Source organism: Pseudomonas sp. SWRI99 (genome assembly GCF_014270125.1).
GTDB classification, from domain to species: Bacteria; Pseudomonadota; Gammaproteobacteria; order Pseudomonadales; family Pseudomonadaceae; genus Aquipseudomonas; species Aquipseudomonas hamedanensis.
In genome coordinates this window covers 1-114290 of the sequence record NZ_JABWQR010000020.1, presented here as the reverse complement: position 1 = coordinate 114290, position 114290 = coordinate 1, and the positions used below count along the sequence as shown (strand labels likewise).

The 114290-nt window shown below is 60.8% G+C and carries 108 protein-coding genes (1 of these 108 running past the window's edge); 55 read left to right on the top strand and 53 right to left on the bottom strand.

Translation table 11 applies throughout. The features are described 5' to 3' along the window. Positions 1–8: the 3' end of a tRNA (uridine(54)-C5)-methyltransferase TrmA gene (trmA, locus tag HU743_RS17565; RefSeq protein ID WP_186650130.1), read on the top strand. The gene continues 1072 nt to the left of window position 1, outside the view; the window shows 8 of its 1080 coding nt (coding positions 1073–1080); its start codon lies beyond the left edge, outside the window; it ends in the stop codon at positions 6–8. Between the two features lie 53 nt (positions 9–61). Here trmA and HU743_RS17560 read toward each other — a convergent pair whose 3' ends face one another. Beyond that, positions 62–508: a DUF2442 domain-containing protein gene (locus tag HU743_RS17560; RefSeq protein ID WP_186650127.1), complete on the bottom strand. Its 447-nt coding sequence runs from the start codon at positions 506–508 to the stop codon at positions 62–64. After that, complete coding sequence (locus HU743_RS17555; protein WP_186650125.1) at positions 505–933, bottom strand: DUF4160 domain-containing protein; 429 nt, start codon at positions 931–933, stop codon at positions 505–507. Before HU743_RS17555 ends, HU743_RS17560 begins: the two co-directional genes overlap by 4 nt. Before the next feature lie 329 nt (positions 934–1262). Here HU743_RS17555 and aroQ point away from each other — a divergent pair, with 329 nt between their 5' ends. Both aroQ and HU743_RS17545 read left to right on the top strand, forming a co-directional pair. Further along, positions 1263–1703, top strand: coding sequence for a type II 3-dehydroquinate dehydratase (gene aroQ / locus HU743_RS17550; RefSeq protein WP_186631117.1), 441 nt, complete (start codon positions 1263–1265; stop codon positions 1701–1703). A 4-nt stretch (positions 1704–1707) separates the two neighbouring features. After that, the gene (locus HU743_RS17545) at positions 1708–2562 is read left to right on the top strand and encodes a shikimate dehydrogenase (RefSeq protein WP_186650123.1); all 855 of its coding nucleotides are present in this window, start codon (positions 1708–1710) and stop codon (positions 2560–2562) included. 114 nt (positions 2563–2676) lie between these two features. Here HU743_RS17545 and HU743_RS17540 read toward each other — a convergent pair whose 3' ends face one another. Together HU743_RS17540 and quiC are read right to left on the bottom strand one after the other, a co-directional pair. Next, positions 2677–3354 carry a TetR/AcrR family transcriptional regulator gene (locus tag HU743_RS17540; protein WP_186650121.1) on the bottom strand — a complete coding sequence of 226 codons (678 nt, stop codon included), beginning with the start codon at positions 3352–3354 and terminating at the stop codon, positions 2677–2679. A 102-nt stretch (positions 3355–3456) separates the two neighbouring features. Further along, a complete protein-coding gene (gene quiC / locus HU743_RS17535) occupies positions 3457–5358 on the bottom strand; it encodes a 3-dehydroshikimate dehydratase QuiC (RefSeq protein WP_186650119.1) in 1902 nt (633 codons plus the stop codon). 339 nt (positions 5359–5697) lie between these two features. Between quiC and HU743_RS17530 the strand changes: the two genes are divergently transcribed. Further along, positions 5698–7035 carry an MFS transporter gene (locus HU743_RS17530; RefSeq protein ID WP_186619468.1) on the top strand — a complete coding sequence of 446 codons (1338 nt, stop codon included), beginning with the start codon at positions 5698–5700 and terminating at the stop codon, positions 7033–7035. 125 nt (positions 7036–7160) lie between these two features. Here HU743_RS17530 and HU743_RS17525 read toward each other — a convergent pair whose 3' ends face one another. After that, positions 7161–8039 (bottom strand): DMT family transporter, encoded by an 879-nt coding sequence (locus tag HU743_RS17525; protein ID WP_186619469.1) that lies wholly within the window; start codon positions 8037–8039, stop codon positions 7161–7163. 388 nt (positions 8040–8427) lie between these two features. On the opposite strand from HU743_RS17525, the gene HU743_RS17520 reads away from it, so the two are divergent. Then, positions 8428–9312: a neutral zinc metallopeptidase gene (locus HU743_RS17520; RefSeq protein WP_186546830.1), complete on the top strand. Its 885-nt coding sequence runs from the start codon at positions 8428–8430 to the stop codon at positions 9310–9312. Further along, a complete protein-coding gene (locus tag HU743_RS17515) occupies positions 9313–10266 on the top strand; it encodes an alpha/beta hydrolase (RefSeq protein ID WP_186650118.1) in 954 nt (317 codons plus the stop codon). Positions 10267–10383: 117 nt separating this feature from the next. Here the strand turns inward: HU743_RS17515 and HU743_RS17510 are convergent, their stop codons facing one another. From HU743_RS17510 to HU743_RS17500, 3 genes are all read right to left on the bottom strand, one after another. Continuing rightward, positions 10384–10977 (bottom strand): HAD family hydrolase, encoded by a 594-nt coding sequence (locus tag HU743_RS17510; protein ID WP_186650116.1) that lies wholly within the window; start codon positions 10975–10977, stop codon positions 10384–10386. After that, entirely contained in the window at positions 10974–11843 is an 870-nt protein-coding gene (gene tesB, locus HU743_RS17505; protein WP_186650114.1) for an acyl-CoA thioesterase II, read from the bottom strand. The genes HU743_RS17510 and tesB overlap by 4 nt, the downstream gene beginning before the upstream one ends. 109 nt (positions 11844–11952) lie before the next feature. After that, positions 11953–12522 carry a GNAT family N-acetyltransferase gene (locus HU743_RS17500; RefSeq protein WP_186650111.1) on the bottom strand — a complete coding sequence of 190 codons (570 nt, stop codon included), beginning with the start codon at positions 12520–12522 and terminating at the stop codon, positions 11953–11955. An 81-nt stretch (positions 12523–12603) separates the two neighbouring features. Between HU743_RS17500 and HU743_RS17495 the strand changes: the two genes are divergently transcribed. Both HU743_RS17495 and HU743_RS17490 read left to right on the top strand, forming a co-directional pair. Continuing rightward, on the top strand, positions 12604–13524 hold the full coding sequence (locus tag HU743_RS17495; RefSeq protein ID WP_186650109.1) for a histone deacetylase: 921 nt from the start codon (positions 12604–12606) through the stop codon (positions 13522–13524). Between the two features lie 268 nt (positions 13525–13792). Further along, positions 13793–15040, top strand: coding sequence for a TIGR03862 family flavoprotein (locus HU743_RS17490; protein ID WP_186650107.1), 1248 nt, complete (start codon positions 13793–13795; stop codon positions 15038–15040). Positions 15041–15116: 76 nt separating this feature from the next. On the opposite strand, the gene HU743_RS17485 is transcribed toward HU743_RS17490, so the two are convergent. Together HU743_RS17485 and yedA are read right to left on the bottom strand one after the other, a co-directional pair. Beyond that, complete coding sequence (locus tag HU743_RS17485; protein ID WP_186650105.1) at positions 15117–16457, bottom strand: DEAD/DEAH box helicase; 1341 nt, start codon at positions 16455–16457, stop codon at positions 15117–15119. Between the two features lie 52 nt (positions 16458–16509). Beyond that, positions 16510–17445, bottom strand: a complete 936-nt coding sequence (gene yedA / locus HU743_RS17480) for a drug/metabolite exporter YedA (protein WP_186650103.1) — start codon at positions 17443–17445, stop codon at positions 16510–16512. Between the two features lie 164 nt (positions 17446–17609). Here yedA and HU743_RS17475 point away from each other — a divergent pair, with 164 nt between their 5' ends. After that, on the top strand, positions 17610–18074 hold the full coding sequence (locus tag HU743_RS17475) for an Lrp/AsnC family transcriptional regulator (RefSeq protein ID WP_186650102.1): 465 nt from the start codon (positions 17610–17612) through the stop codon (positions 18072–18074). A gap of 58 nt (positions 18075–18132) precedes the next feature. Here HU743_RS17475 and HU743_RS17470 read toward each other — a convergent pair whose 3' ends face one another. From HU743_RS17470 to HU743_RS17460, 3 genes are all read right to left on the bottom strand, one after another. Beyond that, positions 18133–18738, bottom strand: a complete 606-nt coding sequence (locus HU743_RS17470; protein WP_186546820.1) for a 3'-5' exonuclease — start codon at positions 18736–18738, stop codon at positions 18133–18135. 22 nt (positions 18739–18760) lie between these two features. Then, positions 18761–19240 (bottom strand): NYN domain-containing protein, encoded by a 480-nt coding sequence (locus tag HU743_RS17465; protein WP_003228475.1) that lies wholly within the window; start codon positions 19238–19240, stop codon positions 18761–18763. 206 nt (positions 19241–19446) lie between these two features. Beyond that, positions 19447–20205 (bottom strand): DUF2076 domain-containing protein, encoded by a 759-nt coding sequence (locus HU743_RS17460; RefSeq protein WP_186650100.1) that lies wholly within the window; start codon positions 20203–20205, stop codon positions 19447–19449. A 178-nt stretch (positions 20206–20383) separates the two neighbouring features. Here HU743_RS17460 and HU743_RS17455 point away from each other — a divergent pair, with 178 nt between their 5' ends. From HU743_RS17455 to HU743_RS17445, 3 genes are all read left to right on the top strand, one after another. Next, the gene (locus HU743_RS17455) at positions 20384–21058 is read left to right on the top strand and encodes a YciC family protein (protein WP_186546818.1); all 675 of its coding nucleotides are present in this window, start codon (positions 20384–20386) and stop codon (positions 21056–21058) included. Positions 21059–21133: 75 nt separating this feature from the next. Then, positions 21134–22213 (top strand): endonuclease/exonuclease/phosphatase family protein, encoded by a 1080-nt coding sequence (locus HU743_RS17450; RefSeq protein WP_186650097.1) that lies wholly within the window; start codon positions 21134–21136, stop codon positions 22211–22213. Positions 22214–22266: 53 nt separating this feature from the next. Then, positions 22267–23187: a hypothetical protein gene (locus tag HU743_RS17445; RefSeq protein WP_186650095.1), complete on the top strand. Its 921-nt coding sequence runs from the start codon at positions 22267–22269 to the stop codon at positions 23185–23187. A gap of 12 nt (positions 23188–23199) precedes the next feature. Here the strand turns inward: HU743_RS17445 and HU743_RS17440 are convergent, their stop codons facing one another. The 3 genes from HU743_RS17440 to hrpB all read right to left on the bottom strand — a co-directional run bounded on the left by HU743_RS17440 (position 23200) and on the right by hrpB (position 26861). Continuing rightward, a complete protein-coding gene (locus tag HU743_RS17440) occupies positions 23200–23625 on the bottom strand; it encodes a hypothetical protein (protein ID WP_186650092.1) in 426 nt (141 codons plus the stop codon). Positions 23626–23638: 13 nt separating this feature from the next. Beyond that, positions 23639–24211 (bottom strand): hypothetical protein, encoded by a 573-nt coding sequence (locus HU743_RS17435; protein ID WP_186650090.1) that lies wholly within the window; start codon positions 24209–24211, stop codon positions 23639–23641. Between the two features lie 130 nt (positions 24212–24341). Beyond that, the gene (gene hrpB / locus HU743_RS17430) at positions 24342–26861 is read right to left on the bottom strand and encodes an ATP-dependent helicase HrpB (protein WP_186650087.1); all 2520 of its coding nucleotides are present in this window, start codon (positions 26859–26861) and stop codon (positions 24342–24344) included. A 101-nt stretch (positions 26862–26962) separates the two neighbouring features. Between hrpB and HU743_RS17425 the strand changes: the two genes are divergently transcribed. Next, entirely contained in the window at positions 26963–27397 is a 435-nt protein-coding gene (locus tag HU743_RS17425) for a polyribonucleotide nucleotidyltransferase (protein ID WP_186650084.1), read from the top strand. A gap of 13 nt (positions 27398–27410) precedes the next feature. Then, positions 27411–28298 carry a cation diffusion facilitator family transporter gene (locus HU743_RS17420; RefSeq protein ID WP_186650080.1) on the top strand — a complete coding sequence of 296 codons (888 nt, stop codon included), beginning with the start codon at positions 27411–27413 and terminating at the stop codon, positions 28296–28298. Positions 28299–28381: 83 nt separating this feature from the next. Here the strand turns inward: HU743_RS17420 and HU743_RS17415 are convergent, their stop codons facing one another. Next, the gene (locus tag HU743_RS17415) at positions 28382–29371 is read right to left on the bottom strand and encodes a DUF6515 family protein (RefSeq protein ID WP_186650077.1); all 990 of its coding nucleotides are present in this window, start codon (positions 29369–29371) and stop codon (positions 28382–28384) included. Positions 29372–29823: 452 nt separating this feature from the next. Here HU743_RS17415 and HU743_RS17410 point away from each other — a divergent pair, with 452 nt between their 5' ends. Next, the gene (locus tag HU743_RS17410; protein WP_042561225.1) at positions 29824–30303 is read left to right on the top strand and encodes an Lrp/AsnC family transcriptional regulator; all 480 of its coding nucleotides are present in this window, start codon (positions 29824–29826) and stop codon (positions 30301–30303) included. A 296-nt stretch (positions 30304–30599) separates the two neighbouring features. After that, complete coding sequence (locus tag HU743_RS17405; RefSeq protein ID WP_007909655.1) at positions 30600–30809, top strand: DUF2788 domain-containing protein; 210 nt, start codon at positions 30600–30602, stop codon at positions 30807–30809. Here HU743_RS17405 and HU743_RS17400 read toward each other — a convergent pair. The 4 genes from HU743_RS17400 to HU743_RS17385 form a co-directional block, all read right to left on the bottom strand. After that, entirely contained in the window at positions 30804–31439 is a 636-nt protein-coding gene (locus tag HU743_RS17400) for a pseudouridine synthase (RefSeq protein ID WP_238351751.1), read from the bottom strand. The genes HU743_RS17405 and HU743_RS17400 overlap by 6 nt on opposite strands. Positions 31440–31511: 72 nt before the next feature. Beyond that, the gene (amn, locus tag HU743_RS17395; RefSeq protein ID WP_163019592.1) at positions 31512–33011 is read right to left on the bottom strand and encodes an AMP nucleosidase; all 1500 of its coding nucleotides are present in this window, start codon (positions 33009–33011) and stop codon (positions 31512–31514) included. A gap of 192 nt (positions 33012–33203) precedes the next feature. Then, positions 33204–34853: an acyl-CoA dehydrogenase family protein gene (locus HU743_RS17390; protein WP_186650075.1), complete on the bottom strand. Its 1650-nt coding sequence runs from the start codon at positions 34851–34853 to the stop codon at positions 33204–33206. Between the two features lie 95 nt (positions 34854–34948). Continuing rightward, positions 34949–37297 (bottom strand): hybrid sensor histidine kinase/response regulator, encoded by a 2349-nt coding sequence (locus tag HU743_RS17385; protein ID WP_186650072.1) that lies wholly within the window; start codon positions 37295–37297, stop codon positions 34949–34951. A 441-nt stretch (positions 37298–37738) separates the two neighbouring features. On the opposite strand from HU743_RS17385, the gene HU743_RS17380 reads away from it, so the two are divergent. The 4 genes from HU743_RS17380 (at position 37739) to HU743_RS17365 (ending at position 41275) form a co-directional block, all read left to right on the top strand. Continuing rightward, a complete protein-coding gene (locus tag HU743_RS17380) occupies positions 37739–38536 on the top strand; it encodes a hydroxymethylpyrimidine/phosphomethylpyrimidine kinase (RefSeq protein ID WP_186546806.1) in 798 nt (265 codons plus the stop codon). An 18-nt stretch (positions 38537–38554) separates the two neighbouring features. Next, positions 38555–39178, top strand: coding sequence for a thiamine phosphate synthase (thiE, locus tag HU743_RS17375; RefSeq protein WP_186631190.1), 624 nt, complete (start codon positions 38555–38557; stop codon positions 39176–39178). A 32-nt stretch (positions 39179–39210) separates the two neighbouring features. Beyond that, positions 39211–40494, top strand: coding sequence for a glutamate-1-semialdehyde 2,1-aminomutase (gene hemL, locus HU743_RS17370; RefSeq protein WP_186650069.1), 1284 nt, complete (start codon positions 39211–39213; stop codon positions 40492–40494). Between the two features lie 226 nt (positions 40495–40720). Next, positions 40721–41275 (top strand): tetratricopeptide repeat protein, encoded by a 555-nt coding sequence (locus HU743_RS17365; RefSeq protein WP_085612557.1) that lies wholly within the window; start codon positions 40721–40723, stop codon positions 41273–41275. Between the two features lie 167 nt (positions 41276–41442). Here HU743_RS17365 and HU743_RS17360 read toward each other — a convergent pair whose 3' ends face one another. After that, positions 41443–41772, bottom strand: a complete 330-nt coding sequence (locus tag HU743_RS17360) for a DUF1820 family protein (RefSeq protein ID WP_003185742.1) — start codon at positions 41770–41772, stop codon at positions 41443–41445. 133 nt (positions 41773–41905) lie between these two features. Between HU743_RS17360 and miaB the strand changes: the two genes are divergently transcribed. From miaB to lnt, 5 genes are all read left to right on the top strand, one after another. Next, a complete protein-coding gene (gene miaB / locus HU743_RS17355) occupies positions 41906–43234 on the top strand; it encodes a tRNA (N6-isopentenyl adenosine(37)-C2)-methylthiotransferase MiaB (protein ID WP_186631192.1) in 1329 nt (442 codons plus the stop codon). A gap of 245 nt (positions 43235–43479) precedes the next feature. Continuing rightward, on the top strand, positions 43480–44478 hold the full coding sequence (locus HU743_RS17350; protein WP_186631195.1) for a PhoH family protein: 999 nt from the start codon (positions 43480–43482) through the stop codon (positions 44476–44478). Continuing rightward, a complete protein-coding gene (gene ybeY, locus HU743_RS17345) occupies positions 44471–44965 on the top strand; it encodes an rRNA maturation RNase YbeY (protein ID WP_186619492.1) in 495 nt (164 codons plus the stop codon). The genes HU743_RS17350 and ybeY overlap by 8 nt, the downstream gene beginning before the upstream one ends. 5 nt (positions 44966–44970) lie before the next feature. After that, entirely contained in the window at positions 44971–45810 is an 840-nt protein-coding gene (locus HU743_RS17340; RefSeq protein WP_007909641.1) for an HlyC/CorC family transporter, read from the top strand. A gap of 18 nt (positions 45811–45828) precedes the next feature. Beyond that, a complete protein-coding gene (lnt, locus tag HU743_RS17335; RefSeq protein ID WP_186650067.1) occupies positions 45829–47352 on the top strand; it encodes an apolipoprotein N-acyltransferase in 1524 nt (507 codons plus the stop codon). A 177-nt stretch (positions 47353–47529) separates the two neighbouring features. On the opposite strand, the gene HU743_RS17330 is transcribed toward lnt, so the two are convergent. Continuing rightward, entirely contained in the window at positions 47530–48291 is a 762-nt protein-coding gene (locus HU743_RS17330; protein ID WP_186650064.1) for a YdcF family protein, read from the bottom strand. Between the two features lie 105 nt (positions 48292–48396). Next, complete coding sequence (locus tag HU743_RS17325) at positions 48397–48720, bottom strand: hypothetical protein (RefSeq protein WP_186631201.1); 324 nt, start codon at positions 48718–48720, stop codon at positions 48397–48399. A 255-nt stretch (positions 48721–48975) separates the two neighbouring features. Between HU743_RS17325 and leuS the strand changes: the two genes are divergently transcribed. From leuS to arfA, 4 genes are all read left to right on the top strand, one after another. Then, positions 48976–51582: a leucine--tRNA ligase gene (leuS, locus tag HU743_RS17320; RefSeq protein ID WP_186650062.1), complete on the top strand. Its 2607-nt coding sequence runs from the start codon at positions 48976–48978 to the stop codon at positions 51580–51582. An 88-nt stretch (positions 51583–51670) separates the two neighbouring features. Then, entirely contained in the window at positions 51671–52276 is a 606-nt protein-coding gene (lptE, locus tag HU743_RS17315; RefSeq protein WP_186650053.1) for an LPS assembly lipoprotein LptE, read from the top strand. 39 nt (positions 52277–52315) lie between these two features. Next, positions 52316–53353 carry a DNA polymerase III subunit delta gene (holA, locus tag HU743_RS17310; RefSeq protein ID WP_186650050.1) on the top strand — a complete coding sequence of 346 codons (1038 nt, stop codon included), beginning with the start codon at positions 52316–52318 and terminating at the stop codon, positions 53351–53353. 204 nt (positions 53354–53557) lie between these two features. Beyond that, positions 53558–53722 carry an alternative ribosome rescue factor ArfA gene (gene arfA, locus HU743_RS17305; RefSeq protein WP_186546795.1) on the top strand — a complete coding sequence of 55 codons (165 nt, stop codon included), beginning with the start codon at positions 53558–53560 and terminating at the stop codon, positions 53720–53722. A 48-nt stretch (positions 53723–53770) separates the two neighbouring features. Here the strand turns inward: arfA and HU743_RS17300 are convergent, their stop codons facing one another. Beyond that, on the bottom strand, positions 53771–54703 hold the full coding sequence (locus tag HU743_RS17300; RefSeq protein ID WP_186650047.1) for a halovibrin HvnA: 933 nt from the start codon (positions 54701–54703) through the stop codon (positions 53771–53773). A 241-nt stretch (positions 54704–54944) separates the two neighbouring features. Between HU743_RS17300 and HU743_RS17295 the strand changes: the two genes are divergently transcribed. Beyond that, the gene (locus HU743_RS17295) at positions 54945–56267 is read left to right on the top strand and encodes a lytic murein transglycosylase (protein WP_186619497.1); all 1323 of its coding nucleotides are present in this window, start codon (positions 54945–54947) and stop codon (positions 56265–56267) included. Positions 56268–56377: 110 nt separating this feature from the next. Here HU743_RS17295 and HU743_RS17290 read toward each other — a convergent pair whose 3' ends face one another. From HU743_RS17290 to HU743_RS17230, 13 genes are all read right to left on the bottom strand, one after another. Continuing rightward, the gene (locus HU743_RS17290) at positions 56378–57328 is read right to left on the bottom strand and encodes an LD-carboxypeptidase (RefSeq protein ID WP_186650045.1); all 951 of its coding nucleotides are present in this window, start codon (positions 57326–57328) and stop codon (positions 56378–56380) included. A gap of 172 nt (positions 57329–57500) precedes the next feature. Next, entirely contained in the window at positions 57501–58499 is a 999-nt protein-coding gene (gene lipA, locus HU743_RS17285; RefSeq protein WP_169432710.1) for a lipoyl synthase, read from the bottom strand. 25 nt (positions 58500–58524) lie between these two features. Beyond that, on the bottom strand, positions 58525–59172 hold the full coding sequence (gene lipB / locus HU743_RS17280; protein WP_024014445.1) for a lipoyl(octanoyl) transferase LipB: 648 nt from the start codon (positions 59170–59172) through the stop codon (positions 58525–58527). Further along, on the bottom strand, positions 59172–59447 hold the full coding sequence (locus tag HU743_RS17275; RefSeq protein WP_016773029.1) for a DUF493 domain-containing protein: 276 nt from the start codon (positions 59445–59447) through the stop codon (positions 59172–59174). Before HU743_RS17275 ends, lipB begins: the two co-directional genes overlap by 1 nt. Before the next feature lie 80 nt (positions 59448–59527). Beyond that, positions 59528–60685 carry a D-alanyl-D-alanine carboxypeptidase family protein gene (locus HU743_RS17270; protein WP_186546791.1) on the bottom strand — a complete coding sequence of 386 codons (1158 nt, stop codon included), beginning with the start codon at positions 60683–60685 and terminating at the stop codon, positions 59528–59530. Positions 60686–60872: 187 nt separating this feature from the next. Then, the gene (locus HU743_RS17265) at positions 60873–61883 is read right to left on the bottom strand and encodes a septal ring lytic transglycosylase RlpA family protein (RefSeq protein ID WP_186619500.1); all 1011 of its coding nucleotides are present in this window, start codon (positions 61881–61883) and stop codon (positions 60873–60875) included. Continuing rightward, positions 61883–62893 carry a lytic murein transglycosylase B gene (gene mltB, locus HU743_RS17260; RefSeq protein ID WP_186619501.1) on the bottom strand — a complete coding sequence of 337 codons (1011 nt, stop codon included), beginning with the start codon at positions 62891–62893 and terminating at the stop codon, positions 61883–61885. The genes HU743_RS17265 and mltB overlap by 1 nt, the downstream gene beginning before the upstream one ends. Before the next feature lie 17 nt (positions 62894–62910). Continuing rightward, entirely contained in the window at positions 62911–64014 is a 1104-nt protein-coding gene (gene rodA / locus HU743_RS17255; protein ID WP_186650149.1) for a rod shape-determining protein RodA, read from the bottom strand. A 31-nt stretch (positions 64015–64045) separates the two neighbouring features. Beyond that, complete coding sequence (gene mrdA, locus HU743_RS17250) at positions 64046–65941, bottom strand: penicillin-binding protein 2 (RefSeq protein ID WP_186650043.1); 1896 nt, start codon at positions 65939–65941, stop codon at positions 64046–64048. 10 nt (positions 65942–65951) lie between these two features. After that, positions 65952–66419 carry a 23S rRNA (pseudouridine(1915)-N(3))-methyltransferase RlmH gene (rlmH, locus tag HU743_RS17245; protein WP_186650041.1) on the bottom strand — a complete coding sequence of 156 codons (468 nt, stop codon included), beginning with the start codon at positions 66417–66419 and terminating at the stop codon, positions 65952–65954. Between the two features lie 9 nt (positions 66420–66428). Beyond that, entirely contained in the window at positions 66429–66923 is a 495-nt protein-coding gene (gene rsfS, locus HU743_RS17240; RefSeq protein ID WP_186619503.1) for a ribosome silencing factor, read from the bottom strand. A 72-nt stretch (positions 66924–66995) separates the two neighbouring features. Beyond that, positions 66996–67718: a nicotinate-nucleotide adenylyltransferase gene (gene nadD / locus HU743_RS17235; RefSeq protein ID WP_238351750.1), complete on the bottom strand. Its 723-nt coding sequence runs from the start codon at positions 67716–67718 to the stop codon at positions 66996–66998. Beyond that, on the bottom strand, positions 67687–68958 hold the full coding sequence (locus tag HU743_RS17230; RefSeq protein WP_186650038.1) for a glutamate-5-semialdehyde dehydrogenase: 1272 nt from the start codon (positions 68956–68958) through the stop codon (positions 67687–67689). The genes nadD and HU743_RS17230 overlap by 32 nt, the downstream gene beginning before the upstream one ends. A 176-nt stretch (positions 68959–69134) precedes the next feature. Between HU743_RS17230 and HU743_RS17225 the strand changes: the two genes are divergently transcribed. The 3 genes from HU743_RS17225 (at position 69135) to HU743_RS17215 (ending at position 75111) form a co-directional block, all read left to right on the top strand. Next, positions 69135–69830 (top strand): DNA-3-methyladenine glycosylase, encoded by a 696-nt coding sequence (locus HU743_RS17225; protein WP_186650146.1) that lies wholly within the window; start codon positions 69135–69137, stop codon positions 69828–69830. Between the two features lie 125 nt (positions 69831–69955). Beyond that, positions 69956–71272, top strand: coding sequence for a bifunctional DedA family/phosphatase PAP2 family protein (locus tag HU743_RS17220; protein ID WP_186650036.1), 1317 nt, complete (start codon positions 69956–69958; stop codon positions 71270–71272). 335 nt (positions 71273–71607) lie between these two features. Then, positions 71608–75111, top strand: coding sequence for a calcium-binding protein (locus HU743_RS17215; RefSeq protein ID WP_186650034.1), 3504 nt, complete (start codon positions 71608–71610; stop codon positions 75109–75111). 75 nt (positions 75112–75186) lie between these two features. Here the strand turns inward: HU743_RS17215 and HU743_RS17210 are convergent, their stop codons facing one another. From HU743_RS17210 to HU743_RS17190, 5 genes are all read right to left on the bottom strand, one after another. Further along, positions 75187–75759 carry a hypothetical protein gene (locus HU743_RS17210; protein ID WP_186650032.1) on the bottom strand — a complete coding sequence of 191 codons (573 nt, stop codon included), beginning with the start codon at positions 75757–75759 and terminating at the stop codon, positions 75187–75189. A 77-nt stretch (positions 75760–75836) separates the two neighbouring features. Further along, positions 75837–76067, bottom strand: coding sequence for a hypothetical protein (locus HU743_RS17205; protein ID WP_186631254.1), 231 nt, complete (start codon positions 76065–76067; stop codon positions 75837–75839). 113 nt (positions 76068–76180) lie between these two features. Next, positions 76181–76771 carry an LON peptidase substrate-binding domain-containing protein gene (locus HU743_RS17200; RefSeq protein ID WP_186619508.1) on the bottom strand — a complete coding sequence of 197 codons (591 nt, stop codon included), beginning with the start codon at positions 76769–76771 and terminating at the stop codon, positions 76181–76183. A 12-nt stretch (positions 76772–76783) separates the two neighbouring features. Further along, positions 76784–77500: an LrgB family protein gene (locus HU743_RS17195; protein WP_016773013.1), complete on the bottom strand. Its 717-nt coding sequence runs from the start codon at positions 77498–77500 to the stop codon at positions 76784–76786. Further along, positions 77500–77862: a CidA/LrgA family protein gene (locus HU743_RS17190; RefSeq protein ID WP_186650029.1), complete on the bottom strand. Its 363-nt coding sequence runs from the start codon at positions 77860–77862 to the stop codon at positions 77500–77502. Before HU743_RS17190 ends, HU743_RS17195 begins: the two co-directional genes overlap by 1 nt. A 192-nt stretch (positions 77863–78054) precedes the next feature. Between HU743_RS17190 and HU743_RS17185 the strand changes: the two genes are divergently transcribed. The 3 genes from HU743_RS17185 (at position 78055) to HU743_RS17175 (ending at position 81009) form a co-directional block, all read left to right on the top strand. Further along, complete coding sequence (locus HU743_RS17185; protein ID WP_186650026.1) at positions 78055–78510, top strand: MaoC family dehydratase; 456 nt, start codon at positions 78055–78057, stop codon at positions 78508–78510. A gap of 102 nt (positions 78511–78612) precedes the next feature. Further along, the gene (locus HU743_RS17180) at positions 78613–80340 is read left to right on the top strand and encodes a C13 family peptidase (protein WP_186650023.1); all 1728 of its coding nucleotides are present in this window, start codon (positions 78613–78615) and stop codon (positions 80338–80340) included. Positions 80341–80367: 27 nt separating this feature from the next. After that, a complete protein-coding gene (locus HU743_RS17175; protein WP_186546778.1) occupies positions 80368–81009 on the top strand; it encodes an oxidoreductase in 642 nt (213 codons plus the stop codon). Positions 81010–81172: 163 nt separating this feature from the next. Here HU743_RS17175 and HU743_RS17170 read toward each other — a convergent pair whose 3' ends face one another. The 4 genes from HU743_RS17170 to HU743_RS17155 form a co-directional block, all read right to left on the bottom strand. After that, complete coding sequence (locus tag HU743_RS17170) at positions 81173–81457, bottom strand: YceK/YidQ family lipoprotein (protein ID WP_186650020.1); 285 nt, start codon at positions 81455–81457, stop codon at positions 81173–81175. Next, positions 81450–82097 (bottom strand): flavin prenyltransferase UbiX, encoded by a 648-nt coding sequence (gene ubiX, locus HU743_RS17165; protein WP_186631266.1) that lies wholly within the window; start codon positions 82095–82097, stop codon positions 81450–81452. Before ubiX ends, HU743_RS17170 begins: the two co-directional genes overlap by 8 nt. Further along, a complete protein-coding gene (gene mpl / locus HU743_RS17160; RefSeq protein WP_186546775.1) occupies positions 82094–83443 on the bottom strand; it encodes a UDP-N-acetylmuramate:L-alanyl-gamma-D-glutamyl-meso-diaminopimelate ligase in 1350 nt (449 codons plus the stop codon). The genes ubiX and mpl overlap by 4 nt, the downstream gene beginning before the upstream one ends. Before the next feature lie 225 nt (positions 83444–83668). Beyond that, positions 83669–85579, bottom strand: coding sequence for a sigma-54-dependent Fis family transcriptional regulator (locus tag HU743_RS17155; protein ID WP_186650018.1), 1911 nt, complete (start codon positions 85577–85579; stop codon positions 83669–83671). 450 nt (positions 85580–86029) lie between these two features. On the opposite strand from HU743_RS17155, the gene HU743_RS17150 reads away from it, so the two are divergent. From HU743_RS17150 to HU743_RS17080, 15 genes are all read left to right on the top strand, one after another. Next, positions 86030–87550, top strand: a complete 1521-nt coding sequence (locus HU743_RS17150; RefSeq protein WP_186546773.1) for an aldehyde dehydrogenase family protein — start codon at positions 86030–86032, stop codon at positions 87548–87550. Positions 87551–87643: 93 nt separating this feature from the next. Further along, positions 87644–89095, top strand: coding sequence for an ethanolamine permease (gene eat / locus HU743_RS17145; RefSeq protein WP_186546772.1), 1452 nt, complete (start codon positions 87644–87646; stop codon positions 89093–89095). 52 nt (positions 89096–89147) lie between these two features. Then, positions 89148–90542: an ethanolamine ammonia-lyase subunit EutB gene (locus tag HU743_RS17140; RefSeq protein WP_186650016.1), complete on the top strand. Its 1395-nt coding sequence runs from the start codon at positions 89148–89150 to the stop codon at positions 90540–90542. 5 nt (positions 90543–90547) lie between these two features. After that, positions 90548–91372 (top strand): ethanolamine ammonia-lyase subunit EutC, encoded by an 825-nt coding sequence (eutC, locus tag HU743_RS17135; RefSeq protein ID WP_186650013.1) that lies wholly within the window; start codon positions 90548–90550, stop codon positions 91370–91372. A 116-nt stretch (positions 91373–91488) separates the two neighbouring features. Next, positions 91489–91950 (top strand): GNAT family N-acetyltransferase, encoded by a 462-nt coding sequence (locus HU743_RS17130; protein WP_003228592.1) that lies wholly within the window; start codon positions 91489–91491, stop codon positions 91948–91950. A gap of 312 nt (positions 91951–92262) precedes the next feature. Further along, entirely contained in the window at positions 92263–92913 is a 651-nt protein-coding gene (locus HU743_RS17125; protein WP_016773001.1) for a DedA family protein, read from the top strand. 4 nt (positions 92914–92917) lie between these two features. Then, on the top strand, positions 92918–93730 hold the full coding sequence (locus tag HU743_RS17120; RefSeq protein WP_186650010.1) for a zinc-dependent peptidase: 813 nt from the start codon (positions 92918–92920) through the stop codon (positions 93728–93730). Between the two features lie 112 nt (positions 93731–93842). Continuing rightward, complete coding sequence (ppa, locus tag HU743_RS17115) at positions 93843–94370, top strand: inorganic diphosphatase (protein WP_003205933.1); 528 nt, start codon at positions 93843–93845, stop codon at positions 94368–94370. Between the two features lie 216 nt (positions 94371–94586). Continuing rightward, a complete protein-coding gene (locus HU743_RS17110) occupies positions 94587–95333 on the top strand; it encodes a helix-turn-helix transcriptional regulator (RefSeq protein WP_186650007.1) in 747 nt (248 codons plus the stop codon). Between the two features lie 442 nt (positions 95334–95775). Further along, positions 95776–96015: a type II toxin-antitoxin system RelB/DinJ family antitoxin gene (locus HU743_RS17105; protein WP_039761862.1), complete on the top strand. Its 240-nt coding sequence runs from the start codon at positions 95776–95778 to the stop codon at positions 96013–96015. Then, a complete protein-coding gene (locus HU743_RS17100; protein WP_186650005.1) occupies positions 96005–96301 on the top strand; it encodes a type II toxin-antitoxin system RelE/ParE family toxin in 297 nt (98 codons plus the stop codon). Before HU743_RS17105 ends, HU743_RS17100 begins: the two co-directional genes overlap by 11 nt. Before the next feature lie 33 nt (positions 96302–96334). Continuing rightward, positions 96335–96769 (top strand): hypothetical protein, encoded by a 435-nt coding sequence (locus HU743_RS17095; protein WP_186650002.1) that lies wholly within the window; start codon positions 96335–96337, stop codon positions 96767–96769. A 177-nt stretch (positions 96770–96946) separates the two neighbouring features. Next, positions 96947–97522, top strand: a complete 576-nt coding sequence (locus HU743_RS17090; RefSeq protein ID WP_186649999.1) for a DarT ssDNA thymidine ADP-ribosyltransferase family protein — start codon at positions 96947–96949, stop codon at positions 97520–97522. Further along, the gene (locus HU743_RS17085; RefSeq protein ID WP_186649996.1) at positions 97523–98167 is read left to right on the top strand and encodes a DUF4433 domain-containing protein; all 645 of its coding nucleotides are present in this window, start codon (positions 97523–97525) and stop codon (positions 98165–98167) included. Then, positions 98164–99249: a macro domain-containing protein gene (locus HU743_RS17080; protein ID WP_186649994.1), complete on the top strand. Its 1086-nt coding sequence runs from the start codon at positions 98164–98166 to the stop codon at positions 99247–99249. Before HU743_RS17085 ends, HU743_RS17080 begins: the two co-directional genes overlap by 4 nt. Before the next feature lie 45 nt (positions 99250–99294). On the opposite strand, the gene HU743_RS17075 is transcribed toward HU743_RS17080, so the two are convergent. From HU743_RS17075 to HU743_RS17050, 6 genes are read right to left on the bottom strand one after another with little or no spacing between them, the layout of a single operon-like run. Continuing rightward, positions 99295–100107, bottom strand: coding sequence for a DUF2135 domain-containing protein (locus HU743_RS17075; RefSeq protein ID WP_186649992.1), 813 nt, complete (start codon positions 100105–100107; stop codon positions 99295–99297). 3 nt (positions 100108–100110) lie between these two features. Beyond that, positions 100111–101730 (bottom strand): DUF2300 domain-containing protein, encoded by a 1620-nt coding sequence (locus HU743_RS17070; protein ID WP_186649991.1) that lies wholly within the window; start codon positions 101728–101730, stop codon positions 100111–100113. Between the two features lies 1 nt (position 101731). Further along, the gene (locus HU743_RS17065; protein WP_186649989.1) at positions 101732–106306 is read right to left on the bottom strand and encodes an alpha-2-macroglobulin; all 4575 of its coding nucleotides are present in this window, start codon (positions 106304–106306) and stop codon (positions 101732–101734) included. Beyond that, positions 106303–106953: a DUF1175 family protein gene (locus HU743_RS17060; RefSeq protein ID WP_186619522.1), complete on the bottom strand. Its 651-nt coding sequence runs from the start codon at positions 106951–106953 to the stop codon at positions 106303–106305. Before HU743_RS17060 ends, HU743_RS17065 begins: the two co-directional genes overlap by 4 nt. Next, a complete protein-coding gene (locus HU743_RS17055; protein WP_186649987.1) occupies positions 106938–108650 on the bottom strand; it encodes a DUF2138 domain-containing protein in 1713 nt (570 codons plus the stop codon). Before HU743_RS17055 ends, HU743_RS17060 begins: the two co-directional genes overlap by 16 nt. 35 nt (positions 108651–108685) lie before the next feature. Next, positions 108686–109477 carry a DUF2135 domain-containing protein gene (locus HU743_RS17050; RefSeq protein WP_186649985.1) on the bottom strand — a complete coding sequence of 264 codons (792 nt, stop codon included), beginning with the start codon at positions 109475–109477 and terminating at the stop codon, positions 108686–108688. A gap of 276 nt (positions 109478–109753) precedes the next feature. Between HU743_RS17050 and HU743_RS17045 the strand changes: the two genes are divergently transcribed. The 4 genes from HU743_RS17045 (at position 109754) to dxs (ending at position 114237) form a co-directional block, all read left to right on the top strand. Then, positions 109754–110887: a Fic family protein gene (locus HU743_RS17045; RefSeq protein WP_186649983.1), complete on the top strand. Its 1134-nt coding sequence runs from the start codon at positions 109754–109756 to the stop codon at positions 110885–110887. A 233-nt stretch (positions 110888–111120) separates the two neighbouring features. Continuing rightward, the gene (locus HU743_RS17040) at positions 111121–111363 is read left to right on the top strand and encodes an exodeoxyribonuclease VII small subunit (protein ID WP_003228627.1); all 243 of its coding nucleotides are present in this window, start codon (positions 111121–111123) and stop codon (positions 111361–111363) included. Further along, the gene (ispA, locus tag HU743_RS17035; protein WP_186649980.1) at positions 111360–112247 is read left to right on the top strand and encodes a (2E,6E)-farnesyl diphosphate synthase; all 888 of its coding nucleotides are present in this window, start codon (positions 111360–111362) and stop codon (positions 112245–112247) included. The genes HU743_RS17040 and ispA overlap by 4 nt, the downstream gene beginning before the upstream one ends. Positions 112248–112338: 91 nt before the next feature. Next, positions 112339–114237 (top strand): 1-deoxy-D-xylulose-5-phosphate synthase, encoded by a 1899-nt coding sequence (gene dxs / locus HU743_RS17030; protein WP_186649978.1) that lies wholly within the window; start codon positions 112339–112341, stop codon positions 114235–114237. Positions 114238–114290 lie beyond the last annotated feature (53 nt).

Genomic DNA, 114290 nt, shown 5'->3' with positions numbered 1-114290 from the left:
GGCGTTGATCGCGGCACCGGATACGAAGAAGCCGTCGTGACTGACGGTTTTTTTGTGGGAGCTAGGGCGCGATATCGGTTTTACGCGGACGCCCGCCTTTTTTGCCATTCGCTCGTGCAGCTGCGGATTTTGCAGCACTGCTTTGACGACCGTTGCGCGAAGCAACGACCGAAGCCGCCATCCTCATGAGTGAAGGGCTCGCCGAAATCATACCGGCGATTGAAATATCCAGGTCTTTACCCTCATGACAAAGCGCTGTGCCGGAGAAGCCGATCGTCAGGCTTGCATAATCGGCTGCGTCAAACCCATCGAACTCCGGATACAGCTTTACCGGCAGCAAAACACCGCTGCCATCCTCGAAACAAACCACCAGTGATGATCCTTCGGAGGTCACGGACACGGCCTGCAAACTGCTGGCTTGTCGTGCCTCGCCAAGTTTTATGGCGGCATCGAGCATTTCCTCCGTCAAGGGGCGATGCTCGGACGGTCTTGCCTTGATGACTTTCATAAATCGATTTCAACTCCTCCCAATTTGCCGAGCAGCGTCAGAAATATCCTATCTTCTTCTGGGTCATAGCACGCCGATCCGATTCGGTAGGTCGTTTCGGTGACCGGCTTCATCACGGGCACTTCATTTGATTCGCAGTCCCATACCTGATTGTCGAGACAAGCGGTTTGCATGCCCGACCACCAGATTCCGCGTGCGCGACGCAGATGCGCCGATAGTCCGAATGACTGACGCAGGCCTTCAAGCACGGCTTGCGGCGGCCGACGGGACAGCGGCACGACATCCCAGAGATCAACGTCGTTGTGCCAGAAGCTGAAGCGCAATCGCGCACTCCAGGCGCCCGCATCCACATGGGCGTGCGGTGGACAGTGTTCATCTCGCAACATGATGCATATCGACAATCCCCTGTAACTGCATACCTTCATGCTAACCCATCCGTTAGGTTTATAAATTGCAAAACTCGATTTTCCTTTCGAGTCCGACGACCGGTGTATGAGAACAGATCTTCCGGAAGTCACAGAAGGCTAGCGGTTTCGTGGTAATCGAGGCCGCAGAAGGAACGGAAAAAACGTAAGCAAAGCTGTCGTTACACCTTGAAAAAGATGGATCGCCATAAGTTGGCGTGCGATCACCGAACAAAAAACATTCCTGCCTAAGTAGTTCAATTGACCAATGTAACCAACTAGTACATTTTATCTCCACAGGCTGAACCCCCCTCGGCCCAAGCCAAAAACAATAAGTGGAGTTCTTCCCCATGCGCCCTATCGTTCTGGTGCTTAACGGCCCGAACCTGAACCTGCTCGGCACTCGCGAGCCGGCGACTTACGGTCACGAGACCCTGGCTGACATTTCTGCGCTGTGTGGTCGCGCCGCTGAAGAATTCGGTCTGAGCGTGGAGTTTCGCCAGACCAATCACGAAGGCGAGTTGCTTGACTGGATTCACGCCGCTCGCGGCCGTTGCGCCGGGATCGTGATCAACCCGGCCGCGTGGACACACACCTCGGTGGCGATTCGCGATGCGTTGGTGGCCAGCGAGTTGCCGGTCATTGAAGTGCATTTGTCCAACGTTCATGCCCGTGAGCCGTTTCGCCATCAGTCGTTCGTCTCGGCGATTGCCACGGCGGTGATGTGCGGGTTCGGCAGCCACGGCTATCGACTGGCGCTGGAACACTTCAGCCAGCGGCTCAAGGGGTAAGCGCATGTCCGGATGCAACGCGATACTCGCCGGGCTGATCGGCGCCGGCATTCAGGCCTCGCGAACGCCTGCGCTGCATGAGCGCGAAGGCGATGCTCAAGGTCTGCGTTATCTGTACCGGTTGATCGATCTGGATCAACTGCACCTCGACAGCAGCGCCCTGCCCGACCTGCTGCTGGCGGCCGAGCGGATGAATTACACCGGACTGAACATCACCTTCCCGTGCAAACAGGCGATCATCCCGCTGCTCGATGAACTGTCGCCGGAAGCCCGCGGTATCGGGGCGGTAAACACCGTGGTGCTGAAGGACGGCAAGCGTGTCGGCCACAACACTGACTGCCTCGGTTTCGCTGAAGGTTTGCGCCGGGGTTTGACGGACGTCGCCCGTGAACGCGTAGTCCAGATGGGCGCTGGTGGCGCTGGCGCGGCGGTGGCTCACGCGCTGTTGAGCGAAGGCGTACGGCAACTGACTATTTTTGATGTCGACCGCGAGCGTGCGGAAAGCCTGGCGAACAATCTCAACCAGCATTTTGGTGTGGGGCGCGCGCAGGCCGGAGGGGATTTGCCCGGCGCGCTGGCGCGGGCCGATGGCCTGGTCAACACCACGCCCGTGGGCATGGCCAAGCTGCCGGGCTCACCGGTGCCGGCCGAGTTGCTGCGCAAGGAACTGTGGGTCGCAGAGATTGTGTATTTCCCGCTGGAAACCGAGCTGTTGAGTAACGCCCGCGCCCTGGGCTGCCGAACCCTGGACGGCGGCAACATGGCGGTGTTTCAGGCAGTGAAAGCGTTCGAATTGTTCAGCGGCGTGGTGCCGGATGCGCAGCGGATGCTGGCGCACTTTCAAAGCATGAATGGCTGAACCCTGCCGCCACCCTGTAGGAGTGAGCCTGCTCGCGATAGCATTTCGTCAGCCGATACGTATTCGTCTGAGACACCCTATCGCGAGCAGGCTCACTCCTACATGGGGATGGCGTCAGGCCTGCAGGTAGCGCAACACCGATTCGCAAATCATCTCGCGATGACGCTGTTTGATGGCATCGTCCGGCAGATCGATCTGAAAAATCTCACCCAGCGTATGGCGGTTCGACACGCGATAAAAGCAGAACGAGCTGATCAGCAGATGCACGTCCAGCGCATCGATACCACGGCGGAACACGCCCTCGTCAGCACCTCGCTTCAAGATCGTGCCAAGGGTATCGAGAATCGTATTGTTCAGTGCCTTGATCGCATCGGAACGCTTCACGTATTCGGCGTTGTGGATGTTTTCGATGCTGACGATGCGCACGAAATCGACGTTGCGATCGTGGTGATCAAAGGTGAACTCCACCAGGCGCCGAATCGCCAGCTCCGGTGGCAGTTCGTCCAGGTGCAGGCGGTTTTCCGTGCTGCGGATATCGCCGTAGAGTTTCTCCAGTACCTCGACGTACAACTGCTCCTTGCTGCCGAAGTAGTAATAGATCATGCGCTTGGAGGTGTGGATGCGCTCGGCAATCGCGTCAACGCGGGCGCCGGACAAACCTTGCTGGACGAACTCGACGATCGCCTCCTGCAGGATGTTCTCGCGGGTCTTTTCCGGGTTGTTCTTGCGACTCTTGCGCGGCTCGGCGCTGGATTCGACAGCAGCAGCGGATAGTTCTGAATTGATTGTCATTGCGGGCTCACGGCCATCACTGCACAGGCTGGCGATTATGGGCCGCGTGGCACACCGAAGGAAGCCACGCAACCGCTGTTTGGTCCCGCGCTTACGAATTTCCTACAACTTCGCCTGACGCACCGCACCACTGCGCGATTTGGCCATCGCCGCCAGACGCACCGCGACGTTCGCCGCGCCATATCCGGCATAACCGTTTTTACGCTGAATGATCTCAAAGAAGAAACGCCCTTCGAACGGCTCGGTGTAGACGTGGAACAACTCGCCGCCCTGGGCGTCACGGTCGTAGAGCACGTTGTAATAGGCCAGCTCGCTGAGAAACTCGTCGTCGAAATCGAAGCGCGCGGCAAGGTCGTCATAGTAATTGAGCGGGATATCCAGCAGCGGCACGCCCGCCTCTTTCGCCCGACTGACTTCGGCGAAGATGTCGTCGCAATCAAAGGCGATGTGATGCACCCCCGAGCCGCGATAGCTCGACAGCGCGTGGGAGATCGCGGTATTGCGGTTCTCGGAAATATTCAATGGCAAGCGAATCGAACTGTCACGACTGCGCAGTGCGCGGCTCTTCACCAGACCATAGGGGTCGGGCAACACCACCTCGTCGTCAGCCTCGAAATCCAGCAGGCTTTTATAAAACAGCACCCAACTGTCGAGGCTGTCCGCCGGCAGGGCCATGGCCATGTGATCGATGCGCTTGAGGCCGCCGCAGGCCACCGCGTCTGGCAGCAGGTTGAAGTCGGTGCCGTAGACATCGGCGTCCTCATCGACCAGATAAATCAAACTGCCGTCCGGCGCCCGCACTGCCGCCAGTTCCAGTTCATTGGGGCCGACCAGTCCGCGATAGGGCTGGCCCTTATACGCAACGGCGCGGGCCAGTGCGCTGGCGCTGTCCTTGACCCTGATCGCCGTGGCGCACAACGACGGGCCGTGGGCTTCGAAAAAACTGTGGCCGAACGAATAAGGCTCGGCGTTGAGAATCAGGTTGATATCGCCCTGGCGCAGCAGGCTCACACTCTTGGAACGATGCTGCCCGGCCGTGACGAAACCGAGGCGTTGCAGCCAAAGACTGAGTTTTGCGCCCAGCGCCTCGTCGACGGCGAATTCGAGAAACTCGATGCCGTTGTACTCACTGGCCTTGGGTGTTTCGAAAAGGATCTCGCGATTAACCACCGGCGTGGCTTCCTGCTCCAGACGCTGGCGGGTTTTCTCTTCCAGGTACAGCAGCGATCGCAAACCGTCGGCAGCATTGGCCCGCGGCGGAGCAGCCCGGAAGCCATCGTTGAAGATCTCCAGAGACAGCGGCCCGGTGTAGCCACTCTGGATAATCGGCGCGAGAAATCCCGCCAGATCGAATTCGCCCTGCCCCGGGAAGCAGCGGAAATGTCGGCTCCACTCCAGCACATCCATTTGCAGAATCGGCGCGTCGGCCATTTGCACGAAGAAGATCTTGTCGCCGGGAATCTCGGCGATCGCGCCTGGATCGCCCTTGAGCGACAAGGTGTGGAAGCTGTCGAGCAGCACACCCAGGCTCGGGTGATCGGCCTGACGCACAATGTCCCAGACCTGTTGATAAGTGTTGACGTGACGGCCCCAGGCCAGCGCTTCGTAACCGATGCGCAAGCCACGGGCACCGGCGCGCTCGGCCAGCAGGCGCAGATCGTCCACCAGAATTTGCTGATCGCCGATGCTGTCTGCCGCTGCGTTGCTGCATACCAGCACCAGGTCAGTGCCGAGTTCTTGCATCAGATCGAACTTGCGCTCGGCGCGCTCCAGATTGCGCGCCAACCGGTCACGGCGGCAGCCTTCAAAGTCACGGAACGGCTGAAACAGCGTGATGGCGATGCCAAGATCGGCGCACATCTGTTTAATTTCACGGGGGCTGCCGTCGTAGTACAGAAGGTCGTTTTCGAAAATCTCCACCCCGTCGAACCCGGCGGCGGCGATGGCTTCGAGTTTTTCCGGCAGGGTGCCGCTCAAGGAAACGGTGGCAATGGAACGCTGCATCTTTCAACTCCCGGGCTGCGCCGCTTTTACATAAGAGCTGCCGAAGGCTGCGATCTGTTGATCCTCAAAAGCGAAGATCGCAGCCTTCGGCAACGCTTACATCGAGTAGGTTTTTATAGTGAGCAAATTATTGGCTGCATCCCTGCGCGCAGCAATTTAAAGTGTACTACCCGGTTAGTTTTGCGTGCGATTATCGAACACAATGGCGGTTTGGCGAATTGACGATTTTTCGTCCACTGCCCAACATCGACCGCACATTGAGTCCGGATCTGAACCACCGGTCGCAGCGTGCAAGAGAAAAAGCACACCAAATAAAAAATCCAAAAACGGGTGGAACACATGATTCCTTCACAGACTTCCCGCGTGGCTCCGGCCATGAGCACTGCCACGGGTGGCATCGGCGACAAGATCCGCGGCGCCATGGCGGTCGGCAAGACCCGCTGGGGCATGCTGGCGCTGGTGTTTTTTGCCACCACTCTGAACTACATCGACCGCGCCGCCCTCGGCGTCATGCAGCCAATCCTCGCCAAGGAAATGAGCTGGACGGCGATGGATTACGCCAACATCAACTTCTGGTTTCAGGTCGGCTACGCGATCGGTTTCGTCCTGCAAGGGCGGTTGATCGACCGGGTCGGCGTCAAGCGCGTGTTCTTCTGCGCCGTGCTGCTCTGGAGCCTGGCCACCGGCGCCCATGGCTTGGCGACTTCGGCAGTCGGCTTCATGGTCTGCCGCTTTATCCTCGGTCTGACCGAAGCGGCCAACTACCCGGCCTGTGTGAAAACCACACGCCTGTGGTTCCCGGCCGGCGAACGCGCGGTGGCCACCGGCATCTTCAACGCAGGCACCAACGTCGGTGCGATGTTCACGCCGATGCTGTTGCCGCTGGTGCTTCATGTGTGGGGCTGGCAGGCAGCGTTTCTGTGCATGGCGGCATTGGGCGGGATCTGGCTGCTGTTCTGGGGCTTGAAGTACTTCAACCCGGAAGATCACCCGAGCGTTAAACAATCGGAACTGGACTACATCCAGCAGGAAGTCGAACCGGAACAGGCCCGCGTGCCGTTTTCAAGAATCCTGCGTATGCGCGGCACCTGGGCCTTCGCCATTGCCTATTCGCTGACCGCCCCGGTGTTCTGGTTTTACCTGTACTGGCTGCCACCGTTCCTCAATCAGCAATACAACCTGGGGATCAATGTCACGCAGATGGGTATTCCGCTGATCATCATCTACGTCACCGCCGACTTCGGCAGTGTCGGTGGCGGCATCCTGTCCTCGTTCCTGATCGGTCGCGGAATGAATTCGATCAAGGCGCGATTGCTATCGATGTTCCTGTTCGCCTGCTGCATCATCGGCGTGGTCATGGCGGCCGGCTCGGCCAACCTGTGGGTGGCCGTGGCGGCGATTTCCCTGGCGATCGGCGCGCACCAGGCCTGGACCGCGAACATCTGGAGCCTGGTGATGGATTACACGCCCAAGCACATGATGAGCACGGTGTTCGGCTTCGGTGGCATGTGCGCGGCCATCGGCGGGATGTTCATGACCCAGATCGTCGGCCATATCCTCACTGTCACCCACAACAACTACACGGTGCTGTTCACGCTGATTCCGGCGATGTATTTCCTCGCGCTGACGTGGATGTACTTCATGGCACCGCGCAAGATTCCGACTGTTACCGAATAACCTGCCAAACCCGTCCCCTGTAGGAGTGAGCCTGCTCGCGATAGCCTTGTATCAGTCAACATCTTCAGCGACTGATACACCGTAATCGCGAGCAGGCTCACTCCTACAGGGAGTTTTGCGTTTCTTCAGCGCCGACTCTGCTGCCACGCCGCCGCCAGGCCGCTGCAGCAGATCACCACGATGCCGATCACGGTCAACCCGCTCGGCGTGTGGTCGAACAACAACCAGCCCAACAATCCCGCAAACACGATCTGGCAATAACCGAACGGCGCCAGCAAGGCCGGTGCGGCGTGGCGAAATGCCTGGGTCAGAAACAAATGCGCAGTCATTCCGCAACTGCCCAGCGCCAGCATTAGGGCGGCATGGGGCAACGTCGGCACTTGCCAGAAGAATGGCACCAGCGCGCTCATCACCAGGGTATTGCACAGACCTGCAAAAAAATTGCTGGTGGTCGGGCTGTCCACTTCGGCGAGCTTGCGGGTCAGCAATTGATAGAAGCAGAAAAACAGTGCCGAACAGAACGGTAGCAACACCGCCGGGGTAAACAGCTCACCGCCTGGATGGACGATGATCAGCACGCCGATGAAGCCGCAAATCACCGCGATCCACTGCCCGCGCGTCACCCGCTCCTTGAGCAGCGGCACCGACAGCGCCGTCACCAGTACCGGCGCGAGAAAGTTGACCGCCGTGGCTTCGGCCAGCGGGATGTACAGCAGCGCCGTGGTGAAGAACAGGCTGGTGCCGAGCAGGCACAGCGCCCGAACCAACTGCCACAACGGTTTTTTGGTGCGCAGGACACGCAGCCCGGACTGCGGCAGAAAAATCCCCGCCATCAACAAGGTGTGCACCAGATACCGCGCCCACACCACCATGACGATCGGATAGAACCCGGACAGGTATTTCGACAGCGCGTCGTGGCTGGAAAACAGAAACGTCGCCACGACAATCAGCAAGATCCCCTTGAAGGGCTGGTTGACACCGGAGAGCGGAGTGCTGACGGTCATGGGCAATCTCTAGGAAAAAATACGCTGGCGAACACGGTCGCGCTGGCTGCAATCGATTTGGCAAGCATAGTCGGCAGAGCTTTCAACAACCGCACAGGTCGCACTCTTCTTCGCCGGGAAACTGTCGTTAGTCAGAAGTCTGAAGCAAGACTCCCGCCACTTCGGCGCGCCTGCAACATCACTGACTGCTGTCGAAACGGCGGGTTCACGAAAACGCCTGCAGAAATTCACCCAGGGATTGAATTCACGGCCCGGTCGACCGTCAATAACAAGCCCGCCCGACGAGGGCGCGTGTGAATGGACGGACGACCGGACTGGCGCCACACTCACACACCAGCAACACTCATCACCACCTGCCACTTCACCCGCACCAAAAGAGGATTCCCACATGTTATGGAAAAAAGGCCGACGCAGTGACAACGTCGTCGACGCGCGGGGTGATGACGCAGGCGGTGGCGGCGGCATGCGCTTCGGTGGCGGCAAAGGCCTGAGCCTGACCGCGATCGTGTTGATCGTCGGCATCGGCTGGCTCACCGGCCAGGACCCGATGCAGATCCTCGGCCAGCTCACCGGGCAGATGGAGCAACCGGCGCCCACTTCGCAAACCCGTCAGGCGCCACCGGCCAACGACGAGCAGGCCGAATTCGTCCGCTCGATCCTCGGCGACACCGAAGACACCTGGGGCCCGATCTTTCAGCAGGCCGGGCGCCAATACAAAGACCCGACGCTAGTGCTGTTCAGCAACCGGGTGAATTCGGCGTGTGGCATGGCCACGTCGGCCACCGGCCCGTTCTATTGCCCGGCCGACCAGAAGGTGTATCTGGACATGGCCTTCTTCGAGGAAATGTCGCAACGTTTCAAGGCCGCCGGAGATTTCGCCCAGGCCTACGTGATCGCGCATGAAGTCGGTCACCACGTGCAGACGCTGCTTGGCGTCTCGGCGAAAATCCAGGCTGCGCGCCAGCAAGGCCGGCAGATGGAAGGCGACGGCGGCTTGCTGGTCCGTCAGGAATTACAGGCCGACTGCCTCGCTGGCGTCTGGGCCTACAACGCACAGAAGCGCTTGAACTGGCTGGAACCCGGCGACATCGAAGAAGCCTTGAACGCCGCCAACGCCATCGGCGATGATCGTTTGCAACAACAGGGTCAGGGCCGCGTGGTACCGGACTCGTTCACTCACGGGACGTCGGCGCAAAGGGTGCGCTGGTTCAAAACCGGATTCGCACAAGGCCAGGTAAGCCAGTGCGACACCTTCGCGGCGAAAACCCTGTAAATGCATAAATGGCTTCTGGCTTTACTGATCCTCGGCAGCACGGCGCAGGCCGCCGGGGTCGACGCAATCAGCCCCGGGCGCTTGCAGTTCAAGGCCGGCGAAATGGCCGTCGGCATCGGACCGGCGCCGGAAAAGATCGAGCGCGTGGTGATCGTCATTCACGGTCGGCTGCGCAATGCCGAGACCTACCGCAAAAGCGCGGAAAGTGCCGTCGAACTGGCGGGACAGACATCGCACACACTGGTGATTGCCCCGCAGTTTCTCAACGAAAGCGATGTGCCGCTGTATTCGCTGCCGGCAACGCTGCTGCGCTGGAAAGGCAATGAATGGATGGCCGGCGGCTTATCCACAGGGCCGAATCCGTTGAGTTCGTTCGCGGCGCTGGATGAAATCGTCGCACGGGTCAGCGATCGCAAGCAGTTTGCCGATGTGAAGCAGATCGTGATTTTCGGCCATTCCGGCGGCGCTCAGGTGGTGCAGCGTTACGCCCTGCTCGCCAAGGAACAGCCGGCGCTCAAGGCCAACGGTATTCGCATGCGCTACGTGGTCGCCAACCCTTCATCGTATGCGTACTTCAACGAACAGCGGCCGGTGGCGTTCGACCACGCGCAGTGCCCGGGCTTCAATCGCTGGAAGTATGGCCTGACCGACATGCCGGTATACGCCGGCGGGCAAGCGCCGTTGCAGGTGGAAAGCGCTTACGTCAAACGTGAAGTGATTTATCTGCTGGGGCAGCAGGATGTCGACCCCGAACATCCGGCGCTGGACAAAAGCTGTGAAGCCGAGGCGCAAGGCGCTTACCGGTTGATGCGCGGGAAGCTGTATTTCGGTTATTTGCTGCGCCGCCATCCCGAGGGGATCAATCAGCGTCTGATTGAAGTGCCAGGGGTCGGGCATGACGGGGATGGGATGTTGACATCGCCTGAGGGGCAGAAGGCGTTGTTTGATCAGTAGGTTTGGTGTTCGATGTGCCGACGCTATCGCGAGCAGGCTCACTCCTACAGGGGGAACCCATTCCAAACTGTAGGAGTGAGCCTGCTCGCGAAGGGGCCGGTTCAGGCAACCAAGATCTCAGGCAAACAGCATCCGCCGCAACTCGCCACAATCCCTTGCATGCCAATCGGTCAATTCCGGCCACGGGTTATCCGGCAAGTTAACCAACACCGTCCGCGCGCCCGCCGCTCGCCCGCAATCAAGATCAAAACGGTAATCGCCCACCATCACCATCTCGCTGGCCGGAACATTCCAGGCTGCTGCCAGTTTCAGCAAACCACCGGGGTGCGGTTTCGGCGGCGCTTCATCGCGCCCCAGCACATCTTCCACGGCAAAGCAGTCCGCCAGACCGATCGCTTGCAGCGTCACATGCGCCAGTTCCCGCGCATTGCGGGTGAGGATGCCGAGACGATAGCCGCGCGCATGCAGATCACGCACCAGCTCCACCGCGCCGCTGGCCGGGGTCGAACCCAAGGCCAGATCGCGCTCGTGTTCCAGCAGCCAGGCGTGTTTGGCCGCGGCCTCATCCGCCGGCAATGCGGCGAGATGAGTCAGGATGTCGTCTTCGGGTGGAATCGCCAACGCCACGCGAATCGCCGCAAAATCGTGCACCGCGACCGTCAGCGTGCCGTCCATGTCGAACACCCAGTGGCGCACATCGGCCAGGCTCATGCCCAATCCTTGCGATGGCGGATCAAGCCTTCCTGCGTGACCGAGGCAACCAGTTGTCCGGCGCGGTTGTACACGCTGCCCCGGGAAAAACCACGGGAATTGCCGGCCCACGGACTGTCCATCGCATACAGCAGCCAATCATCGGCGCGCAGATCATTGTGGAACCACAGCGCGTGGTCGAGGCTGGCGACCTGCATGTCTTTCTGCCAGACCGACTTGCCGTGGGGCAGCATCGAAGTGGTCAGCAGGCCGAAGTCCGAAGCGTACGCCAGCAGGTATTTGTGCAGCGCCGGAATATCGGCCAAGGCACCGTCAGCGCGGAACCAGACAAATTTCACTGGATCGGCCGGTTGCGGGTTGTACGGATCTTTTTCGGTGACCGGGCGCACTTCGATCGGCTTCGGGCACAACAGCTTTTCGCGCATGTGCTCGGGAATCAGGTGCGCCCGCTGCTGGATCAGCTCCAGCTCCGAGGGCAGGTTTTCCGGACCGACCACCACCGGCATCTGGCTCTGGTGTTCGAAACCGGCTTCGTCGTACTGAAACGACGCACTGCAGGTGAAAATCGGCTGGCCCTTCTGGATCGCCGTGACCCGACGGGTGCTGAAACTGCCGCCATCGCGCACGCGATCAACCGAATACACCACCGGTAACTTGGCGTCGCCCGGACGCAGAAAATAACCGTGCATCGAATGCACGTGACGCGCTTCTTCAACCGTCTGACTGGCCGCCGACAGCGACTGGCCCAGCACCTGGCCACCGAACAACTGACGGAAACCCAAGTCCTGGCTACGGCCGCGAAACAGGTTTTCTTCGATCGGTTCCAGGGTCAGCAAATCGACCAGATCTTCCAGCACTTGGCTCATTCAGACTCTCCTCACACACAGCAATGCCGCGCAGTCTTGGCTGCGGCGGCCGATTCAGGTTATGGCCCGAGCCATTGATATGGCCGCCATTGTAAACGTCCGTGTCGGCTTATCCATGCAAGGTTTGCAGCCATTGTTCGCGGGTGATGCGGTACAGGATATGTCTGCGCAGCGGGTGATCGACAGCGAGTTTCGGATGATCGAAATCATCCTGCGGGTCGTGATGCATGCCGATCGCCTGCATGACTTTCTCCGACTGCGCATTGTTCTTGGCGGTGAAGGAAACGATTTCCTTCAGCGCCAACCGATCGAAGCCGCATCGCAGAGCCGTCCACGCCGCTTCACTGGCGTACCCCAGCCCCCAATGTTCCCTGGCCAGACGCCAGCCGATCTCCACGGCCGGGGTGAACGGCGCGTCAAAACCGACCACACCAAGCCCGGTGAATCCGATGAAATCGCCGGTGTCCTTGCGCTCCAGCGCCCACAGGCCAAAGCCGTGCTCGGCGAAATGCCCGCGGACCCGGCCGATCAGCTCGGCGCTTTGCAGTCGGCTCAACGGCGCCGGAAAATAGCGCATCACTTGCGGATCGGCGCACATTGCCGCAAATGCCGGCAAATCCTCGTCCTGCCACTGACGCATCAGCAAACGTGCACTTTGCAGCTCCAGTATCGGCTCCATCGTCTCCTCCATTTCCATGCCGCCAGTCTACATCGCTGGTAGGATCCTTCATTCTTTCCTACGTCCTGCACGAAATAAGTCATGCCGCTGCCGCTGATCTACCACGAAGACTACAGCCCCGAGTTCCCGGCGGATCACCGCTTCCCCATGGACAAGTTTCGCCTTTTGCGCGATCACCTGATCGACAGCGGCCTGACCCGCGATGCCGACCTGCTGCGCCCGCCCATCTGCCCCAACGACATCCTCGCCCTCGCGCATGACCGCCGCTATATCGAACGCTACATGAGCGGCGAGTTGTCCCGCGAAGACCAACGGCGTCTCGGTTTGCCATGGAACGAGGCTCTGGCACGGCGCACGGTGCGGGCGGTCGGCGGTTCGATTCTGGCGGCGGAAAAAGCCCTGGAACATGGCTTGGCCTGCCATCTGGCGGGCGGTACTCACCACGCCCACTACGATTATCCGGCCGGCTTCTGCATCTTCAATGACCTGGCGATCATCAGCCATTACCTGCTGCAAAGCGGTCGGGTGAATCGGGTGCTGATCTTCGATTGCGACGTGCATCAGGGCGACGGCACCGCGCGGATTCTTCATGACACCCCAGAGGCGATTACCGTTTCCCTGCATTGCGAAAAGAATTTTCCCGCACGCAAAGCGGAAAGTGACTGGGACATTCCACTGCCCAAAGGCATGGGCGATGCCGACTATCTGAAGGTCGTGGACGACACGCTCAATTACCTGTTGCCGTTGTATCAACCGGATCTGGTGCTGTACGACGCCGGCGTCGATGTGCACAAGGACGACGCCCTCGGTTATCTGCAATTGACCGACGCGGGCGTCGCCGCCCGCGATGAAAGCGTGATGCGCCATTGCCTGGGTCGCGACATTCCGGTGATGGGCGTGATCGGCGGCGGCTACAGCAAGGACCGCCACGCCCTCGCCCGCCGCCACGGCATCCTTCATCACAGCGCACAGCGCGTGTGGGATTCACACGGTTGTCATTGAAACGTGCTGCGTTACCCACAATCGCTGTGGAACTGCCTGTGGATAACCTGAGTGAAAGGCACTGCAGGCCTTGGTGGCTGTGGCTTATAGAAGACTGGTTAATAATTCGCCACTGCGCAGTCCCTGTAGGAGTGAGCCTGCTCGCGATTGCGGTTGATCAGCCAGCATCAATGTTGAATGTGATTCCGCTATCGCGAGCAGGCTCACTCCTACAGGGGTTTTGCGCTGTTAGAATGCGCGCCTTATCCCGCCATACCGCAGCGCAGCCATGACCCAGACTTTCGCCCCCATCAATGCTCACGTTGCCATCATCGGCGGTGGCCCTGCCGGCCTGATGGCCGCTGAAGTGCTGAGCCAGGCCGGCGTGCGCGTCGATCTCTACGACGGCATGCCCTCGGTCGGGCGCAAATTCCTGCTGGCCGGGGTCGGCGGCATGAACATCACCCACTCCGAAGCCTACCCGGCGTTTCTCTCGCGCTACGCCGACCGTGCGCCGCAGGTCGCCCCGCTGTTACGGGCGTTTGATGCCGATGCGCTGTGCCGATGGATCCACGAACTGGGTATCGAAACCTTCATCGGCAGCTCCGGCCGCGTGTTCCCCACCGACATGAAAGCCGCCCCGTTGCTGCGCGCCTGGCTCAAGCGCCTACGCGACAGCGGCGTAGTGATCCACACCCGCCATCGCTGGCTCGGCTGGGATGAGCAAGGCGCGCTGCGCGTCGACACGCCACAAGGCGAAATAACCATCGAACCCGATGCCACCCTGCTCGCCCTCGGCGGCGGCAGTTGGTCGCGCCTGGGTTCGGATGGCGCATGGATGCTGGCGCTGGAGCAGCACGGCGTGGACCTGGCGCCATTGCAACCGAGCAATTGCGGCTTCGAAGTGCAGGCCTGGAGCGAGCTGATGGTCAGTAAATTCGCCGGCGTACCGCTGAAAAACATCGCCATTGGATTGAACGACGATGTGCCGCGCTTGGGCGAATGCGTCATCACCGCGACCGGGATGGAAGGCAGTCTGATCTACGCACTGTCGGCGCCGATTCGCGAGGCAATCAATCGCGATGGGGCAGCGGTTATCCGCATCGATCTGCTGCCCGGCCGGCCTGTGGATAAATTGCAGGCAGCGCTGAGCAAGCCACGCGGTTCACGCTCGATGGCCAAGCATCTGCACAGTCAGGTAGGAATTGATGGGGTAAAAGCGGCGTTGGTGCGTGAGTTGACCGATGCCCAGACCTTCGCCGATCCGGCGCTCTTGGCGCGAGCGATCAAGGCGTTGCCGGTGACCTTGGTGAAAACCCGGCCGCTGGATGAGGCGATCAGCAGTGCCGGTGGCGTGACGTTCGAAGCGATGGATGAGCGCTTGATGCTCAAGGCGATGCCGGGGGTGTTTTGCTCGGGCGAGATGCTTGACTGGGAAGCGCCGACGGGTGGCTATTTGCTGACCGGGTGTTTTGCCAGTGGGCGGGCGGCGGGGCTAGGTATTGTGCAATGGCTCAAAAGCAGCAGCAAGTCTTGAGCTGCAAGCTGCAAGCTGCAAGCCAAAGCAAAGCGCTTTTAACTTGTAGCTTGCAGCTAACCGCTCGAAGCTGCTTTTAGGGCTTGCGTTTACGCGGCCCAGTATTAAAGACCGGCACCTTGCGCACAGGCTTGATCGATGGTTCCGGTGCCGAGGTCTCGCCGCTGTCGACCCACTTGCCCAGGTTGCGCTTACCGCCGCCACCGCCCGACGCTTTCGGCTTCTTCGGTTTCTTCGGCTTTTTGATCACCTGACCGCTGGCATCGGTGTCCGGCACGCGGTGTTCAGGCTCGAAATCCGGTTCGTTCTGGCGCTTCAAGGTCTGGCGAGTCAGCATTTCAATCGCCGACAGCATGTTCACTTCATCGGCGCACACCAGCGAGATCGCCTTGCCCGTAGCGCCCGCGCGGCCAGTACGACCGATGCGGTGAATGTAGTCCTCGGCCACGATCGGCAGATCGAAGTTGACCACCAACGGCAGGTCTTCGATGTCCAGGCCGCGGGCGGCAACGTCGGTCGCCACCAGTATCTGCACTTCACTGAGTTTGAAACGGTCCAGCGCGCGCTGGCGGGTCGCCTGCGGTTTATCGCCATGGATGCCGTCAGCGTTCACGCCCAGGCCCTGGAGTTTTTCCACCAGTGCATCGACGCCGTTGCGGGTCTTGGCGAACACCAGCACCTGCTTCCATTTGTTCTTGCGCATCAGGTGCACGAACAGTTCGGCCTTGCGCTTCTTGTCCACCGTCACAATCCACTGTTTGACCGTGTTGGCGGCAACGTTGCGCGGGCTGACTTCGACGCTCAGCGGATCGTTGAGCATCTGCCCGGCGAGCAAGCGAATGTCATCGGAGAAGGTTGCGGAGAACAACAGGGTCTGGCGCTTTTTCGGCAGCATGCGGTAAATATTCGCCAGTTCTTCGGAGAAGCCCAGGTCGAGCATACGATCGGCTTCATCCAGCACCAGCGTTTGCAACTGATCGAGTTTCAGCGCGTTCTGGCGGAACAGGTCGATCAAGCGACCGGGCGTGGCGACAAGCACATCGACGCCGCCGCGCAGCTTCATCATCTGCGGGTTGATGCTGACACCGCCGTAAACCGCATAAGTGCGCAGCGGCAGGTTTTCGGCGTACTGGCGCACAGACTCATGAACCTGCTCGGCCAGCTCGCGGGTCGGCACCAGAATCAGCGCACGCGCCGAGTTGGCGCTGACTTTCGGCCCTTCCATGGCCAGCAACTGCAAGAGCGGCAAAGCGAAACCGGCGGTCTTGCCAGTGCCGGTCTGGGCCGCGGCCATCAGGTCACGACCGGCCAGCACCGCCGGGATGGCTTGCGCCTGCACCGGCGTCGGGGTCTGGTAGCCGAGCGTCTCGAGGGAGCGCAGCAAGGGTTCGATCAGGCCAAGGGAGGCGAAAGTCATGGGAGTACCGTAGGAAAAAATGACGCGGGGATGCAATGCCGCGCAGTTTACCCTAATTCGTACGCGCTTCCGTCGGAACGGCTTTCTCCTCCACCGCCGGAGGCTGCGCCGGCCGCCGCCACTGCGGCAGGCTGATCAGCAACACGGCGCTGATGATCACCAGCATTGCCAGCGCCTCCTCTATGCCAATCGTCTCGCCGACAAACACGATGCCCAGCAGCACCGCCACCGCCGGATTGACGTAGGCATAACTGGTCGCCGCCGCCGGACGCACGTGCTTGAGCAAATACATATAGGCATTGAAAGCGATGATCGAACCAAAAACGATCAGATACGCCAGCGCCAGCCAGCCTTCGAGCGGTGGCATGGCGTGCAACTGCTCGCCACTCACGACGCTGCCGATCAACAGCACCACGCCACCGACGAGCATTTCCACGGCACTGGCCATCGCCCCCGCCGGCAACGGCAGGTGCCGGCTCCACACTGAACCGAACGCCCAGCTTGCGGCAGCGAAAATCAGCAGCGTCGCCCCTAGCGGACTCGATTGCAGGTTGGAGCCCATGTTGAGCATCGCGATGCCAATGATCCCCAGCACCACCCCGGCCCATTCCAGTCGCGTGTTCCGTGCGCCCCAGAAATAGCCACACAGCAACGTGAACAGCGGCACCGTCGCCACGGCCAGCGCAGCGACGCCGGACGCCACGCCCGTATGCTCGGCGACACTGACCGCACCATTACCAAAGCTGAGCAGCAGAATCCCGATGATCCCCGCCGCTTTCCACTGCGCCCAGGTCGGCGCCGGCGCCCCGCGCCAGCGCAGAAAGCCGTACATCAGGCTGCCAGCGATGACGAAGCGTACCCCGGCCAGCAACAGCGGTGGCCAGTGCTCCACGCCGATGCGGATCACCAGATAAGTCGATCCCCAAATCACATACAGCGCAAAAAACGCGGCAATCAACGGCAGGGAAAAACGGCGCAAGGCAGGCATGGGCAACTCGACAGTCAGATTTCTGTGGACGGATTATTCTAGAAAGGCCGCCGCGCGAAAATAAGTTACAAAACCTGTTTATCTGGCCGGTACACTTTTGAAATCACGGAGATCAGCGGAATAAACCGCGATTTCGAAAGTCTGGCATTTTCAAGAGGTGCGCCTTGGACAAATACGACCGCATGCTGCTCAGCGCCCTGTTGGAAAACGGTCGCGCGTCCTACGCCGATCTGGCGCGCAAAGTGAATCTCTCCGCCCCCGCCGTCGCCGAGCGCGTGGCCAAGCTTGAGGCGTCCGGGGTGATCACCGGGTATCAGGCGAAAATCGATCTGGCGAAAATCGGCCTGCCGATCCAGTGCGTGATCGAATTGCGCCTGAACCAGCATGGCAACCAGAAAACCTACGACGAACTGATCAAAATCCCGCAAATCACCGAATGCCACCGGGTCACGGGCGACCCGTGCGTGATCATGCAGGCGGCGGTGGGCTCGATGCCGGAACTCGAGGAGTTGATCAATCGGGTGGCGACGTTTGGGTTCAGCAAGACATCGATCGTGCTGTCGAGCGCCGTCGAAAAGCGCGTGCCGCTCGGCCATATCGAAAGCAACGGCAAATCCCGAGACCAATAAGCTACCTGTGGGAGCGAGCCTGCTCGCTCCCACAGGGGCCTTGTGTCGGGGTCAGGGATCAGCGGTAGCGCTGCAAATGCTCGCCAACTTTCGCCGCAGGGACTTTCTGCAATTTGCACAGCAGATCGTGGTTGAGTTCACGCACGCCGTGCTTGCTACGCAACTCATCGGCCAGATGCGCCATCAGATTGGCCGCCATCTCGGCATCGGCCATGGCCCGGTGAGCCTGGCCGGTGTGCGGCAGACGCGCGAAGGTGGTCAGCGTGCCGAGCTTGTGATTCGGCGCCGCCGGCATCAGCCGCCGCGCCAGCAACAGCGAGCAGGCAAAATTCTGCAGACGTGTGCGTTTGATCCGCCCCAGTTCAAAATCCCAGAACTTCTGGTCGAACGAAGCGTTGTGCGCCAGCAATGGCGTGCAGCCGACGAACTCGTTGACCTCTTCCATCACGCGCTCGGCCGACGGCGCGGTGCGCAGCATGGCGTTGCTGATGCCGGTCAGTTGTTCGATGAACGCGGGGACGCGCACGCCGGCATTCATCAGGCTCTGGTAACGCTCGACGATGCGGCCGTTTTCCAGCATGACCACGGCGATTTCCGTAGCGCGGCAACTGCTGTTCGGCGACAGGCCGGTGGTTTCAAAGTCGATGACTGCAATGCGTTCCAAACCGGGTTCAACTCCGTTCAAATCAATTCTTGAGCAACAGTGCGCCTTCGATCGGCACATAACGGCTGGCGGCGCGAATCAGCGAGTTGGCCGTCAGGCCGGGCACGCCATAAGCGACCGCTTGCACGCCGTGTTTGTTGATGATGCGTTCGAGCAGCATGTCGAAATCGCCATCACCGGAAGCCAGGACGATTTCGTCGACGTGGTCGGCGGCGTCCATGATATCGAGCGTGATGCCCACGTCCCAGTCGCCCTTGGCCGAGCCGTCACTGCGCTGGATGTAGGGTTTGAGCTTCACGGTGAAGCCGAGATTGCGCAGGATCTGCTGAAACTGCTGCTGCTTGCTGTCGCCCCGGTCGATTGCGTAGGCATAGGCCTCGACGATCTGCCCGTCCTTGCTGATGTCCGCCCACAGTGCGGCGTAGTTAAAGTGGCAACCATAGGCCTGACGCACGGTGTAGTAGAGGTTCTGCACATCGGCGAACACTGCGATTTTTTTCACCGGAGTTCCTGGGCGCACGAGCGCACGAAGCGGGATCAGGCGATCGGGCCTGAAAAAGGCGCTCAGTATGCCAGTAAAAAGCAGTGTCGCGAGGGAGCTTGCTCCCGCTGGACTGCGCAGCAGGCCCTTCTTTTTAAAAGAAAGGGCCGCTACGCGCCCCGGCGGGAGCAAGCTCCCTCGCCACAAGGGTTGATGCTGGCCGTTGGTCAGACGAAGGAATCGTCATCATCGAAGAATGATGAATTGTCAGCGCTGTAATCGGCGTCGGTAAACCCGGCCTGATCGTTGCCGGAGAAGCCGTTGTCCGCCACACGCTGCTCATCGCCCCAGCCGTTATTGCTCTGGTCGGCCACCTGCGCCGGTTCTTCCTTGATCACTTCGACGATTTCTTCAGGCGCCTGGTTGTGGTGGAACAGGCTGCTGATGCCCTGCGCCAGCATTACGCCGCCGGCCACGCCCGCGGCGGTTTTCAGCGCGCCGCCGAGGAAGCTGTTGCCCGCCGCCGGGGCTGCCTGCTGCGCATAGTTGGGCGGCGCGGCGCCGAAGTTCTGTTGAGGGGCCGGCGCCTGAAAGCTCTGCTGCGGCGCCGGCTCACGCCAACCGCCAGTGGACGCTGGGGCATTTTGCGTCGACGCCGGACGCGAACCGCCGCCGCCAAAGATGCTCGACAGAAAACTACCCGCACCGCTCGGTGCAGGCGCGCTGCCCTGGGCCTTCGCCGCTTGCAAATCGGCCTGCAAACGCTGGACTTGCTCGGTCAGTTGCTTGTTCTGTTCGTCGAGGCTCTTGAGCGCCGCCTCTTGCACCAGAATCGCCTGGGTCATGAAATAGCCTGCCGCCGGCTGGCGGGTCAGGTGTTCCTTGATCCGCGCCTCGGCCTGGGCGTCGCGCGGGGCTGCCTCCGTTTCGGCCTGTTGCAGCCGGGAAAACAGTCCATCGATCAGGGTTTGCTCTTCGCTGTTCATGGCGACCTCGTAGATTGCCGGGGATAACGTTGCCCTCGTCCACACTGGCCGAGGTGCCTCCCTGTAATGGAGACAGTGACAAAACGTTTCAATGACCTTTACCGAATGTTTACGTTTGTGTCGCGCCAGTCATCATCGGTTAAAGTGAGCCACTGTTTTCGACCTGCGATACCGACTGATGAATGCCCTCGAAGTACTGCGCGACTCTTTGTATTTTTTCAAACGCCATCTGGGCAGCATCGTGCAGTTGTGCCTGCCGCTGGTGATCGTCGAGGCGTTCCTGCAACAGGCGGTCGATCACGCCACCGGACCCGAGAGTTTTTCGGGGATCAGCATCATCGTCGGCCTGCTGGTGTATCCGCTGTACACCGCCGCGCTGATTCTGTTTCTTGATGCACGCAGCCGCGGAGAGTCGCCACGCAACCGCGACCTGCTGGCGATGGCCGCGACCCTGTGGCCGCGCTTCGCCGTGCTCACCGCGCTCAACACCTTGCTGATCCTGCTGGGGCTGTCGCTGTATTTCCTGCCTGGGCTGATGCTGATGGTCATGCTCGCATTTGGCGAATACCTGCTGGTGCTGCGTGGCCTCGGGCCGCTGCAGGCGATGAAGGAAAGCCTGCGCCTGACCCGTGGGCATTTCTGGCGCATTCTGCTGTGCATCCTCTGTGTGATGACGCCCTTGTGGTTGCTCAAGGGCGCCACCCTGGCGGTGTACCCGGAGCCGCAAAACCCGCTGGTCGCCGTGCTGATCGACAGTGCCCACAGTTTCCTGCAACTGTTCACCAGCGTGGTGCTGTTCCGCCTGTTCATGCTGATCAGCCAATTGCCTGAGAAAAATGACGGAGCGGTCTGACCGCTCGCCGCTTGGGCTTCGCGGTTGCCGTCAGGTATGCTCGGGGCCACTTTCTGTAACGCTATAAGCCGAGCCATGACCCGTCTGCTGCGCTACACCCTGTTGCTCGTTGTGCTCGCCATCGTCTTGCTCGGCGTACTGACGTTCAGCCTGACCTGGCGCCCCGCCGCCCGCGAAACCCTGCCAGTCAGTTGCAGCGCCACGGCACCGACACTGGTGCCGGGGCAAGCGCTGAAAGTCATGACCTGGAACGTGCAGTTTCTCGCCGGCAAGCGTTACGTGTTCTGGCATGACCTGGCCCAGGGCGACGATGAAGCGCCGACCCTGGAAGACATGGCGTTCAGCCTCGACGAAGTGGCCCGAGTGATTCGCGACGAGCAGCCCGACGTGGTGCTGTTGCAGGAACTCGACGACGGCGCCAAGGCCAGCGACTACCAGAACCAGCTCAAACTGTTGCAGGACCGACTCGCCGATCTGTATCCGTGCAACGTCAGTGCATTCGACTGGAAAGCCGACTTCGTCCCGCAGCCGCACCTCTACGGCAGCGTTGGCCGACAACTGGTCACATTGAGTCGCTATCGCATCGAACACGCCGAACGCCTGCAATTGCCGGTGGCGCCAGGCAACTTCATCAGCCGCCAGTTCCAGCCGCGCAATGCCCTGCTGGCGAGCAAACTGCCGCTCAGCGATGGCGGGCAACTGACCGTTTTCAATACCCACCTGGAACGCGCCCGGCAGCCGGACGACACTTTGCGCAGGCAAGTGAGCGCCGTTACCAAGGTCCTCGACAAATATGAAAGCCAGGGCCTGCCATGGCTGATCGGCGGCGACTTTAATCTGCTGCCCCTCGGCCAGTATCGTCGCCTGCCCGCCGAGCAGCGCACGCCTTACGCCGCCGACAGCGAACTGCACCTGCTGTGGGATAAATATCCAATGATCCCGACCAACAGCGAAGCCAGCGGTATCGACCGCGCCCGGTGGCTGACCCACTACCCCAACGATCCTGGCCTCAACGGCCCGGATCGCACGGTGGATTATCTGTTTTACAGTCCCAGGATCAAACGGCTCCAGGCGCGGGTCCGGCAGGACGACACCTTGCGGATCTCCGACCACCTGCCGGTGATCGCACGGTTTCTGCTGCCGGCGGCACCCTGATCCCACGCGGTACTCAACGGCCCGACCGCCTCGAATTCAAGACATGGAATAGCATGAAGATCTTATTGGTATGCAAGGACATCGGTGGCTATGCGCGCAAGCTGGCAGAGCACCTGAGTAGCGACCATGAGGTTTGCTTCATCGATACCGCTGCGCTGGCCAAACCTTTCGATCGCGCGCCGAAGATCTTGCGGCGCCCGCTCAATCGCTGGTCGCAGTTGCGCCAGTTCAGCAAGGCTGTGGCGACTGGCGGGCGCTTCGACGTCGCCCTGATCATCAACCCGGCGCAAATCGACCCGAAGCAACTGGCGACAGGGCTTAACGCTTGCGAGCGCAAGATCGCCTACCTCTACGACAGTTTTAGTCGCTGGCCCATGAGCCGTGAAGCGTTGGCCGTTTACGACGAGGTGTTTACCTTCGACCCGCAGAATGCCGAGCAATACGGTCTGAGAACACTGCACAACTTCATTTACGACGACTACGTCGAGGATGGCGATGCCGGCGAATATGCCGCTTTTGTGGTGATGGCCGGGAAAGATCGCGTGCCTGCGCTGGAAGGTCTGGCCAGAGCATTCGATCAGTTAGGCGTGACCGACTACAAATTTCTCGTGCAATGCAAACCGATTCCCGGCGCGCATCCGGGCATCACCTTTTTCGAGCAAAGAATGTCACTGGAATCGGTCGGCGATCTGGTGAAACGCTCACGGATCATTCTGGACATTTCCAAGCCCGGCCAGGCCGGTTTGAGCTTCCGGTTTTTCGAAGCCATGGCCGCGCGCAAAAAAGTCATCACCACCAATAAGCATGTGCTCGATTACGACTTCTACAACCCGGCGAACATACTGGTGATCGATGAGGCGGAGCCGGTGATTCCGGCTTCGTTCATCTCTGCGCCGTACGTCGATATTCCTGAACCGATCTATCGCAAGTACACATTGCAAGGCTGGGTCGAGACAGTTTTTGCGCAGCGGTGACAGCTCGCGAGGTCAGAGCCCGGGCGGAATGTAACCGGGGACAAACCGGACGCCCAGACACTTGCCATGCAGGATCCGCCCGTCTTCGATCAGGAACTGGGCGATCTTCTTCTGTTGATCAATCTTCGCCTGCAATTTGCAATCGGAACTGTGCCCGACCTGCTGATAATGCTCGGTGTACACCATGCCGTTGCCGGTATGGGTCATCGAGGTGCCGGCCGCTTCGGTGGTGGTCCAACTCGCGGACTTGTACCAGGTCAGAACGGCCAAGGGTTCGCCGTTCGGAGCGGTTTCCTTTTGCATCGAATCGGGTGTGCCGAACAGGTCCAGCGCTTCCTGAAGGTCGCGCCCTTCCCAGCGGCTTTGCGCAATGCTGGAACAACCGGTCAAGAGCACCCCCGCCAACAGGGTTGTCAGCGATAAGCGTGTGTAAGTCATTGGATGCCCCGGCTTATTTTTTCAGTTCGAGCAGGCTGTCGATGTTGTCCATCATCTGGCTCTTTTGCTGAATCGGCGCGAGCTTGAAGAACATCTGCTGCAGCATCTGGATCATCTGCAGATATTCCATCTTGCCCACGGCGGCCATGTCGTTTTTGGCGCGACTGCCCGGCGCACAGGCAAACTTCAGCGCTTGCTGGACCCAGAACTCTTTCGGGGTCTGCCATTGATTGGCAACTTTCAGATGACGCAGGGTGTAAGCGAGACGCTCGATGGACTGGCCATTGATAAACCGTACCTTGCCCGTAGAGCACTGGGCTTCGATGTTGTAAACGTCGATCATCGGTTTGCCGGGTTCTTCATACACCAGCGTCACCGCAACCATGGTCGCGCCTTTGGTTTTTTCCGAAGGCACCACCGACATCGCATCGGCGACGTACATGATGTTTTTCTGGGCAACGCCGTTGCCGTAGATAATCCACCAGTCGCCCGCCGGGTTCGGCTCTTCGGCGATGGCCGAACCGGAGGCGGCCAGCAGCGCAGCCGACAAGAAGATGATCTTCTTGAACTTGAAGAAAGATGACATGGGCAGTTCCGTTCCTTGGGCACAAGTTGCCAGGCAGCAAGACTTGTTATTGTTCGAGCCGCGACTTTAGGAGGCGGCGCAAACAAGGGCAATTAGAACGGATGGGCTAATGGCACGTGGCTATTGCTGTTCAGGTCCCCCTTGGTTTCGCCCGCGCGGTCGCTTCAGCCACCAATGGATCGTCCGGCCAGTAATGCTTCGGATAGCGCCCCTTCAGATCCTTCTTCACCTCGGCGTAGGTGCTGCGCCAGAAGTTCGCCAGATCCTGCGTCACCTGCACCGGTCGCCGTGCCGGTGACAACAGGTGCAGCTTGACGACCTGCCGGCCGCCGGCGATGCGCGGCGTGTCGGCCAGGCCGAACAACTCCTGCAAGCGCACCGCGAGGATCGGCGGATACTCGCTGTAGTCCAGGCGAATCGACGACCCCGACGGCACGCTCAAATGATGCGGTGCCAGCTCATCAAGCTTCTGCGGCAGCGGCCAGGGCAGCAGGTTGCGCACAATGCTCGATAAATCCAGCTGGGCGAAATGGCTGAGCCGCGAGACTTTGCCCAGATACGGCATTAGCCAGTCTTCGAGGGTGTCGAGCAGTGTCGCGTCGCTGACATCCGGCCACTGACTGTCGTTCTGCGTATGCAGATCCAGCTGGCGCAACAGCGCCACCCGCGCCTGCCATTGCCGCAACTCCGGCGTCCACGGCAATAACTCCAGGCCCTTGCGCCGCACCAGATTGACCAGCGCCTGACTGCGCGCATTTTCATCCAGCCCGGTCAACGGCTCACGGCTGAGAATCAGCTCGCCGACCTTGCGCTGACGCTCGGCGCGCAGCACGCCTTCGCGCTCGTCCCAGTCCAGTTGATCGACGTTGCGCACCTGTTCTGCCAGCACTGAATCGAACAGCGCCGGATCAAAATCCGCGGCCAGATAAATCCGCTCTTCGCGCTGCCCCTGGCGGCTGCCGAGGTCGGCGATGACGATCCACGGTTCTTTCATCAGGCTGTCCGCTTCGGCGAACAGCGCCGCGCGTCCGTTGGCCAGACGATATTCGGCGCCACCGGCACGTCGCTGCTGGGCGACGCGATCCGGATAGGCCAGCGCCAGCAACGCGCCGAGCCAGCGCGGATGATCGGGATCGCTGACCGGCTCGCTCGGTTTGCCACGCAGGTACCCGCGATACTGCCGCGCCAACTGCCGGGCGCGTTGCACCCCGCCCTGCGTGCCACGACCGGCGCGTTCCTCGCCCGAGAGCAAGACCAGGCGACTGTGCAAATCTGCGCCAGCGCCGCGCAAGATATCGCGCTCGCCGAGCAACGCGGCGACATCGCACGCCATGTTCGCCAACCCCAGCGCCTGACCGCGCAACAGCAGATGGGCGATGCGGGGATGGGCCGGCAACTCGGCCATCGCCTGGCCGTGGGTCGTCAGCGTTTCACCGTGCACGGCGCCGAGGCGCTGCAACAAATCCTGCGCCTGGGCATAAGCCGCTGCCGGCGGCACGTCCAGCCAGACCAGTTCGGCCGGCGTGACGCCCCAGCGCCCCAGTTGCAAGGCAAGGCTGGCGAGGTCTGCCGAGAGTATTTCCGCACTGCCATACGCGGCCAGTTGTTCGTGCTGATCCTGCGACCACAAGCGATAGCAGACACCCGGCTCCAGACGCCCGGCCCGCCCGGCTCGCTGCGTGGCACTGGCCCTGGAAATCCGTTGAGTATCGAGGCGTGTCATGCCACTGCCCGGATCGAATCGCGGCACCCGCGCCAGCCCCGCATCGATCACCACACGCACGCCGTTGATGGTCAGGCTGGTCTCGGCAATGTTGGTCGCCAGCACCACTTTGCGCTGGCCGGGTGGCGCCGGATCGATGGCCGCCCGCTGCGCATTGAGGTCCAGCTCACCGTGCAACGGGCACAGCAAGACGTCTTTGCGCTCGCCGATGGCGTCCGCCAGTTGCTGATGCACACGACGGATTTCCGCCTGCCCCGGCAGGAACACCAGCAGGCTGCCGGTCTCATCGTGCAGCGCTTCGAGTACCGTTTGTGTAACGCGCTGATCGATGTATTCGCCGGGCTGAAACGGCCGGCCCCAGCGCATCGTCACCGGGTACATGCGCCCTTCGCTGCGCAGGATCGGCGCATCGTCAAGCAAGCCGGCCAGACGCTCGCCTTCGAGGGTGGCCGACATCAGCAAAATCTTCAGCGGCTGTTCAGCGCGAAACAGCTCGCGACCGTTCAGACTGAGCGCCAGCGCCAGATCGGCGTCGAGGCTGCGTTCGTGAAATTCATCGAAGATCAGCAGGCCCACGCCTTCCAGCGCCGGGTCATCCTGCAAACGCCGGGTCAGAATGCCTTCGGTAACCACTTCGATACGTGTCTTGGGGCCGACCTTGCTGTCCAGGCGAATGCGATAGCCGACGGTTTCACCGACCTTCTCGCCCAGTTCACTGGCCAGACGTTCCGCCGCCGCACGCGCCGCCAGACGCCGCGGCTCGAGCATGACGATGGTCTGCCCGGCCAGCCACGCCTCATTGAGCAAGGCCAGCGGCACGCGGGTGGTTTTACCGGCACCGGGCGGTGCTTCGAGTACGGCTTCGTGGCGTGCCGCGAGGGCTTCACGCAGGGCGGGTAAAACATCGTCGATCGGCAAAGAAATCATGCTGGCTCCCAAACAGATCGGCGAGTATAACGGCGAACTGTTTGGCGTAGTCTGAACTCAAAACAGTAGCCGTTATTGTTCAGCTCTCAGGAGACATTTCCATGCGCTTACCCTCTCGCCTGATCGGCGGTGTTCTGGTCGCTTCCCTGCTCACGCAGATCACTGCGTGCGGTTCGATTTTCTACCCGGACCGTCGCGGCCAGATCGACGGCAAGATCGACCCGGCGATTGCCGCGCTCGATGCCGTCGGCCTGCTGTTTTACATCATCCCGGGGCTGATCGCGTTTGCCGTCGATTTCGCCACTGGCGCGATCTATTTCGAACCGGGGCACACCGCGCAGATCGACCCGGCCAAGCTCAAGCCAGCCATCGGTGCGGACGGTCAGGTCGATAAGCAAAAGTTGCAGACAATTCTTGAGAGCGAGCTGGGAAGAGCTGCCGTTGAAATAAATAAGGCCCTCGACGACCCACGCCTCATTCAACACAAGGGCAGCACCCAGCAACTGGCGATGTTCGGCCTGCAACCGGCCGCCTGAAAAAGGAAGTTCAATGACATCCAGCCCCGAACACGCCCGCCTGCTGCGGCTGGCGACCCGCGCCTCGGTCGCAGTCGCCTGCACGCTGATTGTCGCCAAGGCGATTGCCTGGTGGCTCAGCGGTTCGGTGAGCATGCTCGCCGGCCTCACCGACTCGGCGCTGGATGGCGTCACCTCGCTGCTCAATCTGCTCGCGGTGCATTACGCCTTGCGGCCGGCGGATGACGATCACCGTTATGGCCACGGCAAGGCCGAATCGCTGGCGGGCATGGCGCAGGCTTTGTTCATCGGTGGCAGTGCGCTGCTGATCGCGTTTCAGGCCTATGAGCGTCTGAAAACACCAGAGCCGATTGGCGCGCCATGGCTGAGCATCGGCGTGATCGTTTTTTCGCTGCTGCTGACCGCCGCGTTGCTGATGTTGCAGCATCGGGTGATCAAGCAGACCGGCTCCAACGCCGTGCGCGCCGATTCGTTGCATTACCGCTCGGACATGTTGCTCAACGGCAGCATCCTGATTGCGCTGGTGCTGGCCGGGTTTGGTTTTGCGCAACTGGATGCGTGGTTCGGCCTGGGGATTGCCGCGTACATTCTATGGAGTGCCGTCCAGATCGCCCGGGAAAGCTTTTCAGTGTTGATGGACGAGGAGCTGCCGACCGATGTCAGCCAGCACATGCTCGAACTGGCGTGCAGTGTGCCTGGGGTGCTGGGCGCGCATGACTTGCGCACCCGCATCTCCGGTAATCACTGGTTTGTGCAGTTGCATCTGGAACTGCCGGGCGAACTGACGCTGTCAGTCGCCCATGGCATCAGCGATCAAGCGGCGGCGGCGATTCACAAGAAGTATCCGAAGGCCGAGGTGCTGGTCCACGCCGACCCGATAAAGGCAGCTACAAGCTATTAGCTTCAAGCTTGTAGCTCGTAGCTTGTAGCTTGTAGCTTGTAGCTTGTAGCTTGCAGCTTGCCGCTTGCAGCTTGCCGCTACTTCTATCTGACTTGATAGCCGCGACTGCTCAGGCAATTGCCCTGCGCCTGACGGTACGTCTGGACCACTTCGGGCGCCGGTTGGTAGGTCGCGGTGCGCGGGTCGAAACCGCTTTGTTGCACGGCGTACTGGTAGCACTGGTAACCGTCCTGCTGCACCTGCTGTGGCGACTGGCCGTTGGCCGGATACGCCTCGACGTCATAGCCTTGAGATTGTGGCGGCGGCTGCACCGGCGGTTCGACCACCACGTAATCCTGCGTGGCTTGCTGATAGGCGTAATAGGAGCCGGCGGCGAGAAATAACAGCGAACCGCCGATCCACACCTCACGGGCATAATCGGGCAAATACTGGATACGGATCCCGCGCGGCGGCTGCACGACGATGTAGCGCGGGCCTTGCGGGCGATACCAGTAGCCGCCGGAATAGAAGTAATCCTGGCCGCGATACGGCACGCGGTAATCGCGATCCGGGAAGCGCTCGATCACCTGCCCCGGGCGATATTGCGGGCCTGGTCCCCAGCCATTGCCATGTCCGTTCGGGCGCCCCGGCCAGCGGTCGTCATCGGGCCGAGGGCGGGTCTGCCACTGCTGATTGTGGTAACCGTTTTGCGGACGCTCGTCGCGGTAGTAGCCCTGACGCGGTTCCTCGGTCTGGCGCACGGTATCGGGCCGCGGCTGAATCGACAGATTGTTGTTCGGTTGCCGGGGCGGCTCTGGCCGATTGTCAGGATGGTCGCGGTTCTGCCACTGCCCATCGTTCTGATGAGACTGGCCGTTGTGCTCGAACTGACGACTGTTGTCGCCACGAATGATCTCGTTGTTCTGCCCGCGCGGCGGCTGCTCGCCGCCACGGCCCTGACCGTTGCCCTGATGATCCTGGCCACGGCCATTGCTGTCGGGGCCACGATTCTGCGGCTCATCGGCAAGCGCTTGCGCACTGACACTCACACACAGCAAACCAACACCGGCCAGACGCCAGATACGCGAATTCATGCTTTTCCTCACGGCGCGAGAGCCTGTCATTGGGAGGGCCTGTTGCTAAGACTCGAAACCGGTACACCGGGTTCTGCAACAGGTTATCAGTCGCGTAACTTATTTATTGAGGCGACAAGATGAAATCGCAGGCAAGAAAAAAGGGAGACCCGTCGGCCTCCCTTTTAGAGAACTTCGTCCTGGCTCGACGCTTTTGACGTCGGCTCACCTCACGCCGTCTTCTGGACAGTGTGCAGCTCGGGGGCCGGCACAACCCCGGTGGGGGTGGCGGCCGCGGCGGGCCGGATTGGGCGGGCCGCGTGGACTGTGTTACCGAGCAGTGATTCTGGTGATAAGAATAGGCCGGACGCCGCGACAGATGATTGCGAAGATTGCTCAAATAAACACCACTTGCGCAATTTTTAACCCTGGATAGATAATCTGCCGCAATAGTTACAGCCAAGGACAGATTGATGAGCAAACTCGACCGTTACGACTTGAGCATTTTGGCGGAATTGCAACGCGACGCCCGCATCTCCAACCAGGAGCTGGCCGAGCGCATCGGTCTGTCCCCCTCGCCTTGCTCGCGTCGGGTCAAGCAACTGGAAGACGACGGCTACATTTCGCGGCAGGTCGCGCTGCTTGATCGAAAAATGCTCGGGCTGAGCCTGACCGCGTATGTGCTGATCGGCATGGACCGGCATACACCGGAGCGCTTCGAAAATTTCGAGGCAGCCATTCGCACGTTGCCGCAGGTGCTGGAGTGCAGCCTGGTGACCGGGGTGGATGCCGATTACCAGTTAAAGGTGGTGGTACCGGATATGGATCACTATCAGAAATTGCTGCTGGGGCATCTGACCCGCATTGACGGGGTGACGAGCGTTCGGTCGAGTTTTGTGTTGAATCAGGTTTTGAACAGCACGGAATTGCCGCTTACCCACCTGCGCAGTTGAACACTGTCCCTGTAGGAGCTGCCGAAGGCTGCGATCTTGTGATTGGGACGCAGAGCGTCCCGGGCTGCATTCCCACGCAGAGCGTGGGAACGATCAAATTGCCGCTGACTCATCTGCGCAGCTGAAACCGCCTTCGCGAGCAAGCCCGCTCCCACAGGGGAATGCATTCCAAATGTGGGAGCGGGCTTGCTCGCGAAGAAGCCGGCACAGGCGACCCAGATCAATGCCACCCCCACCGACCATGACGTATACTCGCCGCCGCCCTTTCAGCCCTGCCCCCGCGCCGGAGATCGCCGATGGATCCAGCACTGCTCGAAGAATGGATGATGACCGGTCTGGTCAGCATCCTGATCATTTTCATGGGTTTCATCGTCTGGGATCTGGCGAAGAAGTCCAAGGCCGGACGGTTCGGCTCGTTCATTCTGTTTTTCGTACTGGGCCTGGGTGTGGCCGCGTTCATCATCAAGAGTGTGGTGATCGGCCTGATCGAGTCCGGCGCTCTATAACCGCGCCGGCGCTTCTTTCCACTGGCCCTGATCGAGGCCCTCGATGGTCCAGTCGCCGATCCTGACCCGCACCAGACGCAACGTCGGCAACCCGACCGCCGCCGTCATGCGCCGCACCTGACGGTTGCGCCCTTCGCGAATCACCAGTTCCAGCCAGCTTGTCGGCACGCTTTTGCGAAAGCGTACCGGCGGGTTGCGCGGCCACAATTGTGGTTCATCCAGCTGCCGCGCTTCGGCGGGCAAAGTCATGCCGTCATTCAGTTCGACACCCTCACGCAAGCGCTGCAACTGCTCGGCCGTCGGCTCGCCTTCGACCTGCACCCAGTAAGTCTTCGCCAGTTTATGTTTCGGATCGGCAATCCGCGCCTGCAACTGGCCATCGTTGGTCAGCAGCAGCAACCCTTCGCTGTCGCGGTCCAGACGCCCGGCCGGATAGATGCCCGGCACATCGATGTAATCCTTGAGCGTCGCCCGTCCTTCACCGTCGCTGAACTGCGTCAGCACATCGAACGGCTTGTTGAACAGGATCAGTTTCGGTTCGGCCGGCGGCGCTTTCGCGACACGGCGTGGCGAAGAGGATGGCGGCTTCACACCGGGACGGCGCGAAGGAGGACGCGGGGGACTAGACATGGGCAGAACAACATCTGGCGATCAGGGCTGACAATGCTAGTGCCCCGACCGCCAAATGACCACGATTAACCGTTAACGGAACGGCGGCTCGTCGAAGCTGCGCAGTTTGCGCGAGTGCAGCGAGTTGAGCTCGGTGCGCAGCAGATCCACCGCTTCGATGCCGATCTTCAAATGCTGGCTGACCGCGCGTTCATAGAACGCGTTGGCCGAGCCGGGCAGTTTGATTTCGCTGTGCAGCGGCTTGTCCGAGACGCAAAGCAGCGTGCCGTATGGCACCCGCAGGCGATAACCTTGCGCTGCGATCGTGCCACTTTCCATGTCCACGGCGACCGCGCGGGACAGGTTGATCAGTGGTCGCTCCTGAGCCCAGCGCAACTCCCAGTTACGGTCGTCGTAGGTCAGCACGGTGCCGGTGCGCAGGCGTTTCTTCAGGTCGTCGCCCTTCTCGCCAGTAACGTTCGCAGCCGCCTGTTGCAGCGCCATTTGCACTTCGGCCAGTGCCGGGATCGGAATGTTCGGCGGCACCACACGATCGAGAATGCCGTCACGGCGCATATAGGCGTGGGCCAGCACGTAGTCGCCGATGGTCTGCGACTGACGCAGGCCGCCGCAGTGACCAATCATCAGCCAGCAATGCGGGCGCAAAACGGCCAGGTGGTCGGTGATGTTCTTGGCGTTGGACGGGCCGACGCCGATATTCACCAGGGTCACCCCATGGCCATCGCTGGCGATCAGGTGATACGCCGGCATCTGGTAACGGTGCCAGACCACACCGGCGGCAATCGCCGACGCCTCGCCGTGATCCATGCCCTTCTCGATGATCACGTTGCCCGGCAAGACCATGCGCACGAAACGCGGGTCGCGGCGCAATTGTTCCAGGCCATGGACGATGAACTGGTCGACGTAACGGTGATAGTTGGTCAACAGAATCCATGGCTGCACATGACGCCAGTCGCTGCCGGTGTAATGCACCAAGCGGCGCAGCGAGAAATCCACGCGCGCAGCGTCGAACAGTGCCAGTGGCAGCGGATCGGTGTTTTCCCAGTCGTAGAGGCCGTCGGCAATGCCGTCGGTCGCAGCGGACAGGTCGGTACTCGGGAACACCCGCGCCAGCACCGCGGCGGTAACGCCGGAACCGGCCAGTTCATCGCCCTGCTCGACCACATACGGATACGGAATGTTCTGCTGGCTGACGCCGACTTCGACGGTCACGGTGAAGTCGTGCATCAACGGTGTCAGTTGTTCGAGCAGGTATTTGCGGAATGCTGCCGGGTGGGTGACGGTGACGCTGTAAGTGCCCGGCAATTGCACCTTGGCGTAAGCGCGGGTGGTCTGCGGGACTTCGCCCTGGCAATGGTAGGTCAGACGCAGCTCGGGATAACGAAACAGGGCACGCTGTGCAGCGTCGGGTTCGACGCGATCCTTGAGGTAACGCTTGAGCGCCGAGTTCAGCGCCGTGGTGGCCCGCTCATGCAACTCGGCGAGGCGATCCACGGCTTGTTCGGCGGTTTGAACGACAATAAACGCTTCGGTCACGATCAGCTTCCTGTGTTCTGACTTGCAGAGCTTCATCTTGCCTGCATCGTGGTCTCACGGGAACAGTGGCGTTGTGGGTGTACCGAAATCTTTCAGGTAACCCGAATCCCTGTGGGAGCTGGCTTGCCAGCGATGAGGCCGTCACATTCAACATTGATGTTGACTGACAGACCGCCATCGCTGGCAAGCCAGCTCCCACAGGGTTTTGTGGTGTCGGGAAAATTGAGGTCAGAAAAGCTGTGGAGTCGAGCGGGCGACGAGAGCTTCGACATCCAGCCCACGCGGCAACGCGCCGTAGCCGCGGCCGCCACCGCTCAAGCGGCTGGCAATGAACGCATCACTCACCGCCGCGTTACCGGCCTCGAGCAACAGTTTGGCCTGCAAACCGAGGGCAATGTCTTCGGTCAACTGCCGCGCCCGATACTGAATGTCGCTGGTGTCCTTGAACTGCGCCTGCAATTGCTGGATATGCGCCGCCAGACGCTTATCGCCATGCCCGTCACCCAATTCGCTGAACAACACGTCCAGCACACCCGGCTCTTTCGACAGCGCGCGGAGCACGTCCAGACACTGAACATTTCCAGAGCCTTCCCACGTCGAGTTCACCGGCGCTTCGCGGTACAGGCGCGGCAGGATGCTGTCCTCGACATAGCCGGCACCGCCCATGCATTCCGCCGCTTCGTTGATCATTCCCGGCGCCCGCTTGCAGATCCAGTATTTGCCCACCGCCGTCACCAGCCGCGCGAATTGTGCTTCGTGGCGATCATCCAGATGATCCAGCGCCTTGCCCATGCGCAGGCTCAGCGCCAACGCGGCCTCGCTTTCGAGCGCCAGATCGGCGAGTACGTTCTGCATCAATGGCTGTTCGCTGAGTAATTTGCCGCCGACCGTGCGGTGTGCACAGTGATGGCTGGCCTGGGTCAGCGCCTGACGCATCAGCGAGCTGGAACCGACCATACAATCGAAGCGAGTCATCGCAACCATTTCAATGATCGTCGGCACGCCGCGCCCTTCTTCGCCAACCATCCATGCCAGCGCGCCACGAAACTCCACTTCACTGGAGGCGTTGGACTGGTTGCCGAGTTTGTTTTTCAGGCGCTGGATGTAGAACTGATTGCGCGTGTCGTCCGGGCGATGACGCGGCAGCAGGAAGCAACTCAAGCCCTTGTCGGTCTGCGCCAGGGTGAGAAACGCATCGCACATCGGCGCCGAACAGAACCACTTGTGTCCGACCAGTTCATACGCCTGGCCCGGGCCGCTGGTGCCGACCGGATACGCCTTGGTGGTGTTGGCGCGTACGTCGGTGCCGCCCTGTTTTTCGGTCATCGCCATGCCAATGGTCACGCCGGTCTTGTGCGCCATGCCGACATTGCGCGGATCGTATTCTGTAGCAAGGACTTTCGGCAGCCACTGTTCGGCCAGCTCTGGCTGCAAGCGCAAGGCCGGCACGCTGGCGAAGGTCATGGTCAGCGGGCAACCGCTGCCGGCCTCCGCCTGGCTGTGCAGATAGGTCATCGACGCGCGGGCGACATGCGCGCCTTCCTGCGGATGAGCCCACGGCAGCGAGGTCAGGCCATGTTCGATCGCGGTGCGCATCAGCTCGTGGTAAGCCGGGTGAAATTCGACCAGATCGATACGATGTCCGTAGCGGTCATGGCTGGCGAACACCGGTTTGTTCTGGTTGGCAAGGAACCCGGCTTCCATCAGCGGGCCACCGGCGAGTGCGCCGTAGGCGTCGATCCGCGACTCGGCCCAACCGGCGCCGAACCGCCGCGACCACTCCTGTAGAGGCAGGTCGATGCGGTACAGGTTGGTGCCGTCCAGCGACGGTGGCTGGTTGGTGACTTCGTGGGTTTCGGCGAACTGATGCAGGTTCATGGCAGGGCTCCTTGTTCAGCAATGCCACCAGTTAAGCACTGGTGCTTTTTTGAACAAAGCGTCATATGCGCCGTTTTTGCGGCGCTTTTACCCCATCAACAGCTAAGCACCCGACGCTCCAGCGCAGCCTGCAAATCCTCGAATTTCACCGGTTTGTGCAGATAGTCGATGGCCGCGTCAGGAGCGCAAGGTTCACGGTCAGCCGTCAACGCCAGCATGAACACCGGCACATCGGCGCAGCCGGGCAAGGCGTGAATCTGGCAGCACAACGACGCGCCCTCGTGGCGGGACATCTGGCAATCGATCAACACGGCATCGAAGGTTTCGCGCTGCAGGCAGTCCAGCGCCGCCACGCCGTTGTCGGCGCTGCGTACGCGAAAACCGAGCTTGAGCAACATGCCGCGCATCACCAGTTGATTGACACTGTTGTCGTCGACCAGCAGCACCGTGCAGTCCTGCGGTGCCCGTGCGCAATCACGCGTCGGTGCTGGCGCCGTCTCGACCAGCGGCAGCGCAAATTCGACGTCCAGTTGAAAGCGACTGCCGCTGCCCGGCTCGGAACGGTGCGTAAGCTTGCCACCGAGCAATTCAACCAACTGCCGACAGATCGCCAGGCCAACGCCCAGCCCGCCGTACTCGCGGGTCATGGAGCCGTCGAGCTGGAAAAAACGCTGATACAGCGTCGCCTCACCCAGATCGGAGAAACCGATGCCGCTGTCGATCACCGCGAACGACAGCGCCAGACGATTGCCGGTCGAGGGCTTGCCGGTCACCCGCAACGCCAGCCCGCCGACCCGCGTGAATTTGATCGCGTTATCGAGCAGGCACTCCAGGCATTGCGCCAGTTTTGCACTGTCGCCGAGCAGGCGATCCGGCAGAGTCGGCAGCACCTCGACCTTGAAGTCCAGCGACTTGCTCGCCGCGTTGCCCGCGAACTGCGTGCGTAGTGCTTCAATGACACCGCGCAGGCTGAAACTGGCCGACGTCGCTGTAAGCTTGCCGGCCTGCAATTCGGTGAGTGTGAGGATGCCGTTGACCATACGCATCATGTCCCGCGCGGAACCGGCGGCGGTCTGTTGATACTGCTCAAGTTCTGCGTCCATCTCGACGGTTTGCATCAGCTCCAGCGAACCGATCACACCGTTCATCGGCGTGCGCAGCTCGTGGGTCAGGGTCGCGAGGAATTCGTCCTTGAGCTTGTTGCTGTGGGCCAGTTGCTGGTTGAGCACTTCAAGTTTCTGCCCGGCGTCGTATAAAGTCTGCGCCTGTTGCTCGCGCATCGCGTTGATGCGGTCGGCCAACGCCAGCGACAGCAGCGCCACTTCGATGGCCGAGCCGATCTGGCTGGCGTACATGGTCAGGAACACGTTGGGCAGTAGACCGAGCACCATTAATGTGTTGACGATGCCGCCGAGCAGAAACGCCGACCAGGCGATGATGAAGTAACGGGCCACGCGCAAGCCCCGCCACCAAGCCAGCAGACCGGCGGCGAAAATAACGATGGTAAAGGTCAACGCCAGCGTCGTCGCCAGGCGCAACGCCAGTGCGTAACTGGCCATCAGCGACAGACCGACCACCAACGCGCCAAACGCAATCAGGGCCATCAGCAATCGGTCGAGCCAGCGGCTGTGGGTCTTGGTCTGCAGAAAACTGCGCGCGAACTGACTGCCGAACAAGCCTGCGCAACCGATGAAGAACGGTGTCGCAGCGTTCGCCCACCACGGGTTGTCGGGCCAGAAGTACTCCACCGCCGCGCCGTTCACCGACAGCTGATAAAGGCCGAACGAAGCAATGTAGAAGATGTAATAGAGGTAGCTGGTGTCGCGCACGCTCAGGAAGATGAACAGGTTATAGACCAGCATCCCCAGCAGCACGCCATAAATGATACCCAGCACATACAGGCGCACCGGCTGGTCTTCGAGGTACGCGGTACTCGACCACAACGTTACCGGTGCCTGAATCGAGCCTTCACTGGCCAGTCGCAGGTACACGGTCTGCTGTTGATCCGCCTTGAACGCAAGGTCGAACAGGTAGTTGTTCTGGCGGATCTCACGGCTGGCGAAGGGCAAGGCGTCGCCGGTCTGGCGGACCAGACGATAATCGCCCTGGGCATCGGCCAGGTACAGGTCGAGATGGTCGAGCGGTGGATACGCCAGCTCCAGCAGCCAGGTGCGCTGGGCGGCGGGGTTGCTTGGTCGGTAATGCAAATCGATTTTCAGCCAGAACGCCGAACGCGAATAACCGGCGTTGAGCGTGGCTTTATCGTGCGGTTTGAACTGGCCGGCGGCGGCTTGCGCGCGAACATCGGCAATGCTCGCCTGACCGCTGGGGTCTTCGAACACTTGCAGCGACCGGCCCAGAGGCAGGCTCTGGGTGAATTCGTCGAATTCGACGGCGCTCGCCAGGAGGGGCAAGCAGAACAGCAACATCAGCAAATAGCGCATTGAAGCCCCAGCGTGGCTCGTCCGGTTGTGTCAGGAAGCCCCCCATTCCCTTTGAGTAGACGTAAAACCGGTATTACCTGTTATTGGTTTGGATCCAGACTAGCATAGCCGTTGATGGCCATTGAGCACCATTGAAATTTTTCCTACAAAGGCTCTAGAACGGGCGTTTCAGAGCAAAGCACCGGGCTAGAGCTGTTGGATTGGTCAGGAAGATCAATGCGATCCGCTTTTGTGGCGAGGGAGCTTGCTCCCGCTCGGCTGCGCAGCAGTCGTAAAACCTGTAAATGCGCTGCGCCGGAATAAATGCAGGGGGCTGCTTCGCAACCCAGCGGGAGCAAGCTCCCTCGCCACAATGGTAGCTACAGTGTTGTCCGACAATCTGCTCGCAAACACCGTCAGTACTGAACCCGAAAATCAGCTTTGGTGGTAAGCTCGCGCACCATGAATATCTACAGCTCCCGCCCCGTTGTCCTCTGTCTCTCCGGCCACGACCCCAGTGGTGGCGCCGGCTTGCAGGCAGATATCGAAGCCTTGCTCGCGCAGGGTTGCCATGCGGCTCCGGCCGTCACCGCCCTGACCGTGCAAGACACCGTCAACGTCACTGACTTTCGCGTCCTCGATCGCGAGTGGGTCTTGGCCCAGGCCAATGCCGTGCTCAACGACTCCGAAGTCGCGGCGGTGAAACTGGGCATGCTCGGTTCGCTGGCGATGGTCGACACGGTGGTCGAACTGCTTTCGGCGCACCCGCACCTGCCCGTCGTTTGCGACCCGGTACTGCGTGCCGGCGGCGGCGGACGCCTGGGCAAGGACGAGGTCGGCTATGCGATGCGCGAGCGTCTGCTGCCGCTGTCGATCATTGCCACCCCCAATCTTCCTGAAGCCCGCATCCTCGCCGAACTGCCCGAAGGCACCGCGGATGAGTGCGCGGAAAAACTCCTGCCGTTCGTCAAAAACCTGCTGATCACCGGCGGCCACGGCGACGAAACTGAAATCCACAACCGCGTGTACAGCCGCGACGGTCTGCGCGAAACCTTCATCTGCCAGCGCCTGCCGGGCAGCTATCACGGCTCCGGCTGCACCCTCGCCAGTGCGCTGGCCGGGCGCCTGGCTCAGGGCGAACACCTGGCCAGCGCCGTGCGCAGTGCCCTGGATTACACTTGGCGGACCCTGCGCGATGCCGAACAACTGGGCAAAGGCCAGTTCGTCCCGCGTCGCCTGCCGCTGGATTTCTGCTCGTAACGTCGTGAGGTCTGCCTGATGAAACTACGTGGCCTGTATGCCATTACCGACAGCCAACTGCTGGCCGGCAAGTTTCTGTCTTATGTCGAGGCGGCGCTGGAAGGCGGCGTCACCCTGCTGCAATACCGCGACAAGAGCAGCGACGAGGCCCGCCGCCTGCGCGAGGCCGAAGCACTGCGCAACCTGTGCGAACGCTACAAGACGCAGCTGATCATCAACGATGACGCCGAACTGGCCGCGCGCCTCAACGTCGGCGTGCACCTGGGCCAGACCGACGGCCCGCTGTCACCGACCCGCGCCCTGCTCGGTTCTAAAGCCATCATCGGCTCGACCTGCCACGCGCAAATCGCGCTGGCCGAACAGGCCGCCAAAGAAGGCGCCAGCTACGTCGCCTTCGGCCGTTTCTTCAATTCCAATACCAAGCCCGGTGCGCCGACGTGCAGCCTCGAACTGCTCGCCGAGGCCAAACGCACGCTGCACCTGCCCGTCTGCGCGATTGGCGGCATCACCCTGGAAAACGCCGCGCCACTGGTCGAACACGGTGTCGATCTGCTCGCGGTGATTCATGGCCTGTTCGGCGCCGACAGCGGCGCCGAAGTGACCCGCCGCGCCCGCGCATTCAACGAACTGCTGCGTAAATAATTCGCCAAATCCTGAAGATTGAGAGCCCGATCATGTCTCGTTCCGAAACCCTGTTTGCCAATGCCCAGAAACACATTCCCGGTGGCGTCAACTCACCGGTCCGCGCGTTCAAGAGCGTGGGCGGCACGCCGCTGTTCTTCAAACACGCCGAAGGCGCCTATGTCACCGACGAAGACGACAAGCGTTATGTCGATTACGTCGGTTCGTGGGGGCCGATGATCCTCGGCCATAGCCATCCGGACGTGCTCGACGCGGTACGCAATCAGCTGCAACACGGCTTGTCGTACGGCGCGCCGACTGCGATGGAAACCGAGATGGCCGATCTGGTCTGCTCGCTGGTGCCATCGATGGACATGGTGCGCATGGTCAGCTCCGGCACCGAAGCGACCATGAGTGCGATCCGTCTGGCCCGTGGTTACACCGGCCGCGACAGCATCCTCAAATTCGAAGGCTGCTACCACGGTCACTCCGACAGCCTGCTGGTCAAGGCCGGCTCCGGCGCGCTGACCCAAGGTGTACCGAGTTCGGCCGGCGTGCCGGCGGCATTCGCCAAACACACCCTGACCCTGCCATTCAACGACATCGGCGCGGTTGAAACCATGCTCGCTGAAGTTGGCCAGGACGTGGCGTGCATCATCGTCGAGCCGGTGGCCGGCAACATGAACTGTGTGCCGCCAGCGCCGGGCTTCCTAGAAGGCCTGCGCTCGCTGTGCGACCAACATGGCGTGGTGCTGATTTTCGACGAAGTGATGACCGGTTTCCGTGTTGCCCTCGGTGGCGCCCAGGCGCATTACGGCGTGACTCCCGACCTGACCACCTTCGGCAAGATCATCGGCGGCGGAATGCCAGTGGGTTGCTTTGGTGGCAAGCGCGACATCATGGAGCGCATTGCGCCACTGGGCCCGGTGTATCAGGCCGGCACCTTGTCGGGCAACCCGCTGGCGATGGCGGCCGGTCTGACCACCCTGCGCCTGATCAGCCGCCCGGGTTTCCACGCCGAACTGACCGACTACACCACGCGGCTGCTCGACGGCTTGCAACAGCGCGCCGATGCGGCGGGCATTCCGTTCGTCACCACCCAGGCCGGCGGCATGTTCGGCCTGTACTTCAGCGGCGCCGACGACATCGTCACCTTCGAAGACGTGATGGCCAGCGATGCCGCACTGTTTGGTCGCTTCTTCCACCTGATGCTCGAAGGCGGCGTGTACCTGGCGCCGAGCGCCTTCGAAGCCGGTTTCACCTCAATTGCCCACGGCGAAGCCGAGTTGAAACTGACCCTGGACGCCGCCGAGCGCGCCTTCGCCGCACTGAAGTAAGCACCGCCCCCGCTGACGTTGGCTATCGCCAGCGTCAGCTTTCACCTACATCTGCACGGTTTTTCCGACGCGTCTGCTAAAAATGTACGCAGAAGTGGGCGATATATTCCCCACGCAGCAGAAAAACGAGTAAAGACTTTGTAAGGATGGCCCTGCTTATTTCATAATGCGCGCTTATTGGATCCCTCGACGGGTCCGCGTGCCCTTCAGAGGTAAGTCGATTCCCATGAACCGCACCGGCCGCACCCTTGCATTGGGCTGCCTGTTGCTCCTTCAGCCCCTGCTCGCGCATGCACAAGCAGGCGGCAACTCGTTGTTGATCCCGGCGATGGGTCGTTGCACCCTCAATACTCAGCCGCAAGACGTCACGCAGGCACTGGCCGCCTGCCAGAAAGCGGCGGACGAAGGGGATGCACAAGCGCAATACGAGTTGGGTGAGTTCTACTATGACGGCAAGAACACGCCGCGCGACCTCAATCAAGCCCTGAGCTACTTCGAAAAAGCCTCGCTGCAAGGCCACGCGCAGGCACAGTTCAAGCTCGGCACCATGTTCTTCCACGGCGAAGGCGTGCAGGCCAACAATATCCAGGCCTACATCGTGCTTAAGATGGCTGCGGTCAACGGCGCCGAAGACGCGCTGGACACTGCCGACGAAGTCTCGGAAAAAATGTCCCGCGAAGATCTCGAAACGGCTACTCAGGTGCTGGGGCAGATCTTCCGCAAATATCTGATGGAACTGCAGAGCGCCGATGGGCGTACGCCGTTCTCACCGCTGCCATAAGGCCCCCCTGTGGCGAGGGAGCTTGCTCCCGCCCGACTGCGCAGCAGTCGTAAAACCGGAGAATGCAGTGCGTCAGTCCGGTCAGGGTCGCGGCGTTCAGGGCTGCTTCGCACCCCAGCGGGAGCAAGCTCCCTCGCCACACACTCATTCCAATGCAGAATCTACTGTTACTTCTCAGGCATCGGCATCGGAAACGGCATCACATTGCCGACCGCGCCGCGGGCTTCGCTGATTTTCGGGGTGCCCAGACGTTCCACTTCGTCGATGCGCACGATCGAGTGCATCGGCACAAAGCTGCGCACCACGCCTTCGAACTGCGCCTTGAGCTTCTCTTCGCTCGGGTCGACGACCACTTGCGTGCGCTCGCCAAAGACGAATTCTTCCACTTCCAGAAAGCCCCACAGATCACTTTGATAGATCTGCTTGGCGTACATTTCGAACACCTGGCCCTGGTTGAGGAATATCACCTTGTAGATTGGAGCTTCGCGTTTGGTCATGGCGGACGGATAACATCGGGGAGAAAAATGAGGGCGCGAACTATAGCATAGCCACCGGACGCACAGCGGTAGGAACCTGACGGCTTGTTCCCTATAATGCGCGGTTCTTTGAATCACGTGACGACACTATTCCATGGCCAAGAAGCTTTACATCGAAACCCACGGTTGCCAGATGAACGAGTACGACAGCTCGCGCATGGTCGATCTGCTGGGCGACCATCAGGCCCTGGAAGTCACCGCACGCGCGGAAGACGCCGACGTGATTCTGCTCAACACTTGCTCGATCCGCGAACGTGCCCAGGACCGCGTGTACTCGCAACTGGGCCGCTGGCGCGAGCTGAAACTGGCCAACCCGGACATGGTCATCGCCGTCGGCGGTTGCGTGGCCAGTCAGGAAGGCGCGGCAATTCGTGATCGCGCCCCTTACGTCGACGTGGTGTTCGGCCCGCAGACCCTGCACCGTCTGCCGGAGATGATTGACGCCGCGCGTCTCACCAAACTGCCGCAGGTCGACGTCTCGTTCCCGGAAATCGAAAAGTTCGACCACCTGCCCGAGCCGCGTATCGATGGGCCGAGCGCCTATGTGTCGGTGATGGAAGGCTGCAGCAAGTACTGCACGTTCTGCGTGGTGCCGTATACCCGTGGCGAAGAAGTCAGCCGGCCATTTGACGACGTGATCGCCGAGATCATCCACCTCGCCGAACACGGCGTGCGCGAAGTGACCCTGCTGGGGCAGAACGTCAACGGCTATCGCGGCTTGACCCACGACGGTCGTCTGGCCGATCTGGCCGAGCTGATTCGCGTGGTCGCTGCCGTCGATGGCATCGATCGCATCCGCTACACCACCTCGCACCCGCTGGAATTCTCCGACAGCCTGATTCAGGCCCACGCCGAAGTACCGGAGCTGGTCAAGCACCTGCATTTACCGGTGCAGTCGGGCTCCGACCGGATCCTCGCGGCGATGAAGCGCAACCACACGGCGCTGGAGTACAAGTCCAAGCTGCGCAAACTGCGCGCCGCCGTGCCGGGGATCTGCATCAGTTCGGACTTTATCGTGGGCTTCCCGGGTGAAACCGAAAAAGACTTCGAACAGACCATGAAGCTGATTGCCGATGTCGGCTTCGACTTCTCCTATTCCTTCGTTTATAGCCAACGCCCGGGCACGCCCGCCGCCGATCTGGCCGACGACACCCCGGAAGAATTGAAGAAAGAACGCCTCAACGCGCTGCAACATCGTTTGAATCAGCAGGGCTTCGAGATCAGCCGACAAATGGTCGGTTCGATCCAGCGCATTCTGGTGACCGATTATTCGAAGAAAGATCCGGGCGAGCTGCAAGGGCGCACCGAGAATAACCGTATCGTCAACTTCCGCTGCGACAATCCGACCCTGATCGGCCAGTTCGCCGACGTGCACATCGACGCGGCGCAACCGCACTCGCTGCGCGGCTCGCTGGTTCAATAACCGCCAGGCACCAGAGATGCCTGTGTGGCGAGGGAGCTTGCTCCCGCTTGGTGTAGCAACCGCAAATCAGGCACGTCGATCTTTCTGAAAATAGTGTCAGGTCGATTTGGGAGCGCTCCGCGCTCCAGCGGGAGCAAGCTCCCTCGCCACGGTTGTCGGCTGGCTCATTTAAGAGCTTTCGCACCCAAGCCACTGGCGTTATCCTTGATTTCATCTTAATTGCCCCAGGGCGGCTAAATACGACCTTGAACGCACCCATCGAACCACATCGTTTTATTCTCGAGCCCTTTGAGGCTCGCCGCTTCGCCAATCTGTGCGGGCAATTCGACGAGCATTTGCGCTTGATCGAACAGCGCCTGACCATCGAGATCCGCAACCGCGGAAACCAGTTCGAGCTGATCGGCGACCCCAAGCTCACCACATCTGCGGAAAACCTGCTGCGCCGCCTGTATAGGGAAACCAAGGGGACCGAGCTGTCGCCGGACCTGGTGCACCTGTTCCTTCAGGAATCAGCCGTCGAGCAGATGGACAACCACTCTCCTGCCGAACCGTCCGTCGCCCTGCGCACCAAAAAAGGCATGATTCGCCCGCGCGGCCTGAATCAGCTGCGCTACGTGAAGGAAATCCTCGGCAACGACATCAACTTCGGCATTGGCCCGGCCGGTACCGGCAAGACTTATCTGGCCGTGGCCTGCGCTGTCGATGCGCTGGAACGCGAGCAGATACGGCGCATCCTGCTGGTGCGTCCGGCGGTCGAAGCGGGCGAAAAGCTCGGCTTCCTGCCCGGTGACCTCGCACAGAAGATCGACCCGTACCTGCGCCCGCTCTATGACGCACTCTACGAGATGCTCGGATTCGAGTACGTGGCCAAGCTGATCGAGAAGCAAGTGATCGAAGTCGCTCCGCTGGCTTACATGCGCGGTCGCACGCTGAACAACAGCTTCATCATTCTCGACGAAAGCCAGAACACCACGGTCGAGCAGATGAAGATGTTCCTCACCCGGATCGGCTTCGGCTCCACCGCGGTTATCACCGGCGACATCACCCAGGTCGACCTGCCACGCGGCACCAAGTCCGGCCTGCATCATGTGATCGAAGTGCTCAAAGACGTGCCGGGCATCAGCTTCACTCACTTCCAGCCTAAAGACGTGGTGCGCCATCCATTGGTGCAGCGGATTGTCGAAGCCTACGAGCGCTTCGAAAGCCGCGCCGATGCGCCAAAGGAAGCCCCACGCGATGCTTGAGCTGGATCTGCAAATTGCCACCGAAGCGTCGGCGCCGAGTGAAACCGAATTGCGCCAATGGTGCGAACTGGCCCTGCGCCAGCGCACCGCCGACTCGGAGATGACCATTCGTCTGGTCGACGAGGAAGAAGGCCGCGAACTCAATCACACCTGGCGTCACAAGGATTACGCGACCAACGTCCTGTCGTTCCCGGCCGAAGTGCCTGACGAGTTTCTTGACATCCCGCTGCTCGGTGATCTGGTGATCTGCGTGGCGGTGGTCGAACGCGAGGCCGCCGAGCAGGGCAAGGCACTCAACGCCCACTGGGCACATCTGGTCATTCACGGCTGCTTGCATCTGCTCGGTTACGACCATATAGATGACGAAGAAGCCGAGGAAATGGAAGCACTGGAACGCGAGTTGCTTGCTGAACTGGGCTTTCCCGATCCGTACGCGGACGACGAAACCGAACACTCCCCCATCGTTACAACAAAGGATTCAGAGTAATCGCTATGAGCGAAGATCGATCGAGCAACGGGCAGAAGTCATGGCTGGGTAAACTCACCCAGGCTTTTGCCCACGAGCCGAAGAACCGTCAGGAGCTGCTTGAGCTGCTGCGCGATGCACATCAGAACAAATTGCTGGACAGCGAAGCGCTGGCCATCGTCGAAGGCGCCATTCAAGTGGCTGACCTGCAAGTTCGCGACATCATGGTGCCGCGCTCGCAGATGATCAGCATCAAGGCGACCCAGACACCCCGCGAATTCCTCCCTGCCGTGGTCGACTCGGCCCACTCGCGCTATCCGGTGATTGGCGAAAGCCACGATGACGTGATGGGCGTGTTGCTGGCCAAGGACTTGCTGCCGCTGATCCTCAAGGAAAACGGCGACAGCTTCAACATCAAGGACCTGCTGCGCCCGGCCACCTTCGTGCCGGAGTCCAAGCGCCTGAACGTGTTGCTGCGTGAATTTCGCGCCAACCACAACCACATGGCCATCGTCATCGACGAATACGGCGGCGTGGCGGGTCTGGTGACCATCGAAGACGTGCTCGAGCAAATCGTCGGCGACATCGAAGACGAACACGACGTCGAAGAAGACAGCTACATCAAGCCGCTGCCCAGCGGTGATTTCCTGATCAAGGCGCTGACGCCAATCGAGAACTTCAACGAGTTCTTCGACAGCGAATTCTCCGACGACGAGTTCGATACCGTTGGCGGCCTGGTGATGAGCGCGTTCGGGCACTTGCCAAAACGCAACGAAATCACTGAAATCGGCGCCTATCGTTTCCGCATCCTGAACGCCGACAGCCGTCGGATTCATTTGCTGCGACTCACGCCAATTGCTCGGTAAAGAAATCTAAGGACTGAAATGCGCTGGACAACCCGCCCCGGCTGGCCCGGTAACCTGCTGGCCGTGGCGGCCGGTGCAATCACCACGTTCGCTCTTGCTCCGTTCAACATCTGGCCGCTGGCGTTGCTGGCGGTCGGTCTGTTCTATGCCGGTTTGCGTGAACTGAACCCGCGTCAGGCGCTGGGCCGTGGCTGGTGCTTCGGCTTCGGCCTGTTCGGCGCCGGCACCAGCTGGATCTATTACAGCATTCACCATTTCGGCGGCGCTTCGGTATTGCTGGCCGGGTTCCTGATGCTGCTGTTCACGGCGGCGATTGCCTGGTTCTTCGCCCTGCCTGCCTGGCTATGGGCGCGCTGGTTGCGCCGTAACGAAGCACCGCTGGCCGATGCGTTGGCGTTCGCTGCGCTGTGGGTCGGCCAGGAAGCGTTCCGCGGCTGGTTCCTCACCGGTTTCCCTTGGTTGTATTCCGGTTACAGCCAGCTCGACGGCCCGCTGTCGGGACTCGCGCCAGTCGGCGGCATGTGGCTGGTGTCGTTCGTGCTGGCGTTGACGGCAGCGTTGATCTACAACGCGCCGCGCCTGTTGCAGGCTCGTCGCAAGGGCTTTATCGCCGCCGGTGTGTTGCTGCTCGTTGGCCCTTGGGCGGCGGGGATCGCGTTGAAAGGCCACGCCTGGACCAGTCCGTCCGGTGCACCGCTGACGGTCGCCGCGATTCAGGGCAACGTCGCGCAAAGCATGAAATGGGACCCGGCCGAGCTCAACGCGCAACTGGCGTTGTACCGCGATCTGAGTTTCCGTTCCAAACCGGTCGACCTGCTGATCTGGCCGGAAACCGCCGTGCCGGTGCTCAAGGAGTCCGCCGAGGGCTACCTGACGATGATGGGCACGTTCGCCGCCGAGCGTAAATCGGCGTTGATCACCGGCGTACCGATTCGCCAGACCGTGCACCACGAACGCCGCTTCTACAACGGCATCACCGTGGTGGGCGAAGGCGATGGCACGTATCTCAAGCAGAAACTGGTGCCGTTCGGCGAATACGTACCCTTGCAGGACGTGCTGCGCGGACTGATCGCATTCTTCGACTTGCCGATGTCCGACTTCGCTCGTGGCCCGTCCGATCAGGCGTTGTTGCAGGCCAAGGGTTATCAGATAGCACCGTTCATCTGCTACGAAGTGGTCTACCCGGAATTTGCCGCCGGGCTGTCGGCACGCAGCGATCTGTTGCTGACGATCAGCAACGACACCTGGTTCGGCACTTCGATCGGCCCGCTGCAACATCTGCAGATGGCGCAGATGCGCGCGCTGGAAGCCGGCCGCTGGATGATCCGCGCGACCAATAACGGCGTGACCGGCCTGATCAACCCGTTCGGGCAGATCACCGAGCAGATTCCGCAGTTCGAACAGGGCGTGCTGTACGGCGAAGTGGTGCCGATGCACAACCTGACGCCTTACCTGCAATGGCGGTCGTGGCCGCTGATCGTGCTGTGCCTGTTGCTGTTTGGCTGGGCACTGATGGCGAACCGGATGTCGAAAACCCTCTGAGGTCTGGCGACTACCCTGTGGCGAGGGAGCTTGCTCCCGCTGGCCTGCGCAGCAGGCCCCAAATCCCTGGAACGCGCTATGTCAAAGAGATCGCGTACGCCGGGTTGCGACTGCTTCGCAGCCGGGCGGGAGCAAGCTCCCTCGCCACAATATGCCGGCGGTCACAGAGTCAGGGTTTCATCGGTAAAACAACGAATACCCCACCTGCCCCACCGCCTCGTTAAGCAACTGCCCGCTCTGCCAGATCGACTTGAACTCCGGCAACCAGCCTCCAAAAGGCCGGGCGTTGTCAGTGCCTAAAAAGCCAACCGGCGCCGGCACCACTTCAAATCCCGCCTGCTGAAAACTCCAGACCGAACGCGGCATATGCCACGCCTGCGTGACCACGACGACACGTTTGATCCCTTGCGGCAGCAACATGTCGGCGCTGAATTTGGCGTTTTCCCAAGTGGTGCGACTTTCGCCTTCCTGCCAACGCACCGTCACGCCGAAGTCATCGCGCAACGAATCAGCCATCAACTTGGCCTCGGTCGGCGGCGTACCGTAATGCAGGCCGCCACTGGTCAGAATCGGCAGGCCAGACGCCTTCGCCAGACGCGCCGCGTAGCGCTGGCGTTCAAGCCCGATACCGGTCGGCTGATCGTCGCCCCAGGCCAGATCGCCACGCTCACGCCCCGAACCCAGCACCACAATCGCATCGGCACGCTGCGCCAGCGTCGCCCACTCTTCGCGGGCCAACGGCGGCTGGCGTTCGAGCGCCTTGGCGCCCCACTGCACGACCACCGGCAGGCTCATCAGCCAGAGGCCGCCAAAGCCAATGGCGAAGCACACTCCGGCCAGTCGCGGCCGCGAGCGGCGCAACCACCAGGCGGCGAGCAACAGCAATAAAAGAATGCCGGGCGGCAAGAGCAGTTGTTTGACGAAATAACGAAACGGCATCGGGCATCTCCAGAGATGCCCGAAGCCTAAGTGGCTTAATCCAATGCGACAACCGCCAGGGTCGGATCCTGTTGAAAAAGATCCCGTTGTTGCCCTGCCATGGGGTTACTTGGCCTGCAGAGAACGAACCTTGACGGCCTCTCTGGCCGGCTTCTTGTCCTTGAGCCAGATGACCTTGGCCGAATGAGCCGCATCGAGCTGCTTCACTGCTTGTGACAGGCATCCGTGGGTTTCACGCTCACTTCGATCCAGATAGGCCTTGACCAGTTTGAACTCGGCGGGGCTCAAGCCACGCAGTTCCAGTTCCAGGGGGCGCTCGTCGCGCAGCCGGTCAGCGGTTTTCAAGGCATCCAGGGCCATGCCCAGACGATCGATCAGCCTTTCGTACAACTCGGGTTTCGTTACGTTTTTTTTCCGTTGCTCCACCATCCCTCACCTCATTGAAGATAAGACTCACTCCCCAGTTAGAGCTTAGCTTCGCTGCGCAAACCGGCTACACGCCGCGACCAACGGCCCTCGCTGCGCTTTGACCGGGCCCACCCGCTGTAATCAGGGTTTCCCTAGGCCAAGCGCGGTCATGTATGCTACGGCGCTTCCTGTCATTCCACTTCCAGCGCACCCGGGCCATCCCGAATGCTGCCGTCGAAGAGGATTAGGCCACCCCTATCCAGTACAAAAGTAGCCATGCACGAACAATATCAGCCCCGTGAGATCGAAGCCGCCGCCCAATCGTTCTGGGACGAGCAAAAGTCCTTTGAAGTCAGTGAACAGCCAGGCAAGGAAACCTACTACTGCCTGTCGATGTTCCCTTACCCCAGCGGCAAGCTGCACATGGGGCACGTGCGCAACTACACCATCGGCGACGTGATCTCCCGCTATCAGCGCATGCAAGGCAAGAACGTCCTGCAACCGATGGGTTGGGACGCCTTTGGCATGCCGGCAGAAAACGCCGCGATGAAAAACAACGTCGCGCCGGCCAAATGGACCTACGAAAACATCGCCTACATGAAGTCGCAGCTGCGCAGCCTCGGCCTTGCGGTCGACTGGTCCCGTGAAGTGACCACCTGCAAGCCGGACTACTACCGCTGGGAACAATGGCTGTTCACGCGTCTGTTCGAAAAAGGCGTGATCTACCGCAAGAACGGTACCGTGAACTGGGACCCGGTCGACCAGACCGTGCTGGCCAACGAGCAAGTCATCGACGGTCGCGGCTGGCGCTCCGGCGCGCTGATCGAGAAGCGCGAAATCCCGATGTACTACTTCAAGATCACCGCCTACGCGGATGAGCTGCTGGAAAGCCTCGACGAACTGACGGGCTGGCCGGAACAGGTCAAGACCATGCAGCGCAACTGGATCGGCAAGTCCCGTGGCATGGAAGTGCAATTCCCGTACAACGTCGACTCGATCGGCGAAGCCGGTACCTTGAAAGTCTTCACTACCCGTCCGGACACCCTGATGGGCGCGACCTACGTCGCCGTTGCTGCCGAACACCCGCTGGCCAGCCTGGCCGCGCAGAACAACCCTGAGCTGCAAGCGTTCATCGCCGAATGCAAGGGCGGCAGCGTCGCTGAAGCCGACGTCGCCACCCAAGAGAAAAAAGGCCTGCCGACCGGCCTGTTCGTCGAGCACCCGCTGACCGGTGAAAAACTCCCGGTGTGGGTCGCCAACTATGTGCTGATGCACTACGGCGACGGCGCGGTCATGGCCGTACCGGCCCACGACGAGCGCGATTTCGAATTCGCCCACAAGTACAACCTGCCGGTGAAATCGGTGGTGCGCACCAGCTCCGGTGATACCAACCCCGCGCCGTGGCAAGACGCCTATGGCGAGCATGGCACGCTGATCAACTCCGGCGAATTCGACGGCCTGGACTTCGCGGGCGCATTCGACGCCATGGAAGTCGCCCTGATCAAGAAGGAACTGGGCGCCTCCCGTACCCAGTTCCGCCTGCGCGACTGGGGCATCAGCCGTCAGCGCTACTGGGGCTGCCCGATCCCGATCATCCACTGCGATGCGTGCGGTGACGTGCCGGTGCCGGAAGACCAACTGCCTGTCGTGCTGCCGGAAGACGTGGTGCCGGACGGCGCCGGTTCGCCGCTGGCGCGCATGCCGGAGTTCTATGAGTGCAGCTGCCCGAAATGCGGCGCGCCGGCCAAACGCGAAACCGACACCATGGACACCTTCGTCGAGTCGTCGTGGTACTACGCCCGCTACGCCTCGCCGCACTTTGAAGGTGGTCTGGTCGAAAAATCCGCGGCGGATCACTGGCTGCCGGTCGATCAATACATTGGCGGTATCGAACACGCGATTCTGCACCTGCTCTATGCGCGCTTCTTCCACAAGCTGATGCGCGACGAAGGCCTGGTCAGTTCCAACGAGCCGTTCAAGAACCTGCTGACCCAGGGCATGGTGATCGCCGAGACTTACTATCGTCGCGAAGCCAACGGTGCCTACACCTGGTTCAACCCGGCGGACGTGGAACTTGAGCGTGACAGCAAAGCCAAGGTCATCAGCGCCAAGCTGAAGTCAGACGGCCTGCCGGTGGAAATCGGCGGCACGGAGAAGATGGCCAAGTCGAAGAACAACGGCGTCGACCCGCAGTCGATGATCGATCAGTTCGGCGCCGACACCTGCCGCCTGTTCATGATGTTCGCCTCGCCGCCCGACATGAGCGCGGAATGGTCGGACTCCGGTGTTGAAGGCTCGCACCGTTTCCTCAAGCGCGTCTGGCGTCTGGCCCAGTCCCACGTTACCCAGGGTTTGCCGGGCAAACTGGACATCGCAGGCCTGAGCGACGAGCAGAAAGCCGTTCGTCGCGCCATTCACCTGGCGATCAAGCAAGCCAGCCATGACGTTGGCCAGAACCACAAATTCAACACCGCCATCGCCCAGGTCATGACGCTGATGAACGTGCTGGAAAAAGCCGCGCAAGGCACCGAACAGGATCGCGCGCTGCTGCACGAAGGGCTGGAAGCGGTCACGCTGCTGCTGGCGCCGATCACCCCGCACATCAGCCACGAACTGTGGAAACAACTGGGTCACGCCGATGCCGTGATCGACGCAGGCTGGCCGGCGGTGGACGAAAGCGCACTGGTGCAGGACAGCCTGACTCTGGTTATTCAGGTCAACGGCAAGCTGCGCGGCCAGATCGAGATGCCGGCCAGCGCGACCCGCGAAGAAGTCGAAGCGGCCGCTCGGGTCAACGAAAACGTGTTGCGCTTCGTCGATGGCCTGACGATTCGTAAAGTGATCGTGGTGCCGGGCAAACTGGTCAACATTGTTGCCAGCTAAATTGGATTGGGTGTCGGGCTTGCCCGGCGCCCTGTAAAACCTTTCGGGCCGCCGGGTCGGCCCACATGGTTTCAAGGGGAGCAACACAATGATCAAACGCAATCTGCTGGTGATGGGCCTCGCTGTCCTGCTGAGCGCCTGCGGTTTCCAGCTGCGTGGCACTGGCACCAATGAACTGTCGATCAAGGAACTCGACCTGAGCGCCCGTAACGCCTATGGCGAAACCGTGACTCAGCTGCGTCAGGTACTGGAGTCCAGCGGCGTCAAGGTTTACAGCGGCGCGCCGTACAAACTGTTCCTGGCTGACGAGCAGGAAAGCCAGCGCATCCTCAGCTATGCCGGCGCCGGTCGTACAGGCGAGTATCAGGTCAGCACTATCCTGAGCTATGACATCCGCGGCGAGAACAACCTGCAACTGCTGAGCGACAAGCTTGAAGTGCAGAAAGTGTTCATCCATGACGGCAACAACCTCGTCGGTTCCGATCAGGAAGCCAATGACGCCCGCCGTGAGACCCGCCGTGAGCTGGTTCAGCGCATGATGCTGCGCCTGCAGCAACTGACCCCGGGTCAACTGCAACAATTGCAGCAAACCGCCAACGACCGTGCCAAGGCAGAAGCCGACGCACTGGAAGCGGCGCAAAAGGCTGAGGCGCAAACTCCGCGTCAGTCGCCGCTCGAAATCCCGCAGCATTAAGACGACCGGGGCGCCCAGGCGCCCCGCTCGCCCTTCCTTATGAAGCTCGCTCCCGCTCAACTCGGCAAACACCTGCAAGGCGCTCTTGCGCCGGTCTACGTCATCAGTGGCGACGACCCGCTGCTGTGTCAGGAAGCCGCCGACGCTATCCGCAGCGCTGCTCGCCAGCAAGGTTTCGACGAACGCCAGGTCTTCGCCGCCGACGCCAATTTCGATTGGGGCACGTTGTTGCAGGCCGGCGCCAGCATGTCGTTGTTCTCGGAAAAACGCCTGCTGGAATTGCGCCTGCCTTCGGGCAAGCCCGGTGACAAAGGTGCCGCGGCACTTATCGAATACTGCTCGCGCCCCGCTGAAGACACGGTGCTTCTGGTCAGCCTGCCCAAGCTCGATGGCAGTGCGCAGAAAACCAAGTGGGGCAAGGCGCTGGTCGAAGGCCAACAAACCCAGTTCATTCAGATCTGGCCGGTGGACGCCAATCAATTGCCGAGCTGGATTCGTCAACGCCTCTCTCAGGCCGGGCTATCGGCGAGTCAGGACGCCGTCGAATTGATTGCCGCGCGAGTCGAAGGCAACCTGCTCGCCGCCGCACAGGAAATCGAGAAGCTCAAACTGATGGCCGAAGGTGGGCAGATCACCCTTGAAACCGTTCAGGCCGCCGTGGCGGACAGTGCACGTTTTGACGTTTTCGGCCTGACCGACGCGGTGCTCAACGGCGAACCGGCCCACGCCTTGCGCATGCTTGAAGGCCTGCGCGGTGAGGGCGTCGAGCCGCCAGTGATCCTCTGGGCGCTGGCGCGGGAGTTGCGTCTGCTGGCCAATATCTCGCTGCAGTACAGCCAGGGCACGCCGCTGGACAAATGTTTCAGCCAGGCGAAACCGCCGGTCTGGGACAAGCGCAAACCCCTGATGAGCAAGGCCCTGCAACGCTACTCGGCGCAACGCTGGGCGCAATTGCTGCTCGAAGCTCAGCGTATCGATGCGCAGATCAAGGGTCAGGCGGCGGGTTCGCCGTGGATGAGCCTGAGTCGGTTGGCGCTGTTGATGGCCGGGCAGCGTCTGACACTTCCTGCCGAATAAACACTTTTGTGACGAGGGAGCTTGCTCCCGCTCGGCTGCGCAGCAGACGACTTTTGGGGTCGCTTCGCAACCCAGCGGGAGCAAGCTCCCTCGCCACAAAGGTTGCGCGAACCCATTGAGATTTTTCGCATCGTCGGACTGGACATCTCGCTGGCATCGGCAGATTATTTCCCCCGCAAAAACCCACCTCACCGAGAGAACCTCATGAGCAAAAAGCCAGCGAAACACGGCCCCAACAAGGCCAAATCCATCGTCGCCCAGCCCTTGTTCCGCAGCCGCCAGGAACGACCAGCCAAGGGCAAAGGCAGCTACCGCCGCGAAGCCTTCCAGTCTGACAACTGGGAGGCTTCTTACTTTCTGGCGGCATGAAATTCGTCCCTCTCTTGCCCCTCCCTCGTTCCGGCTTCTTGTCTTCCGTTATTGGGTCTGGTCTGTCGCCTTAAAGATAAATGAGGCTGATTGCTCAAGGGTTTCTGGCAGTGGAATGTAAATGATCGGAATTGTCATCCCCGTGAGTACCCGGAAACGCCGCTGGTAAAGTTGTGCCCCCGCCAGACCAGTTGGCTTGGTGTAAAAAAAAGCTTCAATCGGCAATTGACCGGGGATGTTCTGCGCCCAGGTTTTAAGCTTCGTGTCGTTGGGTTTGTTGAATGCATCTGGAGAAACCAGCCGACCAGCACGCATACCTTCAAGAAACCGTCCAGCTGCCTGACTATTGGCAGAGTCACGTACATTGAATGAGCACATTGACTCAAACTTATTGCCAGTAGCAGCGTCGTTTCGATACTTGCTTGCCCACTTGGCTGCCGTGTCAATTATCGGATTCTGTTCCTCGCAGCTTTTGCTGGCTACCGGGTAGCTGGGATGAGCCCCACAACCTCCGTTGGGACGAGCATTTGATGAGCCATCAACCGGAAAGAAACACAAAATTTCTATGAGCTGTTTGCCCGGTGGCGTGCTCAGGATGGGATAAAAGATCAATCCACTGTCATAGGTATAAGCGAGGCGTCTTACTTTGTAGTCTGATCGCAAATAGGTGAACGATACTCCACCGTTGGCAACCGACGTCGGGCTCGGGTTCCAGGCATCGTACTGCGTGGATGGCTCCGTGCCACGCACAAGCAACCCGGAACACAAGAAAGCAGGCTTCGACGCGGCTCCACAATTGTCACGTGTATCTCGATAACGTTTTTCCAACTCCACTGCCACCTGTGCTCCACTGATAGCATTCGCCGAGGCGCCAACGTCCACCGCGACGCCATCGGCATGCCCTTCCTGTTTTTCAAGGATATTGGAAGAGGAGCATCCGGCCATCAATGCGAGCACCACTATTGTTGAGAACCTTCTCATTTGAGCACCTGTATCCTGGAGAGGTGAGACGCGCGACGGCTGAAGATGCGCGATACAGGAGGATTAAACGCTCCAAAATATCCACAGAACAGCTGTTAGATCCGACAGTTGAGGGGGCGAGAAAAAGGGACTACGATTCTCTGTCCGGCTGTGTGTGACAATCCAATTTCTGGCTGGGCAGCCGATTCATTCAGCAGGCATGTTAAGGTCTGCACCTGATTCGTATCTCCTGGAACCGTGCATGCCCTTAAGTCTTTCCCGTCGTTGGCCTGTCCGCCAATTGATCGCTGCCTCCAGCTTCATTCTGCTTGTCGCCTGTGCGGAAAAACCCACCGCCGCCGATGCACAACCGCTTCAAGCCGCCCCGGTCACCACGGCCCCAGCGATCGTCCCGCCGGTAGTGCCGTCCGCCGACCCGCTTGATATTCAACCCACCCAGACGTTTGCCGAATGGCAGGCCGGTTTCCGCAAGGATGCCCTGGCCGCCGGGATTCGCGCCGAGCTGTTCGATCGCGCCTTCGCCAACATCAGCTTCGATGCGAGCGTGATTCGCGCCGATCGCAGCCAGCCGGAATTCTCCCGTCCAGTATGGGAATACCTCGACGGTGCGCTGTCGCCATTGCGGGTGCGAAAAGGTCAGGCACTGATCGAGCAGTACGCCGACATTCTGCAAAGCATCGAGCAGCGCTATGGCGTTGATCGCCAGGCATTGGTGTCGGTATGGGGCATGGAAAGCAACTTCGGCCAGTTCCAGGGCAGCAAGTCGGTGATCAACTCACTGGCGACCCTGGCTTATGAAGGTCGCCGTCCGGGTTTCGCCCACGCGCAGCTGATTGCCGCCCTGCAAATTCTGCAACAGGGCGATATCACTCCCGAGAAAATGCTCGGCTCATGGGCCGGTGCGATGGGCCAGACCCAATTCATTCCGACCACTTACAACACCCACGCGGTGGACTTCGACGGTGACGGTCGCCGCGATATCTGGGGCAGCCCCGCCGACGCATTGGCCTCGACCGCACACTACCTGCAAAGCTCGGGTTGGCAGCGTGGCCAGCCGTGGGGTTTCGAAGTGCAAGTGCCGACCAACTTCAATTACACCCTCGCTGACGGGGCGATTCGCAAAAGCGTTGCCGAATGGCGCCAACTGGGTGTGACCCTGCCAAATGGCGCGCAGGTCCCGGCGGGTTCCGAACAACTGTCCGCCGCCCTGTTGTTGCCCGCCGGCCATCGTGGCCCGGCGTTCCTGATCCTCGATAACTTCCGGGCGATCCTCAAATACAACAATTCGTCGTCGTATGCGCTGGCGGTGAGTCTGTTGTCCGAGCGTTTCAGCGGCGCAGGCCTGATCAGTGGCAACTGGCCGAAAGATGATCTACCACTGAGCCGCACCGAGCGGATCGAGTTGCAAACGCTGCTGAGCGCGCGCAATTACGATGCCGGCACGGCAGACGGGATTATCGGCGCCAATACGCGCAAGGCGATTCGCAGTGCCCAGCAGGCGCTGGGCTGGCCGGCGGATGGTTATCCGACGCATAAGTTGCTTGAGAGCCTGCGCACCCAATAAAGCCTTCGGGAGCAAGCCCCCTCCCACATTCGACCGAGTTTCAACATGAGAACAGGGTCAATTGTGGGAGGGGGCTTGCTCCTGAAGACTGAATCACTGGCAACGGACCTTTAAGATCTGACCACCACATCCTGCTCCAGCATCAACTCCTGCTTGCCCGCATCCAGCCGCACCAGCGCGCCCAACGGCAATGTCAGGTTCGGATCGCAATGGCCGCTGCGCCATCCCGACAGCACTGGAATCCGCAGCGATTCAAAGGTCTGCTTCAGTAAGCGATTCAGCGCCGCGACCTCCACACCCGCAATATCGCCGACCAGCACCCCACGCAACCTGGCCAGCTTGCCGGCCAGACGCATCTGGGTCAGCAGTCGGTCGATGCGATACAGCGGCTCGTTGATGTCCTCGATGAACAGAATCGCCCCTTCGACCTCGATCTCATAAGGCGTGCCCAATGTCGCAGCGATCATCGCCAGATTGCCGCCAAGCAAACGCCCGTGGGCGATGCCCGGCTCTACGGTAGTCAGCGGATAAGCCACCGGGTGGCTCAGCATACTGCCCGCCTTGATCTGCCCGCGCAGCATGGCGAAAAACGAAGTGACCGTCGGCGGTTCCTTGTCGCCCAGCAGATCAGCGTTGAGCAGCGGCCCGTGAAAGGTCACAAACCCGGCATAGCGGCTGATCGCCAAATGCAGCGCGGTGATGTCGCTGTAGCCGACGAAGGGCTTGGCATGGCGGCTCAGCAGATCGTAGTCGATGCGATCCAGCAGCCGTGGCGTGCCGTAGCCGCCGCGCAGGCAAATGATCGCGTCGACTTGGGCGTCAGCGAACGCTGCGTGCAGATCGCGCAGACGTACCTCGTCACTGCCGGCCAGATAGCCATCCTTCTCGTAGACCCCGGGAAACACTTTCAGCCCGTAGCCGCGGGCGCGCATCCATTGCGCCGCCTTATCGGTGTCCAGAGCACCGGGGCCGGCAGGTGCAATGACGCCGATCAGCCCTTCCGAGGGCAGCGCGGGCACAGCGCGGTGCGGGCAAAGTGTGTGGGTCGGTCGAACGGTCATCCTTGGATCTCCCTGTGAATTCATGCACACACAGTAGTCAGGAACGGGGACAAACAGAAGAGGGTCAGCCACGCCGTGGATTGAAGGAAAAGTCAGCAACGAATGTAAGCTGGGCAAAAAAATGCCCGCCGGGCGTTAAACCTCGGCGGGCATTTTGTACATCAGTGCGGGATCAGGAACCCAGCAGCTCTGCCTTGACCAGCTTCGCCTGCTCATCGGCGTGGTACGAGGAGCGTACCAGCGGGCCGGAAGCAACGTTCTTGAAGCCCATCTTGTAGCCTTCCTCGGCGAACCAGGCGAAGGTGTCCGGGTGCACGAAACGCTGCACCGGCAAGTGGCTGCGCGACGGTTGCAGGTACTGACCGAGGGTCAACATGTCGATGTCGTGTTCGCGCATGCGTTTCATGACTTCGATGACTTCGTCGTCGGTTTCGCCCAGACCCAGCATCAGGCCGGACTTGGTCGGAATGTGCGGCATCATCTGCTTGAAGCGTTGCAGCAGGGTCAGCGACCACTGGTAATCCGAACCCGGACGCGCGGCCTTGTACAGGCGTGGCACGGTTTCCAGGTTGTGGTTGAACACATCCGGCGGCTCGGCGGCGGTGATTTCCAGGGCAATATCCATACGGCCACGGTAGTCCGGGACGAGCGTCTCGAGCTGCACGTTCGGCGACAGTTTGCGGATTTCACGGATGCAGTCGGCAAAGTGCTGGGCGCCGCCGTCACGCAGGTCGTCACGGTCAACCGAGGTGATGACCACGTACTTGAGCTTGAGGTCGGCGATCGCAATAGCGAGGCTTTGCGGCTCGTTGACGTCCAGTGGCTTCGGACGACCGTGACCCACGTCGCAGAACGGGCAGCGACGGGTGCAGATATCGCCCATGATCATGAAGGTCGCGGTGCCGCCGGAGAAGCATTCGCCGAGGTTCGGGCAGGACGCTTCTTCGCAGACGCTGTGCAGCTTGTGCTTGCGCAGCAGGCTCTTGATGCGGTCGACTTCCGGGGAAACCGGGATGCGTACGCGGATCCAGTCGGGCTTCTTCGGCAGTTCGGTGGTCGGAATGATCTTGACCGGAATGCGTGCAACCTTCTCGGCGCCGCGCAGCTTGACGCCGGCTTCAACCTTGGGACGCGGGGCCGGGCGCTCGGTCACGTCGAGCGTCGGGATCATGGTTTGCACTGCATCAGTAGTCATATCAGTCGATTCCGCCCGTGAGGGTCGTCTGCTCAGCATAGTCGAGGTGTTTGACGAGCTGCGCGCGCAGCCGGGCACTTACCTCGGCAAATTCAATCGATCCTGCGTGGTCACTCAGCTGGGTCATCGCCAGCCCGGCGTAGCCGCAGGGATTAATCCGTCGAAACGGTTCCAGGTTCATATCCACGTTCAAGGCCAGGCCATGAAAGGAGCAACCGTGGCGAATGCGCAAACCCAGAGAAGCGATTTTCGCTCCATCGACGTACACGCCGGGAGCATCTGGCTTGGCGGCGGCGGTGACGCCGTAGCTGGCCAGCAGTTCGATCAGGCAGGCTTCCATGCGGCTGACCAGATCACGCACGCCGAATCCCAGCTTGCGCACATCCAGCAACAGATAAGCCACCAGTTGCCCGGGGCCATGATAAGTCACTTGGCCGCCACGATCGACCTGCACCACCGGAATATCGCCCGGCAGCAGCAAATGCTCGGCCTTGCCCGCCTGGCCCTGGGTGAAGACCGGAGGGTGTTCAACAAGCCAGATTTCATCAGCAGCAGCATTGCCGCGTTCGTTGGTAAAGCGCTGCATGGCATGCCAGACCGGCTCGTACGCCATCTGGCCAAGCTCGCGAAAGCCCAGCGTGCCGTGCATCACAGCACCATGTGTACGAAGCCGGTCGCCCGCAGTTCGCTGTTGATGTTGTACAGCTGATCCTGATCGGTGGCGACGATGTGCAGCTGGATAGTGGTGTACTTGCCGGTGCTGCTTTGACGCTCGTCGATGCGCTCATCATTGATGGTCGCGTGTTTCTTGACGATCTCGATGATCTGGTCTTTGCGGCCGACGCCCGTATCGCTGATCACCTTGATCGGATAATCAGTCTGCGGAAATTCGATCTTTGGCGCCTGTACTTCGGTATCGGTCATGGCGTAACGGCCTCTTAAGCCGTGGTAACGCACATGGCCCCGCACCGGATCGGGGCGGGGCCATGCAGGTCAACACTAAATCAGTTGAACAAGCCGTAGAAGAATAGACGGATGCTATCCCACATGCGGCGAAAGATACCACCCTCCTCGACGCCATCCAGAGCGATCAGGTCAGCGCTGTGCACAACCTTGTCTTCCAGTTTGACTTCGACTTTACCGATCACGTCGCCCTTGGCGATTGGCGCAACCAGTTGCGGGTTCATGGTCATGCTCGCAGCGAGCTTCTTCAGCTGGCCCTTCGGCAGAGTCATGGTCAGGTCTTGCGCCAGGCCGGCCTTGACCTGGTTGGTGGTGCCTTTCCACACCGGCGCCTGCGCCAGTTCAGTGCCCTTCTGGTAGAAGGTCTGGGTTTCGAAGAAGCGGAAACCGTAGGTCAGCAGCTTCTGGGTTTCAGCGGCGCGAGCCACTTCGCTGTTGGTGCCGAACACCACGGCGATCAGGCGCTGGCCGTCACGTACCGCCGAGGACACCATGCAGTAGCCGGCTTCATCGGTGTGGCCGGTTTTCAGACCGTCAACGGTCTTGTCGCGCCACAGCAGCAGGTTGCGGTTCGGCTGTTTGATGCCGTTCCAGAAGAACTCTTTCTGCGAGTAGATCGCATAGTGAGCCGGGTCTTCGTGGATGATCGCGCGGGCCAGGATCGCCATGTCGTGCGCGGACGAGTAGTGCTCAGGGTTCGGCAGACCGGTCGGGTTCATGAAGTGGGTGTTGGTCATGCCCAGTTCGGTGACGGTCTTGTTCATCAGGTCGGCGAATGCGTCTTCGCTGCCGGCGATGTGTTCGGCCAGGGCGACGCTGGCGTCATTGCCGGACTGGATGATGATGCCGTGCAGCAGGTCGCTGACCGTGACTTGCGAGCCGACCTTGATGAACATCCGCGAACCGCCGGTGCGCCAGGCGTTTTCGCTGACGGTCACCGGGTCGTTTTCACCGATCTGGCCGCGACGGATTTCCAGGGTCGCGATGTATGCGGTCATCAGCTTGGTCAGGCTGGCCGGCGGCAGACGCTGGTCGCCATTGTTTTCGACCAGCACGTTGCCGCTGCTGGCGTCCATCAGAACGTAGGCCTTGGCAGCCAGTTGTGGTGGCGACGGCATCATCTCGGCCGCAAAAGCGGCTGGCGAGAGGAGCAGCGGGACTAGCAGACACAGGCGTTTGGCAAAGGTGGTGATGTTCATCCGTCTCTCGAAATCGCTAATGGAAACTTGCCCGAAGGCAAAACTTATTCAGACAGCCTTCTAACGGGCCATCGCGTGTTCAGTTGCTCACTCCAGTCACCCTTGCCGGGCTTTTGTTCTTCGACGAGCCAACAACCTGGTTCACCCCCCGAATACCGCAAGTGAACCGTCAATCAAGGTCTACGTACTACTCGGTGACCACACTGGGCGAACCCAGGTTGGCCAGGCGCACGCTGTTCTGCACCTGGGCGATCTCACCCGGCGAGCCGATCGGCCCCAGGCGTACCCGGTGCAGGGTCTGCTGATTGCGCACGATCGAGCTGATGAACACCGGAGCGCTCACCATCCCGCTGAGCTTCGACCTCAGCAGTTCGGCAGCGTCCGGGTTGGCGAACGCGCCCACCTGCAGATACTGGCCAGACGCTGGTGCAGAAGCGTTTTTTTTTGCATCGATCTGCACGGGCACTACGGCCGCAGCGTGCTGTTGCGGCGGTGGCGTCCACTGCTCGACGGTGCCGGCCGAAGCCGTGATCACCGGCGCGCTATTTTGCGCCACTTGCGGCTCGTTGAGCATCAGCGGCGCCGGACGCCCCTTGGCTGCCCACCATTGCTGCGGATCGATGCCTTCAACCTTGACCCGCGCGGTGCCGGTTTCGGCATAGCCGAGTTTCTTCGCCGCCGCGTAGGACAGGTCGATGATGCGATCGGAGTAGAACGGCCCGCGATCATTGACGCGCAGGATCACGCTCTTGTTGTTGTCCAGGTTGGTCACCCGAACGTAGCTCGGCAGCGGCAAGGTCTTGTGCGCGGCACTCATGCCGTACAGGTCATACACTTCGCCGTTGGCGGTGTTCTGGCCATGGAACTTGGTGCCGTACCAGGACGCCGTGCCCGAAGCCACGTAGGTCTTGGATTCCTGCAACGGAAAGTAGGTCTTGCCCAGCACGGTGTACGGGTTGGCCTTGTACGGGCCGGTGTGCAGGGTCGGGGTCGCATCGGGAATGCGCGAAACATCAACGTCCCACCACGGCGCGCCATCTTTGTGCGCGCGGTTGATGTCCAGGCCCGGTTGGGCGCGGACAGCGGTGGACGAGGTCTTCTGCGTCGGCGTGCGGCTGGTCGTGCAACTGGCGACCAGGACTGCCAACGCAGCGAAAGCCACCAGCTTCAGGGGTTTGTTGTTAGGCAATGCCTGCATTACTTGACGCCCCGTGCTTGTACCAGCTGTTCAGACAGTTGATGTACGGCCATGGCGTACATCACGCTGCGGTTATAACGCGTGATTGCGTAGAAATTCTTCAGGCCCATCCAGTATTCCGGGCCATTGTCGCCTTCAAGGCGAAATGCAGTAACCGGCATATCATCGCGCAGCGCATCATGACTTGACCAGCCCAGCGCCCGCAACTCCGCCACCGTCTTCACCGGCTCGATGCCGGTGGTCAAGCCTTCATCGGCCTGCTCGCCACGCACATCGGCGCGGCTGACCACCGGTTCGCCAGCAACCCAGCCATGACGCTTGAAATAGCTGGCAACGCTGCCGATCGCATCGTCGGGGTTGTTCCAGATATTGATGTGGCCGTCACCGTCGAAATCCACCGCGTAGGCGCGAAAGCTGCTGGGCATGAATTGCGGCAGGCCCATGGCCCCGGCGTACGAGCCTTTGAGGGTCAGGGGATCGACCTGCTCTTCACGGGCCAGCAAGAGGAACTCACGCAGTTCCTTGCGGAAAAATTCGGCACGGGGAGGATAGTCGAAACCAAGGGTCGACAAGGCGTCGATGACGCGGAAATTACCGGTATTACGTCCGAAAAAGGTCTCTACGCCGATGATCGACACGATCACTTGTGCGGGCACGCCATATTCCTGCTCGGCACGGGCCAGTGTTGCCTCGTGCTGACGCCAGAAGTCCACGCCGCGGGCAATGCGCGCGTCAGTGATGAACATCGGGCGGTATTCGTTCCACTGTTTGACCCGTTCGGCGGGCTTGGAGATGGCGTCGAGAATCGACTGCTTGCGTTGCGCCTCGCGGAACACACCCATCAGTTGTTCACCGGCGAAACCGTAGTCGCGGGTCATTTCACCGACGAATTCGGCCACCTGCGGCGAGCCTTCATAGTCGCCGGCCAGCGCTTCCTGCACGCTCCCCAGCAGGCCCATCAGGCCAACCAGCGGCGCACATCGAGTCGCCCAGCCACGCATTGCTTGCATTGAACTCTTCACCTTATTCAAACCTGTGCGATCCACTTGCGATGGGTATGGATCGACATCAAAACCCCAAACGCTGACAGCAGCGTCACCAGCGAAGTTCCTCCGTAGCTAATGAACGGCAACGGCACCCCTACGACCGGCAACAGGCCACTGACCATACCGATGTTGACGAAAACGTAAACAAAAAATGTCATGGTCAACGCACCGGCGAGCAACTTGCCGAACAGCGTTTGCGCCTGAGCAGTGATCACCAGCCCGCGACCGATCAACAGCAGGTAGATCAGCAGCAGCGCACAGATGCCGACCAGACCGAACTCTTCGCCGAGCACGGCAATAATGAAGTCGGTGTGGCTTTCCGGCAGAAAGTCCAGGTGCGACTGGGTGCCGAGCAGCCAGCCTTTACCGAAAACCCCACCGGAACCGATCGCCGCTTTCGACTGGATGATGTTCCAGCCGGTGCCCAGCGGGTCGCTTTCCGGGTCGAGGAAGGTCAGGACCCGCTGCTTCTGATAGTCGTGCATGACGAAAAACCACATCGCCACCGACACCGGAACGGCCGCCGCCAGCACGCTGAGAATCCAGCGCCAGCGCAAGCCACCCATGAACAGTACAAAAGCGCCCCCGGCGAGAATCAGCAACGAGGTGCCCAGATCCGGCTGGCGCACGATCAGAATGAACGGCACGCCAATCAGCATCAGGCTGATGCCGACGTGCTTGAGCTGCGGCGGCAGGGTGCGTTTGGACAGGTACCAGGCGATGGTCGCCGGCATGAGAATCTTCATGAATTCCGAGGGCTGGAAGCGGATCACCCCGGGGATGTTGATCCAGCGCGTGGCGCCCATGGCATTGTGGCCCATGATGTCGACGACCATCAGCAGCACCACGCCGATCACATAACCGAGCGGCACCCAGCGGGCCATGAACCGCGGTTCGAGCTGGGCGATGACGATCATCGACACCAGACCGATGCCGAACGAGGTGGCCTGCTTGGCCAGCAGATCCCAGCTCTTGCCACTGGCCGAATACAGCACGAACAGACTGCCGGCGGCGAGGATCAGCAGCAGGATCAGCAGCGGCCCATCAATGTGCAGCCTTTGCAGCAACGTCGCGCGGCGACGCATCACATCCTCGCTGGAGAGCATGCGATCGAAATTATTCATCACGGGCCGTAGCCTCCGCAGTGATTGGGCTGGCGTATTCGGCTTTCAGATGACCGTCCTTATCGAGCAGCCAGGCGTCCATGATCTGACGCACCACGGGCGCGGCGACGCCGGAACCGGATTCACCGTTCTCGACCATCACCGAGACGACGATTTTAGGGTCATCGGCCGGGGCGAAACCGACGAACAAGGCGTGGTCGCGGTGGCGCTCCTGAACCTTGGAACGGTCATATTTCTCGCCCTGCTTGATCGCGACCACCTGCGCGGTACCGGACTTGCCGGCAATGCGATATTGCGCGCCGATCGCCGCTTTGCGCGCGGTGCCACGGGCCCCGTGCATCACCTGCTGCATGCCGTGGTTGACCTTGTTCCAGTCGGACGGGTCGCGCAGCACGATATTCGGCATCGGGTTGTCATCCACCGGTTTCACCCCGTCGAGGGATTTGGCCAGGTGCGGACGATTCCAGATGCCTTTGTTGGCGACCAGCGCAGTGGCCTGGGCCAGTTGCAGCGGCGTCGACTGCATGTAGCCTTGGCCGATCCCCAGGATCAGGGTTTCGCCAGGGAACCACGCCTGTTTGCGGGTGGCGCGCTTCCATTCGCGGGACGGCATCAGGCCGGGGGATTCTTCGAACATGTCCAGCGAGACCTTCTGGCCGATGCCGAACTTGTTCATGTAGGCCGACAGCCGATCGATGCCGAGCTTGTGCGCCAGGTCATAGAAGTAGGTGTCGTTGGAACGCATGATCGCCGTGTCGAGGTCGACGAAGCCGTCACCAGTGCGGTTCCAGTTGCGGTACTTGTGATCGTAGTTGGGCAGCATGTAGTAACCCGGGTCGAACACCCGGCTGGACGCCGTGACCACGCCCGCGTCGAGGCCGGCAATCGCCACCGCCGGTTTGATCGTCGAACCTGGCGGGTACAGACCGCGCAACACACGATTGAACAGCGGCCGGTCGATGGAATCACGCAACTCGGCGTAGGCCTTGAAGCTGATACCAGTGACGAAGAGGTTGGGGTCGAAACTCGGCTGACTGACCATCGCCAGCACTTCACCGGTCTTCGGGTCAAGCGCGACCACCGCGCCACGGCGCCCGCCCAGTGCTGCCTCGGCCGCTTCCTGCAATTTGATGTCGAGGCTCAGGACAATGTCCTTGCCGGGAATCGGATCGGTGCGCTTGAGTACGCGCAACACCCGGCCACGGGCGTTGGTCTCGACTTCTTCGTAACCGACCTGACCGTGCAATTCCGGCTCATAGAAACGCTCGATGCCGGTCTTGCCGATATGGTGGGTGCCGCTGTAATTGACCGGGTCGAGCGACTTCAGCTCTTTCTCGTTGATCCGCCCCATGTAACCCACCGAGTGCGCAAAATGCGCGCCCTGCGGATAGTGACGGACCAGTTGCGCCACCACTTCCACCCCAGGCAGGCGGAACTGGTTCACGGCAATCCGGGCGATCTGCTCCTCGCTCAGTTCGAACAGAATCGGCACCGGTTCGAACGGTCGGCGCCCCTGACGCATGCGCTTCTCGAAAATCACCCGGTCCTCGGGCGCCAGCTCCAGCACCTCGACAATGACGTCGAGCACCTGTTGCCAGTCGCCGGAGCGCTCGCGGGTCATGCTCAGGCTGAAGCTCGGACGGTTGTCCGCCACCACCACGCCGTTGCGGTCGAAGATCAACCCGCGAGTCGGCGGAATCGGCTGCACGTGGACGCGGTTGTTTTCCGACAGCGTCGAGTGGTACTCGTACTGGATCACTTGCAAGTAATACAGCCGCGCGATCAGCACGCCGATCAGCATCACGATCACGATCGCACCGAACACGACGCGGCTGCGCACCAGACGGGCGTCCTTTTCGTGGTCCTTGATGCGGATCGGCTGAGTCATGGGGACAGGATTACTTGTGGTAAGGGTGACCGGACAGCACGGTCCAGGCACGGTACAACTGTTCGCCGATCAGGATCCGCACCAGCGGGTGCGGCAACGTCAGCGGCGACAACGACCAGCGCTGGTCAGCCCGGGCGCAGACTTCCGGCGCCAGCCCTTCCGGGCCACCGACCATGAAATTGACCGTGCGCGAATCCAGCCGCCAGCGATCAAGTTCGACCGCCAGTTGCTCGGTGCTCCAGGGCTTGCCGTGAACTTCCAGCGTGACGATCCGCTCGTTGTGCCCGACCTTGGCCAGCATGGCTTCGCCTTCCTGGCGGATGAAACGGGCCACGTCGGCATTCTTGCCACGGGTATTGAGCGGAATTTCCACCAGTTCCAGCGCCAGCTCGGACGGAAGACGCTTGGCATATTCATGCCAGCCGTCTTCCACCCACTTGGGCATGCGTGAACCGACGGCGATCAGGCGCAGTCGCACAGCAATCCCTTAGAACTGGTCTTTGTTGAGCTTGGTGAAATGCTCGTGGGTGTTTTCCGGGCTGTGGTGCTTGGCGTCGGCCGCGCGGCTTTGCTCGGCACCGGCCCACAGGCGCTCCAGGTCGTAGAACTGACGTGCCGAGGCGGTCATCATGTGCACGATCACCAGATCGAGGTCGAGCAACACCCAGTCGCTGTCGCCCTTGCCTTCTTCGCCCAGCGGCTTGGCGCCCTGTTTCTTCACTTCTTCGCGGACCTTGTCCAGCATCGCGTTGATCTGGCGATTGGAGGTACCGGTGGCGATGATCATGTAGTCAGTGATGCTCTGCTTGTCGCGCACATCGATGATCTGGATGTCCTGGGCCTTGACGTCTTCCAGCGCGGCGACGGCAAGCTTGACCAGTTCGTCGCCCTTGAGCGGCTCATTGGTGTTGACCGCTTCAGGCAGCGGCGCGCTCTTGAAGGTGCCTTTGCGCTTTACTTTCGGTAGATCTTTGTCAGTCATATAAAACTCGTTTTGCTCATGTATTCGGCGGCTTGGGGATACGGTGATTCGTATCAGTGAAGCACGCCTTGTTCAGTTCGACGCATGGTACAGACCGTGCGCATCGATGTAGGCCAGGACCGCGTCGGGCACCAGGAAACGTACCGACTTACCGCTGGCCAGCAGTTGACGGATCTGGGTGGCGGAAACCGCGAGCGGTGTCTGCCAGACGAATGCAATCTGTCCGCTCGGCCCTTTCAGGGCCAGCGGGTCGCTCACCGAACGCGCTGCCAGCAGGTTGCGCAAGGCATCCGGCGGTTCGCTGTCGGCGTCCGGGCGCTGTAGCACCAGGATATGGCAATGCTGGAGCAACTCTTCCCAGCGGTGCCAAGTGGGCAGGCCGCAAAATGCGTCCCAGCCCAAAAGCAGAAAAACCTGGGTCTCGGCGGCCATTTCGGCGCGCAGCGACTCCAGGGTATCGATGGTCCAGGACGGTTTGTCCCGCTGCAATTCACGGGCGTCCACCACCAGTGGCGGCAAACCGGCCACCGCGCTTTCGACCATCGCCAGGCGATCCTGCGCCGACACCTGCGGCGTATCGCGGTGCGGCGGCCGGGCGCTGGGCATCATGCGCAGCTCGTCCAGCGCCAGCGCTTCGGCGACTTCCAGTGCGCCACGCAGATGACCGATGTGCACCGGGTCGAACGTGCCGCCCAGCACGCCAATGCGTTGCGGACGGGACTCGCTGCCGGGCTGCGGCGCTGTCGGGTCGAGGTCGGTCAAGTCAGACCGTCGCCTGGCCGCGCAACTGGCCATCGCCGACCACGATGTACTTCTCGCAAGTCAGTCCTTCCAGGCCCACCGGGCCACGGGCGTGCAGCTTATCAGTAGAAATGCCGATCTCGGCACCCAATCCGTATTCAAATCCATCGGCAAAGCAGGTCGGCGTGTTGATCATCACCGAGGCCGAGTCGACTTCCGCCACGAAGCGACGGGTGTCTGCGAGGTTTTCGCTGACGATCGAGTCGGTGTGATGGGAGCCGTAATGGTTGATGTGCTCGATTGCCTGGTCCAGGCCGTCGACCACGCGGATCGACAGGATTGGCGCCAGATACTCGGTATGCCAGTCGTCTTCGCTGGCAGCCACAGCCTCGATGATCGCCCGGGTGCGCTCGCAGCCGCGCAGCTCGACGCCTTTTTCGCGGAACTGCGCCGCCATCGCCGGCAGGAAGTCACCGGCGACTGCCTGATCGACCAGCAAGGTTTCCATCGCGCCGCAAATGCCATAACGATACGTCTTGGCATTGAATGCAATGCGCCGGGCTTTCGGCAGATCGGCGTGGGCACTGACGTAAACGTGGCAGATACCGTCCAGATGTTTGATCACTGGCACGCGGGCATCGCGGCTGATGCGTTCGATCAAGCCACGGCCGCCACGGGGCACGATGACGTCGACGTATTCAGGCATGGCGATCAGCGCACCGACGGCGGCGCGGTCGGTGGTCTCGACCACTTGCACCACGGCGGCGGGCAATTGGGCCTCGGCCAGACCGCGTTGAATGCACGCGGCAATCGCGCGATTGGAATGAATCGCCTCGGAGCCGCCGCGCAGAATCGTCGCATTGCCGGACTTCAGGCACAGACTGGCGGCGTCGATGGTCACGTTGGGACGGGATTCGTAAATGATCCCGATCACGCCCAGCGGCACGCGCATCTTGCCGACCTGGATGCCCGACGGACGGAAGCTCATGTCGCGGATCGCACCGACCGGATCAGGCAGCGCCGCGACCTGGCGCAGACCGACGATCATGCCGTCGATGCGCGCCGGGGTCAGTTCCAGACGTTCCAGCAGGGCCGGCTCCAGACCGTTCGCGCGACCGGCTGCCAGGTCTTGCTCATTGGCGGCGGCGAGCTCGGCGCGCGCGGCGTCCAGCGCATTGGCCGCTGCCTGCAAGGCGCGGTTTTTCTGCGCAGTGCTGGCACGACCAATGACCCGGGAAGCCTGGCGGGCGGCGCGACCCAATCGGGTCATGTAGTCAAGAACGGACTCAGTCATGGCTGCTGGGGTCTTGGCAAAGAGGAAAGCGGCAGATTATAGCTGTCGCGTCCCGGGACTAACAGCAGTGACGGGCGGATGGTCGAAATGAGCAGCATTTGGCCAACGTTCAGACGTAATTAAGCTGAGCGTTGCTATCATCACGACCTCTTGAGCCTGGATAAACCTTGCCCATCATGACCAACGTGCACCTTCGCCCCGCCACCGAGCGCCTGCCGGTGGGCCTGCCAGACAGTTTTTTTGACCGTGACGCGCAAGTGCTGGCGCAGGATCTGCTCGGCAAAGTCATCCGTCATCGCGTCGGGGACTTGTGGTTGAGCGCGCGAATCATCGAAACCGAAGCCTATTACTGCGCGGAAAAAGGCAGTCACGCCTCGCTCGGCTACACGGAAAAGCGTAAGGCTTTGTTTCTGGATGGCGGCCACATCTATATGTATTACGCCCGTGGCGGCGATTCGCTGAATTTCAGCGCCCAAGGGCCAGGCAATGCTGTGCTGATCAAGTCCGCTTATCCGTGGGTCGATGAAATCAGCGGCCCGGCGAGCCTGGCGCAAATGCTCCTGAACAATCCCGATGCCCAGGGCCGTCCACGTCCGACGCAAAAGCTGTGCGCCGGACAGACCTTGCTGTGCAAGGCGCTGGGGTTGAAAGTGCCGGTGTGGGACGCCAAGCGCTTTGACCACGAGCTGTTGCTGGTCGAGGACACGGGACCGAAGCCCTCGCACATTATTCAAACCACCCGACTGGGCATTCCGCTGGGCCGGGACGAGCATCTGCTGTACCGCTTCGTTGACGCTGCCTATGCGCAATGGTGCACAAGGAACCCGCTGCGACGCGGTCAGGTCGAAGGGCGGGATTATTTTCTGCTGTAAATACATCCCCTGTAGGAGCTGCCGAAGGCTGCGATCTTTTGATCTTGTTCTTTTCAAGCAGAATCAAAAGATCGCAGCCTGCGGCAGCTCCTACAGGGAACACCAACAGTCTGGAGTTTTTCTGTATGGGCCCATGGCTCGATAGCATCACTGGTTGGCTGACCGCCAATCCGCAATGGCTGGCTGCCGCGGTCTTCATTGTCGCGTGTGTGGAATGCCTGGCGATTGCCGGGTTGATCGTGCCAGGCACGGTGTTGTTGTTTACCGTGGCGGTGCTGGCCGGCAGCGGCGCACTGTCGTTGAGCGAAACGCTGTTGCTGGGTTTTCTGGGCGGCATCCTTGGCGACCTGATCTCGTATTTCCTCGGCCGGCATTTCCACCAGAACATCCGCCGCCTGCCGGGGCTGCGCCATCATCCGGAGTGGATGGCCGGCGCCGAATCCTATTTCCAGCGCTATGGCATCGCCAGCCTGCTGGTCGGACGCTTCATCGGCCCGCTGCGGCCCATGCTGCCGATGGTCGCCGGCATGTGCGACATGCCCTTCCCGCGGTTTTTTGCTGTCAGCCTGCTGGCGGCCGCCGGTTGGAGCCTGGCCTACCTGCTGCCGGGCTGGGCCACGGGCGCGGCATTCCGTTTGCCATTGCCCGAGGGCTTCTGGCTCGAAGCCGGGATTGTCGCCGCCAGTATCGCGGTGATGGTCGGCATGAGCGTCAACAGCAGTCTGCGCCGCCATCGCCGCGCCACGATCTGGATCAGCAGCATGAGCCTGTTGATTCTGATCGGCCTGTTCATCGGTTTTCCCTATCTGACCGCGCTCGACCAGGGCGTGATGACACTCGTACAGGAACATCGCCAGCCGATGCTCGATGAGGTTGCCGTCACGCTGACGCTGATCGGTGAGTTTCACAACATGCTGGTGTTCAGCGCCCTGCTCACCGGCCTGCTATTGCTGTGTCGGCAATGGCGGCATGCGATCTTCACCGGTGGCACGTTGCTGTGCACCGCGTTGCTCAACACCACGACCAAACACTTTTTCGCGCGGGTCCGCCCGGAAGTGCTGACGGACCCATTGACCAGTTACAGCATGCCCAGCGGCCACGCCTCCGGCGCTTTTGCGCTGTTCCTGACCCTGGCGGTGCTTGCTGGCCGCGGGCAACCACCACGCATGCGCCTGACCTGGCTGCTGGTGGGTTGCATTCCGGCGTTGGCGATTGCCCTGTCGCGGGTATATCTGGGCGCACACTGGCCGACAGACATTCTTGCCGGTGCGATGCTGGCAGCCTGTGTCTGCGCCGCGGGCCTGTGGCTGAGCCAACGCCGAACGCCACTCAACGCCATGCCATTCAAGGTCTGGTGGCTGATTCTGCCAGCGCTGGTCTTGCTGTTCAGCCTGTTTGTCCTGCGTCATTTGCCGCACATGATGCTGCGCTACGCGTACTGACTGGGCATCGCTCTTCTGGGGCCACTCTCAAGGATTCCCCACGAGAGTGGCGCTGTTTCAGAGCTCGCCCGGCGCGTAACTATTTCTGCGCCAGGCGCAATAAAAACTGACGTTTAAATACCGCTAACTAACGCGCGTTACATCTCCACTCAAAGTTCGACAATCATCGGTCTCTAAACTTGGCAAATTCAATTACATTGAATCCCGCCAACGCATGGCTGCACTTGGCTGACTATAAATTCCGTTACAACATTCAACAGCCATCTTCAAAACTTCATATCACTTCCGGTAAGGACACCGGAGCGCCAACGCGCTTATCACTCAAGGAAGAACACATGGCCAAACTTATTGCCCCGCCCATCGACTCCGTAAACATTCGCTCCGTTCATGTAACGCCCATCTCCGCGTCGAGCAACATCCATGCCCCCAGTGCCAGCAGAACCACCAGCCTGGCAAGAACCACATCGCCTCACAATTCAGCCCCGACCATCAGCACCGCCGCCGCTTCAGCGCCAACCCTTAAAGCCCTCGACAAGCAGCACGGGCCTCTGCGCATCGGCGAGATCGAAGTCACGCGAGTCGAGCTCAGTGCACTGGGAGCGACCGTGGACGGCGTCGCCATCAGCCCGGCGAACGCCGGGATGCAGACGCCAGACCAACCGTTTCTCGACGCGCTCAACTTCGAGTCGGCCAGTGTCGAAGCGCGCTTGAAGTCCGTCGACAACCCTGACAGCGGCATCATCGCCACGCTGTTCTATGAAATCGCCTGCAAGCGCTCGACCGATGCCCCGCCGCTGTTCGTCAGCCACACCGCGCTCGCCGACGGCAGCGCGATGCAGCGCCTCAATCAGCTCGGCAAGGCTGCGCAGAAACTGGACATTCATCGCGTCGATTCTTTCGAAAACACCCCCGGCTGGGTCAGCAAGAGCAAAAGCTATTTGATGAGCGGCGCAGGGGTCGGGCTGCAAGCCTTTGGCATCTACAGCGGCTATATGGGCACGATCGATGCCATCAAGAAAGGCGAATCGCTGGAGGCGGTTTATCAGGGAGCGTCGATCGCCGCCGAATTCGGTTCGCTGATCATCGAACAGGGCCTGACCAAGACCGGTCAGGCGATGCTCAGAAATGGCTCGACGGCCTTCCGTCGCTTTCCGCTGACCTCGGCCGGCAAAGTTCTCAGCCGTGGCGCCGGGCTGTTTGCCAGCGCGATCACCTTGCCCTTCGACATCACCGATGCCGTCAAATCGTTCAATGCCGCCGCGGCAAGCAGCGGCAAGCAGGCCCAGGACCATTACGTCAGCGGTGCCTTGAGCGTCACGGGCGCGGGCATCAGCCTGATACTCGGCGTGGCGGCGCTCGCCGGGTTCGGCAGCACGGCCGGCCCCATCGGCCTCGCCGCGGCCGCCATCCTCATCACCGGTTCGATGATCTACCAGGCCGCCCGGGTGGTGGATGACATCGATGACTACATCGAGCTGACCACCCACGAACGGCTGCGCTCCGGCTGGTTCGCCTTCACCGGGCAGGAACTGGACAAGGAAGTGTTGGATCGCTTCCGGGTGTCCAAGGCCTTCAATGAGCATCGCAAGCAACTGCAAGCATCCGCCAAGACGCTGATCGAGGGCGCTTACAAAGACTTTGTGGAACAGGTCGTCGATGGCAGCTTCAGCGTCGAACTCAGACCGGTGAAAGTCTGGGCTCACCAGTGGAAAGCCGGCACCGACCAGCCGTTCAAGCTTGAGAGCGAACCGGTCCTGGTGGAGAACGACGACGCCATAAGCGCCCGGGACGGGGTGCCCGCCAACCTGCCAGGCGTCGTCCACGGCGTTCCCGGCGATAAAGGCGTGCTCTGGCGCGTGGGTGACGGCAACGACAAGGTCGAAGGGGTCAGTAAAAAGGTCAATCTGTTCAGCTATCGGGAAGGCGCCAAGACTCTTGAGGGCGGCGACCTTGATGACGGGTTCTACGATCAAGTCACCGAGGGCGAGCTCAATCAGGAAAAAACCTCTGCCCCAGCCACCACGCTCAAGGGCGGCGCCGGCTCGGACACCCTGGCTTTCGAAGGCACACGCCCGGTTGCACCGACCCGTCATGTCGGTCACGACGTCAACTTGCAGACCGGCCAAGTGCTGCTGCGCAGCAACACGCTCGGCGTCGAGCCGATCGAGATTGCGAAGCTCGATTCCATCGAAAACGTCTCGACATTACGCAGCGGCACCAGCCGGGTCACCGCCACCGATGATGCCAACCGAATTGTCGCCAATGGCAACGATGACATCGTCGCTGGCGGAGGCGACGACACCATCATCATACGCGGGGAAAACTGCTCAGTGGATGGCGGCCCGGGCGATGACCGCTACTACATCGCGCCAACGTCCGCCTACGCGACCATCATTGAGGACGGCGAACAGCCGAGCGTGATCGAATTGGGCTGGCCCATGGAACGCATCCAGCGCTGGCAGATCATCGGCACGTCCCTGGTCGTCCACTCGCTGCGCGGTATCGACGGCGAGGATCCGCCACAGACGTTGATGATCAAAAACGTCTACCGACAAGTCGACGGCACGCGCGAACTGCGGCACAGCAAGTTGTCGTTCAAGACCGAGGATCAGTACCAACTGGTGCCACTTTTGCCAGCGCTGCTCAACGAGCCCGGCAATCACGCCATAGAAATGCTGATCAGTGCCGTGGGCAAACCGCTGGCCGCCCCCGCGATCGTCAATGAGGGCCCCGTCTCGATCAGTGAAAAAAGTGCACACCGCCACTACGTTTCGCGCATTGGGCGCCGGGTTGAGTTCATTGCGACCCGCGAAACGCCCAGCACTTCGCAGGTGGTTTTTATCGACTTCAAAGCCGAAGACATCGTCGATGTGATCGCCACGTATGACGTGGACAAGCGTGAAGGTGTGTCAGGCAACAGCCATTTGTATTACAGCCACATCAACCTGTCGGTTCTGCTGCCGTCCAAAGTCGTGATTTTCAAAGGCCTGATTCAGACCGCAAGGCATTCCACAGGCTACACCGGCCGGAACAGTCTCAAGGTCAACACCCCTTATCTGGCCCAGGACATTGTGCTGGTCATGCAGGGCGGCGTGTCGTATCGGTTGCAGGGCTTCTATCCCGATTATTTCGACGACGCTGAAATGCCAGGCACCAAAGTGCGCAACGCCAAAGACTGCCTCAAGCTCCGGCAGGGCAACTACGTGTTTTCCAGCCCCCAGGTGACAGAAAGCATTTTGCTCTCCGCCAAGCCCAACAAAGTCGAGATCGATGCCAAGGCACACAACGGCATTTATGTCCTCAAGGGCCAGAGTTCGACCTATGACATTCACTTGGTCAGTAACTGCATCATTCGCCTGTCGACGCCCGGCGCGCTGGCGAAAACAGCCAACGCTTCCACTTGGAACCTGTACACGGCCAGCATGAGCGAAACGATACGCCGTGATGACATTCAGCTGATTTCAACCCGGCTGCAAGTCGGCAGCGCCTCAATCGAATTGCCGGACATCGATGACGACGTGCCTGTCGACACCCTCAGCGTAGTGACGTCAGCCGGCAACATTTATGAAGTGTCACTGTTGTTCGAAGTGGTCGTGCTGTACCTGATCGATGCCCGTGGCTATGCCAGTGTTGAAGCGCTGATGGCCGATATCCAGGCGCACAAAATGCGCAATGAATTGGCTGCAAGGGTTCGTGTCATCAACATCGGATTCAAGCAAGGCAGCGTCGGTACCGTGGTTTATCATTCCCCGAGTAATCATTGGAGCATCGATGCCGAGCCGAATGCGCCAATCACCTTTGAAGAACTGACACTGGAGAGCGCAGTCGATACGCTTTAAGTATCGAACATGACCGCGCCGATGTGAGCAATGCTCACATCGGCGCGAGTCCGATTCAATCAACGACGCTTTTGATCAAGCCAGGGCAGGCAGTCGATCAATGACCTTGATCACAAACACGGCTGGATCACTGTTGAACGCATCGTGCCCCGTGACATTGGGATCGGCGGCTTTGAAACTGCTCACCCGGTCAACCACGTTTCGATACAACGGCTTTTTAGTCGACTCACTGCCCAGATCAATGTAAGTCGGCCCCGATTCGAAATCACCCAACGACGCCCGTCGCACGCCAACCTTGCTGATTGAAAAAAACTCACTGCGTTCGGTCGTGCTGACCAGTAAATCGTAGGTTTTGGGGTCTATGACCCATCGCGCGCCATCATAGATACCGCGAAGTGAAACATGGATGGCGTAACTGTCTCCATGCGGCGTAAACGTCAACAAAAGGGGCTTATCGTCTTCGTGATCGGCGAGCGTGATAAAGCAGCTCTCGCGCTTGTCCGCCAATGCTACCTCCGTACTCAACTGGACCTGTCGGGTCATCCGCGGCTCACGCAACTTTTGCTTCAAGCGTTGTTGGTTCAACACCACTGGCAGACCATTAAAGTAAAGATTGGCCGTAAAAGAACCGTTGTTGTTCTTGTTCATGAAACACACCACCTGAATAAACGGGCGCTGCCAGACACACACTAAAAAATGGCAGGCTGTCTTGGAAAATATCGAGATCAAGCGACTATGGCGGTCGCCAGTGATGCGGCCGTCGCTGAAACACGCGGCAGATCATCAACGGGGATTTTTGCAGCTCTGCGTAGACGCCGTTCGAGCACCATCGCATCGGCGTACTTGCCGGCGCCTTCAACGACATGTTTGACGTTATGATCGCTACCGGCATGTTTGAAAATATACTTGCCGGCGATATCGTCCCAGAACCCCCACTCATCTTCATAAACAGTCATGATTTCTTCCTTGTTATTAATTGGGTCGCCGATTCCTGTCGGCAACTTGAAATTAAGACAAAGGCAAAATCAAAACAATACTGGCAGGCACGGCCAGCTAATTCAAAGTGCAACTAAGCAAACAATTCACCTTGCAACTCATCGAGCAATGCCTGAATCGCATCCAGACGTTGCTGCGGATTATCCAGTTGCAACAGGTCGATCTTGTCTTCTTCGGCAAACGGCAGCAGGTAGGCCAACTGGTTGGCCAGCGACTGCTGCCCCGACGCCTCGGTGCCCATGTCCAGCGCTTCGACCATGGGATGTTCGGCCAGCGCCTTGAGCAGGGCCACCAGATCGGCGTCTTCGTCTTGCAACGGTTGTTCGGGTTCATCATCGAACCACTCGATGTCGGCCTGAATCAATTGGTCGCGCTGCACTTCGCTGCGCAATACCTTGAAGCGCCGCCCGCCCTGCACACGGATACCGAGCAAGCCGTTGTCCTGCTGCTGGAAATCGATGATCCGCGCTTCGCAACCCACCATGGCAAAACCTTCCGGCGCCACACCGACTTCGCTGCCTTCAAGAATGCACACCACACCGAAGCCAACGCCCTGCTTCATGCAGCGGCCAATCATGTCGAGGTAGCGCGCCTCGAAAATCTGCAAGTCAAGGTTGCAGCCGGGAAACAGCACTGTGTTCAGCGGGAAAAGCGGCAGACTCATAGACATTTTTCCTTACACCACCATCGACACCGCCAACGGCAGGAACACCGCCGTGGCCACGCCCATCAGACTCATCGCCAGCGCGGCAAAGGCGCCGCACTCATCGTTTTCCTGCATCGCCACCGCCGTGCCGACGGCGTGGGCGGTCATGCCCAATGCCATGCCGCGCGCCTCGGGGCTGTGCACGCCGAGGCGCGTCAGCAGCGCCGGGCCGAAGATCGCGCCAATAACCCCGGTGATCAGCACGAACACTGCTGCCAGCGCCGCGACGCCGCCGATCTGCTCGGCCACCAGCATGGCAATCGGCGAAGTCACCGATTTTGGCGCCATGGTCATCAAGATCATGTGATCGGCACCGAACCACCAGCCCAGCGCCACGCCCATGCCTGTCGCCACCACCCCGCCTATCACCAGCGTAGTAAAAATCGGCCAGAACAATTGGCGGATGCGTCGCAGATTCAAATACAGCGGCACTGCCAGCGCCACCGTGGCCGGCCCCAGCAAAATGCTGAGGATTTCGGTGCTCTTGCGGTACTCGGCGTAGGTCAGGCCGCAGCCGACCAGCACACCGATCACCAACAACATGGAGACCAGCACCGGTTGCAGAAAGATCCAGCGGGTTTTCTCGAATGCCGCCAGCACAAGCTGATAGGCACCCAGCGTAATACCGATGCCGAACAACGGATGGTGAATGACCGAAGCCCAGGCACCTTGCCAGTCAAAGAGCATCAGGACTCCTCCGCCGGCGGCGCGTGACGTTTGATCAGACGCTGCATCAGCACGCCGGCAAAGGCCATCGACAGAATCAGCGAGACCACCAGTGCGCCGACAATCGCCCAAAAGTCTGCAGCAATTGCGCCGGCATACACCATGACCCCCACCGCTGGCGGTACCAGCAGCAACGGCAGATAACGCAGCAGGCTACCCGCCGCCTGATTCAGCGGCTCGCCGACTTCACCGCGAATGATCAAGAACGCAAGCAACAACAGCAGACCGATGATCGGCCCCGGCAGTATCGGCAGCAGCAAGTGATTAAGCGCCGTGCCGAGCAACTGAAACAGCACCAGCATGGTCAGGCCACGTAACAACATCTGACATCTCCGTCTGACTTTCCAACCCGCAAACCGCCCGCATTATAAGCATGCCTGCGCTATGGACCGGCATTCGCCAAAAGCATGGTCGGTTGACCTGAGCAAATCGCCATGATGATCTACAGTGGTTCGCAGGCCGGTCAAATCCGCCCCTGAAAAACTATAAAACCGATGAACCCAAGGAGAGTCTCAATGCCCTATGTTCCCGTTGCAGAGCTCAAAGATTATGTCGGCAAGGAACTCGGACGTTCCGAATGGCTCACCATCGATCAGGAACGCATCAACCTGTTCGCCGAAGCCACCGGTGATTATCAGTTCATTCATGTCGACCCGATCAAAGCCGCGCAAACCCCGTTTGGCAGCACCATTGCCCATGGTCTCCTGTCGCTGTCGCTGATGCCCAAATTGATGGAGGACATCCTCGTTCTGCCGGAAGGCGTGAAAATGGTCGTCAACTATGGCCTGGACAGCGTGCGTTTCATCCAGCCGGTCAAGGTCGATTCGAAAGTCCGATTGAAGGTCGACATGGTCGAAGTGACCGAGAAAAAACCCGGCCAGTGGTTGCTCAAGGCTACCGCAACACTGGAAATAGAGGGCTCGGACAAACCGGCCTATATCGCCGAGCCGTTGTCGCTCTGTTTCGTCTGATCGTTCCGTATGCGAAGCAGCACACGCTGTTTCGCGTCACGTCTCTATATATGCGACGCATAGCTGCGGCATACTCGGTCGCCTAATTGCCCGGATCCCGCTATGCGCTCACTCGCTCGTCTTGCACCCCTTGCCCTGACCCTGATGCTCACCGCTTGCGGCGACGGCGAATCGCTGTTGCCGCCGGATGCGCGCCTGCCGGATGGCGGACGCTATCGCGGTGAGCTGGTTAATGGCTTGCTGCAAGGCCAGGGCCGCGTCGACTACCCCAATGGCAGTTGGTACGCCGGGCAGTTCGATCAGGGTCAATGGCACGGGCAAGGCGAATGGCACGGCAGCAATGGCGAAGTCTATCGCGGCCAGTTTCAGCAAGGTCTGTTCGACGGCCAGGGCAGCCTGACCACCAACGCCAGCAGTTACACCGGCGGCTTCAAGCAGGGGCGGCGCGACGGCGAAGGCACGTTGAAAGAAAACGGCATGACCTATCGCGGCGAGTTCAAGGCGGATCAGTATTCCGGACTCGGTCGTCTGGAAATGGACGACGGCAGCTCCTATCAAGGCCAGTTCGCCCATGGCAAACCCAACGGCGAAGGCCAGCGCGGCGATGCCAGCGGCAATTCGTTCAGCGGCCATTTCGTCAACGGTCAGCTGGAAGGCAACGGCACCTATAACAGCGCCGACGGCGACATCTATGTCGGCGGTTTCAAGAACAATCAATTGCACGGCAAGGGCCGCTACGAAAACGCCGATGGCGATGTCTGGCTTGGCCAGTTCAAGGAAGGCGCATTGACCGGCAAGGGCGAACTGATCGGCGCCGACGGCAGCCATTACATCGGCAGCTTCGTTGACTGGCGCTTCAGCGGCCAGGGTCGCCTGAACCTGTCCGACGGCAGTTTCTACATCGGCGGCTTTGACAACGACAGCTATTCCGGGCGCGGCACCCTGGTGCTGACCGATGGCAGCGTGCTCAGCGGCAGTTGGATCAACGGCCAGCGGGTGCGCGATGCCGACGGCAAGTTACTGCCCGATACCCTTGAGCTCGGCCTGCTCGCCCAAGGGCGCCTGCTCGATGACGCCCTGGCGGCGATTCCCGCGTCGACTCCAACGGTCGAGTTGTACACCCTGACTCTGGGCGGCGATGGCAAGCAAAGCGTGTTCCTGCGCGAATCCGATTACGTCGCCAACATGCTCAACACGCGTTTCGGCGCTTTCGGCCAGATTCGTCTGGTCAACCACCGCGACCATCTCGGCGACCGCCCCATGGCCACCCGCGAAAACCTGCGCCGCGCTGCGCTGGCCCTCGCCGAACGCAGCGGTCCGGAAGACTTGTTGTTCATTTACCTGACCAGCCACGGCACCGCCGAACATGAACTGGTACTGGACCAGCCGCGAATGGAGCTGGCCGACCTGCCCGCCGACGAACTCGCCGCCGTGCTCGCACCGCTGAAAAACCGCGACAAGGTCATCGTCATTTCATCGTGCTATTCCGGCGGTTTCATCCCGGCGCTGAAAGACCAGCGCACCCTGATCATGACCGCCTCGCGCGCCGATCGGGTGTCCTTCGGCTGTTCGGAAGAGGCCAACTTCACTTATTTCGGCGACGCACTGTTTGCCCAGGCGCTGAACCAGACCGATGATCTGGAGCAAGCCTTCAAACTGGCCAAGGCCACGGTCGCCGAGCGTGAACTGGCGGACGGCTTCGAAGCGTCGGAGCCGCAAATCTGGGCGCCGAAGACCGTGCTGTCGCATTGGCAGTTGCTGCGCAAACAGCAAGCGCGGAAAGCATTGCAAAGTGCGGCGTTGAACGACGCGCCGACAAAAGGCAACTAAGCTGAACAGTATCAAGGGAGAGACCTTATGTACTTGACGCCTCAGCACGTATTGCTTGCCGGAGCCACCGGGTTGACCGGTGAACATCTACTCGACCGCCTGCTCAACGAGCCCACGATCACCCGCGTCCTCGCCCCTTCCCGTCGACCACTGGCCGAGCATCCGCACCTGGAAAACCCGGTCGGCGATCCGCAGGCTTTTCTGCCGCAGCTCGCCGGACGCGTCGATATTGCGTACTGCTGCCTCGGCACCACGATCAAGCAGGCCGGTTCCGAAGCCGCCTTTCGCGCGGTGGATCTGGACATGGTCGTGGCATTCGCCAAGCGCGCGAGGGAGATGGGCGCGCGGCATCTGATCGTGATCAGTGCGATTGGCGCCGATCCGAAATCCTCGGTGTTTTACAACCGGGTAAAAGGTGAAATGGAGCAGGCCCTGCGTGCGCAGGACTGGCCGCAACTGACCATTTGCCGGCCTTCGCTATTATTGGGCGAGCGTACGGAACCGCGTCTGGCCGAGCAATTGGCCGGGCCGTTGTCGAAACTGATTCCGGGCAAGTACCGCGGTATCGAAGCGTGCCAGTTGGCGCGGGCGATGTGGCGGTTGGCGCTGGAGGAGCAGGATGGGGTGCGGGTGATCGAGTCGGATGAGCTGAGGAAGCTCGGCAAATAACCACCCGACTCTGTGGCGAGGGAGCTTGCTCCCGCTGGACTGCGAAGCAGTCCCGAAGCCATTCAACCCGTTTTTTTTCAGGAGAACCGCGTACGCAGCAGTTTGCGACTGCTGCGCAGCCGAGCGGGAGCAAGCTCCCTCGCCACAGGTATTATGTGGCTCCCTATAATCCGCCGGTCGCCTGGAAACCTACGCCAATCACCGTGAGCAACGACAACGGCAACAACAGCGTATCGAGCAACGCACTGGCCGGCAGGTCCGCGCCCGGATAGCTCGGCGCCTCAGCACCAAACCGGTCCATCGCGCAGCAGCCGCCATTCAACGCGTACAAATCCAGCCGCGTCCCCGAGTACACCACCGGTGCGCCCGGTTTCGCCGCGTCCAGCGTGCGCGCCGTGGCACAGCCGGTCAGCATCACCGCCAGGCCCATCACCAACAGCTTATTCATCACTGCTCAGATGATGCTCGCCCCAGCGCGGCAGCATGTCCTGCGGGATGCCGAGCACATTGAGAATCCGCGCGACGACGAAATCGATCAAGTCGTCGATGGTCTGCGGCTGGTGATAGAAGCCTGGCGAGGCCGGCAGAATCGTCACACCCATGTTCGACAGCTTGAGCATGTGCTCCAGATGAATGCTCGAATACGGCGCCTCGCGCGGCACCAGAATCAACTGGCGGCGCTCTTTCAACGTGACGTCCGCCGCGCGCTCGATCAGGTTGTTGCAGGCCCCCGTGGCAATCGCCGACAACGTGCCGGTCGAACACGGCACCACTACCATCGCCGCTGGCGCACCAGAACCGGAAGCGACTGGCGACATCCAGTCTTCCTTGCCGTACACACGAATCTGCCCGGCGGCGGCGCCGGTGTATTCGGTCAGAAAGGCCTGCATCATTTGCGGCTTGGCCGGCAAGGAAACATCGGTCTCCGTGGCCATCACCAGTTGCGCGGCCTTGGAGATCAGAAAGTGCACCTCGCGATCTTCACGCACCAGGCAATCAAGCAGGCGCAAGCCGTACTGGGCGCCGGACGCGCCGGTCATCGCCAGCGTGATGCGCTCCGGGCCGCCGTGCTGCGAGAACGTGTTCATTGCAGCGCCTCGGCGAGCTTGCCGTGCAGGCCGCCGAAGCCGCCGTTGCTCATGATCACCACGTGGGTGCCGGGTTGTGCCTGGCTCTTCACGCGCTCGATGATGCCCTCCAGCGAATCGCTGACAATCGACGGCACGGTGCACAACGCCGCGGTCGCCGCCAGATCCCAGCCGAGGTTGGCCGGGGCGTACCAGATCACCTGATCGGCGTCGGCCACGCTGTCCGGCAAGCCGTCACGGTGCGCGCCGAGCTTCATCGAGTTGGAGCGCGGTTCGATGATCGCGATCAGCGGCGCATCGCCAATACGTTTGCGCAGGCCGTCGAGGGTAGTGGCGATGGCGGTCGGGTGGTGAGCGAAGTCGTCGTAGATAGTGATGCCGCGCACTTCGGCGACTTTCTCCATGCGCCGCTTGACGTTCTTGAACGCGCTCAATCCGGCGATGCCCATCGACGGCACCACGCCGACATGCCGCGCAGCCGCCAGAGCGGCCAAGGCGTTGGCGACGTTGTGCTGACCGGTCAACTCCCACTCGACGGTGCCTTGCGACACACCTTCGAACAGCACTTCGAACGCCGAGCCGTCTTCACTCAGCAATTTGACCTGCCATTGACCGCCGGCACCGGTGGTCTGCACCGGGGTCCAGCAGCCCATTTCGATCACGCGCTGCAAGGCCGGTTCAGTGGTCGGATGAATGACCAGTCCTTCGCTCGGAATAGTGCGCACCAGATGATGGAATTGCCGCTCGATCGCCGGCAAATCCGGGAAGATGTCGGCGTGATCGAATTCAAGATTATTGAGGATTGCCGTGCGTGGGCGGTAGTGAACGAACTTCGAACGCTTGTCGAAGAATGCGCTGTCGTATTCATCGGCCTCGATCACGAAGAACGGCGTACCGCCCAGCCGCGCCGACACCGAGAAATTCTGCGGTACACCACCGATCAGGAAACCCGGACTCATACCGGCGTGTTCCAGTACCCAGGCGAGCATGCTGCTGGTGGTGGTCTTGCCGTGGGTTCCGGCGACTGCCAGCACCCAACGACCTTGCAGCACATGATCGGCCAGCCACTGCGGCCCGGACACATACGGCAGGCCTTTGTTCAGGACATATTCCACCGCCGGGTTGCCACGGGACATGGCGTTACCGATGACCACCAGATCCGGTGCCGGATCGAGTTGCGCCGGGTCGTAGCCCTGCGTCAGCTGAATGCCTTGGGCCTCGAGTTGCGTGCTCATTGGCGGATAGACGTTGGCGTCGGAACCGGTGACGTGATGGCCCAGCTCTTTGGCCAGCACCGCCATCGAGCCCATGAAAGTCCCGCAGATACCCAGAATATGAATGTGCATAGTCGACCTCGTAAACATGGCCGCAGGTTAGCGTAGGGAGGGGGAAATGGCACTCTTTAGCTTTGTCGGCCTGCCCCCTGTGGCGAGGGAGCTTGCTCCCGCTCGACTGCGCAGCAGTCGTAAATTGAGCACATGCGGTTCATCTTTCTGAACCGCATGCACTGGTCTTGGGGCCGCTTCGCAGCCCAGCGGGAGCAAGCTCCCTCGCCACAGGATTGGTGGAAATCAGGCAGAGCGGGCGATGCCGTGTTTGCGCAGCTTTCTATACAGCGTATTTCGGCTCACGCCCAGTTGCTCAGCCGTGTGCGTCATGTGCCAGCGTGCCTGTTCCAGTGCATTGAGCAGCGCCAGCCTTTCGGCATCGTCCAGCGGCTGTGCGCAAGACTCCTGCGCCAAAACCGCCGGCCGCGTCTGTCGAATCATCACCGGCAAATCCTCAACCCCGACTCGCCCACCATCACACAACGCTGCCAGCGTGCGCAGCACATTGCGCAACTGCCGCACATTGCCCGGCCAATTGAACGCCAGCAACGCCTGACGCGCCGGCTCGTCGATCAGGATGGTTTCGCCGCCCGCCTCTTCAGCCAACAGAAAATCCAGCAACTGCGCCTTGTCACTGCGCTCGCGCAAGGCCGGCAACGCCACTTCCAGCCCGTTGAGCCGGTAATACAAATCCTCGCGGAAGCTGCCGTCCGCGACTCGCTCAAGCAGATTGCGGTGGGTAGCGCTGATGATCCGCACGTTGACCGCTTCCGGCTCGCCGCCAATCGGCACCACCTGCCGGTCCTCCAGCACGCGGAGCAAACGGGTCTGCAAGGCCAGCGGCATGTCACCGATTTCATCGAGGAACAAAGTGCCGCCGTCGGCCTGCTGCAACTTGCCGCGCATGCCATCCTTGCGTGCGCCGGTAAAGCTGCCGCCGCGATAACCAAAAAGTTCGCTCTCGATCAGGCTTTCCGGGATGGCTGCGCAATTGAGGGCGACGAATGCTTTTCCGGAGCGTTGGCTGGCCTGATGCACCGCCTTGGCGAACGCTTCCTTGCCCGAGCCGGTTTCACCGTTGATCAACAGCGGCACGTCGCGCTCGAACACGCGCAGGGATTTGCGGAAATCGGCCTGCAATGCCTCGTCGCCAAGGCAGATGCCGGACAGACGTGGCGCAGGCGTCGCGATCGGCGTGGGGAAAACCGGCGTCGGCTTGCGCGATTCGCCGCGCACCACGGCGAACAGATGGCGTCCGTCGCGGGTGCGCAGCGGCCAACTGGCGCTGGCAATAGCGCTCGCTCGGCCAAGCAGGTCATCCAGCGAACAATCGAAAAACGCCTCGACGGGTTTTCCCAGCAAACCACCGCGAACATGCCCGAGCAGGTTCAACGCGCTCTGATTCGCCGCACTGATCCGCCCTTCGCCGTCAAACGCCAGCAGCCCCTCGCTGAACAAGCCGACGGACTCCGCCTGTAGATGAAAACGCAACAACCACTGATTGTCGAAACAGCGCAGGAAGTAACAGCTTTCGATCATCTTTGCCGACAGATTGACCAGCGCCATGGTGTGGAACTGGCTCTGGCGCGAGACGTCCGGGCGGGCCGAGGAGACGTCGAGTACCGCCAGCAGTTCGCCATGCGGATCGAACACCGGGCTCGCCGAACAGGTCAGCCCGGTGTGACGGCCGCGAAAGTGCTCGTTTTGATGAATAGTCAGCGCCTGGCGCTCGACCAGGCACGTGCCGATGCCATTGGTGCCTTCGCAGGCCTCGCTCCAGTCGGCGCCGAGCCAGAGCCCGGCGCGCTCGAAAATCTTCCGTTCGGCCGGGGCGGTGACGCAGTTGAGGATCACCCCGCGAGCATCGGTCAGCAGGACCGCGTGGCCGGCACCGGAGAGTTGTTGATGCAGACTGCTCATTTCGGTGCCGGCGATTTGCAGGACTTGTTGCAAGCGCTCGCGACTTTCCAGCACGCGTCCGTGCTCGAGCACGGTCGGCGCCATGGTCACCGAAGGATCGAGGTGATAGTCCTCAAGACAGCGCAGCCACGAGCGGGCGATCGACGGATCGGCACCGGGGCCGTGCAGGTGCGGCTTGCCCTGGGTGACAGTGAGAACCTGACGGGCGTGGCGACTTAAATGGTTATCGTGCATTTCTTATTGTTCTCCCCCGAAAGCCATACCCCGGCATCCGGGGTCGGCACCACCTTGTGGCGAGGGAGCTTGCTCCCGCTCGAGTGCGCAGCGCTCGCCAAAGTTCATCATCGGTGACAGTTTGGGGCTGCTTCGCAGCCCAGCGGGACGGTGCGACGAGCTCCCTCGCCACAGGAAAGTCCGAAGCGATTTTGCGCCCAGCATCCTCCAGCAACCGGCGCATTGCAATGCTGGCAAGACCGCCCGGTCACGAGCTGTGCCGAAAGCGGTACAAATTGTCACGCCCGCTGTACCGAAACCGTCACAGCGCAAATCCGCTCGTCCGACAGAAACCCGCCAAGCCCTTGATTTGCCTGACCTGCACGGCAGTGGCCCGAGCCTTGCTCTACGCTTATAGCAAGCGCACTTGCGCGTTTCTCTAATAAGTACAAAGCCAAGGAGAACATCATCATGCGTTACGCCCACCCCGGTACTGAAGGCGCCAAAGTCTCGTTCAAGAGCAAGTACGGTAACTACATCGGCGGCGAGTTCGTCGCGCCGGTCAAAGGCCAGTACTTCACCAATACTTCGCCTGTGAATGGCCAGCCGATTGCCGAATTCCCCCGTTCCACTGCCGAAGACATCGACAAGGCCCTGGACGCCGCCCACGCTGCCGCCGATGCGTGGGGCGCAACCTCCGTGCAGGCGCGCTCGCTGATCCTGCTGAAAATCGCCGACCGCATCGAAGAAAACCTCGAGCTGCTGGCGATCACCGAAACCTGGGATAACGGCAAAGCCATCCGCGAAACCCTCAACGCGGACATCCCGCTGGCAGCCGACCATTTCCGTTACTTCGCCGGTTGCCTGCGCGCTCAGGAAGGCAGCGCTGCGGAAATCGACGGCAACACCGTGGCCTATCACATCCATGAACCACTGGGCGTGGTCGGCCAGATTATCCCGTGGAACTTCCCGCTGCTGATGGCCGCGTGGAAGCTCGCGCCGGCGCTGGCCGCCGGTAACTGCGTGGTGCTCAAGCCCGCCGAGCAAACCCCGCTGGGCATCTGCGTGCTGATGGAACTGATCGGCGACCTGCTGCCGCCGGGCGTACTCAATGTCGTGCAAGGTTTCGGCAAAGAAGCCGGCGAAGCACTGGCGACCAGCAAGCGCATCGCCAAGATCGCCTTCACCGGCTCGACCCCGGTCGGCTCGCACATCATGAAATGCGCGGCGGAAAACATCATTCCATCCACCGTGGAACTGGGCGGCAAGTCGCCGAACATCTTCTTCGAAGACATCATGCAGGCCGAGCCGAGCTTCATCGAAAAAGCCGCCGAAGGTCTGGTGCTGGCGTTCTTCAACCAGGGCGAAGTGTGCACCTGCCCTTCCCGCGCGCTGGTGCAGGAATCGATCTACGACGAATTCATGCAGGCGGTGATGAAGAAAGTCAGCCAGATCAAACGTGGCGACCCGCTGGACACCGAGACCATGGTCGGCGCGCAAGCGTCGGAGCAGCAATTCGACAAGATCCTCTCGTACCTGGAAATCGCCAAGGGCGAAGGCGCCGAGCTGCTGACTGGCGGTAAGGTGGAAAAACTCGAGGGCAGCCTGGCCACCGGTTACTACATCCAGCCAACCCTGCTCAAGGGCACCAACAAGATGCGCGTGTTCCAGGAAGAAATCTTCGGCCCGGTGGTGAGCATCACCACCTTCAAGGACGAAGCCGAAGCCCTGGCGATTGCCAACGACACCGAGTTCGGCCTCGGCGCCGGCCTGTGGACCCGCGACATCAACCGCGCCTACCGCATGGGCCGGGCGATCAAGGCCGGTCGCGTATGGACCAACTGCTACCACCTGTACCCGGCGCACGCCGCGTTCGGTGGTTACAAGAAATCCGGCGTCGGGCGTGAGACGCACAAGATGATGCTCGACCATTATCAGCAGACCAAGAATCTGCTGGTGAGCTACGACATCAATCCGTTGGGGTTCTTCTAATCCTGCGATGCTGATCGTTCCCACGCTCTGCGTGGGAACGATCAGGTTCCTGGCTGTAGCCGGGCCAATAAAACAATAAAAATGGTGAACCCTATGCCAAGCGAATCCCCGGCTGGCGCTCCGGCGACCGGCTCCTCCGTCGACTTCGAAAAAGTCGGCACGGACTACTTCCAACAACGCGAACTGAAAAAAGGCGCCGCCGGCTGGGTCCTGCTGGTGGGGCTGGGCGTCGCTTATGTGATCTCCGGCGATTACGCCGGCTGGAACTTCGGCCTCGCACAGGGTGGATGGGGCGGTATGTTCCTCGCCACGTTGTTGATGGCGACCATGTACCTGTGCATGTGTTTTTCTCTGGCCGAACTGTCGTCGATGATCCCCACCGCCGGCGGCGGCTACGGTTTTGCCCGCAGTGCGTTCGGGCCGTGGGGTGGTTTTCTCACCGGCACCGCAATCCTCATCGAATACGCCATTGCCCCCGCCGCCATTGCGGTGTTCATCGGCGCCTACTGCGAGTCGTTGTTCGGCATCGGCGGCTGGATGATCTATCTGGCGTTCTACATCATCTTCATCGCCATTCACATTTTCGGCGTCGGCGAAGCGCTCAAGTTGATGTTCATCATTACCGCCGTCGCTGCGCTGGCGCTGGGGGTGTTTCTGGTGGCGATGGTGCCGCACTTTGATGTCGCCAACCTGCTCGACATCCCGGTGACCGCTGCTGCCGGCGCCAGCCCGTTCCTGCCGTTCGGCTATGTTGGCGTTTGGGCAGCGATTCCGTATGCGATCTGGTTTTTCCTCGCCGTCGAAGGCGTGCCGCTGGCCGCTGAAGAAACCAAGAACCCCAAGCGCGATCTGCCGCGCGGCCTGATCGGCGCCATGCTGGTGCTGCTGATGTTCGCTCTGCTGATTCTCATCGTTGGCCCCGGCGGCGCCGGCGCCAATTCGTTGCTGACCTCCGGCAACCCGCTGGTCGAAGCACTGAGCAAAGCCTACGGCGGCTCGACCTGGATGGGCAGCTTCGTCAACCTGGTCGGCCTGGCCGGACTGATCGCCAGTTTCTTCTCGATCATCTACGCCTATTCACGGCAGATCTTCGCGCTGTCGCGCGCCGGCTACCTGCCACGCAAACTGTCCGAGACCAACAAAAGCAAAGCGCCGGTGCTGGCGCTGGTGATCCCGGGCATTATCGGTTTCGGTTTGTCGCTGACCGGTCAGGGCGACCTGCTGATTCTGGTGGCGGTGTTCGGCGCGACCATTTCCTACGTGCTGATGATGGCCGCGCACATCACCCTGCGCATCCGTCGCCCCAAAATGGACCGCCCGTATCGCACGCCGGGAGGTATCTTCACGTCGGGCGTGGCGCTGGTATTGGCGTGCATCGCCGTGGTGGCGGGCTTCCTCGTCGATCCACGGGTGGTGATCGGCGCGGCGATCATCTATGGAGTGTTAATTGCTTACTTTGCTTTCTACAGTCGGCATCACTTGGTAGCGGGCACGCCGGAAGAAGAATTCGCGGCGATTCAGAAAGCTGAACAAGCCTTGCACTGATTGTCGAAAACCACGGCGCAGACGCGTTCTGCGCCGTCACGGAGAACGCTGAATGGCCAGTTTTGCTCACACGGTCGGCGCGCAGACTTACCGCTTCGACAGCTTGAAAGACGTCATGGCCAAGGCCAGCCCGGCCCGCTCGGGGGATTTTCTGGCCGAGGTCGCCGCGCTCAATGACGGCGAACGGGTGGCCGCGCAAATGGCGCTGGCGGACATCCCGCTCACGCACTTCCTGCAGGAAGCGCTGATTCCTTACGAAGCCGATGAAGTCACCCGGCTGATCATCGACACCCACGACAAGCGGGCCTTCGCCGTGGTCAGCCATCTCACCGTTGGCGGCTTTCGCGACTGGCTGCTCAGCGACGCGGCGGATGAAACCAGTCTGCGCGCCCTCGCCCCCGGCCTGACCCCGGAAATGGTTGCCGCCGTGTCGAAAATCATGCGCGTGCAGGATCTGGTGCTGGTGGCGCAGAAGATCCGTGTGGTCACGAAATTTCGCGGCACCCTCGGTCTGCGCGGGCGCCTGTCGACCCGTCTGCAACCCAATCACCCGACCGACGAACCGTCCGGCATTGCCGCGAGCATTCTCGACGGTCTGCTCTACGGCAACGGCGATGCGATGATCGGCATCAACCCGGCCACCGACAGCATCGCCTCGATCTGCGCGATGCTGGAGATGCTCGACGCGATCATCCAGCGCTACGACATTCCAACCCAGGCCTGCGTGCTGACCCACGTCACCACCTCGATCGAGGCGATCAACCGTGGGGTGCCGCTGGATCTGGTGTTCCAGTCGATTGCCGGCACCGAAGCGGCCAACGCCAGTTTCGGCATCAACCTCAACGTCTTGCAGGAAGGCTACGACGCCGGCCTCAGCCTGAAGCGCGGCACCCTCGGGCAGAACCTGATGTATTTCGAAACCGGCCAGGGCAGTGCTTTGTCAGCCAACGCCCACCACGGCGTCGATCAACAGACCTGCGAGACAAGAGCCTACGCCGTGGCGCGCCATTTCAAGCCGTTCCTGGTGAACACTGTCGTAGGATTTATCGGCCCGGAATACCTCTATAACGGCAAGCAGATCATCCGTGCCGGCCTCGAAGATCACTTTTGCGGCAAGCTGCTCGGCGTGCCGATGGGCTGTGACATCTGCTACACCAACCACGCCGAAGCCGATCAGGACGACATGGACACCCTGCTGACGCTGCTCGGCGTCGCCGGGATCAACTTCATCATGGGCATCCCCGGCTCCGACGACATCATGCTCAATTACCAGACCACCTCGTTCCACGACGCCCTCTATGCGCGCCAGACCCTGGGCCTGAAACCGGCGCCGGAGTTCGAGCAATGGCTGGCGAACATGGGCATCTTCACCCAGGCGGACGGCAAGGTTCGCTTTGGCAATAACCTGCCGCCGGCCTTCCGTCAGGCCTTGGCGCACTTGGGATGAGTCATATGGAAAAACCACCGGTCGATCCGCAAAATCCCTGGCTGGAACTGCGCCGCCTGACCCCGGCACGCATTGCCCTGGGCCGCACCGGCACCAGCCTGCCGACACGCGCGCAACTGGACTTTCAGTTTGCCCACGCCCAGGCGCGGGACGCCGTGCATCTGGCCTTTGATCACGCCGAAATCAGCGCACAACTCACTGAGCGCGGGCGTGACAGTCTGCTGCTGCACAGCGCCGCACTGGATCGCAACAGTTACCTGCAACGGCCGGATCTGGGGCGCAAGCTGAGCGATGAATCGGCGCAGGTCTTGCGCGACTACGCCACGGCGCACCCGGGCGGCGTCGATCTGGTGATTGTCGTCGCCGACGGCCTCTCCGCGCTGGCGGTGCATCGCCACACGTTGCCGTTTCTGACGCGCCTGGAGGAGCAGATGGGCGCCGATGGCTGGTCCGTCGCGCCGGTGGTGTTGGTCGAACAGGGCCGTGTTGCCGTGGGCGATGAAATCGGCCAGTTGCTCGGCGCGAAAATGGTCGTGATGCTGATCGGCGAGCGCCCGGGCCTCAGTTCGCCTGACAGCCTCGGGCTGTATTTCACCTATGCACCGAAAGTCGGGCTGACCGATGCTTATCGCAACTGCATTTCCAACGTCAGGCTTGAGGGCTTGAGCTACGGCATGGCTGCGCATCGCTTGCTGTACCTGATGCGCGAAGCCTGCAGGCGGCAGTTGTCAGGGGTCAATCTGAAGGACGAAGCACAGGTCCAGACTCTGGAGGCCGACGAGGGCGTCGATATGCGGGGAAATTTCCTACTGGATCCACCTACAACCTGAACCGTTTCCGCATTGCCTTTCTGCGCTGGTTTCAGGCAGGATCGATGCACGGCCGCCAAGGGTTTCCCATCGCCGTCAGAGCAGTTGAAGACAGCCACTTGAAGACGAGACCTATCATGCGGATTATTCAAGCGACCCTCGAACATCTGGATTTGCTGACCCCGTTGTTCGTGAAGTATCGCGAGTTCTACGGTTCCCTGCCTTACCCGGACTCCTCCCGCGCCTTTCTGGAAAAACGCCTGCGCCGCAAGGAATCGGTGATCTACCTGGCCCTGGCGGATGATGACGACAAGAAGCTCATGGGCTTCTGTCAGCTTTATCCGAGCTTCTCCTCGCTGTCGCTCAAGCGCGTGTGGATCCTCAACGACATCTACGTCGCCGAAGACGCGCGCCGCCAACTGGTCGCCGACAACCTGATTCGCACCGCAAAGAAGATGGCCAAGGAAACCCAGGCCGTGCGCATGCGCGTCTCGACCAGCAGCAACAACGAAGTGGCGCAAAAAACCTACGAATCCATCGGCTTCAAGGAAGACACCGAGTTCAAGAACTACGTGCTGCCGATCAGCGACGAACTCTGAACCTCAGTGGGGTTGTTCTTTGGTGAGGGAGCTTGCTCCCGCTGGGCTGCAAAGCAGCCCCTGCTTTTGTAGTGAAGTGATGAATTCAGGAGTGCTACGCACTCCAGCGGGAGCAAGCTCCCTCGCCACAGCTGACCTGCCCGACAATTAATCACACCCGACATTCCCCGCTACAAAACCGACGCGCTTTTCATCACTCAGACCTTATAATCCCGACTTTTCCGGCTTGTAAGAAAAACTACACCCGGCTGTAGGCTTACACGAAGTCATCCGCACAGGCCTGCCGAGTCGGGCCGTCATACAGGTGCCCCCATGGATTTCAACCCGCTCGACCTTATCCTGCACCTCGATGTGTACCTCGATTTGCTGGTGAACAACTATGGGCCGTGGATCTACGCCATCCTGTTTCTGGTGATCTTCTGTGAAACGGGCCTGGTGGTAATGCCCTTCCTGCCGGGCGATTCGTTGCTGTTCATCGCGGGCGCTGTGGCAGCGGGCGGCGGCATGGACCCGGTGCTGCTCGGCGGCCTGCTGATGCTGGCAGCGATCATGGGCGACAGCACCAACTACGTAATCGGACGAACGGCCGGGGAAAAGCTGTTCAGCAATCCGAACTCGAAAATCTTCCGTCGTGACTACCTGCAAAAAACCCACGATTTCTACGACAAACACGGCGGCAAGACGGTGACCATGGCGCGCTTCCTGCCGATCATCCGCACCTTCGCGCCGTTCGTTGCCGGCGTGGCACGCATGCCCTATCCGCGCTTTTTCGGCTTCAGTGTGCTCGGCACCATCCTTTGGGTCGGCGGTCTGGTCACCTTGGGCTACTTCTTTGGTAACGTGCCGTTCATCAAGAAAAACCTGTCGCTGCTGGTGGTGGCCATCATCCTGCTGTCGCTGGTGCCAATGATCATCGGCGTGGTGCGCAGCCGTTTCGGCGGCACCAAAGTGCAATCGCATTAAGCCGATGTGGTCCCTGAGCGCCTGGCGTCGCCGGCGCCTCCTGGCGAAACACCCGATTGCCGACGACCTGTGGCAACGGGTACGCCACCACCTGAGCTTTCTCGACGGCATCAACGCCGACGAAGACCGCTGGCTGCGTGAAGCCTGCGTGTTGTTTCTCCACGACAAGCACCTGAGCGCCCTGCCCGGCGTCGAGCTGCATCAGGAACAACGCCTGCTGCTCGCCGCCCAGGCGCAACTGCCGTTGCTCAGGCTGGGCGACTTGAATTGGTATCAGGGCTTTCACGAGATCGTGCTGTATCCCGACGACTTCCTCAGCCCGCAACGCCATCGCGATGCCAGCGGCATCGAGCATGAATGGGACGGCGAACACAGCGGTGAAGCCTGGCAGCAAGGCCCGGTCATCCTGGCCTGGCCCGGCGTAATGGCCAGCGGTGGCTGGGACGGCTACAACCTGGTGATCCACGAACTCGCGCACAAACTCGACATGCTCAACGGCGATGCCAACGGCCTGCCGCCACTGCACGCCGACATGCGCGTCAGCGAGTGGGCCGAGGTGATGCAAGCGGCTTACGACGATCTCAACCGCCAACTCGACCACGATCCCGACGCCGAAACCGCCATCGATCCCTACGCCGCCGAGAATCCGGCCGAGTTCTTCGCCGTCACCAGCGAGTACTTTTTCAGCGCCCCGGATCTGCTCCACGACGCTTATCCGCAGGTGTATGCGCAACTGCAGCTTTTCTACCGTCAGGACCCGTTGGGCAGGTTGCGGCAACTTCAGGCCTCGGACCCGGTCTATCAGGCGCACGCCTGAGTTCTGCACGACTTTCGGCACATGGCGTACGCGGCAGAATATGCCTATAATCGCCGCCACTTTTTGGTCAATCCGACCAGGTTTTTTTGGTCAACTACGGGGGCAACGCCCAATGAGCTACAGCAAGATTCCGGCTGGCAAAGACCTGCCGAACGACATCTACGTCGCGATCGAGATCCCGGCCAACCACGCGCCGATCAAATACGAAATCGACAAAGACAGCGATTGCCTGTTCGTTGACCGTTTCATGGCCACCCCGATGTTCTACCCGGCCAACTACGGTTACATCCCGAACACCCTGGCTGACGATGGCGACCCCCTCGACGTGCTGGTCGTGACCCCTTACCCGGTCGCCCCAGGCTCGGTTATCCGTGCCCGTCCGGTCGGCATCCTGAACATGACCGACGACGGCGGCGGCGATGCCAAAGTCATCGCCGTGCCACACGACAAGCTGTCCCAGCTGTACGTCGACGTGAAGGAATACACCGACCTGCCGCCACTGCTGATCCAGCAGATCGAGCACTTCTTCGCGAACTACAAAGATCTCGAAAAAGGCAAATGGGTCAAGATCGAAGGCTGGGCCGGTGCAGACGCCGCCCGCGAAGCGATCACCAAGTCGGTTGCCGCCTACAAAGGCTAAGCCATTGCGCTTCGCGTGAGGCTTGACGAAAACCCCGGAATTCCGGGGTTTTTTGTGCCTGGAAAACTTCGTTAAACAGCGTGTTTAAAATTCAGCATACGGTTTTAATCTGTTTAATTTCCCACAAGCAAGTCTTACATCCAGTCGCAAAATACAGCCATTTTTTGAACGTCGAGTTTATTCAAACCGCTCTAGCCCGCCCGTAGACTCGTGTTTATGAGAAAGAACACTAGCGGTCCACGATTCAGGGCACTCCTGGAAGCAGCGAACATCAGCACCACGGATTTCGCAAAGTTCTGGGGCACGGAAGCCCAAAACGTTCATAACTGGTACACCCGGGGCGTCCCGGCGTATCGCATGGAAGAAGTCTCACGCCTGCTGTCGGTCAATAGTGACTGGCTGAAGACCGGAGAAGGCGTCAAGGACATCCCGCGCCTGCACCCTCCGGCGAGCAATGGCGACACGTTCGATGCCCAGGCCATTCGCGGGGTGTACACGGTCGTCAACCCCAGCGACGTCGACCTGTCGTTCTTCAAGGAAGCACCCATCGCCAACGGCGGCGGCAAAACCGAGGTCATCCTCGACCCGGATCAGTCCATCCGCCTGCCCCGCGCCCACCTCGACCAACTCGACATCAAGCACGCCAACGCCATCTGTGCCCACATGATCGGCAACAGCATGGCCGAACGCATCGAGGACGGCTCCATCGTCGCCATCGACCGCGGCCTGACCCAGGTCGTCGACGGCGAAATCTACGCCGTCGAACACGAAGGCATGCTGCGCATCAAATACCTGCACCGCATGCCCGGCAACGGCCTGCGCATGCGCAGCCACAACAGCGCCGAATACCCCGACGAGGTTTTCCGGCCGGCGCAGATCGAGGAGCAGCGGATCCATATTCTGGGCTGGGTATTCTGGTGGTCGACGCTTGGCAAGCGCAGGCCGGTGGTGCCGTTTTTGTGACGGGCCCGTCGATCTCGGCTCTTCGACGAACCCTGTGGGAGCGGGCTTGCCCGCGAAGAGGCCCTGACAAGCGGTACAAATCCAGAATTTGTAACGCCGAAGTCGCTCTAACCCGCACTTGAGGCTGGGAATCCAAAGCAAAACTCAGTATCCTGCGCCCCACATTTGCGCATCGACCCGCCCAGCGGCTCAGATGACGCCCGACGCGGCAGACCAACGTCTGACCAAGTCCCACAGCCGGACGCAGATCCGGATGTACGTTTTGAAGGCTGGCGCGGTTTACCAAAAATAAACCAAGCCAGTCCCCGAGAAGCCGGCCACAAGCCGGCTTTTTAATGTCTGCGAAAAGGCTACGCCTACCGTCCGGAACTTGAATTCTCACTTGTCGAGAAGGCGACCCTCTTGTTACCGTAACGACAACCGTCATTACAGGTATTCCATCATGGCTTCCATCAACATCCGCATCGATGATGATTTGAAACAGCGCTCCTTCGCCGAACTCGAAAAGCTCGGCGTCACGCCGTCGGAGCTTCTGCGCCAAACCCTCCAATATGTTGCAGAGCGGGGCAAGTTACCCTTCAAAGCCGCGTTGCTCAGTGAAGAAGATGAAGCGCTTATTGCCGTAGTCACCGAACGTCTCGCATCCCCTCAGCGGGTCAAGGTGAGTCTGGATGACTTATGAGCTTGAGTTTGATCGACGTGCATTAAAGGAGTGGAACAAGCTGGGCGATACGGTTCGCCAACAGTTCAAAAAGAAACTGGCTGAGGTCTTGGAAAATCCTCGAATCGAAGCCAATCGGCTTCGCGAGCTACCAGACTGCTACAAAGTGAAATTGAATAGCGCCGGTTATCGCTTGATCTATCAGGTACTCGATCAGGAAATCCTGGTGTTCGTGGTCGCTATTGGCAAACGCGAGCGAGAGGCGGCCTATGAACTTGCGCAAGATCGGTTGCCGTCCCGGTCCTGATTTCGAAACATACCGTACAAGGAAGTTTAAAACATGCGTCTCGCATCTCCCCACGCAACTTTTGAATCGAGCCTCCTCATCACTGCTTTAGGCTTGTGCCTATCAGGCTGCGTCGGTGCCATCGTGGCTTTGCCTGAGAAAACCACACTCAGAACTGACGAGTACAAAGCTCTAAGCGCTCGTTCGCTCACGCCAGCGATTACCCGAACCGCGCAATCAGCGCCTACCCGTGAATGGTGCGGCATCACTGTTTGGGCGCTGATCATCCCTGTGCCGTTGAAGTTGCCAGTGTGTTCGTCGTACTCCGAACAGTCCTTTGGCAATGACGAGTCTGGCAATGAAATCGTTTTGCTCTATTCAAAACAAACGGTGACGGCGCCGTTCCACGCCTGCGGCCCGTTAATGATGCTGGGGCCGATTGTTCATGGTTACCAGGGCAATGCGCTTTGCGGCGTTTTTCCCGATTAACCGGCGCGCGCGGACACCTGAAAACTGATTTCCCTTGGTGATTGTGGTTAAACGTAATGGCACATTAGAATCGCAACGAGCGTTCCACCAACCCCCACGGATCGAGGGTTACATCAGCGCGGGGCAAGGCCGGGACTGAATTCAGTTTAGGTTGATGCGCAGGTCAAGGAGACCACTATGTCGGACGCAAACATCAGGGAAAAATACTTCGTTTACCACCTCACCTCCGTTGAGAATCTGGATGGAATCTTCAAGGAAGGCCTAAAGCCTCGGGCCAGTCTGGAAAATTTCACCGACGTCGCAGACAGCGAAATCCTCAAAAAGCGCAAAGCGCTCAATCTTGATCACTATGTGCCATTCCACTGGTTTGCTGCGAATCCTTTTGATGGACGTGTACAGCTCAGTCGGCCTAAAGAGAAATTCGTCCTCATCTCCGTCTTTCGATCATTTGCGAAACAAAACGACTGGAAGATTATTCCGCGTCACCCACTCGCTGATGATGCGATTCAACTGCTCGATTACAACGCAGGTTTTGAAGCAATTAATTGGGAGCTGATGAGTACTCGGGATTATCAGAACCCGGAGTGCAAAAGCGTTTGCATGGCCGAATGCCTATCGCCGGGAGTGGTAAATCCCCAAAATTTTTCCAGGATTTATGCACCAACCGATGAAGTCGGCTCGCTTTGTGAGGCTAAAATGCGCATGGCAAAGCTTGCGACTCCCATCAGCGTGAATCCCGGAATGTTCTTATAAATGAACTACACCAGCCTGAATCCAGAGAAAGCTCTGATTTGGCGTATCGTCCATCGCGATAACCTGCCCTGGATTTTGGACAACGGTTTGCATTGCGCAACTTCGGAAGCACAGGCGCCTGAGTACGTAAATATCGGCAACGTCGACTTGATCGACAAGCGCCGTTCCCGTCAGGTGCCTATTGCACCCGAGGGCGTTCTGGCCGACTACGTGCCCTTCTATTTCACACCCTTCTCGGTGATGATGCAGAACATTCACTCTGGCTGGAGTGTTCAGCAACGCAGCAACGACGAGATCGTAATTCTGGTCTCGAGCCTGTATCGCGTTGAAGAGCTAGGCCTACCGTTTGTCTTCACAAACGCACATGCCTATCCGAGTTGGACAAACTATTACAGTGATCTGGCGAATCTCGACCAGATCGATTGGTCTATCCTTCAACGACGCGACTTCAAGCGCGACCCTGATGACCCTCGCAAAATGGAGCGTTATCAGGCTGAGGCGCTGATCCACCATCACTTACCGATTACGGGACTACTGGGCATCATGTGCCACACCGATGCAATGAAAGTACGCATAGAAGCAGACGTCGCAGCCAGAGGCCTGACGTTGCCTGTCCATGCGCGTCCCAAATGGTATTTCCAATGATCAGATTCACCCAAGGCAACCTGCTGGAAGCCAAAACCGAAGCCCTCGTCAACACGGTGAATACTGTGGGTGTGATGGGCAAGGGCATCGCATTGATGTTCAAAGAACGCTTTGCGCAGAACTACCGAGTGTATGCAGCGGCGTGTAAGGCCGGGGAAGTAGAAACCGGCAAAATGCATGTGACCGCCACCAACGAACTCGATGGCCCTCGCTGGATCGTGAATTTTCCCACCAAGCGCCACTGGCGGTCGCCGTCGCAAATGGCGTGGATCACCGAAGGTTTGCATGACCTGCGGCGGTTCCTGCTTGAAAACGATGTGAAATCCGTTGCGGTTCCACCGTTAGGTGCTGGTAACGGCGGTTTGAAGTGGCCTGAAGTCCGTGAACAGATTGTCGAAGTGTTGGGAGACCTGGACGCTGATGTTTTGGTATTCGAGCCGTCCAATCAGTACCTGAATGTCGCCAAACGCGCGGGCGTAGAAAAGCTCACGCCAGCCCGAGCGCTTATCGCCGAACTGGTTCGTCGCTACTGGGTTTTAGGCATGGAGTGCAGTCTGCTGGAGATTCAGAAGCTCGCCTGGTTTCTTGAGCGCGCTATCGAGCAGTTGCCAGATACCCAGAACCCTCTGAATCTGAAGTTCGTCGCACATAAATATGGCCCGTACGCCAACCGGCTGGAACACCTGCTTGATAACCTCGATGGCAGCTATCTGCACTGTGACAAGCGCATCAGCGACGCAGGCATTAATGATGTGATCTGGTTTGATCAAGATCGCAAAGCGTTTTTACAAACGTATCTCAAGACTGAGGCCAAGGCATATTCGCAAGCGTTGGAACGTACGGCTCAACTGATTGACGGTTTTGAATCGCCATTCGGTATGGAGTTATTGGCCACGGTCGATTGGTTGTTGAGCCAGGAAGGGGTATCTGCGACTGTTCCAGCGCTACGCGAAGCATTGAAGCATTGGGACGGTGGCGCCGGTGCTGCGGCTCGCAAGAGCAAACTGTTCGATGATCAGGCCCTTGATATTGCGCTCAAGCGCCTGACATCCAGTACTTTCCGGCCTGGATTAGCGGTCTGAAAGACGCTCGATAAAATTGGGCAGCAACCTGCTGCCCAATTTCCGTCACGGATAACTAAACGACTTCACCAACGTCAACTCCCCCACCGCCCGCATCGGCACCAGAAACGTCTCCATTTTCTCGCTCGGCGTGCCCTCTTCCGTAATCACCGTCACTTGCGCCGTCGTCAGCGCCTGCACCGCTTCATCCCCGCCTTCGTCATCCCCGCGATACCCACCACCGTAATAATTCACATAAACCAGATACTGCCCCTTGATCGGCGCTGGCATGGCGGCGATTTCCGGGCCGTAGCCGGTGGTGACGTCGACGTCCAGCGCGGCGCCGTTGGCGGCGCTGCGGTTGCCGTACCAGATGTGGGCGCCGTCAGGAGTGATCAGGTGCAGGTCGAGGTCGGTGCCGTCGCTGTCCCAGGCCAGCAGGACGCGGAGCTTGGCCGGGGTGGCGCCGCCGCGGGCATTGAGGAACTGGGTGCGGTGGCGCTGTTGGCCGTCGGGGCTGCGGACTTCGACGCTGTTGCTGCCGTTGGGGAAGGAGAACGGGCGGTCGAAGCGGCCGGCGGGGTCGATTTTCAGCGGCATGCTGACGCCGTTGACGATCAGCCGGCCGGGTTCGTTGTTCTTGGGGATGGCTTTGATCTGGCCACTGATGCGCGCGGTGTTGGCCTGGCCGAGCGGGGTGTTGACCGACGAAGCCGGGTAGTTGACCGTCTGCCGGAAGCTTTCGCCCTCGCCTTCCGGTGCGCCGCTGCGCCAGCCGCCGACCGGGGTGTCGAGTTTGACGCCGTCGGCGGCGAACGCTTGCGGCAGTACGTTGAAGGCACAGAGCAGCAGCAAGACCTGTGGATAACGGAGTGTCATGGTCTATTCCAGCAAGAGGTGACGGGCGAGCCCTTCGATGTAGGTTTCATCCTGGCCATTGGGGTGTGCTTCGAAGGCCAGGTGCAAGTATTCGTGGGTCAGGTCGAGGCGATCCTGCAGGGTCAGCACGCCGCGCACGTAAATGCGCTGGCGTTCGCGGTCGACAAAGGGCCGGCCGAAGGCGAGTTTGCACACGGCGAACGCGCTGACTTCGTTGTAGCCGGTTTCGCTTTCCAGCTTCGGACGCCAGCCGCGTCGTTGTTTCTGCAGCCAGTCCTGCGCGGTGGGTAACGCTTCGCAGGAGGCGACCGGGTTGTCCCAGCGGCTGAGGCTGGCGCGTGGATAGGCGTGTAGCAGGATCGCGTCGTAGCGCTGCCCAGCGTTGGCTTGTGCGACGGCTTGCTGCCAGGCGAGCTTGTCCGGGCCGGGCTGGTCGGAGTGATAGGTGACGGTGCTGCCGGCCAGGACCAGATCGGCGGTCCAGGCGGCGATGCGGCGTGATTCGCTGGAGGCCGGGCGCGGGGCGACACGTTGGCGACTGCTGCTGTCGTCGATGCTCAGGCATTCGCCGTTACGCGTGGCGTTTTGCAGCAGGTAGGTACGGATGGCGACGGCGAGGGCTTTGGCCGCTTCGGCGGGTTCGGGTCTGGCTTCGCGTTCGAGGACGCGAGCGACGTACTCTTCGCGATCAAGCCTCGCGACGAGTTGGTCGTTGAGCAGAAACAGTTCGCCGTCGCTGTGGATATCCAGCGCGTTGCCATTGGCGAATTCGACACGGTAGTCGCCGCGCAACGGACCAGACGTCGCCACACGATCACCCGCCAGAACCTTCGACAGCGGATATTTCGAGAACAGCCCGACTTCCACACAACGCCCTGCGGCCGCTGGCCAAGCCGTCGGCAATACGCTGGCCAGCGCCTGCCCGTAATGCCGCAACACCCTCTGGCTGGTGCCGCGCCCACCCGCCCAGATTGGCACGCCGTCGTGGGTCCAGCCAGCGAATCCACCCTGGCGCGATTGCGCATCCTGATCGCCGAGCCAGCTCCAGGTTTTCACCCGCAAACGTCCGCCCAACTCACCGACGACATTGCCGTCCGCTGCGCTCAGCACGACATCAAGCAGCACGCGGCGCATCTGATCTTGAGCCGGCATTGAAGCCAGCACTTTGAGCAAATCGGCAACGGCGACCCGAGTAGCCGGTTGCACCGACGACAAGTCGAGCAACCAGGCTGGCGCCTGCCGCGCCTGCCAATACGCGCGCCAATCCGCCGCAGCAATGGCCAATCGCGCCGGCTCGAAATACAAACCGCAGGATTTCACCAGCGCCTGATCACGTTCGATCCGGCCGCCCGCCGAGCAGCAATAAACCTCTTCCTTCGACTGCCCGCGACATTCGTAAGCAGGCTCGCGCGCGCCGCTGTCCACCAGCCACGCGTAGACGAACAATTTCCACAAACTGCCCAGCGGTGCATCGAGCGACGCTGGCAACGCTTCGCGCGCGATCACTTGCGTCTGATTCAACGACAACAGCTCGCCCTTATAAGCGACGCGCAACGGCTCATCCTGCGCCGTTGCCAACGCAGGCATCGCCCAGAACAACAGCCACAGCAGCGGCCGGCGCATGTCAGTTGACCGTGACCTGACCGAGGGCAGCTTTCGCTTCCTGGGCCTGATGCTGCGGTGCGTAAACCTGACTGAAGCGCACCGGTGGCAGGTTGAACTGACCTTTCTGCGAGAAGCGCACCAGATGGCGCAGGCGCAATTCGCCGCTCAGCGCATCCACCGGCACCGCGTAGGCCAGTTGCCCCGGTTCGAATTTCGCTTTCTCCAGCGCAGTCGGTTCGGTGCCGTCCTTGCCCTGCAATTTGATGCCCCACGTGGTGCGTTCAACATCGGCGCCGGGCGGCAGCGGCACTTCAAGCATGCCGTAGCGCAGGGGTTGCGGCGCTTTGCTGGTGAGGATCACTTCGTCCAGGTACAGGCTGTCGCTGGACAGCGGCTTGCTGCCGACCGGCTCGAGTTTGAAGGTGAATGCTTCGTCGCCCGGCACCAGTCGCGACAGACGCCGAGTGACGGTCACGGCCATCGGATCACTTGGCGGCTGTTGAGTCTGGAAACTTAGCGCCGCGCGCAGCGGCCGCTCTTGAATACCGGACACGGTCAGCACGCTCGGCTGCGGCGTCGCACCCTGCCATGTCCAGTACATCTCGCCGCTGGCACCGTAATTTTTCTTCCACCCCTCACCGGGCATCAGCGCGATGGTCGGCGACGCCTGGGCGATGCTGCGTTGCAGCCAGGTCAGCGCCAGTGCCCGCTCCAGCGTCGATTGCTGCGGCAGCAGACGTTGCAGCAACGCCGTCGCGCGAGCTTGATCGAACGGCTGCAGCGACAGGTTCAGCGCTTCGACAAACGGCTGCGAACTGACCGCCAGACGTTGTTGCGCTGCGCCCAATTGACGATTGAACGCATCTGGCAAAGCGACTTTCGCCTGCGTGGCCAACGCAGCGGTCAACACCCGTGCCGCGGCCAGACCGAGCGCCGAATCCGGGTCGTTCATCACCAGACTGTCCCGGCCATCGTCGAGCAAGGTCTCGGCGCTGCCTTCACCTGCCTTGGTCAGATCGTCGATCAGACCACTGAGCAACGTGGTCACCGGCAACTGCATCTGCTTGGCGAACGACAGAATCAGAGCCCGTTGCAGCAACGGCGTGTTCGGCGCCTGCCTGGCGTAAACCTCCAGCACGCGCTGCCAATGCTCCGGCGGCAGGGACAGGTCGAGCACGCGGCTGGCGTTCCAGTCGGCGTAATAGGCATACGCGGTGAGGAATGCATCCGGCTCGCCGTCGTAGCCCCACCAGGTGAAGCTCGCCGACGGCCCGGCCATTTGCACCAGACGCAGACGGCTGTTCTGCATGATCAGGCGCAAGCGATCGCGAGTCTGCGGATTCGAGGCCAGCGATGGGTAGGCGATGCTCAGCGGTAGCAAACGGCTGGCCGTCTGTTCGACGCCGCCGTACGGGTAGCTGAGCAGATCGTCGAGGGCCGAACGGAACAGCGCTTGCGGGCTGTCGTCCAGACGCAGGCGAATGTCCGTGGCATCCGCCGGCAGATTCAAAGGCGTGTCGCCGCTGACCACATCGAGGCTTTGCGTCTGGGTCATTTGCCAGCCATCCCCAGTCGCGCTCAGACGCACGGCCAGGGCATCGGCGACTTTGCCGTCCTGCACCAGTTGCGCGGTCCACTCGCCAGAGGCCAGGGCGAACGCCGGCAGTGGCAGGTAATTGATGCCGCTGTTCAGGGTCACCGGCAGGCGCTGTTCGGCACCCGCGTAGTGAGTGACCAGCTCAGCCTTGACCGGTTTCTCGGCCTGGCTGAAAGCAAACACGCCCAGTTGCGGCTGATCGCCCTTGCGGAATTTGCTCGGCCCGCTCCATTTCAGGTACAGCGATTTTTCCGAACGGACGAACTGTTTCTTCTGCCCCACCTGACCGTCATCGGCAATGGCGCGGGCGGTGATGCGCCAGCGGGTCAGCGAGTCCGGCATCTTGAAGGTGAAGCGGGTTTTGCCGTCGGCGCCGGTCAGCAACTCCGGTTGCCACGCAGCGGTGTCGACGTCTTCGCGACGCGGCCGCTCCAGCACTTTCACTCCACGCTCGCTGCGATTGGCTTTGCCCGGCGCGCCAGGGCTGCCCGGCAGCGCCACGTCGTAACTGATGAACGACAGGCTGGCGCTGGTGCGCACGTTGTTACGCCGCGGGTGATAGAAGAACTGGTCGATGGTCGGCGCGACTTCCGGTTGCAGCGCATAGACCATTTCATCGACCACGCTGACGGTCAGGTGCGCGGGAATGGCTTTGCCGGCGAACTGAGTGGTCAGATCAACCGTAACGGTGTCGCCCGGCAGGTACACCGCTTTGTCCGTGCTGATCGCCACATCAATTTGCGGCGCGACCACTTTGATCCCGGCGTTCTGGAAGCTGTATTGGCCGCCCTTGGTATAGAGCACCGAGAAGGTCAGGTTGGGTGCGAAGTTGTCCTTCACCGGGATGCGTGCGCGGTATTGAGTGTCGCTGAGTTTTTCCAGCTTCAGCCAGTCGCCGCCCTTGGCCAGCAGCGCGGTGGCCTCGACCTTGTCGCGCTCCAGCGACAGCAAAGCATCGCTGACAGGCTCGGGGAAGGTAATCAGCACCAGCGCTTCTTCGCCGGCCTTGTATTCAGGCTTGTCGAGGACAATTTCCACCGTACCCGGCACCGCTTTCACACCGTCGCCAGTGACCGAATGGCCGGTGGCGCCGAGGACGCGGCCGTGTTGGTCCTTCAGCGTCAGGTTGTAAGTACCCGGACGCTCGAACGCGAGGCTGAAACCTTTGTCAGTCGCGGTGAGTTTGCCTTCGCCCGTGCTTTGGTCCTCCAGTCGAACCCAGCCATACGTACTCGGGACAACCGCTTTGCCCTGTTCGATGCCGCCCTCGTTGGCATAGCTGAACGCGACCTTGTCGCCGACTGCGCTGAAACGCTGTGGCGCGCTCAGGCGGAAACTCGCGGCGCCTCGGTCGATGAGGATTTCCTTGGTGGTCTTGACCCGATACGCCGCGCCATCGCTGGCGAACACGGTGAGCATGTAGCGGCTCGGTTTAACCGCCGCTGGCAGGTCGAGGCTGGCGTTGCCTTTGCTGTCGGTGGTCAGTTCGGTGCTGCTCAGTTCCACCGGGAATTGCCCGAGGTATTGCAGCTCGTTGTCGACCATCGACAGTTGCTGAGCGCGCAGGCCCAGCGTCAGCTTGGCGTTGGCCACCGGTTTGCCGTCCGGGTAGAGCAGCACCAGACTGCCTTTGACCGGCTCACCGGTGCGGTAATCCTGCTTCGCCAGGTTGAGCGAGATTTCAAAGTGCGGCTTGATGTATTCGGCCACGCGAAAGGCACTGCTATAGGCCTGATCCTTGTAGTTGAAACGGATTTCGTAACCACCGGCCACGGCGTTGTCCGGCAACTGAAAACGGCCTTGCGTACCGGCCTTGGAGTCCAGCTTCAGGTCGAGGGTTTGCAGCTCGGTGCCGGTGGCATCCAGCACGCTGACGCTGACGTCCGCCGCGCCCGGCAGCACCGAATCACGCGCATTCTTGAACTCGCGACCGACGATTTTCAGCGACACCCAATCGCCCGGGCGATACAGCGGCCGGTCGGTGAAGGCATAGAGTTTGGTGTCGTAGATTTCGCTGTCGTAGTAGAAGTTTTCCGAGACGAACACCCCGCCCTCTTCGTCCTCGCCGATGACAAACGAACGCTCGGGGCTGACGTGTTTCAGGCGCAGCAGGCCGTCAGCATCGGTGATACCGCTGCTCATTACACCGAGGCCATCGGTCCACAGCACATTGACCTTGGATACCGAACTGCCCTCATGTTTGCGTGCGGCCCAGACCAGCAATTCATCGCCGGCAATCTTGCTCACCGCAACGGTGTTGGAGACGAACACCATAGTCGTCGCGCGGTACTTGCCGATCAGTGCTTCGACCAGGTACAGCCCCGGTTTCAGGTTGCCCAGCGGGATGTAAACGTTCCCGGGCGCAACGCTGACAAAATCACTCGACGAGCCGGCCAGATTGACCCCGGCCGGCGGCTGGATCGGCTTGGCCTGCCACAGCGGATAACGGAACTGGCTGACCACCGGCAGACCCGGGATCAGCGCGAATTGCGGCTGAGCGTCGTACGGCGTCGGCGCGACCATGGCGTCGCCCATCTTCAGTTCCGGGACTTCTTCAGTGACCTGTTTGCGCGATTCGTAAGAGAACGCACGCTGCATCACCCGGCGGGATTTGCGGTACCAGTTGTCCCAGAGATACGCGAGGGTATTGGAAAGGCCTTCGCCCTTGAACTGGCCGTCACTGACGACGCGGTGCAGATTCTTCTGGCGCTTGAGAAAGTCCAGCGGCTTGTCGATGCGATATACGCGAATGTCGGCGCCGCCGTAGGGTTCCATGCGAAAGCGCCGGTAATCGCGACCCGGCGCTTCAAGCCGGACCATCGCCTGTTCATCGCTGGCAAAACTGCTGTCGGCGAGCAGAAAGAAGCTTTCGCCGGACACCGGCGTGTAGCCGCTGGGCTCGACCGAATCGTCGGCATTCACGGTCGCCAGTGGCAGCAACAGCGCCAACAGCAAAGGGATTCGGGAGCAGAGTCGCAACATGCGGGCACCGGTCATTGGGAGAGAAAGTTGAGTCGATAGACGCCGATGAAGTTGGGGTTGGCTGCGTCGGGTATCCATCGGGTGTCCTTCCATGTCATGAGTTGCTGCAGGCTTGCCGAACGCATGCCGTTGTCAGTGGGGGTGGTGGTGCCGGTGTGATAGGCGATGTAGCGACCCATCCAGATCATCAGGTGCTGGTCGTCGCCCTGATCAAAAAACATCAAGTCACCGGGCCGCGCCTGCGACACATCGCGGCCGACCAGATGGCTGTTGAACTGGATCAATTTGATCGCGTTGACGTAGGGCCCAACCTTGCCGCCGCCCTGCTGCCATTGTTGAGCGAGCTTGCGCTGCTCGTCACTCAGCGACAGCTCCGGCGGCAGATAGCGGTTGGACAGGCCATTGCTGCGCAGCCATTTGTCATCGTGGACTTTCAGCGCTTCGTTGGCAGCAAAACGCACCAGTCCCGCGCAGTCCTGCTGATACCAGCGTGGGCTCGGACCCTGGCTCAGTTGTTCCTGGGCGATGCGCACGAACCAGGCGCGGAACACCTGTGACTGAGCAGGGTCGAGCGCCGGCGCTTCAACCGCACGGGCACCTGCGCTCAACAGCAGCGCGAGCAGGCCGAGGCTGCGGATCAGTGCGGTCACAGCGCTTTCCATTCCAGTGGCAACCATTGCCAGTGACCGTCAGGCTCGCTACCTTCGGGCAAGGTCAGGGCATATTTGCCGTAGCCGCCGAGGGTGCGCAGTTTCGGCATCAGGTAAGTTTGCGCGGCGTTATAGAACACCGGTTCCATGTCCTGCGGCAGGCTGTCGAGGGTTTCGCGCTGCATCAGTTGCGCCATCGCGTCCGGGCCGAAGTAGATCGGCATCAGCACATCTTTGGGCAACACGTCGGCCATCGGCGGGAAGCGCTTGTCGAGGGTGCCGAGGGCTTTGTCGATCAGCTTGTCGTCGAGGGAAAACAGCAGCGTCGAGCCGTGACGGGCGAGGCTGACTTTCATGAACGCGCGGCCGCTGATGGCGTCCGGGTTCTCGGCAGTCTTCGCCGCATACGGGCCGAAACTGGAGCTGACCTGACGCTGCCAGACGTGGCTTTGACCTTCTTGTTTCTCAACCACCGGAAATACGTTTTCGGCGACGTTGGCCTCGAACGCGCCGACCATCGAGCCGAACAGTTTGCCGAGATCGCCATCGAGTTTGCCGCTGTCTTCATCTTTGAGGCTGGCAACCAGCAAAGGCGTGTACAGTCGCGAATCGGGGTACCAGCACAGGCCCGCGGCGCCGGCCACGTGTTCGGTGAGTGTCTGCGCCACGGCTTCTTCGGCGCCGAGCTTGATCAATATCGGCTTCTGCGGCTCGGCCGCCACCGGCAGCGTTACGCAAGCGCTTGCGCCCAACGGCATCGCTTGCCAGACCGGTTGAAAATCGAAGTCCGGCTGGTTTTCCAGCTCATCCATGGCCAGGTAGCTGTGCCAGCCCTTGTCGTCCATGTCGAAACGCAGCCCGGCGAAATTCGGGATGAAGCGCTGGTAGCCCATGGCGAGGACGCTGGAATTGACCGACAGGCGCTGCTTGGTTTCCGGGCCTTTCGCCGGCAGGCCGAACGCCTCGGGGAAGAGTTTTTCGCCGTTGAGCAGCGCCTCCAGCGCTTGCGCCGAGACGTGGCCGGGCTCTTGCGACACGCCGCTCTCCGGGTCGTAGTACTTGGCCGGATTGGACAGCACCACCAGTTTGTCGCCGCGGGACGCGAACAGCAGTGATTTACTGGCGCCGTAGCTGAGCTGGTACAACGGCACCTCGTCACCGCCCACCTTAAGGCTGACGAAGACGCTGAGCTGAGTGTCATCCAGCGCCACTTTCGCCAGCGGCTCGAGCAGCTTCGCCAGCCCGCCGCGATCCATCACCAGCAGAAAATCCTTCAGGCGACCATCGGCGCCACGCCACAGCGCGACGTCGGCCGGTTGATCGAAAAGCTGCTCGATCAGGCTGTCCTGCAACTTCAGGTCATGCTCGTAGACGATCCGGCGCAGGCTGCCGATCAGGCCGAGGCGATCGGCGTGGGTTTCGTAATAGAAGACGAAGTCTTCGGTCAGCGTAGCCTTGAGGAACGGCACCGTCAGCAGGTCCTTGGGCAACTGGCTCAGCGAGCGGGTTTCGAGCAAGGCGTCCGGACGGCTGAGGCCAAGCTTGTCGCTCGCAAGTTCCGCTGGCGGCGCCTTGGGCTTGAGCAGCAGCCAGCCAAAACCGCCCGCCACGCCGGCCACCAGGCACAGGCCGAGCAGTACCAACGGCCAGCGCCGCGAAGGTTTGGCTGCGGGTGTCGCGGCAGCCTGGGTCACAGTGTTATCGCTCATGTTCACAACATCCGAGTTCATCCGTGGCGGGATGCTTAATAGTTGAAAGTCTTGACCAGCAGCAGATCACCGATCGCCCGCAGGGGCACGATGAAGGTTTCGCGTTTTTCGTCGACGGTGTTTTCGTTGAGCACCAGGGTGATTTGCGAGGTGATCACCTCGTTCTGGTTGCTGGTCTCCTCGAAGTTATAGCCGCCGTTGCCGAAGTTGCCCCAATAGTTGACGTAGACCAGATAGGTGCCGTGCAACGGCGCGGTCATGGTGAACATTTCAGGGCCGGGGCCGTCGACGCCATCCGGATCGAGACCGCCGCCATTGCTCAGCGCCGGCCGTGCCCAAAAGGCATGCTGGCCATCGGGGGTGACAATATGCAGATCGAGCTCGGCTTTCGGATCGTCCCAGCCCAGGACCAGACGAATCCGCGCCGGCGTGCGCAGGTTATTGGCTTCGTAAAATTGCACGCGCTTGAGCGACTGGCCTTCGGCGCTGATCACCTCGACACTGTTGGAGCCGGCGCCGAACGCGTACGGCCGGGCAAAGCGCCCCTGATCGTCGGTGTACAGATTCAATGGATTGCCGTTGACGGCGAGGCTGTGCGGCGGGCGGCTGTGCCCGATAGCCTTGAGCTGGCCCTGAATCATCGTGCGATTGCGCTGAATGCCGCGATCGATCGGCGGCGTCGGATAAGCGACCTGCGGGTTTTCCGAACGATCAAGCAAGCCGTGATAGCGCCAGCCACCGACCGGTTCCGACAATTCTGCAGTCGGCGCCGCCCACAGCGCAGGCGCGCAGACGAGGCCGACCAGCAGCAAAAGAAACGAACGCATGTGACGCCTCCTGCCATGCATTGAACGAAACCTTGCACCCGATCCTCGGCGCTTCACAGCGGTGAACTGCGTTTCGTCTGAATAGCCCGAGACTGTCGGGCCGTAGAAGGCGCGAAGATTAGCGATTCGGCAGTTTTTTAACAATCAGATACAGGTGTGATTGCTGTAGGAATCGCGCCGCCTGGTAGACGGTGAGCCGAATAGCCGGCATATTCGGCTCACCAAATGAGCCGAATATGCCGGCTATTCGGCTCACGCATGTAGGAAAGATGATTGATGACCGCGCACTGGATCTGGCGACAACCCGATTGGCCCGACTTCAACTGGCAAGCCGAGCGCCTCGCCCCGCTGCTGCGCGAGTGCGTGCAGACGCAGGGCCAACTGTTGGGAATGGCCGGCTCGGTGGGCGATTCGATGAGTGCACAGAGCGAACTCGATGCGTTGCTACAGAACATCGTGACTTCCTCCGCCATCGAAGGTGAACAACTGAATGTCGGCTCCGTGCGTTCTTCTCTGGCCCGGCGCCTGGGTCTGGAATGGGTTGATCGCGAGAGCGTCAGCCAGCGTAGCGAAGGGTTGGCGCAGTTGATGCTCGATGCCACCCAAGGTTTCGACGAGCCGCTGACCGTTTCACGATTGCTGGAATGGCACACATGGCTGTTCCCGGCCGAGGAAACGACGTTCAGCGCCCGATCGATGCTCGTCGGCACCTTGCGTGGCGACGAGCCAATGCAAGTCGTGTCTGGACGCCTCGACCGGCCAACGGTTCACTTCGAGGCGCCTTCGCGCCAAGGGCTGGAACAGCAACTTGAACGTTTTTTGAACTGGTTCGAAGCCAGCCGCAATCAGGTTTCTCTGGATCCGCTGCTACGCGCAGGCATCGCCCATTTCTGGTTTGTCACCCTGCACCCGTTCGATGACGGCAACGGTCGTCTGACCCGCACCGTCACTGATCTGGCACTGGCTCAAGGCGAAGCGCAGACGATCCGCTTCTACGCAATGTCCGCCAGCATTCTTGAGGATCGCGTCGGTTATTACCGGATTCTGGAGGCGAGCCAAAAGGCCACGCTCGATATCACCGAGTGGCTGACGTGGTTTTTGCAGACCTTGCTGCGCAGCCTGCAGCAAGCCATCACCCGGATCGACTCGGTATTGGGCAAAACCCGTTTCTGGCAGGCGCACCGCGAATCCGACCTTTCAGCGGAGCAGATCAAAGTGCTCAATCGCTTGCTTGATGGCAGTGAGCGCGGTTTCGAACAGGGCCTCAGCGCAGGGCAATATCAAGCGGTTGCGAAAGTGTCCAAAGCCACCGCGACGCGGCATCTGGCAGAGTTGCTGGAAAAAGGCTGCCTGCAACGTTTGCCGGGCGGCGGACGCAGCACGCGTTACAAAATCAACTATCCGGATTGATCACCTACCCTTGTGGCGAGGGAGCTTGCTCCCGCTGGACTGCGCAGCAGGCCCCGACCGCCAACCACGGTTCACCTGTTGATCGCGGTGGCTGGTTTTGGGGTCGCTGCGCAACCCAGCGGGAGCAAGCTCCCTCGCCACAGGGTTAAGCCGCGGCAAGGCCCGCTCATTTGCCCATACCCCCCCTATCTGCTAGTGTCGCGCCGGTTTAACGTCTACCGGAAATTGCCGCCATGGCCCGCAAAAAAGCTGCACTGGATTTCGAACAGTCCCTCGCCGACCTGCAAACACTGGTCGAGCGTCTGGAGAACGGTGAATTGTCGCTGGAAGACTCGCTGACCGCTTTCGAGCAGGGTATCGGCCTGACTCGGGACTGCCAGGCAGCGCTGGCGCAAGCCGAGCAGAAGGTGCAGGTGCTGCTGGAGCGCGATGGCGAGCTCGCCGAGGAACCCTTCGACGCGGAACAGCCAGAATGATTGCAGCGTATTCGGCGACCAGTCAGGCCCGGGTCAACGCGGCGCTGGAGACCTTGTTCAACGCGCCGTTGCCGGAGCTGGCGCGGCTCTACGAAGCCATGCGCTACAGTGTGATGAACGGCGGCAAACGCGTGCGTCCATTGTTGGCTTACGCCGCGTGCGAGGCGCTCGGCGGCCAGGCCGAACAGGCCAGCGGCGCGGCATGCGCGGTCGAGTTGATCCACGCCTACTCGCTGGTGCATGACGATCTGCCGGCGATGGATGACGACGATCTGCGTCGCGGCCAGCCAACCACGCACAAGAAATTCGACGAAGCGTGCGCGATTCTCGCTGGTGACGGTTTGCAGAGCCTGGCCTTCAGTGCCCTGCTCGACCCGCGCCTGAGTGATTGCCCCAGCGATATCCGTCTGCAAATGGTCACCGCGCTGGCGCAGGCCGCAGGCCCGGCGGGCATGGTCGGCGGCCAGGCCATCGACCTCGGTTCGGTCGGCCTCAAACTCGATCAGAAAGCGCTTGAACAGATGCACCGGCACAAGACCGGCGCGCTGATCGAAGTCAGCGTCAGACTCGGCGCCTTGGCCAGCGGGCATGCCGGGGCCGATCAGCTTCAAGCGTTGCAGACCTACGCACAGGCCATCGGTCTGGCGTTTCAGGTGCAGGACGACATCCTCGACGTCGAAAGCGATACCGCCACGCTCGGCAAGCGCCAGGGCGCCGACATCGCTCGGGACAAGCCGACCTACCCGGCCCTGCTCGGCCTCGACGTCGCCAAGGCTTACGCGCTGGAACTGCGCGATCAGGCGCTGCACGCCCTGCGACCGTTTGACGCGGCAGCCGAGCCGCTGCGCGAGTTGGCCCGGTATATCGTCGAGCGGCGCAACTGACGGCGTATCGGCCAAAAAAGACCAACGCGTGGGCAGGGGACGATGCATCAGGTAAACTGCCGCATCTTTTATACCTATAACGATTCGCCTGATGCCCACGACGTTTCATGAGATTCCCCGCAAGCGCCCGACCACGCCCCTGCTCGACCGCGCGAACACGCCGGACGGCCTGCGCCGGTTAGGCGAAGCCGAGCTGGAAACCCTGGCCGATGAGTTGCGCCTGGAATTGCTCTACACGGTCGGTCAGACCGGTGGGCATTTCGGTGCCGGCCTGGGCGTGATCGAGCTGACCATCGCGCTGCATTACGTCTTCGACACGCCGGACGACCGGTTGCTGTGGGACGTGGGTCATCAGGCGTATCCGCATAAAATCCTTACTGGCCGTCGCGAACGCATGGGCAGCCTGCGTCAGAAGGACGGCATCGCCGCTTTCCCGCGTCGCTCCGAGAGCGAGTACGACACCTTTGGCGTCGGTCATTCCAGCACCTCGATCAGCGCCGCGCTGGGCATGGCGATTGCCGCCCGCCTGCAAGACAGCGAGCGCAAGGCCATCGCCGTGATCGGCGACGGCGCACTGACCGCGGGCATGGCCTTCGAGGCGCTGAACCATGCGCCGGAAGTCAACGCCAACATGTTGGTGATCCTCAACGACAACGACATGTCGATCTCGCGCAACGTCGGCGGGCTGTCCAATTATCTGGCGAAGATCCTTTCCAGCCGCACCTACGCGAGCATGCGCGAGGGCAGCAAGAAAGTCCTCTCGCGCCTGCCCGGCGCCTGGGAAATCGCCCGTCGCACCGAAGAATACGCCAAAGGCATGCTGGTTCCCGGCACGCTGTTCGAAGAACTGGGTTGGAACTACATCGGCCCGATCGACGGCCACGATTTGCCGACCCTGATCGCGACACTGCGCAACATGCGCGATCTCAAAGGCCCGCAGTTTCTGCACATCGTCACCAAGAAAGGCAAAGGCTTTGCCCCGGCGGAAGTCGACCCGATCGGTTACCACGCCATCACCAAACTCGAACCGCTGGACGCCCCGGCCGCTGCGCCGAAGCAAGCCGGCGGGCCGAAGTATTCGGCGGTATTCGGCGAGTGGCTGTGCGACATGGCGGCCGCTGACCCCCGTCTGGTCGGGATCACCCCGGCGATGAAGGAAGGCTCGGATCTGGTGGCGTTCAGCGAGCGTTTCCCCGAGCGTTATTTCGACGTGGCGATTGCCGAGCAGCACGCGGTGACGTTCGCCGCCGGCATGGCCTGCGAAGGCGCGAAACCGGTAGTGGCGATCTATTCGACGTTCCTGCAACGCGGTTACGACCAGTTAGTGCATGACGTCGCCGTACAGAACCTCGACGTACTGTTCGCCATCGACCGCGCCGGTCTGGTCGGCGAGGACGGCCCGACGCACGCCGGTAGCTACGATCTGTCGTACCTGCGCTGCATCCCGGGCATGGTCATCATGACCCCGAGCGACGAAAACGAACTGCGCAAAATGCTCACCACCGGCCACCTCTACAACGGTCCGGCGGCGGTGCGTTATCCGCGCGGCAGCGGCCCGAACGCGCTTATCGACAAAGACCTCGAGCCGATCGAAATCGGCAAGGGCAGCGTCCGTCGCCAAGGCAGCAAGGTCGCCATGCTAGTGTTTGGCGTGCAACTGAGCGAAGCCTTGAAAGTCGCCGAGAAGCTCGACGCCACCGTGGTCGACATGCGTTTCGTCAAGCCACTGGATGAAGCGCTGGTGCGCGAGATTGCCGGCAGCCACGAGTTGCTGGTGACCCTCGAAGAAAACGCGATCATGGGCGGCGCCGGCGGCGCGGTCAGCGAATTCCTCGCCCGCGAGAACATTCTCAAGTCGATGCTGCACCTGGGCTTGCCGGATATCTACGTCGAGCACGCAAAACCGGCGCAAATGCTCGCCGAGTGCGGCCTGGATGAGGCCGGGATCGAAGCGTCGATTCGCCAGCGGCTGGACTTGCTTAACCGTTAAGTCGGAAAACACACATCTCCTGTGGGAGCGGGCTTGCCCGCGAAGAGGCCGGC

Coding starts and splice junctions, on each gene's coding strand:
- HU743_RS17560 (WP_186650127.1), bottom strand. CDS start 508: ATGAAAGTCATCAAGGCAAGACCGTCCGAGCATCGCCCCTTGACGGAG.
- HU743_RS17555 (WP_186650125.1), bottom strand. CDS start 933: ATGAAGGTATGCAGTTACAGGGGATTGTCGATATGCATCATGTTGCGA.
- aroQ (WP_186631117.1), top strand. CDS start 1,263: ATGCGCCCTATCGTTCTGGTGCTTAACGGCCCGAACCTGAACCTGCTC.
- HU743_RS17545 (WP_186650123.1), top strand. CDS start 1,708: ATGTCCGGATGCAACGCGATACTCGCCGGGCTGATCGGCGCCGGCATT.
- HU743_RS17540 (WP_186650121.1), bottom strand. CDS start 3,354: ATGACAATCAATTCAGAACTATCCGCTGCTGCTGTCGAATCCAGCGCC.
- quiC (WP_186650119.1), bottom strand. CDS start 5,358: ATGCAGCGTTCCATTGCCACCGTTTCCTTGAGCGGCACCCTGCCGGAA.
- HU743_RS17530 (WP_186619468.1), top strand. CDS start 5,698: ATGATTCCTTCACAGACTTCCCGCGTGGCTCCGGCCATGAGCACTGCC.
- HU743_RS17525 (WP_186619469.1), bottom strand. CDS start 8,039: ATGACCGTCAGCACTCCGCTCTCCGGTGTCAACCAGCCCTTCAAGGGG.
- HU743_RS17520 (WP_186546830.1), top strand. CDS start 8,428: ATGTTATGGAAAAAAGGCCGACGCAGTGACAACGTCGTCGACGCGCGG.
- HU743_RS17515 (WP_186650118.1), top strand. CDS start 9,313: ATGCATAAATGGCTTCTGGCTTTACTGATCCTCGGCAGCACGGCGCAG.
- HU743_RS17510 (WP_186650116.1), bottom strand. CDS start 10,977: ATGAGCCTGGCCGATGTGCGCCACTGGGTGTTCGACATGGACGGCACG.
- tesB (WP_186650114.1), bottom strand. CDS start 11,843: ATGAGCCAAGTGCTGGAAGATCTGGTCGATTTGCTGACCCTGGAACCG.
- HU743_RS17500 (WP_186650111.1), bottom strand. CDS start 12,522: ATGGAGCCGATACTGGAGCTGCAAAGTGCACGTTTGCTGATGCGTCAG.
- HU743_RS17495 (WP_186650109.1), top strand. CDS start 12,604: ATGCCGCTGCCGCTGATCTACCACGAAGACTACAGCCCCGAGTTCCCG.
- HU743_RS17490 (WP_186650107.1), top strand. CDS start 13,793: ATGACCCAGACTTTCGCCCCCATCAATGCTCACGTTGCCATCATCGGC.
- HU743_RS17485 (WP_186650105.1), bottom strand. CDS start 16,457: ATGACTTTCGCCTCCCTTGGCCTGATCGAACCCTTGCTGCGCTCCCTC.
- yedA (WP_186650103.1), bottom strand. CDS start 17,445: ATGCCTGCCTTGCGCCGTTTTTCCCTGCCGTTGATTGCCGCGTTTTTT.
- HU743_RS17460 (WP_186650100.1), bottom strand. CDS start 20,205: ATGAACAGCGAAGAGCAAACCCTGATCGATGGACTGTTTTCCCGGCTG.
- HU743_RS17455 (WP_186546818.1), top strand. CDS start 20,384: ATGAATGCCCTCGAAGTACTGCGCGACTCTTTGTATTTTTTCAAACGC.
- HU743_RS17450 (WP_186650097.1), top strand. CDS start 21,134: ATGACCCGTCTGCTGCGCTACACCCTGTTGCTCGTTGTGCTCGCCATC.
- HU743_RS17445 (WP_186650095.1), top strand. CDS start 22,267: ATGAAGATCTTATTGGTATGCAAGGACATCGGTGGCTATGCGCGCAAG.
- HU743_RS17440 (WP_186650092.1), bottom strand. CDS start 23,625: ATGACTTACACACGCTTATCGCTGACAACCCTGTTGGCGGGGGTGCTC.
- HU743_RS17435 (WP_186650090.1), bottom strand. CDS start 24,211: ATGTCATCTTTCTTCAAGTTCAAGAAGATCATCTTCTTGTCGGCTGCG.
- hrpB (WP_186650087.1), bottom strand. CDS start 26,861: ATGATTTCTTTGCCGATCGACGATGTTTTACCCGCCCTGCGTGAAGCC.
- HU743_RS17425 (WP_186650084.1), top strand. CDS start 26,963: ATGCGCTTACCCTCTCGCCTGATCGGCGGTGTTCTGGTCGCTTCCCTG.
- HU743_RS17420 (WP_186650080.1), top strand. CDS start 27,411: ATGACATCCAGCCCCGAACACGCCCGCCTGCTGCGGCTGGCGACCCGC.
- HU743_RS17415 (WP_186650077.1), bottom strand. CDS start 29,371: ATGAATTCGCGTATCTGGCGTCTGGCCGGTGTTGGTTTGCTGTGTGTG.
- HU743_RS17410 (WP_042561225.1), top strand. CDS start 29,824: ATGAGCAAACTCGACCGTTACGACTTGAGCATTTTGGCGGAATTGCAA.
- HU743_RS17405 (WP_007909655.1), top strand. CDS start 30,600: ATGGATCCAGCACTGCTCGAAGAATGGATGATGACCGGTCTGGTCAGC.
- HU743_RS17400 (WP_238351751.1), bottom strand. CDS start 31,439: ATGTCTAGTCCCCCGCGTCCTCCTTCGCGCCGTCCCGGTGTGAAGCCG.
- amn (WP_163019592.1), bottom strand. CDS start 33,011: ATGAAGCTCTGCAAGTCAGAACACAGGAAGCTGATCGTGACCGAAGCG.
- HU743_RS17390 (WP_186650075.1), bottom strand. CDS start 34,853: ATGAACCTGCATCAGTTCGCCGAAACCCACGAAGTCACCAACCAGCCA.
- HU743_RS17385 (WP_186650072.1), bottom strand. CDS start 37,297: ATGCGCTATTTGCTGATGTTGCTGTTCTGCTTGCCCCTCCTGGCGAGC.
- HU743_RS17380 (WP_186546806.1), top strand. CDS start 37,739: ATGAATATCTACAGCTCCCGCCCCGTTGTCCTCTGTCTCTCCGGCCAC.
- thiE (WP_186631190.1), top strand. CDS start 38,555: ATGAAACTACGTGGCCTGTATGCCATTACCGACAGCCAACTGCTGGCC.
- hemL (WP_186650069.1), top strand. CDS start 39,211: ATGTCTCGTTCCGAAACCCTGTTTGCCAATGCCCAGAAACACATTCCC.
- HU743_RS17365 (WP_085612557.1), top strand. CDS start 40,721: ATGAACCGCACCGGCCGCACCCTTGCATTGGGCTGCCTGTTGCTCCTT.
- HU743_RS17360 (WP_003185742.1), bottom strand. CDS start 41,772: ATGACCAAACGCGAAGCTCCAATCTACAAGGTGATATTCCTCAACCAG.
- miaB (WP_186631192.1), top strand. CDS start 41,906: ATGGCCAAGAAGCTTTACATCGAAACCCACGGTTGCCAGATGAACGAG.
- ybeY (WP_186619492.1), top strand. CDS start 44,471: ATGCTTGAGCTGGATCTGCAAATTGCCACCGAAGCGTCGGCGCCGAGT.
- HU743_RS17340 (WP_007909641.1), top strand. CDS start 44,971: ATGAGCGAAGATCGATCGAGCAACGGGCAGAAGTCATGGCTGGGTAAA.
- lnt (WP_186650067.1), top strand. CDS start 45,829: ATGCGCTGGACAACCCGCCCCGGCTGGCCCGGTAACCTGCTGGCCGTG.
- HU743_RS17330 (WP_186650064.1), bottom strand. CDS start 48,291: ATGCCGTTTCGTTATTTCGTCAAACAACTGCTCTTGCCGCCCGGCATT.
- HU743_RS17325 (WP_186631201.1), bottom strand. CDS start 48,720: ATGGTGGAGCAACGGAAAAAAAACGTAACGAAACCCGAGTTGTACGAA.
- leuS (WP_186650062.1), top strand. CDS start 48,976: ATGCACGAACAATATCAGCCCCGTGAGATCGAAGCCGCCGCCCAATCG.
- lptE (WP_186650053.1), top strand. CDS start 51,671: ATGATCAAACGCAATCTGCTGGTGATGGGCCTCGCTGTCCTGCTGAGC.
- holA (WP_186650050.1), top strand. CDS start 52,316: ATGAAGCTCGCTCCCGCTCAACTCGGCAAACACCTGCAAGGCGCTCTT.
- arfA (WP_186546795.1), top strand. CDS start 53,558: ATGAGCAAAAAGCCAGCGAAACACGGCCCCAACAAGGCCAAATCCATC.
- HU743_RS17300 (WP_186650047.1), bottom strand. CDS start 54,703: ATGAGAAGGTTCTCAACAATAGTGGTGCTCGCATTGATGGCCGGATGC.
- HU743_RS17295 (WP_186619497.1), top strand. CDS start 54,945: ATGCCCTTAAGTCTTTCCCGTCGTTGGCCTGTCCGCCAATTGATCGCT.
- HU743_RS17290 (WP_186650045.1), bottom strand. CDS start 57,328: ATGACCGTTCGACCGACCCACACACTTTGCCCGCACCGCGCTGTGCCC.
- lipA (WP_169432710.1), bottom strand. CDS start 58,499: ATGATCCCGACGCTCGACGTGACCGAGCGCCCGGCCCCGCGTCCCAAG.
- lipB (WP_024014445.1), bottom strand. CDS start 59,172: ATGCACGGCACGCTGGGCTTTCGCGAGCTTGGCCAGATGGCGTACGAG.
- HU743_RS17275 (WP_016773029.1), bottom strand. CDS start 59,447: ATGACCGATACCGAAGTACAGGCGCCAAAGATCGAATTTCCGCAGACT.
- HU743_RS17270 (WP_186546791.1), bottom strand. CDS start 60,685: ATGAACATCACCACCTTTGCCAAACGCCTGTGTCTGCTAGTCCCGCTG.
- HU743_RS17265 (WP_186619500.1), bottom strand. CDS start 61,883: ATGCAGGCATTGCCTAACAACAAACCCCTGAAGCTGGTGGCTTTCGCT.
- mltB (WP_186619501.1), bottom strand. CDS start 62,893: ATGCAAGCAATGCGTGGCTGGGCGACTCGATGTGCGCCGCTGGTTGGC.
- rodA (WP_186650149.1), bottom strand. CDS start 64,014: ATGCGTCGCCGCGCGACGTTGCTGCAAAGGCTGCACATTGATGGGCCG.
- mrdA (WP_186650043.1), bottom strand. CDS start 65,941: ATGACTCAGCCGATCCGCATCAAGGACCACGAAAAGGACGCCCGTCTG.
- rsfS (WP_186619503.1), bottom strand. CDS start 66,923: ATGACTGACAAAGATCTACCGAAAGTAAAGCGCAAAGGCACCTTCAAG.
- nadD (WP_238351750.1), bottom strand. CDS start 67,718: ATGGCCAGTTGCGCGGCCAGGCGACGGTCTGACTTGACCGACCTCGAC.
- HU743_RS17230 (WP_186650038.1), bottom strand. CDS start 68,958: ATGACTGAGTCCGTTCTTGACTACATGACCCGATTGGGTCGCGCCGCC.
- HU743_RS17225 (WP_186650146.1), top strand. CDS start 69,135: ATGACCAACGTGCACCTTCGCCCCGCCACCGAGCGCCTGCCGGTGGGC.
- HU743_RS17220 (WP_186650036.1), top strand. CDS start 69,956: ATGGGCCCATGGCTCGATAGCATCACTGGTTGGCTGACCGCCAATCCG.
- HU743_RS17215 (WP_186650034.1), top strand. CDS start 71,608: ATGGCCAAACTTATTGCCCCGCCCATCGACTCCGTAAACATTCGCTCC.
- HU743_RS17210 (WP_186650032.1), bottom strand. CDS start 75,759: ATGAACAAGAACAACAACGGTTCTTTTACGGCCAATCTTTACTTTAAT.
- HU743_RS17205 (WP_186631254.1), bottom strand. CDS start 76,067: ATGACTGTTTATGAAGATGAGTGGGGGTTCTGGGACGATATCGCCGGC.
- HU743_RS17200 (WP_186619508.1), bottom strand. CDS start 76,771: ATGAGTCTGCCGCTTTTCCCGCTGAACACAGTGCTGTTTCCCGGCTGC.
- HU743_RS17195 (WP_016773013.1), bottom strand. CDS start 77,500: ATGCTCTTTGACTGGCAAGGTGCCTGGGCTTCGGTCATTCACCATCCG.
- HU743_RS17190 (WP_186650029.1), bottom strand. CDS start 77,862: ATGTTGTTACGTGGCCTGACCATGCTGGTGCTGTTTCAGTTGCTCGGC.
- HU743_RS17185 (WP_186650026.1), top strand. CDS start 78,055: ATGCCCTATGTTCCCGTTGCAGAGCTCAAAGATTATGTCGGCAAGGAA.
- HU743_RS17180 (WP_186650023.1), top strand. CDS start 78,613: ATGCGCTCACTCGCTCGTCTTGCACCCCTTGCCCTGACCCTGATGCTC.
- HU743_RS17175 (WP_186546778.1), top strand. CDS start 80,368: ATGTACTTGACGCCTCAGCACGTATTGCTTGCCGGAGCCACCGGGTTG.
- HU743_RS17170 (WP_186650020.1), bottom strand. CDS start 81,457: ATGAATAAGCTGTTGGTGATGGGCCTGGCGGTGATGCTGACCGGCTGT.
- ubiX (WP_186631266.1), bottom strand. CDS start 82,097: ATGAACACGTTCTCGCAGCACGGCGGCCCGGAGCGCATCACGCTGGCG.
- mpl (WP_186546775.1), bottom strand. CDS start 83,443: ATGCACATTCATATTCTGGGTATCTGCGGGACTTTCATGGGCTCGATG.
- HU743_RS17155 (WP_186650018.1), bottom strand. CDS start 85,579: ATGCACGATAACCATTTAAGTCGCCACGCCCGTCAGGTTCTCACTGTC.
- HU743_RS17150 (WP_186546773.1), top strand. CDS start 86,030: ATGCGTTACGCCCACCCCGGTACTGAAGGCGCCAAAGTCTCGTTCAAG.
- eat (WP_186546772.1), top strand. CDS start 87,644: ATGCCAAGCGAATCCCCGGCTGGCGCTCCGGCGACCGGCTCCTCCGTC.
- HU743_RS17140 (WP_186650016.1), top strand. CDS start 89,148: ATGGCCAGTTTTGCTCACACGGTCGGCGCGCAGACTTACCGCTTCGAC.
- eutC (WP_186650013.1), top strand. CDS start 90,548: ATGGAAAAACCACCGGTCGATCCGCAAAATCCCTGGCTGGAACTGCGC.
- HU743_RS17130 (WP_003228592.1), top strand. CDS start 91,489: ATGCGGATTATTCAAGCGACCCTCGAACATCTGGATTTGCTGACCCCG.
- HU743_RS17125 (WP_016773001.1), top strand. CDS start 92,263: ATGGATTTCAACCCGCTCGACCTTATCCTGCACCTCGATGTGTACCTC.
- HU743_RS17120 (WP_186650010.1), top strand. CDS start 92,918: ATGTGGTCCCTGAGCGCCTGGCGTCGCCGGCGCCTCCTGGCGAAACAC.
- ppa (WP_003205933.1), top strand. CDS start 93,843: ATGAGCTACAGCAAGATTCCGGCTGGCAAAGACCTGCCGAACGACATC.
- HU743_RS17110 (WP_186650007.1), top strand. CDS start 94,587: ATGAGAAAGAACACTAGCGGTCCACGATTCAGGGCACTCCTGGAAGCA.
- HU743_RS17105 (WP_039761862.1), top strand. CDS start 95,776: ATGGCTTCCATCAACATCCGCATCGATGATGATTTGAAACAGCGCTCC.
- HU743_RS17100 (WP_186650005.1), top strand. CDS start 96,005: ATGACTTATGAGCTTGAGTTTGATCGACGTGCATTAAAGGAGTGGAAC.
- HU743_RS17095 (WP_186650002.1), top strand. CDS start 96,335: ATGCGTCTCGCATCTCCCCACGCAACTTTTGAATCGAGCCTCCTCATC.
- HU743_RS17090 (WP_186649999.1), top strand. CDS start 96,947: ATGTCGGACGCAAACATCAGGGAAAAATACTTCGTTTACCACCTCACC.
- HU743_RS17085 (WP_186649996.1), top strand. CDS start 97,523: ATGAACTACACCAGCCTGAATCCAGAGAAAGCTCTGATTTGGCGTATC.
- HU743_RS17080 (WP_186649994.1), top strand. CDS start 98,164: ATGATCAGATTCACCCAAGGCAACCTGCTGGAAGCCAAAACCGAAGCC.
- HU743_RS17075 (WP_186649992.1), bottom strand. CDS start 100,107: ATGACACTCCGTTATCCACAGGTCTTGCTGCTGCTCTGTGCCTTCAAC.
- HU743_RS17070 (WP_186649991.1), bottom strand. CDS start 101,730: ATGCGCCGGCCGCTGCTGTGGCTGTTGTTCTGGGCGATGCCTGCGTTG.
- HU743_RS17065 (WP_186649989.1), bottom strand. CDS start 106,306: ATGACCGGTGCCCGCATGTTGCGACTCTGCTCCCGAATCCCTTTGCTG.
- HU743_RS17060 (WP_186619522.1), bottom strand. CDS start 106,953: ATGGAAAGCGCTGTGACCGCACTGATCCGCAGCCTCGGCCTGCTCGCG.
- HU743_RS17055 (WP_186649987.1), bottom strand. CDS start 108,650: ATGAGCGATAACACTGTGACCCAGGCTGCCGCGACACCCGCAGCCAAA.
- HU743_RS17050 (WP_186649985.1), bottom strand. CDS start 109,477: ATGCGTTCGTTTCTTTTGCTGCTGGTCGGCCTCGTCTGCGCGCCTGCG.
- HU743_RS17045 (WP_186649983.1), top strand. CDS start 109,754: ATGACCGCGCACTGGATCTGGCGACAACCCGATTGGCCCGACTTCAAC.
- HU743_RS17040 (WP_003228627.1), top strand. CDS start 111,121: ATGGCCCGCAAAAAAGCTGCACTGGATTTCGAACAGTCCCTCGCCGAC.
- ispA (WP_186649980.1), top strand. CDS start 111,360: ATGATTGCAGCGTATTCGGCGACCAGTCAGGCCCGGGTCAACGCGGCG.
- dxs (WP_186649978.1), top strand. CDS start 112,339: ATGCCCACGACGTTTCATGAGATTCCCCGCAAGCGCCCGACCACGCCC.